Below are 114,206 nucleotides of genomic sequence, written 5' to 3' on the forward strand. Positions count from 1 at the left end.
ATCGCCGCATCGAATGTATTGTTACTACCGAGGATGGACGGACCATCTCCGTGGTCCAGCGCAGTTCCGAGGGGCTGCGGCTCGGCGAGCGAGTCGTGATCCTGCCCGGCCGCCCGGTTCGCCTCGCTCCCGCTGGCGCATCGGCCGGCTCTTAAAGAGCGGCTCGGCCGTAGGGGTGACCTGCCGCGTTGCCCATCTATATTGCGGCGCCTCGGTGGATACGCTATCGGCAGCCGCCCATGAACGTGATCTCTGATCCACAGGCGGCACCCCTGCCGGAGGCCGAGCGCGGCTTCACGATAGACCTTCGGCACGGCCTCGGCTTCGTCGCCCGCAACCGCATGGCGATCAGCGATATCGCGCGCGGCCTTTCCCTATGGCGGCTGGCGCTAACGCTGAGCTGGCTCGATATCCGGCTGCGCTATCGCGGCTCGGTCCTCGGCCCGCTCTGGCTGACCCTTTCGACGGCGGTCATGGTCGCGGCGCTCGGCTTTCTCTATGCGGTGCTGTTCCACACGACGATCCGCGACTATCTGCCCTTTCTCGCGCTGTCCCTGGTGTTGTGGAGCTTCATCGCCGCCATGGTGAGCGATGCCTGCACCTCCTTCACCCAGGCCGAGAACATGATCCGCTCGATGCGGATTCCCTTCTCGCTCTATATCGGCCAGATCGTCGCGCGGAACGTCCTCATCCTCGGCCACAACGTCATCGTCATCGTGGTGGTCTTTGTAGCCTTCCAGGTGCCAGTCAACCTGAATGCCCTCGCGGCGATCCCGGCCTTCCTGCTGTGGTTGGTCGACGGCGCGGCGGCGAGCCTACTGTTCGGTGCCCTCTGCGCGCGGTTCCGCGACATTCCGCCGATCGTCGGCAGCGTCATGCAGATCGCCTTCTATGTCAGCGCCGTGATGTGGAAGCCTGACTTCCTTCACGGCCACCAGAGCTTCCTGGTCTATGACCCGTTCTATACGATCCTGCAGATCGTCCGTGGCCCGCTGCTGGGTCAGATCCCGACCATGCACGCCTATATCAGCGCGCTCGGCTTCTCCGCGGTGCTTTGTATTTTCGCCTGGCTGACCTTCCTGCGCGTGCGACACCGCATCGCCTTCTGGATCTGACCGGTATGGCCGCCCGCATCGAAGTCCAGGATCTCAGCATCCAGTTTCCGCTCTATCATGGGCAGTCGCGCAGCCTGAAGCGCACGATGCTGGCACGCGCCAAGGGCCTCCGCCGGCTGCAGGAGAACAGCCAGCACCGGCTGGTGGTGGAGGCGCTGCGCAACGTCACCTTCACCCTCGGCGCCGGGGAACGGCTTGGCCTGGTCGGCCATAACGGCGCGGGCAAGACGACCCTTCTGCGCGCGCTTGCCGGCGTCTACGAGCCTGTCGCGGGCAGGGTGCGAATCGAAGGCACGCTGAACGCCCTGCTCGACCCCAATCAGGGGATGAACATGGAGCTCACCGGCCGCGAAAATGTCACGCTGCGCGGCCGCTATCATCGCATGAACGGGCCGGGCATCGAGGCACTCGCGGAAGACGTGCGGGTCTTCGCCGAACTCGGCGATTTCTTCGATCTTCCGGTCCGCATTTACAGCTCCGGCATGATCGTGCGCCTGGCCTTTGCAATGGCGACCGCGATTCGCCCACAGGTGCTGCTGATGGATGAATGGTTCCTGGCGGGTGACGCCTCGTTCCGCAACAAGGCGCGCGAGCGGCTGGAAAGCATGGTGCGGGGCGCCGACATTCTTGTGCTGTCGACCCATCTCAACGACGTCGTGCGCTCCTGGTGTTCCCGCGTGATCTGGCTAGAGGATGGCCGTGTGAAGGCAGACGGTCCGGTCGACCAGGTGATGGACGCCTTCTCCGGGATCGGTGAGGGAGTGCCCGCGCTCTTTCCCGAGACGGCCCTCAGCTGACCCGTCAGCCGGCATTTGCCCCTGTGACGTTTTAAGTTAAGCACCAGCGCATGCGTCACTTCCTAGATTTCGAGAAGCCCCTCGCGGAGCTAGAGGAAAAGATCGAGGAGCTGCGGCGTCTGCCCGGGCCCGAGGGTCTCAGCATCGCCGATGAAGTCGGCCGTCTTTCCGAGAAAGCGGACCGCCAGCTCCGCACGCTCTATGCCAAGCTCACGCCATGGCAGAAGACGCAGGTCGCCCGCCATCCCGACCGGCCGCGCGCGCTCGCCTATATCCGTACTCTGATCACCGACTACACGCCGCTCGGCGGCGACCGCGCCTTCGCCGAGGATGCCGCGATCGTCGGCGGGCTGGGGCGTTTCGGCGAGATCCCGGTGATGGTGCTCGGGACCGAAAAGGGCACGGATACCGAGAGCCGCATCAAGCACAATTTCGGCAGCGCGCGGCCCGAGGGCTACCGCAAGGTCCGCCGCCTCATCGAACTGGCCGGCCGTTTTCGCCTGCCCATTCTGAGCTTTGTCGATACTTCCGGCGCCTATCCGGGCATCGATGCCGAGGCGCGCGGCCAGGCCGAGGCCATCGCCCGCGCAATCGAAGCCGGGCTCGATGCGCCGGTGCCCTTCGTCGCGACGGTGATCGGCGAGGGCGGCTCGGGCGGCGCCATCGCGCTGGCCAGCGCCGACCGGGTGCTGATGCTGGACCACGCGATCTATTCGGTGATCTCGCCGGAGGGCTGCGCTTCGATCCTATGGCGCGACGCCGCCTCCGCGCCTTTGGCCGCCGAGGCGCTGCGCCTCACCGCCGATGACCTGCGCCGCTTCGATCTGGTGGACGCGGTTATTCCGGAGCCGCTGGGCGGCGCGCATCGCGCGCCTGAGACGATGATCGCGAGTGTTGGTGTTGCCATCGAGCAGGCGCTGCGTCCGCTCCTCGAACTCGACCCGGCGACGCTGCGTGCGCGGCGGCGGGAGAAGTTCCTGGCGATGGGGCGAGACGTCGTCGGTTAGGTGAGGCGTCACCATTCGCATGACGGGCAATTGCCACGGCATCGTAGGTATCATCCGTCATGGCATGCGAAGGCATGCCATGACGAGGGAACGGGCCTTGACCTCATCTGCTAGGCGAGCCCCGCCTCAGCTCCGCCCGTACCGCAACACCACCGTCTCCTTCGAATCGGAACTCGCCCGCTGCGTGTTGAGTGTTGTGTCGGCGCCCGGCTGCTGACCGAGCCAGCCCTCGTACAGTCCCTCCAGCACACTGCCGAGCCAGGTGCCCGGCGGTGTCCCACCGCCGCCAATGCGGGGCATCCCGCGATGGGTGAGGTAGAGACAGCGCTCCGCCTCGGAAAACTCGATCGCGACGCTGCCCCAGCCCGCGCCGGTCAGCACCTCGTTCATCTCGATCGCCAGCGCCTCGGTGGAGGTGCTTGCGGGTAGCGGACACAGCGCCGCCATCCGCAGACCCGTACGGCGCAGAAGCGCGTCGCGGCCGGTGGGGCCCGCGACGGCGTCGATCTCCTCCGCCAGGGCGCGGAGGAATGGCCGCCAATCCCGCAACCCGACACTCATCGCGAAGACTCCATCTCAATCCGCCGATGCGAAGGTGTAACGTGCGAAACCCAGCGCCGTCGTCTCGTTCCAATCGGCGGATTTCTGGTAGCCGGCAGTGCCACCCACCACCAGTTCCGGCGACAAATGATACTCGAAAGTACCGTTGAGGCCGCCGATCACCCCCGATTTGCTCTGGCTCGGATAGACGCTCTGAATATCCGGATTCGAGGCGGCGAGGGTCACGACCTGAGACTGCAGATTCGGATTGTTCGGAAAGACATTCTCGGCATCGGCGTTGAAGTTCTGCACGCCGACCGAACCGCCGAGCGAATAGTCGAGATTGCCGCGCGTCGCCGTCCAGGTCACCGGGATGAGGGCGGCGACATAGGTCTGCGGGCTGAAATAGCCGCCATAGCCGAGCGTGAAGTGGTCCTGATTCTTCTGGTATCCGAAATAGACCAGGTTGAGGCCAACGCGTACCTCATCCCCCGGAACCTTGTAGACTGGGTAGCTGCCGCCAGCGCCGAGTTCGGTCTCAGTATTGCTCAGCACATTGTCGCCGTTCAGCCAGTTGTAACCGCCGCCGGCATAGAAATTCGCAACGCCAGGGTTAAATTCGAGCTGGCCGTGAACCCGCGTGCGGGTCACGCCGCCCCAGGTATCGCCGGTCCCCGGGTCCTCGGTGCCGCCGTAGGAGAGCAGGCTGTCCGTTACCGCGCGCCGTTCGGCGGTCAGGCGCAGGATGACCTGGCTCGAAAGCTGCGGCGCCACCTCGATGCCGCCGATCACGTTTGTCACCCGAAAACCAAGCGGCGTGGTGCCGACATCGGCCGCCAGCCAGTCGGCCTTATAGGCCACGCCGAAGCCGACGCCCGTCGCCGTCTGTGTTCCCGGTGCGGGACCGCCGAGCACTGAGCTGCCGAATTGCTGGCTTGCCGCCAGATTGGTGCCGACCGAGCCGGCGCTCAGATAGGTCGGCGTCGCGGTCAGCGTGAGCCGCCCGACGCCGCCAGGTGAGAAGCTCGCCTCCAGCGGCACCGAGAAGGTCTCCAACTGATCGAGACCCTCACTGCCCGAGCGCTGCTGATATTCCGGCGAGGCGGCGATCTGCGGCGCGACATCCATCTTGATCGCGGTGATGCGGGTGTCGATGCTGGCGAGCATCGGGTCGGTGGAACTCGGCGCCGCGGTCGCGAAACTTGTCGTCGTGCCGCTGGACACCAGTCCGGTGCCCGAAAGCATATTGCCACCGCCGCCGCCGATCGAGCCGCTATCCGGGGAATTGCGAAACGGGTTGTTGGAGACCGCGCCGAGCGGCGCCGAAACCGGGCCGTTCGATGCGACGAGGAAGGGTGACGCCATCGCGCTCTGGCTGAAGCCAAGCTGCTGCTGCCGCAATGCCCGTGCCTGCCGAAGGTCGTGCAGCGCATCCTGGTTGAGCCCGCGCGCCTGGGCGATATCGGCCGCCAGGATCCAGTTCTGCGGATCATTGGGCGAGGCGGTAATGCTGTCCTCGACCAGGCGAGAGGCGCGGACATAGTCCTGCGCCTGGATCGCGGCGGCGACCGCGCCGCGCCGCGCATCGACATTGGTCGGATCGCGTGCCAGGATCTGCTCGTTGATCGCCAGCGCCTTCTTGGGATCGTCGGAGGTCTGATACAGCCGCGCCAGTGCCGCGTTCAGCGCCGGGTCGTCGGGGCTGTTCATCAGCGCGGGGGAAAGCTGGTCGTAGGCGTCGGCGGTGCGGCCGGCATTGTTGAGCGCGTCCGAGCTGCGGATCGCGATGCCGCGCTGCAAGCCTGTCAGGCTTTCGCTTTGCTGCGGTGTGAGCGAAGCCGTTTGCAACGGCGACACCATGAGGCTCGCGCCAGCCGTATCCCCCGCGGCGAGCAGGCCCTGCGCCCAGGACAGCCGCGCCTCGTTCGATGCCGTCGGATTGGCAGCCGCCGCTGTCTGAATGGCGGCCCGCGCATCGGCGGGATCGGACAGTTTGATGAAAGCCTGCGCCACCGCGAGGCCCCGGCCGCCTGTCGGGTCGCGCTGGGCGGCAAGGGAGAAGAGCTGCTGCCGCGCGGCGCCTGGATCGGTCGAGGCGATGGAAAGCGCTGTCGCGATCTGTCCCTGCACCTGCGCCTGGGCAACTATCGCCTGCATCTGCGGCGTCCGCCGCCGGACCGGCAACTGGCTGATGAGCGACGTGGCCTCGGCGCTGTTGTTTGTCTCGCTCGCGAAGATGATGCCCGCCTGCAACGCCTCGTTGCCCGGACGCGGCACGTCCGTCACCGTCGCCATCGTCTGTTGCGCCTCGGTGGGCTGGCCGTTCTTGACCAGAGCCCGCGCGAGGTCGAGCCGCAGCCAGGGGCTCGACGGGTCGGAGGCGACGGCCGAACGGTAGAGCGCGATCTGGCCAGCGGTATCGGTCATCGTCGCGGCCTGCTGGCTGAGGAGCTGGGCGCGCGCCTGGTCCGAGAGCCGCCCATTGCCCGACTGCTCGACCTCGGTCAGCAGTTGCTGGGCCTCGGACTGGTTGCCTTCTCGCGCCAGGACGCCGGCGAGCGCCATCTTGATCCCGGAATTGCCGGGCTGGCGGGCGAGGAGCGCGCGATAGGCGCGTTCCGCCGCCGGCAGATCGCCGCGCGCATTGGCATTGGCTGCGGCGGCGTATTGGCCGCCCAGCGCGGCACCGGCTTGGGCCTGTTTGGCACCCTCCAGCGCCTGTTGCCACTGCGGCGCCTGGGCGGGGTCCATGGCAATCGCTCGGTTGAACAGCGTCGCCGCCTCCGCCGAGCGCCCGCGCCGCAGCATGACGAGACCGATGCCGCCGGTGGCAGAGGCATCCTGCGGATTGGCGGCCAGCGCCTTCTGGAAATACTGCTCGGCGTCATCGAGCTGATTTGCACGCAGCGCGGTGAAGCCATCCGCCTCAGCCTGGGCGCCCGGCGTCAGCTTCGGCGGTGCCTCGGCGGCGGCGAGCAAGGTGGCGATGCCGGGGTCATTGGGATAGCGCGTCTGATAGGCTTGGATCGCCGGAATGGAGTTTTTATCCGCCGGCAGCCAGGCCACCGCCTGCCGCCAGCTCGTCTGCGCCTGCACGCCAATCTGCGGATCGCGCGCGAGGATCGACAGGCGGGAGATGCCCTGCATGCGGGTATCCTCCCGGTAGGTCAGCGTCTGCGCATAGGCGAGCTGGGCGCGCAGGTTGTTCGGATCGCGCGTCGCGGCGGCGGCGAGGCCCGAGAGCGCTGGGTTGTAGCCGTTCTGCGCGCCCGCGAGGGTCTGGTAATATTCGACCGACAGCGAGTCCGGCGGTGACGCGCCATTGAAGATCTGATGATAGGCGCTGACCGCCTGGCTGGTCTGGCCCTCTTTCGCCAGGCTTCGCGCGGCGGCCAGGGCTTGCGGATTGATGGCGCCGACCTTCACCGCCTGTTCGGCGGCATAGATCGAGGGATCGTTCGGGTGAGCTTGTCGCAGCGTGTTCAAGGTCTGCTGCGCGGCGGCCTCGTCGCCCGCATTGGCCTGCACCTGCACGAGAATGCCCAGCGCTTGAACATTGTTCGGTGACAGCAGCAGCGCGCGCCGTGCCGCTTCCTCGGCCCGCGGCGGATTGTTCTGGTCGCGCCAATACGAGGCCTGACGCAGCAGTATGCTCAGCGCCGTATTGCCGGGCGCCGTCGCGGGCGCCGTGGTTGGTGGCGCGGTGGTCGCGGCCGGCTGGGGTTGCTGCTGCGCGATGGCCGCGCCCGGCGCGAAGGCCGAAAGCGCGGCGAGGCAGGCGGTGCGCGACCTTTTGCCCATCTCAGTGGTCCCCTTTGGAGCCGAGCCGTCCACGGGCCCGGCTGCTGAGCGCGGAGTGAAGCGCGATCGTCAGGATGACGCAGCCGATGATCATCACCACCACGATGGTGCCGGGCGAACCGCGCAGCCACCAGCTCGGCAATAGCCAGAATGGCAGCCAGCCGACCGTGTAGGTATGCGCGATCCGATAGGACGAGATTTGCTTCGCCGAGACGATGCTGAAATCGCCTTGAATGAGAGGGTTCAAGGTGGGGTCACGGAAAGACGAAATGACGTTGTCCAGCCCCTGCGGCGTACCGGCGAGCAAAGCGACGACCGACTTGCCGTGTGTCCAGGGTGATTCGCCGCCGGTGAGGAAGGCGGTGTCCTGCGTTGTGCCGGCGGTCAGTGCCGCCGCCGCCTTGCGCCGGTCGGTTGCCTGGCGGCTGCTGAACACGCGGAAGATCGTGCCGAGATCCTGGCCGATCTTCACGCCGAGTTGCCCGTTATCGATCGTCACAGGAACATTACGCAGGATATCGGTCAGGCTGCCGAGATGCGCGACCGTGCCGATCACCAGAACATCGCGGGTTTGCAGCGACGCTTCCTCCTCGGGACGCGCGACCGCGACTTGTAGCACCGGATATCCCGTGAGGTATCCGAACCGCCCCATCAGGCGCAGGAAAGCACTGGTCTCGCCGCTGTCGGGCGAATCCGGCAGCACCACACTCGTCTGCGAAAGATCCGCCATGCGGGAGAACGGGAAGCCCGCGCTCACGAAATAAGCGAGGTTCGGCATCTCGGCGAAATGATAGCCGCGCGCGAGGCTGATCGTGGAATTGGGATCGATCCCCATCTGCGGATCCTGCGGCGTCGCGCCGCAAGCCCCGCGATCCAGCGGCCGCGTGTCGAAGAAGAACTGCAGCGCATTGTCGCCGAACACATCGTAGGGCGGGATATAGGCCCTGTGATATGGACCGACCGCGCCGAACACCGGAATCCAATCGCGCCACCAGGCATAGGAGACGGCGCCCGCCAGCGGCGTGGTGTTGAGGTAGATACCGTTGATGCCGATATCCAAGCGCGAGACTTGCAAATTCTCGATCGGGCCGGGCGGCGCGCGGAACGCGACATTGAGCGGGAAGCCGCGCTGGCGCCACGTGTACAAATCCGGCGAGGTGCGGAAAGCCACCGAGATCATATTGTCGTAGCCGACGCCGTTGAGGTTGCGCGCGTCGGTTAGTTCGCCGAGCCGCACCGCGCGGTCCTGCGGAATCCAGGCTGGCGCGTCATAGGCCACGCGCGCCGGCACCACCGGCGGATCGACGGTCGCCGCGGTGCCGCCGAGCGTGCGATGGCCGAGCGAGAGTACCGTCGCCGCCTGCGCCGCTTCGGCGCCGCTGCGTCCCGAGATCACCAGGATCGAGCCATCCGGATCCGAGGGATTCGGCACCACAGCGATGCCGGGTCCCTGGATCGGCGGCAGACCGGGGATCGCCCCGCCATTGCCATTGCTCACGATCATCACGGCATCGCCATGCGGCGGAGTGGTCGAAACCGGGAAGCTCGCGCCACGGAAATCGGCGAGTTCGCCAAACCAGGAGGCGGTAATGGCGGCGGCCCTCAGCGTGTCGTCATCGGCATTCGCCGGCAGCACGAAGGGCAGCAGCAGCGCGCGATTGTCGTGCTTGTCGAAGAAGGGCAAGGGCAATTGGCTGAGGTCGCGCTGCGGTGGCAAATGCTGCAGGGTCATCGACAGGCTCGAGCTGTTATAGACGGTGCCCCAGATGAGGCCGCTCAGCATGTCGTTGCAGTTACGCGTATAGGCGCCGGTAAGACGGAAATTTATGTGGTTCGCGGATTGGAAAAACACCGGATTGACCGGCAGCGTTACCGAGAAATTCGGCTGCGACGGATTGACCGGGATCGTGCCGACATATTGGTCGTTCAGCGTCACGGTGATGTTGCTGAGATCCGGCAGTAGTGACGGCGACATCGCGCCCGACAGGGTGAGCGTCGCGTTCGTCACCACCTCGTCGCCGCGAATGCCGAATTCCACGCCCTGTAGCGGGCTCGTGCCGCGCAGCGCGATCTGGCTGGTGGCGCCGAGTTGCTTGAGGGTGAAGGCATCCTGCTCCACGACGCCCGACGCAACCGATCCCGAGGCATCGGTGCTGCCCGCTCCGGCCGCCGCCGCCTGGTTAGGCGCCACGCCAGGAGGGGTTCCCGTGCCGGGCGGCTCCGAAGGAATGCCGATCGTCGGTAATGGCACGCTGCCAGGGCCGCTCTGGTCGGTGGGGGCCAGGGACTGCGGCATCGGCCGGACGATTGTGGTCTGCCCGGACGCGCTCTGCGCCTTCGCGGCGATCGGCAGCAGCACCAGCAGCATCGCCACCACGGCGGCGGTGGCGATCTGCCGCAATGGCAAATCGTCCTCGGTCTCGACGAATTCTCCCTCCTCGGGCGGCGGCTGGTTGGCGGAAAGGCCGACGTTCTTGCGCGCCAATGCCGCGCGCACCGCCTCCGCCGCCGCCTCGCGCTCCGCCGGGGTCGCCATCTGGACATCGGGCGGCCGGAACAGTCCACCGATGCTTACAAGCACGCGCCACAGGCTGACCAGGGGCTGATCCTTCGGATAATCGGACCAGTCGAGCCAGGCGTCCGCGCGGCCGAAGACGCATTGGATGATGGCGGATTCGTCGGCGAGAGTTTTGGGCTCGAAATTCATCAGCATGTCGCGGGCCTGCCAGCGCAGGATGCGCGATGGGATGAGGGCGGCACCGCTGGGCAGCGGCACTTCGATAAGCATGTCCGAGCCTTCGGGAACATCCTCGGGCCGTTCGATCACGGCGCGCGCGCCGCTCTGCGAAATGTTCTGCATCTCGCCGGTCAGCACACGGCCATCCGCGAGATGGACGATGATCGGAAGTTTCACGCGCACGCGGGCATGGGCGCGAAGCTGCTGCTTCTCGCGCCCGACCGCGAGCGCCGCGAGGATGATGAGCAGGCTGATCCCCGCCCAGATCGTGTTGAGCAGCAGCGCCTGGAAAACCAGCGTCGTCGTGGTCTGGAACGACATGCTGTAAACGCCACGCGCCATGCCGAGGATCAGGAACAGTCCGAGGATGATGTTCGGATAGACCGCGCGCAGGTCGAAATAGCCGCGCGCCAGCACGCCGCCCTTTTCCGTCACGTTGAACTTGCCGCGCCGCGGGCTGATCAGCGTGACCAGCGTCACACGCACCAGGAACATCGCCAGCACGGTCTCGTAAATCTCGCTCCAGAAGGAGTGGCGCCAGTTGTGCTGAATGCGCGAACTGGTGGCGACCGAGTGGAAGATATGCGGCAGGGCATAAGCAACGATGGCGAAGGGCGAGGCGGCGATCATGTTCTGGAACAGCAGCAGATAGGCCAGCGGCGACAGCAGGAACACGACGCGCGGGATGCCGAAGAAGAAATGCACCATCGCGTTGAGGTAGCAGAGCCGCTGGCCGATATTCAGGCCCGGCCCAAGCAGCGGATTGTCCAGCCGAAAGATCTGCAGCATTCCGCGCGCCCAGCGAATACGCTGGCCGAGATGCAGGATCAGGCGCTCGGTCGCCAGCCCGGCCGCGAGAGGCAGCGCGAGGAAAGCCGAGCTCCAGCCACGGCGATGCAGCTTGAGCATCGTATGGGCATCTTCGGTCACCGTCTCGGTCGCGAAGCCGCCGATGCTGTTGAGCGCCTCGCGCCGGATTACCGCGCAGGAGCCGCAGAAGAAGGTCGCGTCCCAGTAGTCGTTGCCGTCCTGCAGCAGGCCGTAGAACATATTGCCTTCCGGCGGCACGCGGGTGCCGGCCGCGAGATTCCGCTGGAACGGGTCGGGCGAATAGAAGTGATGCGGCGTCTGCACCATCGCGAGCTTCTTCTCGCGCACCAGCCAGCCGACGGTGAGCTGCAGGAAGGCGCGCACAGGAATATGGTCGCAATCGAAGATCGCGATGAACTCGCCTTTGGTCACCGACATCGCATGGTTGAGATTGCCGGCCTTGGCGTGGAAGTTGTTGGTGCGCGTGATGTAGCCAATGCCGCATTCGGCCGCGAACTTCTTGAACTCCGCACGCTTGCCGTCATCGAGCAAATAAACCCGCAGCTTATCCGCCGGCCAATCCAGCATGCGGCAGCCCAGGATGGTGGCGCGCACCACCGCCATCGATTCATTGTAGGTCGGGATATAGACGTCGATGGTCGGCCATTCCGCTTGATCAGCCGGCAGCGGGACCGGCTTGCGGTTCAGCGGCATCGCGGTCTGGAAATAGCCGATCACCAGCACGACGACAGCATAGAACTCGGCGATGACCAGCAGCGAGCCGAGCAGCATTTGCGGAATGGTCTGGAAGGTCAGCGTCTCGGTGGCGCGCCAATAGATGTAGCGCAGCGACATGGCGAGCGAGAGGATCGACAGGAACAGCGTCACCCGCTTGTCGGTGAAGCGATTGGCGATCAGGAAGATGATCGCCGTCGATACACCCACCGTCGCCTGCTGGCCGATGCTGAGCGGCACCGTCGCCATCGCGAACAACAAGACCACGCCGACAAAGAGCGCGGCATAGCCCCCGACCTTGCCTGTCAGGTCGCTCGGCATGGGCAATCCGATCCGAAGAGCGTCATCATGTTGTATCCGCTGAACTGGTCGCTGCAGCCTCGATGCGAGTGGTAATCGCCGCGATGTCTTGCGCCGCCTTGCTGGCTGGGGCGTAGCCGTTGACGCCCGACTGGCGCGCCAGTGCTTCCGGCACATGCTCATCGCGATAGACGCTGCCGAGCAGGCGGTCGCCGAGATGGCGGCTGGCCGCCTCGGCCGCGGCGCGGGAAAGGCGGCTTCGCATGTCGATCTGATTTATTACGAATCCGAACCGTTCAGGCGACAGCCGGACGCCCTCGGCATCGGCATACATCCCGTCACCCTCGATCTTCGGAATTTGGACGATCGAGGCCGCGTCCGCGAGCAGCACCACGACGATCATATCGGCAAGGCTGGTGATCGCCGTCAGCGCCGGGCCGGGACCGGGCGGCGTATCGACGATCACGATCGTCTCGGGATCCTGGAGGATGTCGCGGAAAGGTGCCGCGAGCAGCTCCGGCTTTTGCGACAAGGCGCCGCCGATCTCGATGGCTTGCGCAAAGCTCGCATGGCCATGCGGCAGCAACCCCACGCCCGAAGCGGTCGTTTGCAATGCGCCCTGCCAGACCCGGCGAGCGTCGTTGCTCTCCGTCAGCGTGGTGATGAAGCCGGCGCGCTCATAGGGATCGGCGCCGAAATGCATGCCAAGGGCGTTCTGCGGATCGACATCGGCCACGATCACGCGATGGCCGCGGCGGGCCAATTCATGCGCCGTATTGGCCGCGAGGGTGGTTTTGCCAACGCCGCCCTTCGGCGAGGCGAATACGATCAGCGGCAAAACGCGGGTCTCATCCGGCGTGGGCGTGCCGTCATCGCCGTGGCTCGTCGGGCCGGCGAGGGCCGGGCACGCGCTGCAAGGCCGCGAAGACATCCGAGAGGCTGGGCGACGCGGCGCGCGGCTGCTCCGCGACCGGAGGAGGCGCCGGCGGCGGCGGAAAACAGCCGCCATAGGCCGGTGGCTGAGGATAGGGATAAGGCGCCACCGCTTGCGGCCAGCCGCCGGGGCCGGGTGGCGGGTAGTGGCTCGGCGGATAGACGAAGCCCGGGGGCGGCATGCCGTAGGGCGTCATGGCGGGCGCTGCTTGCGGATAATTTGGCCACGCGGGCTGTGCCGGTTGCGGAGGCTGCGGGGGTGCTGCGACTGGCGCGGCCACAGGCATCGGCGCGGGCGCCGCGACGATCGGTGCCGGGGGTTCGGGCGCCGGAGGCTCAGGTGCCGGCGGCCAGGCGAAGCTTTGACGCGCCGGCAAAGCGGCCAAGATCTCTGCTGGTGCCGGCGGCTGTGCGACAACAGGCTCCGCCACAGGGGGGGCGGCGATGCTTGGCGCCGCCTTGGGCTCGGCGACGAGTTTTTTTGGCGCGACGGGGGCCGGCGCTTGTGGCTTCGGGCCATTGGCGGGCGCGACGTAGAGATCTCCCGCTTCGGGGAGCGCGAAAGCGATGAGCGGGAAAACCTCCGACATCGCGCCGCCCGCGCCTGGCTCGCCACCCTGAGGCGCGGTCGAAGCGGGCGCCGGGGCTAGCAACGCCGCGATGTCCCTCGCCGCGCGGGATCCCTCGGCGGGTGCGGCACTTCGGCTCTCGGCGGCGGCTCTCTTGAAGCTCTTGGGGGCGCTCGGCCGGTAGGGGATCGGCGTGGTGCCGAAGGCGGCCATGACGCGATCGACGTCGGTTTGCGAGCCCGTCATTGCGAGGTCTCCGTTCCGGCCGACTGGCTTTCCCGCCATGCCAGCTGTGAAAGAAGGATCAGCGAGGCCGAGTAGTAGTCGGGTGCGTCGGCGACGCTCGGCAGGTTCGGTGCGTAGCCGGGGGATAGCAGCGTGATGTCCCGCACCGCGACCAGCCCGCTCGGCGCCGGATAGGGCGACACCTGATCCGTCACCAGATTCGCCCAGGCTGGTTGATAGGCCGCGGCCGTGGTCCAGAAAGCGCCGAAACCACCCGAGACCGCGGCGGATAGGCTGCGATTCCACACCAGGTTCAGCGGCACACGGATCGCATCGAAGGAACTGAGGGGCGCCCAGCGGGGGGAAATCCCAACCACGCCGGTGCTGCTGATCGTCAACCAGTCAGGCGGCAGCTGCCAGCGTCCGAAGCGGGCCTCGGCGATCAGGGACAGCCCGTCGGCGCCGAGCAGCATCCAAAGCGGCGACGGATCGATCCGCGCCATCTCGGTGAAGGCCACGAAATTGTAATAGGAGAGGTTGACCGTAACGGCCGCCCTGCTGGCGAAGCCCAGCCGTGCGGGCAAAAGCACCAGCCGCCGGGCGGCATTCACGATCAGGTAGCGCCGGATATCCTGCGCGATCGCCACGGCGGCCGTGGTGTCCTCCGGCCGGCCCCAGCGCGTTGCCGCACGGGAAAGCGCCAAGGCGATGCCGAGATCGCCATCCGTCGCGTTATTGGTGTCGGGCACATGGTTGGCGGCATTCGGCACGTAGCGCCAGGAATGCAGTGCATCCGCGCGGTGCTGCAGGACGCGGCTGGTCCAGTTCTTCAGGGAGTCGAAGGTCGCCTGGTCGTCGTTAAAAACGGCGAAGAGCATGCCGTAGGATTGGCCCTCGGAATGGGAGACCCCGTTATTCCCGGTATCGACGACCCGGCCATCGGATGTGACGAAGCGCTGCTTGAAAACCGCCCAGTCGGCGGAGCTCTGCGCCTCCGCGGATCGCCCGTCGAGCATCCCCAAGAGGCCTGCCGATAATACTGCGTTGGTTAGCGACCGGCGCTTCACCAGGCGAAGTATAAAAGGAGCTTCAACGGGTGGTTGAACTCGACCAAACTGGACCGAATGCATAAACCTCTTCACGATTCGGCCGGAGCCGGTCCAAAATATAATCCATTAGGAACAGGAACTACTACGAACTCACTAACCGTATCATTCGATGAGATGAGTTATGGCGGAAGGTTAACCTCTACGCAACAGGTTCCGCATCAATGCCTTGGGAGACTTGCTCAACCAAGGCGTGCACATTGCGTATCCGAATTGTTAGTTAGAGCGGCCGGGCGACCGTGTCGCCCGGCCGGACCGTCAGGCGGCTTTGAGGGAGGCCATGTCGATCACGAAGCGATATTTCACATCGCTCTTGAGCATCCGGGCATAGGCCTGCTCGATCTGGTCCATGCGGATCATCTCGATATCGGCGGTGATGCCCTTCTCGGCGCAGAAATCGAGCATCTCCTGGGTCTCGGGCAGGCCACCGATCAGCGAGCCCGCGAAATTGCGGCGCTTGAAGATCAGGCTGAAGGCCGCGACCTGCAGCGGGTTTTCGGGCGCGCCGACCTGGGTCAGGGTGCCGTCCCGCTTGAGGAGGCCCAGATAGGTGTCGATCGAGTGATCGGCGGCCACGCAGTCCAGGATAAAGTCGAAGCTGGTGCTATGCGCCGCCATCTCCGCCTCGTTCTTCGAGACCACGACCTCATCCGCGCCGAGCCGCTTGGCGTCCTCGGTCTTGCCGGGGCTGGTGGTGAACAGCACCACATGGGCGCCCATCGCATGGGCGAGCTTGACGCCCATATGGCCGAGACCGCCGAGGCCGACGATGCCGACCTTCATGCCCGGACCCACCTTCCAGTGGCGCAGCGGCGAGTAGGTGGTGATGCCGGCACAGAGCAAAGGCGCGGCGCCGGCGGCATCCATGCCCGCGGGGATGCGCAGGATGAAATGCTCGGGCGCCACGATCTGGTTCGAGTATCCGCCGAAGGTCGGGCCGCCGATGACCGGGTCCTGGCCGTTATAGGTGGGGTTCAGCAGGCCCTTGTCGCAGTAATTCTCGAGCCCGTCGTTGCACGACGCGCAGTCGCCGCAGGAGCCGACCAGACAGCCGATGCCGACATGATCGCCGACGCTGAACTTGGTGACCTCGGCGCCGACCTTGGTGACATGGCCGACGATTTCATGACCGGGGATGCAGGGGTAGGTGGTGTTCTTCCACTCGTTGCGGACCTGATGCAGGTCCGAGTGGCAGACGCCGCAATAGTCGATCTTGACCTGGACATCCTTTGGCCCGACGTCGCGGCGGTTGAAGTTGATGGGCGCGACGGGGTTCGTCGCGGCCGAGGTGCCGTAGCCGATGCATTCAAGCATGGTGATATCCTCATTAGAAGAAATGCGGGCGAAGACGTTGGAGGGGAAAGACCTGGTGAGGCGTTACCGAAGGCCGCCGTCCGCGCATGGGCTTCGCTGGGTGCAGTGTGGACCGCATCGGCGCGGCTGAAAAGGGACTCGCTTAATCGCTAATTAAGTTGCGGTATCGTATCGTATGGAAAATCCAATGAGTCGGTGGCGATGAGTCCGGTCAATGGAGACCCTAGGAGATTCGAAATCTGGATCCGAGGCGACGACCCACACGACCCAGCCGGGCCGTCGTGGTTCGGGCAGACGCCCGTCTACATCTACAACCTAAGCAACCCGCCACCCGGGACCATCCATGCGGTTCCTCCTCCCGGCCAGATCATCCACCAGAACATTGGCGCTGCGGCGCGGTGGTTCACAAATCTGCAAAAACTGGCCGTCTCAGCGCAGGCATCAGAAAATGGGGTGCTTCCCCATCAGTTCTTGCCAGAATTGCCGAACGGAAACGTGCAAAGCTGAGCAGGAACGAGAGTTTTAGAGGACCTCAATGGCGTCTGCCGAAGGTGCCTTCCTACAAAAGTGGCGTTCAGGATGTGACGCCTAGGCAAGACTCAACAATTCGTGCGCCCGACCGCGATGCAATCCTGGCGCTGCGTGTAGCGGGTGAGGGCGGGGAAGGCGAGCCAGATGCCGAGGATCACGAGCATGATCCCCACCAATACCGCCAGCGCCGCCTTGTTGCCGTTATCCATCACCCGCGCCCCGTCAGAAGGAGAGAGACGTCGCCTGCACCACAAGCGGCAAGGTGCGGACCATCGCCAGAACATCCTCCGGCACCGGCTCATCCACCGAAACCAGACAGATCGCGTCGCCCCCAGCCTCCGACCGGCCAAGATGGAAGGTCGCGATATTGATCCCGGCCCCTGCCAAAGTCGCACCGAAGCGGCCGATGAAGCCCGGCTTGTCCTGGTTCGTGACATACAGCATGTGGCGGCTGAAATTCGCCTCCACCGGAATGCCCTTGATATCGACGAGGCGGGGGCGCGAACCGGCAAACAATGTGCCGGCAACCGACCGCTCCTGAGTGCCGGTGCTCACCGTGATGCGCACCAGCGTCTGATATTCGCTCTGGCGGTCGTTCACCGTCTCCGCCACCTCGATGCCGCGCTCCCGCGCCAGCACCGGCGCATTGACCATATTGGCGCCGGTGATCATCGGCGCCATCAGCCCGGCAAGGGCCGCCGCCGTCAGCGGACGATGGTTCAGCCCGGCGACCGCGCCCTCATATTCCACCGACACGCGGTTGATGACGCCATCCTGCGCCCGCGTGAGCTGACCCGCGAAAGCCCCGAGCAGACGGCACAGATCCATGTAGGGCCGCACCCGCGGCGCGTCCTCGGCCGAGATGGCGGGCAGGTTGATCGCATTGGTCACAGCGCCCGTCAGCAGGTAATCGCTCATCTGCTCGGCGACCTGAAGCGCCACATTCTCCTGCGCCTCGGTGGTGGCGGCGCCCAGATGCGGCGTGCAGACAACATTGTCGAAAGCGAAAAGCGGGTTTTCCGTCGCCGGCTCGATTTCGAAAACATCCAGCGCGGCGCCGGCGACATGGCCCGACCTTAGCCCCTCGACCAAAGCCGCTTCATCGACTAGCCCGCCGCGCGCGCAATTGACGATGCGCACGCCGGGTTTCATCGCGGAGATGGCGGCTGCGTCTACAATATTGCGCGTGCCCTCAACCAGCGGCGTATGCAGCGTGATGAAATCGGCGCGGGCAAAAAGCGTCGGCAGATCCGCCTTCTCGATGCCAAGCTCCAGCGCGCGCTTATCCGTGAGGAACGGATCGTAAGCGAGCACCTTCATCTTTAGCCCCAGCGCGCGATCGGCGACGATCGAGCCGATATTGCCGCAGCCGATCAGCCCCAGCGTTTTGGCCGTCAGCTCGACGCCGAGGAAGCGGTTCTTCTCCCACTTGCCGGCCTTGGTGGAGGCGCTCGCCTCCGGCAATTGGCGGGCGAGGGCGAACATCATGGCGATGGCATGTTCGGCCGTGGTGATCGCATTGCCGAAGGGCGTGTTCATGACCACGACGCCATTCGCGGTCGCGGCCTTCACATCGACATTATCAACCCCGATCCCGGCGCGGCCCACCACTTTGAGGTCGGGCGCCGCTTCCAGCAGCTCCTTGGTCACTTTCGTCGCGGAGCGGATGGCGAGGCCGTCATAGCCGCCGATGATCTCGCGCAGCTCGGCGGGCGCGAGACCGACCTTCACATCGGCCTCGATGCCCCGGACGCGAAAGATCTCGATGGCGGCAGGCGAAAGCTTATCGGCGATGAGAACCTTGGGCATAGCGCTTACTCCGCGGCCGTATGGGGGACGTGTTCGGCGGCGAGCTGAGACGCGGCCCAGTCGAGCCATGGCAGCAACGCGACGATATCGCCGCGCTCGACGGTGGCGCCGCCCCAGATACGCAGCCCCGGCGGAGCGTCGCGATAGGAGGCGATGTCGTAGGCGACTCCCTCGGTATCGAGCAGTGCCGCCAGCCGCTTCGCGGCCTTGGCCTGCGCCTCGGGCGAGAGCGCCGTGGACCAGGGCGCTTTGATCGTGAGGCAGATCGCGGTGGAGGATCGGATGGAGGGATCCCCCGCCAGGAAAGCCGCCCAGTCGCTCCGCGCCACCCATTCGGCGACGGCTTCGAGATTGGACGCGCTGCGGGCGATCAGCGCAGGGAGTCCGCCAATGCTTTCCGCCCAGCGCAACCCGTCCAGCGCATCCTCGACGCAGAGCATAGAGGGCGTGTTGATCGTCTCGCCCTTGAAGATCCCCTCGATCAGCTTGCCGCCACTGGTGAGGCGAAAGATCTTCGGCAGAGGCCGCGGCGGCTTGTAGTTTTCGAGCCGGGCTACGGCACGCGGCGACAGCGCCAGCATGCCATGCGCCGCCTCGCCACCCAGCACCTTCTGCCACGACCAGGTCACGACATCGAGCTTGTTCCAGGGCAGGTCCATGGCGAAGGCGGCCGAGGTCGCGTCGCAGATCACCAAGCCCGCGCGATCGGCCGCGATCCAGTCGCCGTCGGGGAATTTCACGCCCGAGGTAGTGCCGTTCCAGGCGAGCACGACATCATGCGTCGGGTTGACCACGCTCAACTCCGGCAGCGCGCCATAGGGGGCGGTGATGATGCGCGCATCGGCGAGCTTGAGCTGCTTGACGATGTCGGTCGCCCAGCCCTCGGAAAAACTCTCATGCGCCAGCACATCGACCGGCCGCTCGCCGAGCATCGACCACATCGCCATCTCGACCGCGCCGGTGTCGGAGGCCGGCACCACCCCGAGCTTCCACTCCGCCGGCATGCCGAGCAGGGCGCGGGAGCGGCTGATGACCTCGACGATGCGCGCCTTGGGCTCGGCGGCCCGGTGGCTGCGGCCGAGCATGGCGCCAGACAATGCGTCGAGCGAGAAGCCGGGCCGCTTGGCGCAGGGACCGGACGAAAAATCGGGATTATTGGGGCGCGTTGCAGGACGCGGAATGCCGTGGGCGGATGCCATAGAAGCTCTCCCTTTCAGAAGAGAAGCGCCCCGGTGGGGGGGCGTGACCCGCCACCGGATGTAGCCAAAGCGACGCGAGGCAGCAAGCACCGGTTGTAGAGATCACCCATGTGATTTGGCTTGCGACGCCCTTAACGAACCATTCGTTATGTCAAGATGTTAACCAAAATTTACCCAATGGATCGTCACAACGGATCAAGTCTCAGGAATTGAATCATGCCCTTAGGATCGCCCTGGCCCGGTTCGGGCTCTCAGACAGGAGGCAGCAACTCCGGTGGCAGCCAATCGAGAATTGAAGTCGGCCCCCCCGATCTCGACGATACCGCCTCGTATATCGGGGTGGGGTTTCAAAGGCCGCCGACCACCACTCGGCGGGTGACTACGCCTCCGCGGGCTACGTGGCTCCGGGCCTGGCGGAGACCCTGTCTGCAGAAGATTTGCAATTATCCGCTGCTTCCCAAATCGGCCGCCGACGTCGCTGGTTGGGCGGCAGGCGGTCTCACCTCGGCTCTGACGGATCCGGCCGGCTACCTGAGCGGCACGCAGGGTCTTCTGGGTCCCAGTCCGAATAACGGCACGGCCCCAGCGGCGCCCGCCGCGGGCGTGAATCCCGCCTTCCTGCCGCTGCTTATTTTGCCGCCCCTCGTACTCGGAGCCTACGCCGCACACTGTGCCTGGAGTTATGCATATGGCTCTTCCACCACGGCAGGCAATCCCGGCGCCCGACCTCAAGTCGCCGCGGAAGCCGTGCCGCTTCAACTGCCCACCGTCTGACGAACCGAACCTTCTCTCGCGGTTCACAAGCTCAGAAGAAAGGCGTCGCGCGACGTGAGTCTTAACCAAAATTTCGGTAGCTGATCAGCAAAAGAGGTGGTGTCTCAGGAGTTGCATCATGCCAGTTGGACGCCCTTGGCCCGCTCACTCCTCTCCGAGGGGAGAGGACGGCAGGAACGACCATTGGGTGGTGAGAGGTGGGCCACCCGGTCCCTTCGATTACGACACGCACCTCCCGGCGGAAATGCTCGGCGGGCGCTGGCCCCCGGAGGCCTGGCGACCAGCAACGACGACGCGCCTGCCGGTGACGGCATCGACGACGGCCAGGGGGCCCGGCAAATATTGCCGGTGGAAAGTCTGCAGTTGGCCTCAAGTTCTGCCCAAATCGACGGTCGACGTCGCCGCCTGGATCGGAAGCAACTTCCTCCCAATGGTGACGGCCGGTTATCTCGCCGGGACAAATGGGACGCTGGGACTTTCAGCCTCAACCACACCTGGTCCATATAACGTCACAGCCGCGGTGCCGTCCGGGACGGACCCGAGCGCAGCCTTCCTGACCCCGATGGTATTATCGGCCGCCGTTGTCGCCTCCGCCTCCGCCTCCGCTTACGGGGTCTACCGCCTGGGCTGCTATTGCCTCTCAGGCCAGCCCACTGCCGCCAGTCAATCGAGCGCAACCGACATCGCGGAAGCAGTGCTATTGCGTGAGGTTTGAGGAATACGGACGCTACCTTCGCGGTTTGTGGCTGTGATCGAATAAGGCCGCAGTGCTCCCGTGCGCGCTCGCTCGCGACTTACGCGGAAGGCCCGATGGTTCGGTCCGATATAGCCACAGACTTCTGAATTTGGTTTCGAAGTAGCGGCGGAGCTGCGCTCTTAGGTCTATTTGAGAAATTAAACGATACGACATCGGTACGTCACTGGCGCGGATGGTCCGCAGCCGGGCGTTAAACCGATCGGTCGAAAACCATGAAAGTCAATCTCGGTAGGTCTCGAGAAAGCCACTCAACAGTCCCGGCAGAATCGTTCACGGCGCGAGGCAAATCTAAATCGGCGTCCGAGGCTGCTAGCGCTGGGCGCGCGTCGCCCCCCCCAAAGACGGTAACATCCTGAGGAGTCTCATGAACCGCGCTTAATACAGGCACTCAGGCGAACCTCGTCTCATCTATCACGGCGATATCCGAGGGGGTTCGTTGCTGCCGGGGCCTCTTCCCAGCCGATGGCTGAGAACACAGCGCCTTCCCGGGAACTAAAATCAGCATCCAGCAGCGATCCTGCCGGACCTGGAACACATCCCAGTAGCCTGCGGCCAGAGAGAAGCGCACCCTTCCGGCTCCTCAGCCGCGGTCCAGGGGATTCCGACCATGATCGTCAGCCTCTGCCTCCTCCTGCTGTGTCAGCTCGCTGGGGAGGCGATGGCGCGTGCCGCTAGGTTGCCGGTGCCGGGGCCTGTCATCGGCATGATGCTGCTCTTCGGGCTCTTGCTCCTGCGGGAGCGGCTGGTTTTCCTGCCACGTGAGATGCGGAACGGCTCGCTGGCCGCCGTCTGCCGCGGGCTGCTGCAGAACCTGTCGCTGCTCTTTGTGCCGGCCGGCGTCGGGGTGGTGGAACGGCTGGGGTTGTTTGAGCGCTACGGATTGGCGTTGGCGGTGGCGGTGATCGCCTCCACCGTCATCACCATGCTGGTGAGCCTCGCCGCCTTCCGCCTCGCCTCGCGGTTGCTGACGCGAGACGACGATACGGCGGAGATCATGCAGTGAGCGCGGTCGATCTCGGCCTCTGGGTCTATCTCTCGCGCACACCGCTCCTGTGGCTGACCCTGACCTTGCTCGCCTATGCCGGCGCCGACCGGCTTTCCGCTGCGATGCGGCGCAATCCGCTCGCCAATCCGGTGCTGATCGCGATAGCCGTCATCGCGGTGATCCTGCTGCTGACCCACACGCCATATCCGACCTATTTCGCGGGCGCCCAGTTCGTGCATTTCCTGCTCGGGCCCGCGACGGTGGCGCTGGCCTTTCCGCTTTACGAGAACCGCGCCATCGTGCGCGGCTCGCTGTTGCCGATGGGTCTGGCGCTGTTCGCCGGGAGCGTCACAGCCATCCTGTCGGCGGTGCTGATCGCCCGCGCCTTCGGGCTACCGAAGCTGGTGCTGGTCTCCATCGCACCGAAATCGGTGACAGCGGCGGTGGCTATGGGCGTCTCCAATTCGCTCGGCGGAGACGCGGTGCTGACGGCGGTGATGGTGATCATCACCGGAATCCTGGGCGCCATCATCGTGACGCCGCTGATGAACGCGCTCGGTATCAAGGATTGGAGAGCGCGGGGCTTCGCGGTGGGTGTCGCCTCCCACGGCATCGGCACTGCGCGAGCCTTCCAGGTTCACCCGATCGCGGGCACCTTCGCCGGCATCGCCATGGGGCTGAATGCGCTGCTGACCGCGATCCTGGCGCCGATCATTCTCCGAGCGCTGGGTCTGTGAGCGCCGCGATGCGCGCGGGATCCACGGTCACCTCATGGCCGAGCGGCCCATGCCCACCGCCCAGGCCGGGAGCCGCGTGCAAAGCCGCCGCCACATAGGCGCGCGCCTGCCGGATCGCCGCGTCCAGCCTGAGTCCTGCGGCTAGGCCGGTGGCGATGGCGCTAGCGAGCGTGCAGCCGGTGCCATGAGTGCTGGTGGTGTCGATGCGCGGGCCCTCATAAAGGGTCACGCCGCCGGGGGTCGCCAGCACATCCGTCAGCACTGCGCCTTCGAGATGGCCACCCTTCACCAGCACAGCCTCGCAGCCGAGCGCCAGCAAGGCCACGGCCGCCGCGCGCTGTCCCGCCGTATCGGTGATGGGCGAGCCCAACAGCAGCGCTGCTTCCGGGATATTGGGAGTGATGAGCGTGGCGTGGGGGATCAGGCTGTCGCGCAACGCGGCCACGGCCTCGCTCGCCTGCAGCCGGTCGCCGCTGGTCGCGACCATGACAGGATCGACCACGACCGGCAGGCCGGCCCCCCACGCCGCCAGGAAGTCGACGACGACTGAGATCGCCGCCGCATCCGGCAGCATCCCGGTCTTGATGGCATCGGCGCCGATATCGCCCATCACGCTGTCGAGCTGCGCGCGCAAAAAATCCGGCGGCACGCCCAATACGCCCGAGACGCCGCGCGTATTTTGCGCCGTGAGCGCTGTGATCGCCGTCATGGCGTAGCCGCCCAGCGCCATGACGGTCTTGAGGTCCGCCTGTATCCCCGCCCCGCCGCCGCTATCGGATCCGGCGATGACGAGAACGCGCGGGATCAGGCCGCCGTCTCCGGCGTGCGGGCGACCGTCGCGATGAGTTCGCAGAGTTCGCCGACGATGCGGGTGATCAGCGCCTGGTCGTGGCTTTCCGCCATGACGCGGATCAGCGGCTCCGTCCCGCTGGGGCGGATGAGCAGGCGGCCCGCCGGTTCCAACTCCGCTTCCGCCTCCAGGATAGCCGCCTTCACGCGCGGATCGTCCAGCGGCGTGGCGCCGCCGAAGCGCACATTGCGGAGCAGCTGCGGCGAGGGCGTGAACACCCGGCACACTTCCGAGGCCGGCCGTCCCTGCCGCACCAGCACAGCCAGCACCTGCAGCGCCGCCACCAGCCCGTCCCCGGTCGTTGAGAAATCCGACAGGATCACATGGCCAGACTGTTCGCCGCCCAGGTTGATGCCCAGAGCGCGCATGCGCTCGGCCACATAGCGATCGCCGACTTTGGTGCGATGCAGATCCAGCCCGAGGTCGCGCAGGAAATGCTGCAGCCCAAGGTTGGACATCACGGTCGCCACGATGCCATTGCCGGCAAGGCGGTCATCCTTGAACCAGGAGCGCGCGATCAGGGCGAGGATCTGGTCGCCGTCGATGATCTCGCCGTGTTCGTCGGCGAGGATCAGCCGGTCCGCATCGCCATCCAGCGCGATGCCGAGATCGGCGCCATGCTCCACCACCGCGGCGCAAAGCTGGTCGGGCACCGTGGAACCGCAGCCCTTGTTGATGTTGAAGCCGTCCGGCGCGACGCCCATCGGGATGACATGCGCGCCGAGTTCCCACAGCGCGGTCGGCGCCACGCGGTAGGCGGCGCCGTGGGCGCAATCGACCACGATCTTGAGCCCGTCGAGCCTCAGGCCGCGCGGAAAGGTCGCCTTGACGCCTTCGATGTACCGCCCGCCCGCATCGTTCAGCCGCCGAGCGCGGCCGAGGGCATCTGGAGAGGCCAGTCGGGAGCGCAGGTCGCTCTCCATCATGGCCTCGATCTCGGCTTCCCGCGCATCGGAGAGCTTCACCCCGTCCGGGCCAAACAGCTTGATGCCGTTGTCCTCGAACGGGTTGTGCGAGGCGGAGATCATCACGCCGAGATCGGCGCGCAGGCTGCGGGTGAGCATCGCGATTGCCGGCGTCGGCAGCGGCCCGGCGAGGATCACATCCATCCCGGCGGCGAGGAAGCCGGCGGTCAACGCCTGCTCGATCATATAGCCGGACAGCCGCGTATCCTTGCCGATCAGAACCTGATGGCGATGCGCGCCGCGGGTGAACATGAGCCCGGCTGCCTGGCCGAGGCAGAGCGCGGTTTCCGCGGTCATCGGATAGCTATTGGCCTGGCCACGAATCCCGTCCGTGCCGAAGAGTTTCCGGATTGGGGAGGAAGTATCGCTCATGGGTGCATGAACCTCTGGAGTCCTGCGCCGGTTTAGCTGGCTCCCGTCGTCTGTGGCAAACCCGGGAGCGGGCGGGGTGCCGTCTCCCCTTACGCTAGCGCTTGCCAGACCCGCACCGCCTGCACCGTCTCCGCCACGTCATGCACCCGAAGAACGCGAGCACCTTGCGTAAGAGCGAAAAGCGCGCCGGCGATGGACCCTCCGAGGCGACGGGCGGCGACTGGCTCGTTAGATAGGGTGCCGATAAAGCCTTTGCGCGAGACACCGACGACGAGGGGAAATCCGAGATCCGCCAGCGGGCTAAGACTGCGCAGCAAGGCAATATTCTGTTGTCCCGTCTTAGCGAAGCCAATGCCGGGATCCAGCGCGATCGCAGCACGCGAGATTCCGGCAATCTCGGCCGCGACGATACGGTGGGAAATCTCCGCCGCGACCTCGGCACCGACATCCTCATAATCCGCGAGGTACTGCATGGTCGCGGGCGTGCCGCGCATATGCATGAGCACGACCGGTGCGCCATGCTCGGCGACGACCCGCGCCGCGTCACCGTCATGAGCAAGCGCCGAGACATCATTGACGATCCGCGCCCCCGTCGCGAGCGCCGCCGCCATGGTGGTGGCGTTTCGCGTATCGACGGAGATGACGGCACCCACCTCGGCCAGCGCTTGGATCACTGGCAGGATGCGGGCCCGTTCTGCATCGGGCGCCACAGGCTCCGCACCCGGCCGCGTGCTCTCCCCGCCGATGTCGAGGATATCCGCGCCGGCATTCAGCATCGCACGTCCGGCGGCAACGGCGGTTTCGGCGGTCGCCCGGCGGCCACCATCGCTAAAGCTGTCGGGCGTGACGTTGAGAATGCCCATCACGCGCGGAGCACTGAGGTCGAACCCGGCCCAGCGTATCATTGCGATCGGAGAGACCAGGCAGAGGCGCCGACCATCGAGCGCGGTCCCATCATAGACCCTTCATCCTGCTGCTGTAGGTCGGCCGCGCAATCATGGAGAAGCACATGCAAAGAATCGATCAAACCAATCGCTGGGGTTCGCAAGCTGGGCAACGATTGTCGGATCCCTCGCCTCCACCATTCGAACTCGTGCCCAGCCTCGGAGCTGGCGCGACGTCGCCCTCCAGCGGGCGTCGGCCCTATCCTCCTCGCAGCGCGAAGGACAGCACCGTGACCCCGCCTGAACAGAAAGACGGCGTGATCGCGACGGCCGCTATCGTTGGGTCGGTGCTCACCGGGGTCGCCATCGTCGCGAGCCTGGCCGCAACTTTCTTCGCTGCGACTAGGGCAACTTTCTTCGCTGCGACTAGGGCTTTGAATCGGGAAGATGACGATACTGCGGCGGATCCAAACTCCGCCGGGCCGCCACGCCGTCCTCAGTTCCCTGTTGCGCCGCGCCCAGGGCCAACTTCGCGACAGAACTCGCCCCGGCGGAATAGGAAGACGGGGCTAACGCCTGGCCAGCCCCGGGGCTACTGATTCAAGCTGGCTGCGGTGCCTGACCAGGGGAAACCGGGGGCGCCGCGCGGCCCGAGGATGGCACCGAACTGCGGCGGCTTTCCGGCGGTGGCAGCTCGTCTACCGGCGTGCGGATCACTGGGTCACCCCGCATGATGCCGCGAATTTCCTCGCCCGAGAGCGTCTCGAATTCCAGCAAGGCGCGCGCGATCGCATGGAGCTCGTCGAGATGGACGGTGAGGATCGTCTTCGCCTTGCCGTACGCCGCGTCGATGATGCTCTTGATCTCGCTGTCGATCTCGCGTGCCGTCACTTCCGAGACGTTCTTGTGCTGCGTCACGGAGTGACCCAAAAACAGCTCCTGCCCGTTATCGCCGTAAGCGATCATGCCGAGCTTATCGCTCATGCCCCATTCGGTGATCATCCGGCGGGACTGGTCGGTCGCCATCTTGATATCGCCCGAAGCGCCGTTGGACACCTTGTCCGCGCCGAACACGATCTCCTCGGCCGCGCGGCCGCCCATCGCCATGGTCAGCTCGCCGAGCAGCTTGGACTTGCTCTTCGAATAGCGGTCGCCTTCCGGCAGGCTCATCACCAGGCCAAGCGCACGGCCGCGCGGGATGATGGTGGCCTTATGGACCGGGTCGCATTCCGGCTCGTGCATGGCGCAGAGGGCATGGCCTGCCTCGTGATAGGCCGTCATACGCTTCTCGGCCTCGCTCATGACCAGGCTGCGGCGCTCGGCGCCCATCATGACCTTGTCCTTGGCGTCCTCGAACTCGGCCATCGCGACGACGCGCTTGGAGCGGCGGGCGGCCAGCAGCGCGCCCTCGTTGACCAGGTTGGCGAGATCGGCGCCCGAGAAGCCAGGCGTGCCACGGGCAATCACCTTCGGATCGACATCGGCGGCCAGCGGCACCTTGCGCATATGCACGCGCAGGATCCGCTCGCGGCCATTCACGTCGGGGTTTGGCACCACCACCTGGCGGTCGAAGCGGCCGGGGCGCAGCAGCGCCGTATCCAGCACGTCAGGCCGGTTGGTGGCGGCGATGAGGATCACGCCCTCGTTGCTCTCGAACCCGTCCATCTCGACCAAAAGCTGGTTGAGGGTCTGCTCACGCTCGTCATTGCCGCCGCCGAGACCGGCGCCGCGATGGCGGCCGACAGCGTCGATTTCGTCGATGAAGATGATGCAGGGCGCGCTCTTCTTGCCCTGCTCGAACATGTCACGCACGCGGCTGGCGCCGACGCCGACGAACATCTCGACGAAGTCGGAGCCGGAAATGGTGAAGAATGGCACGTTCGCCTCACCCGCGATGGCGCGGGCCAGAAGCGTCTTGCCGGTGCCGGGCGGGCCGACCAGCAGCACGCCCTTGGGGATTTTGCCGCCGAGGCGCTGGAATTTCTGGGGGTCCTTCAGGAACTCGACGATCTCTCCGAGTTCGGTCTTGGCCTCCTCGATGCCGGCGACATCCTCGAAGGTGACGCGGCCCTGCTTCTCGGTCAGCAACCTGGCGCGGGACTTGCCGAAGCCCATGGCGCGTCCGCCGCCGGACTGCATCTGGCGCATGAAGAAGACCCACACGCCGACGAGCAGCAGCATCGGGAACCACGACAGCAGATAATGCAGCAGCGGGTTGCTATCGGCATCTGGCGGCTTGGCGACGACGTGCACGTCCTTGGCCGTCAGCGTCTCGACCAGGCTGGGGTCGTTCGGCGTATAGGTCTCGAAGTTGCGGCCGTCCTTGAGGTCGCCCGAGACATTGCGGTCCTGGATCACGACGTCCTTGACGTTGCCCTGCTTCACCTGGCTGAGGAAATCAGAATAGGCCATCTGGGTCGCATTGCTATGCGTCGTCCCAGGCTGGAACAGGTTGAACAGCACCACCAGAAGCAAGGCGATGACCACCCAAAGGGCGAGGTTTCGACCGAAATTGCTCATCACGACATCCAGTTCCTGGCCGCTAGTGCAAGGATCGGGCGTTGGCCGCCGCCGTCCAGGCCTCCCTCAGGAGGGTATCCTCCCGATGGTCCGGGTTTCCGCTGCCCTAATGCAAGGGCAAATCGCATGGTTTTGCACATCGTCATCCTAACATAGGACGTCTTGGACTTCGCTGCATCCCCGGAAGCACAGCACGAATCTTCTTAGACCATGCGTCTACATCATGGCATGGCTAAAGGCTGCTCCCGCCACTGGCTGGGCCGGCGCGAAGACCAGCCGCCTTCCCTGTGGCGCTGGCGCAGCGGACCAGCCGAGCGCGGGGACCGCGACCACGACCCCGTCGTGACGGAAAGCGGGCAGAGTTGCAAGCAAAACGGCGGGGAGTTCGCTCAAACGCCGGAAACGCACGGCATCCTTTCCGAGCGCGCCGATCGTCTCCATCGGCAGTGCGGCATCCTCGGCGATCCGCCGGAACCTGTCGTCCCAGGCAGCGCCAGCGGTGGCGGGAACCGGTGGCGCCATGGCGGCGGCCTCCCGCAGCACGAGGAAGCCGGGTCCCATGCGCCCCGCCGGCACAAGTCGCGCGCCGCCCAGACAAGCGGCCTGGGGCGCGGCAGCCAGGGCCGCGACGGGCTGAGTTGCGGGTGCGTAGAGCCCTCCGACGCAGATCCGCAACACCGCGGCCAGGGCGTTGGCGGGCCAGGGACCGGCGGGCAGGATCGCGAATCCCTCGGGCCGGATCGTGGCATGGCTGGCGAGCCACTGTGCCGTGTGCGTTTCCTCCGTGCGCCTCTCTCGGCCACCTGCGAAAGCGCCCTCACAAAGCTTGAGTGTCTCGGCACCTACGCCCTCCGGATCCGACCGCATCGCGCGCAGCCTGGGCCGCAGATAGTGCCGATCGCTGTTGGTGGGGTCCTCCGCCCAGCCGATGCCGCGTTCGCGCAAGGTCGCGCGCAGTCGCCCCGGCGGCACCGTCAGCAGCGGGCGGAGGAGTCTGACATTGCCTAGCTGAACAGAGGCGGCCATCGCCGCCAAACCCGCTGGTCCGCTGCCCGAGGCGCGCCTCATGAGCACCGTCTCGGCCTGATCCCCCGCGTGGTGGCCGAGCAGCAGGTCGAGGATACCATCGGCTCGGCAAGCCGCCTGGAGCGCGGCGTAGCGCGCGGCGCGCGCCCGTGCGGGCAAACCGGGACCAGGTTCGAGCCCTTTGAGCTTCAGAATCCGCGCCGGGATGCTGAGACGCGAAAGCGTCGCGGTGGTAGCCTCAGCCTCTGCGCCAGCCTCCGGCCGCAAGCCATGATCGACGACAAAAGCGGAGAGCGTCCCACCCTGCGGCGCCATCCACTCCGCGGTTAGGACGGCCAGAGCAAGGCTATCCGCCCCACCCGACACCGCAAGCCCGAGGCGTGGCGCCCGGCCGAAGGGTCCGAGTGGCGCCAGCGATGCCGCGAATTCGGCCCCAGCGACCGACGCCAGCCCTCGTGGTGCTTGGCTCCCAACGATATCAGCAGCCGAGTTTGCGGTGCTGCGCGGCGATGGGCGAAGCCAGATAGCCCGGCGGATTGGGGAACTGCGTCTTAAGCGTCTTCAGAGTGTCGCAGGCGGCGGCCTTCTGGTTGATCGCGGCCAGGGTCGCGGAAAGCCCCAACAGAGCGCTCGGTGCCCGCTTCCCCGCGTGATTCATGTTGTAGGTATCGTCGAAGGCGATCGCCGCTTCCTGGTAGCGCTTCTGGCCCTGCAGGGACTGGGCGAGCAGGAATTGCGCGTCATAGGCGCGCGGCGACTTGCGGTGCTTCGCGAGAATTTCGCGTGCGATGCCCTCGGAGGTCTGGAACTGCGCGTTGTGCAGGGCGGTATTGCCCTGTTGCAGCAACAATTCGGGCGTCGCGGCGGCCCCTGGCCCGGCTGGTGGCGCGCTCGGCACGGCCGGGGCCGAGGCTGCAGCCGCCGCACCGCCCGCCGCGGCTGCCGCGGCTGCTCCGCCACCGCTCTGCCCATTCTGAACCTGGAAGCTGAGGTCGCCCATCTGCTTGGTAAGCTGTGCATTCTGCGTCTGTAGTTGATTCTGCAACTGCTGAACCTGGCCGTTGAGCGTGCGTACCTGGTCCTCAAGCGTGCCAACCCGCTGCAGCAACTGTGTGGTCAAAGGCCCGGAATCGGAGCCGCCTCCCGAGGAGGGTGCGGGCGCCGACTGGCCGCCTTGCTGCACCTGGCCCTGAAGTTGCTGCATCTGGTTCTGCAGCGCCAGGATTTCGTTCTGCAGCGTCAGGCCCTCCTGGCTCTGTACCGCGCTCTGGGCCTGCGCCGCACCCGGGGCAAGGGCCGTGCAGCAAAGCGCAAGCGCGGAAAGGCCAGCGAGCAGCGTCGTCTTCATCGGGAGCTTATCCTTTGGCCAGCGGGATAGACGGGTGCACCCCGCCCGCGATCTGTCGAGACTATCATTGGCTGTCAAGGTTTTCGAGCCCGTTGCTGAGGCATGAACCTCGCATCAAATCGGATTCCGCCAAGCCCTCAAAAGAAAAGGCGGGCAACCTGCGCTGCCCGCCCCTCCCGAAACCAGATCGTGATCGCTCCCGCCGGGAGCCTCGGCTGCCTTAGGAAGAGGCGCCGGTGCCTTCCTGCGGATTGTGGCCCTGCACGGAGGTGATCGCGTTGCGGTTCTGTTGATAGGACTGCTCGTCGTCGCCCTGGGCGACCGGGCGGTCCTTGCCATAGCTGATGGTCTGGATGCGCGAGCCGTCTACGCCCTTGGAGACAAGGTAGTCGCGGGCGGCATCGGCGCGGCGCTGGCCGAGACCGAGGTTATACTGCTCGGTACCGCGCTGGTCACAGTTGCCGGCGACCAGAACTGCGATTTGCGGATACTTGCCCAGCCAGGCGCCCTGGTGATCGAGCGTCGTGGAAGACTCGCCGCTGATGGAGGACTGGTTGTAGCCGTAGAACACGCGATCGCCGACATTGGCGACCAGGTCCTCTTCGCTGCCCGGGGCGGGGCCGGAGGTCATGGCGGTGGCGCCTGCGCCGGTGGACACGCCTGTTGCGGCGGGCTTTGCGCACGCGGCCAATAGCGCGACGGCGGCAAATGCGCCCAGCAACTTAATGTTCATGTCGATCCAGGTCCCTAATGTGGGTGGTTGGTTACGCTACTATCGAAGTGTGGATACAGTCGTTGACGACAAGAAGAAAGACTTCACCAAAAAAGCGAAAGTTTCGCCTTAGGCGCGCATTACCGCGCCGGCTTGAGCGGGTCAAGCTAACAGAGGCTAGGGCACAGAAAAACCCCGCTTTTGGCAGGGTTTCCCGGTCTAGGTAACGATATGGCCCGAATTCAGGATAGCAGCGGTGACCAGGCTGGATCGGAGGCGCTGGTGGAGGTCCGCAGCACCTGCTCGTTGAAGCCGGTAATGTCGATGGTGACGAGCTGGGAGCCGCCGCCGCCGCCGCGCTGGAACATCAGCACGCGGCCGTTCGGGCAGAAGGTGGGCGATTCCACGTCGAAGCTCTCCGACAGGATCCGCTCGCCCGAGCCATCCGGTGCCATGACGCCGATGCCGAATGTGCTGCCGAGGCGGGTGAAGGCGATAAGGTCGCCGCGGGGCGACCACACCGGGTCGCCATAGCGCCCCGAGCCGAAGCTGATGCGCCGCGCGCCGCCACCGCTGGCGCTCATCACATAGAGCTGCTGGTCGCCGCCGCGATCCGATTCGAAGACGATCTGGCTTCCGTCCGGACTGTAGCAGGGCGAGCTGTCGATGGCGCCGGAGCTGGTGAGTTGCTGCACATTGCCGCCGCTCAATGAGCAAGTGACGATGCTGGACCCGCCATTCTGATACAGCGACATGATGATACTGTTGCCGTCCGGGCTGAAACGAGGCGCGAAGGTCATGGTGCGGAAGTTGCCCACCAGCCGCCGCGTGCCAGAGCCGAGGTCGAACACATATACCCGCACGGCATGCCCGATGTAGCTGATGAAGGCGAGCTGATCGCGCGTCGGGCTGAAGCGCGGGCCAAGCGCGGTCCAGCTGCCATCCGTCAGGAAGCGGTTATTGGCGCCGTCCTGGTCCATGATGGCGAGGCGCTTGGTCGGGTTGTTGCGCGGGCCGGTGGTCGAGATATAGGCGATGCGGGTATCGAAATAGCCCTTCTCGCCGAGCAGCCGCTGATAGATCACATCGGCGATGATATGGGCGATGCGCCGCCAGTTGCTGGTCGTTGTCGTATAGGCGGTGCCCTGCAACTGGGTGCCGGGCAGCACATCCCATAGCCTGAACTCGACGCGCAGCTGGCTGCCGGACTGGGTCACGGTGCCGGTGACGAGCGCCTGCGCCCCGGTGCCCTTCCAGACGCCGAAATCTGGCGTGCCGCCGCTGGCATTGGCGACGCCCGAGCCGTCCACGATGCGGAACAGTCCGGAGCGGTTGAGGTCGTTGGAAATGACCCCCACGAGGTCGCCGGCATCGGTGCCGCCGCCGAAAGCCGGGATGGCGATCGGGATCGGCGCGGTGCGCGCGCGGCTGACGTCGATGACGGCCGTCGGGCCGCCCGCGGCAGGGGCGGCATTCTGGGCGAGGGCGGGCAAGGCAAGGGTCGCTGCCATGGTCGTGCCGATCATGCCCCGCCGGGTTACTCGGCGAATGGTACCGGGCAGCACCAGTCCGTGAGCGGTCTCTTCGGCGAAGGCGGTCTCATTGGTGTCGGTCATGACATCCCCTGCTTTTAGCTTCACGGGCTGAAGCGGAAGGTGAAGGTTTGGTTGGCGCCCATCATGCTCTTGGGTAGCGGTAAATTCGAGCAGGCGGGATCGAGCACGGCGCGCACCGCGCGTTCGGCGAAGGCGCGGAACACCGGGTCACCCGCCGCACGGCCTTGGTCCGACGGCGCCACCTGGGCGAGACGGGCGGTGCCGGAGGCATCCGTCGTCACCTTCAGCATGACCCGCATCTGCTGCACGTTCTCGGCGGCAGAGTCGATCGTCCAGCACCGGCGGACCTGGTCACCAATAGCGCCGCGCTGTGCCGAGGTCAGCGCGGCCGTCGCGTCGGAGTTGTTTGGATTGCCGCCGCCATTCGGCGCGCCACCCTGTAGCGGGTTGTAGCGCGCGGTCGGCGCCTTCTGGTTGAGGTTCATTGATCGCAGCTTATCGAGCGTGTTGAGCACGGTCTGGCTCATCGGCGCCGGATTTGCCGTGGGATGCGGCTGGTTGGTCGGGCTCGGCGGCGCCGGCGGAGCCGGTGGCGCGGGCGGTGGCGGCATCGGCAGCGCCGGCTGTGCCTCGGCCGTCTGCTGCGGTGAGGGCGGCGTCGGCGGCGTCGGCTTGGCGACCGGCGGTGTGGGTTTCGGCGGCGTCTCGGGCTGCGGCGGCTGCGGCGCCGGGGGTGGCGGCGGCGGCAAAGGCGTCGCGTCTGGAGACGGTGTTGGCGGCGGCTGCGGCACGGGTGGCTGCGGCAGCGGCGGCGTGGGTGTCGGCGGCTGCGGTGGTGGCGGCTGCGGCTGTGGCGGCGAAGGGGCAGGCGGAGGTGGTGTCGGCACCGGCGGCGTCGGCGGTGCGTCGCTTTGCGGCGGAGGTGGCGGCGGAGGCGGCGGGGGTGGCGCATCCTCCAGCGGCTGCGGCGTTGGCGCCTGCGTCGCCTTCGGTGCTTGCACGGTAGTGGCGGTATCGGCGGGGGCCGCGACCTTGCCGGTCTTATCAGCCTGTTGCGCCGGTGCCACGGGTCCCACGAAATCGACCGAGACAGCCGCCAGTTCCTGCGTGTCGTCCGGCTTCTTGGACGGCAGTGAGATCAGCAGCGCCACCAGCAGCACTACATGCAGCACGCCGGAGGCGATTGCGCCGCGGCGCATCTCCGGGGTCATGGTGCAACTCTGCGAAGGCTGGACAAGTCGGTTTCCATCCTAGCCGTGCGTCCCGAAGTCCGCGCCCCTCACGGAGCGCTGGCGGCCGGAGCCGGTGCCGCGTTTGTGGGAGCCGTGGTGGCGGGCGCCGCACCTGTAGGCATGGGCGCGCCGTTCGGCTGCTGGGCCAGCAAGGCGACCTTGGTGAACCCGCCGGCGACGATGGTGCCCATCACCTGCATGATCTGGCCGTAGGACACGGTCTGGTCGCCGCGCACGAAGATGCGGCGATCAGTCTGCCCATTGCTGAGCGATTCCAGCTTACCGACAAGCTCGCCGATCTGAACTTGGTCGTTCTGCACGAAAACCTTGCCCTCGGCATTGATCGAGAGGGTGATCGGGGTGCTATCGGCATTAACGGGCTTGGCAGCAGTCTTCGGCAGATCGACGGTGACGCCTGAAGTCATCAGCGGCGCCGTCACCATGAAGATGATGAGCAGCACCAGCATGACGTCCACCAGCGGCGTGACGTTAATCTCCGCTAACGGCTTGTAACGTCCGCGGGCTCTCGGGCCGCCCATGCCTCCGATCGCCATCGCCTAGACCCTCTCTTCGGTCTGGCGGGACAGGATGGCGCTGAACTCGGTGCCGAAACCCTCGAGCCGGGACGCGAAACGCGCCAGGTCCGTGCCGATCTTGTTATAGGCGAGCACGGAGGGAATGGCGGCGACGAGGCCGATGGCGGTGGCGAACAGCGCTTCCGCGATGCCTGGCGCGACCACGGCGAGGTTCGTGTTGTGCATGGCGGCGATGGCCGAGAAGCTGTGCATGATGCCCCAGACGGTGCCGAACAGCCCGATGAAGGGTGCGGTCGAGCCGATCGAGGCGAGGAAGATCATCCAGCGTTCCATCCGCTCCAGCTCGCGCTGGATTGTCACGTTCATGGCGCGATCGACGCGTTCCTTGACCGCCGTATGGCTGATATCGGCACCGGCGATGCGGCTGGTGCGGCGCCATTCGCCCATGGCGGCGCCGAAAACGGCGGCCATAGGATTGGTCGGCTTCTGACCGTCCTGCTCATAGAGGTCGTCCAGGCTGCCGCCGGACCAGAAACGATCCTCGAAAGCCAGAGCCTCCCGGTTCGCGCGGCGGATGGAGGTGACCTTCTCGAAGATGATCGCCCAGACCCACACGCTTGCCACGAGAAGGCAGAGGATGACGAGCTTGACGACGATATCCGCCTCGAGGAACAGCCCCCAGAGCGAGAGGCTGCTACCGGGCGCCGCCAGCGAGGTGGCATTGACCGCCTGATCCAATTCCCGAAACCCCTTTTCCTATCCGGCCGAGCCTTGTGATGACCCAGCCGCTGTCTTCATCGCCGTCAACGCGAGTCGCCACGGCGCGGGCATCCGCTCCGCGCGCCCCGTCTCGGCGCGAATGCTGACCAAGGTCAAGCCCAAGACAGCGATCGTTTCGCTGTCGCGCAGAATGCTCTGCCGCAAAATCAGTGATGCGGCGCCCACTTCCACGGCGGCGGTGACCACGGTCAGCCACTCGTCCAGCCGGGCTGGGCGCTGATAATCCACTTCAACGCGCCGCACCACGAAGATCATGCCGTATTGCAGCATCATAATGTTATGCGGCAGGCCCATGGCTCGCAGTGACTCGGTGCGGGCGCGCTCGGCGAAGCGCAAATAGTTGGCGTGATAGACGATGCCGCCCGCATCGGTGTCCTCGTAATAGACGCGGACATCGTAACGGTGCAGCCCATCCGCCATCTCAGGCGGCAGGGGCGAGGTCATAAAGACTTCCTTATGTCGTGCGCGGTTTGGCTACAGCAGGACGTCTCTGGTTTTGACCATGCTCGTTCTACCAGGTCATGCTCAGCGAAGGCCGGGCATCCACGCCTTCCTTGCTCGACGAAGGCAAGGCGTGGATGGCACGCCTTCGCGTGCCATGACGGATCTGCGGGTCCCCGTTCAATACTGGATCATCAGGCTCTATGGCGAGGACGGCAGATCCGAGAGCAGGTCGCGCTGCTCAGGCGAGAGCGGCGGTGGTGCTAAGTCCAGATGCCGCCAGCCCGGGGTGCCCAGCATTCGCCCACGGCTGGTTCGCAGGACAAATCCCTCCTGGATGAGATAGGGCTCGATGACATCCTCCAGCGTGTCGCGCGCTTCCGCCAGGGCCGCCGCCAGCGTCTCGACTCCGACCGGCCCGCCGGCATGGTGCTCTGCGATCCGGCGCAGATAGCGGCGATCCATCGCATCCAGCCCGCGCGCATCGACCTCCAGCCGGATCAGCGCGGCATCCGCCGTATCCCGATCCACCCGCGACTGGCCTTCCACCAAGGCGAAATCCCGCACCCGCCGCAGCAGACGCCCAGCAACGCGCGGTGTCCCGCGCGACCGGCGCGCGATTTCCTCCGCACCCTCGGAGGAGAGGTCGAAACCGAGCAGCCGGGCGCCGCGCGCCACGATCAGCTTCAGCTCCTCCGGCGTATAGAGCACCAGCCGCAACGGAATGCCGAAACGGTCGCGCAGCGGCGTCGCCAGAAGCCCGGAGCGTGTCGTGGCGCCGACCAGCGTGAAGGGCTGCAGGTCAATGCGCAGCGTGCGCGCCGCCGGACCCTCGCCGATCACCAAGTCGAGCTGGAAATCCTCCATCGCGGGATAAAGCACCTCCTCGATGGCCGGCTGCAGGCGGTGGATCTCGTCGATGAACAACACGTCGCGCGGCTGCAGGTTGGTCAGGATCGCGGCGAGGTCGCCCGCCTTCTGGATCACGGGGCCCGAGGTCGCGCGGAAGCCCACGCCCAGTTCCCGCGCCACGATCTGCGCCAGCGTGGTCTTACCGAGGCCCGGTGGACCGTGCAGCAACACGTGGTCCAGCGCCTCGCCCCGCTGCCGAGCTGCCTCGACGAAGATCGCGAGGTTGCGCCGGCTGCCTTCCTGCCCGACGAAATCCGCCAGGGTTTGCGGCCGCAGGTTCCCCTCTCCAGAGTCCTCCGGCGCACGCGTCGAGGAGACTGTGCGGTCCTCGCTTTCGGGCTCGGCGGCCGGACTGCCCCGGCTTTTCCGCCCGCTCATTGCGCGAGTTCTCGCAGACAGGCGCGGATCAGGCTGTCGAGATCGGCATTATCGCCGAGCCGGGATTGCGCGCGATTGAGCGCCGCCTGCGCTTCCGGCCGCCGATAGCCGAGGTTGAGAAGCGCCGAAAGCGCGTCCCCGGCGGTGCCGCTCGGCATGCCGCCCGGTGCCTGGAGGCCCTCGGCCAAGCTGACCGGCTGCGAAAGGGCGCCGGCTTTCTCCCGCAACTCCAAGGCCAGCCGCGCCGCGAGCTTCGGCCCGACGCCGGGCGCCCGGCCGAGCGACGCGCGGTCGCCGCTGGCGATGGCGAAGGACAGCTCGTCCGCCGAGAGGGTGGAGAGGATAGCCAGCGCCACGCGCGGCCCCACACTCTGCACCGTTGTCAGCAGCCGGAACCAGGCGCGCTCGGCGGAGGTGGCGAAGCCGTAGAGGGTGATCGCATCCTCCCGCACGAAGGTCTCGATGAGCAGCCTCGCTTCCGCCGGAGGGGCGGGCAGGTTGGACAGCGTGCGGGATGAGGCATGGACGAGATAGCCCACGCCGCCGACGTCGATGATACAGCGTCCATCCTCATGGCCATCGACGGTGCCGCGTAGGCTGCCGATCATGGCGTGAGGCTCCTTTCGCGCGCCGGCTGGCCCCAGGCATTGCGGCTGGAGCGGTGGTGCGCGTGGCAGATGGCGACGGCCAGCGCATCCGCCGCATCCGCGCGCTTGAGCGTGGCGCCAGGCAGCAACCGGCGGACCATGAGGCCGACCTGGTTCTTGTCCGCGCCACCCGTGCCGACCACCGACAGTTTCACGGTTTTCGCGCCATATTCGGCGACGATGATCCCGGCCAGCGCGGGCGCCAGCAGCGCCACGCCTCGGGCATAGCCGAGCTTGAGTGTCGCGGTGGCGTTCATGTTGACGTAGGTCTCCTCGACCGCCGCTTCCTGCGGCCGGTAGGTCTCGATGAGGGCGCTCAGCGCCTCGTGCAGCGCGCGGAGCCGCTCCGGAACACCGGCGTCGCTGTCGGTCAGCACGATGCCATCCGCGATATGCCGCAGGCGGTTGCCCTCCGATTCCACAACGCCCCAGCCGGTAATGCGGAGGCCGGGATCGATGCCAAGGATGCGGATGACGGTCATGGGGCGATCCTACGCCCGTCGAAGCCTGAGGCGTGAAGCCCCGGCAGGCGGGCACTCTCAACCCTCATCCGGACAGCTTCTGCAGCACCGCCTCGGGCAGGTCGAAATTTGCATAGACGTTCTGCACGTCGTCCGACTCGTCGAGGATATCGAGCAGCTTGAGCACGGAGGTCGCGGCCTCCTCATCGAGCGGAACCGTGGTGCGCGGCCGCCAGTCGAGCTTGGCGCTTTCGGGCGGACCGAAGCGTGCCTCCAAAGACTCCTGCATCGCGAAGAAGCTCTCGATCGTGCCGGTGATCTCATGTGCCTCGTCGCTGCTCTCGACATTGTCGGCACCTGCCTCGATGGCGGCTTCGAGCATGGCATCTGCGCTGGCGGCGGCGGCGGGATAGCGGATCACGGCCAGCCGCTCGAACATGAAACTGACCGCGTTGGTTTCGCCCAGTGCGCCGCCATGCTTGCTGAAGGCGGCGCGGATGTCCGACGCGGTGCGGTTGCGGTTGTCGGTCAGCGCCTCGACGATGACGGCGACGCCTGAGGGGCCGTAGCCCTCGTAGCGGACCTCGGCATATTCCTCGCCGGGGCCAGCGCCGGACCCGGCCTTCTTGATGGCGCGGTCGACCGTATCCTTGGGCATATTCTCCTTCCGCGCCGCGAGCACGGCGGAGCGGAGGCGCGGATTGGAGGCCGGGTCGGGCAGCCCTTGGCGGGCCGATACCGTGATCTCGCGAATGAGCTTCGCGAACTGGCGGGCGCGCCGCGCATCCTGCGCGCCCTTGCGGTGCATGATATTCTTGAACTGGCTATGGCCGGCCATGGGGAAGGCTCCGGAAGGCGGGTCTGAGGAAAGCCTTGGTCTCCGCCAACCCGCCCCGCCCCGTCAAGCCGGGATCAGTCGCGGCGTCCTTCAGTGCCGGGCCTGATTTCTCCGGCTGCGGGCGCTCGAGGCTCAGCCCCGCAACCCGGTCTGGCTTTGGATCAGTAGCGGCGGAGCAGCGCCACCAGACGGCCCTGCACGCGCACGCGTTCAGCGGGAAATATCCGGCTCTCGTAACGTGGATTGGCGGGTTCGAGCGCGATCGAATTGCCGCGCTTGCGCAGCCGCTTGAGCGTGACTTCATTGTCATCAACCAATGCGACGACGATCTGTCCGGTTTCGGCGGTCTCGACGCGGCGGATGATGACCGTGTCCCCGTCCAGGATCCCGGCTTCGATCATGGAATCGCCGGCAACCTCCAGCGCGTAATGCTCGCCGGAGCCGAGCAGCGCGACTGGCACTTCGATGTGTTCGGAGGTATCGCGCAGCGCCTCGCGCGGGAGGCCGGCGGCGATGCGGCCATAGAGGGGGAGTTGCACCGCGCCCGCTTCATGCGCCGCGCGAACACCCGGCAGGCGCCCGGAGAAATCACCGCGAATAACGGTCGGCGCGAAACCAGCCTCCCGGCCCGCGACCGCTTTCGCGGCCGGTCTGATGTCCCGCGCAATCGGATTGAGCGAATCGGCTGGCATCCGCAGCACTTCCAGCGCCCGCGCCTGATGGTGGCGCCGGCTGAGGAAGCCGCGTTCCTCAAGCGCCGAGATCAGGCGATGGATGCCCGATTTAGACTTGAGGTTTAATGCCTCCTTCATCTCGTCAAAGCTCGGCGAATAGCCGGCGGATTTGAGATGGCGGTCGATGAAGACCAGTAATTCATGCTGCTTACGCGTCAACATGGTCCTGCACCCCGAAAGACGGTCACCTTGCCGCTGAAAGAGCGGAACAAATCGGCAACAATGCGACTTCTATGTGGTCGCGCCGAGCCGCGTCAAGCGAGAGGAACGTTTCGAGTCTAGTCTTTTGGCAGAGAACACTGTGGGCAGTTCGTCAATCAAACGAGACGAAGTGGCGTGGAAGTCTTGGAAGGCGGTGTTTGAGACAACCCACCCCCGACCCTCTCCTTGCAGGGAAGGGAGTTCCTGTCTCGCTTCCACCCACCTTCATCCCTCGCAGCAAGCGAGGGGTGAAGGTGGGTTCTTGCTTTGCCCTAGTCCCTGTCGCCATCTGCATACGGATTGACCGAACCACGGAAGTCGATCCGCAGCGGAACGCCCGGCAGTTCGAAGACCTCGCGCAAAGTATTGACCAGGTATCGCCGGTAATCCTCGGGCGTCGCCTCCGCACGGGTGCCAAACACCACGAATGTCGGCGGCCGAGCATTGGCCTGGGTGATGTAGCGCAGCTTTAGCCGGCGGCCCTGCACCGCCGGCGGCGGATGGCGGCTCAGCGCATCGGCGAACCAGCGGTTGAGCGCCGATGTTGGCACGCGCTTGTTCCAGGTGGCGTGAACCGCCCGCACCGCCGGCAATAGCCGCTGCATCCCCGAGCCCGTCAGAGCGCTGATGGTCACGACAGGGACGCCTTTGAGCTGCGCCAAGCTGCGCTCCAGCCGATCCGACACGGCGCGCCGCACGGCTTCCCGGTCTGGTACGGCATCCCACTTGTTGAGCGCGACCACCATCGCGCGCCCCTCGCGCTCGACCAGCCGGGCGATCTGAAGGTCCTGATCGTGCAGCCCGTCATTCGCATCGACGGTCAGAACCACCACCTCGGCGAAGCGCATGGCGTTGATGGTGGCGGCGGTGGAGAGCTTCTCCACATCGTCCTGCACCCGCGCGCGGCGGCGCAGCCCGGCGGTATCGACAAGTTCGTAGACGCCGCCCTCCGTGTCGTGCAGCGGCAAGGTGATCGCGTCGCGGGTGATCCCAGGTTCCGGTCCGGTCAGCATGCGGTCCTGGCCGAGCAGGCGATTGACCAGGGTCGATTTCCCCGCATTCGGTCGCCCGAGGATGACAAGGCGCAGCGGCCGTCCCTCGCTGGGTTCCGCTTCCTCGCCGATTTCCTCGGCGGCTGGAGGCAGGCGCTCGGCGATCTCGCTCATGAGATGGCTCATGCCTTCGCCATGCTCGGCCGAGACCGCGATCGGGTCGCCGAGGCCTAGCGTATAGGCGTCGAAAGCGTTCGCGGTGCCGGCGCGGCCCTCGGCCTTATTGGCGACCAGCATCACCGGCCGGCCGAGACGGCGCAGCCAGGTGCCGAAATGGGCGTCCGGCGGCAGGATGCCGGCGCGGGCATCGACCACAAACAGGATGAGATCGGCTTGTTCCAGCACGCTCGCCGCACCAGCTCTCATCCGGCCGGACAGGCTTTCCGGCGGCGCTTCCTCCAGCCCCGCCGTATCGACGATGCGGACTTCCCGGCCGCCCAGCATGCACGTGGCATCCTGGCGGTCACGGGTAAGGCCCGGCTGATCGGCGACCAGCGCCTGGCGGCGGCCGACGAGTCGGTTGAAGAGGCTGCTCTTGCCGACATTGGGTCGGCCAGCGATTACGACGAGCGGGGTTTCCATGCGAGACGGGCAATACTGCCGAATGCCCTAGGGGAGTAAGGGGGGTTCATGAGCGATCGTGTGATTGAGCGCCCCGGCCAGGGGCCAGGGGCTGACCCTCAGACCAATTCCCAGACTGTTCCGCGCTACGGCGTTGCCGCCGAGGGCACGGTGATGATCATTCTGCTGGCCATTAGTTTTTCGCATTTTCTCAACGACAGCATGCAGTCGCTGCTGCCGGCGATCTATCCGCTGCTCAAGCACGAGTTCAATCTGAACTTCGTACAGATCGGCTTCCTGACCTTCACCTTTCAGGTCACGGCGTCACTGCTGCAGCCGCTCATCGGGCTCTATACCGACCGCAAGCCGCAGCCTTTCTCGCTGGCCTCCGGCATGGTCTTCACTTTCGTCGGTCTGGTCCTGCTCGGCTTCGCCTGGAGTTTCGTCATCCTCCTGGTGGCGGCGGCGCTGATCGGGCTGGGCTCCTCGGTATTTCACCCGGAATCCTCGCGCGTCGCGCGGATGTCCTCGGGCGGCCGTCACGGCTTCGCGCAGTCGGTTTTCCAGGTCGGCGGCAATGCCGGCACCGCGATGGGACCGTTGCTCGCCGCCTTCCTGGTGGTGCCTTTCGGCCAGCACAGCATCATCTGGTCGGCGTCGCTGGCGCTCATCGCGATCCTGGTGCTGGCGGGGGTTGGGCGCTGGTATCATGGACGCTTGCTCGAAACCGCCCGGCGTCCGCCGCGCGCCGTCGCCGATGTGGAGAGGCTGCCAGGGCGCCGCGTCGCCTGGGCCATGGTGGTGCTGACGCTGCTCGTCTTCTCGAAGTATTTTTATCTGACGAGCCTTACCAGCTACTACACTTTCTACCTCATCCACCGCTTCCACCTCGGGGTGCAGGCGGCGCAGATCTATCTATTCGTCTTCCTCGGCGCGGTGGCCCTGGGCACGCTTGTCGGTGGCCCGATCGGGGACCGCATCGGACGTAAGCCGGTGATCTGGGTTTCGATCCTCGGCATCCTGCCCTTCACCTTGGCTCTGCCCTTCGTGGGTCTGTTCTGGACCGCCGTGCTGTCCGTCATCATCGGCGTCATCCTGGCTTCCGCGATGCCTGCGATTGTCGTCTACGCGCAGGAGTTGATGCCGGGGAAGGTTGGCACTGTCTCTGGCCTGTTCCTCGGTCTGGCTTTCGGGATGGGTGGCCTTGGTGCCGCGCTGATTGGTCTGCTCGCGGATCATGCGGGAATCGTCGTTACCTACCAGATCTGCTCGCTTCTGCCGCTGATCGGGCTCCTCGGCGTCTTCTTGCCGGATATCGGCGGCTCGGGCCGCCGCGCCCCGCGACGCGGTAAGGCGACGGGCGCTGCACTGTCATCTGCCCGCTCGCGTTAGAGTGAGCGAGCTTTTTCTGCCGTTTGTGTCGTAATGTAACGACGGCGGTTCCCGGACCGGTCAGGCATGCCTGGCGGCACGGTGTGCCGTCTCGCAACAGGCGCCAAAAGGCAGGGACGGTAGGTGTGCGGGCTCACGAAGCTGGGGGATTTCAGAACGGTGCGCGGGTCTCCGCAATGACGGTTGCGCGCCCTACACGTGCTGCGCCACGGGCAGCCGAGGCTCCAAGCAAGCCTGCATTGCTCGCCCGCATCGACAAGCTGTGCCGCGCCAATAGCACGCTGCGCCGGAAAAACCGGGACGCCCGCCTGGCCGCCGAGGAAACAGCGGATCGTCTGGAGGCGCTGCAGCTTGAGGTCGAGCGGTTGCAACGTGAATTGCAGCGCGCTCGTCAGCGCTCCGTTCCGGGCAAAGGACCGGGTGCGACGTCATCGCGCAGGACAGGCAGCGGCCAATAGAGCCGGCGCAGGCTTCGAGAGTGCGGCGCGCATTCGAATAGTCGTTCAGGCAGGCGCGCCCTCCGTCACCAGGCTCACCAGCCGAATGCGCTTGCCGCGCGTGGCGAGCGCGATCCGGCCCTCCTTGAGTGCCATGGCATCGGCGCCGAACATGCGGTGACGCCAGCCGCGCATGGCTGGCACCTCGGGGCTTTCCTCGGTCGCCAGCCGGTCGAGATCCTCCGATGACGCCAGCAGGCGAGGAGCCACGCGATGTTCCTCACTCTTGGCCGCCAGCAAGACGCGCAGCAGCGCCAGCAGGGCCGGCGAGGGCCGTGGCCCGTCCCGCTCCCGTCCAACGCCCAGTTCGGGCAAAGCGTCCTCGGGCAGCGCCTTGGCGGCGGCGATGGCTGCGAGCAACGAAAGCCCGCTTTTGCCCTCGGCGAAGCCGCGCGTGACGCCCCGGGCGCGGGACAAGGCATCCGGCGTTTCGGGTGCGAGAGCCGCGATCTCCGCGATCGCCTCGTCCTTCACCAGCCGGCCGCGTGGGATATTGACTCGCTGGGCCTCGCGCTCGCGCCAGGCGGCGATCGCGCGTAGCAGGCCAGCCTGCCGCCGGCCATTCGGCCGCAGCTTGAGCCTAAGCCACTGCGTTTCGGGATCGGCGCGATAGAGCGCGGGGTCGGCGAGCGCCGCCATCTCCTCTGCCACCCAATCCGTCCGCTCCTCCTGCTCCAGTTTCACGAGCAGCTTCTCGTAGACCGTCCGCAGGTGGGTCACGTCGGCCGCGGCGTAGGTTAGCTGGGAGGCCGAGAGCGGGCGCGCCGACCAGTCACTGAAGCGATGGGATTTGTCGATCTGCGTGCCGGTCAAGGCGGATACCAGTGCATCATAGCCAACCTGGTCGCCGAAGCCCGCGACCATCGCGGCGATCTGGGTATCGAAGATCGGCGTCGGCGGCGCGCCGAACATCAGCAGGAAGATTTCCACATCCTGCCGCGCGGCATGGAAGACCTTCACCACCGCGGGATCGGCAAGTAATTCGCCGAGCGGCGCCATGTCGATGCCTGGCACCTGCGCGTCGATAACCGCGACCTCGCTGGCGCCGCCGAGCTGCACGACACAAAGTTCGGGCCAATAGGTGCGCTCGCGGATGAATTCGGTGTCGATGGTGACGAAGGGCTCGCTCTTCAACCGGGCGCAGAGCGCGGCGAGATCCTCGGAGGTCGCAATGAAGTCGGGGGCGGGGAAGGCGATCTGGGGCGGACGGGCCATGTGGCTGTTGTATAGGCCGCATGGCCCTGGCGAAAGCCGCGCCGGTGGATGAGCCTCGCGGGCAGCCTCCGGCGCGGATTGGAGGTTATGCCGCGGGCGGAGTAGTGCTTGGGGCGCTGGCCGCGCTGGCGCCGACACCCATCTGCGCCAGTAGTGCTGCTATTTGCTGCTCCACCGCCGTGGACGAGTCTGGAGTCGTTGCCTCGTCGTTACTCGACTGTGCCGCCAGTTTCTCCTCTAATTCCTCCAGTTCTGCTTGGAAAGAGGCATCGCTATCCGTCCCGCCGGCGCTGCCGGACGAAGCCGAAGTTGAGTCGGCGGGGTGCTTCTCGGCACAGTGGGATGCTTCGTGGCCGATTGGGGCGGGCATAGTCGTTCTCCTGTTGCAACGCTGCAACTAGACACGCCGCTGTATCGGCCTCAAGATTTTCGCGCCTGAAATCACTGTGTCCGGCGAGCGGCGAAAGGCCTCACCCTTCGCAGCCGGAAAAGACTTTAGACAGCGGGCCTGAGGTTAAGGCGACGCGCTCAAGTGAAGCGCAAGACATGCTCCGGCTCAGGCCTTTCCCCCGGCAATTCCTCCGCCAAGATCTCGATGGTGGTCGCGAAAGGCGCGTCCGCATTCAGCGGCGGCGTGGCGCGGGGCGGGTGAATTCGGTGCGAATAGTGACAAAGGCTCGCTCTTCAACCGGCCGTGCGGCGCGGCGAGATCCTCGAGGTCGCAATGAAGTCGAGGCGGAAAAGGCGGCCTGGGGCGCACCGGCAGCGCGGCTGTTGATCGGGCCAAATGGCCTGAGCGAAAGCCGCGCAGGCGGACTGCGTTGCGGCAAGCCCTCGGGGGTAAACCTAGGCTGCCTGAAATCCGCGTGTAACGGTGCTACCAGCGGGTAAGCCGCCGTTCGCAGCCATCTGCTGCAGCAACAGTAACCTCTCCGTTGCGTCGTCGGTGGGGGGCTGGCCGCTGCCTGGCGGCTGCTCTGTCTCCAGTTGAGTCATTTCCCGGTCCAGTTCTGTCTGGAAAGAGGGGCCGCTCTCCGTCCCGCTGGTGCAAACGGACGCAGATGATGTCGCGTTGGCGGACTTCGTCTCGGGAGGGCGGTGCGATGCTTCGCGGCCGACTGAGGGGGGCACAAACGTTCTCCTATTGCAACGCTACTCCTACGCATACGGCTGTCTTGGCCTCAAGATTTTCGCGCCCGGAACCGATGCGTTTGACAAGCGGTGAAAGGCCGGACCCTTCGCAACTGGAAAAGACTTCGGAGTCCGAGTTTCAGGTTAAGGCGACGGGCCCGAGCGACGCCTAAGCGCCGCTTCGGCTCAGGCCTCCTCCGCCGCCAATTCCTCCTCCGCGATCTCGATCGTGGTCGCGAAACTCTGGTCGGCATCCACCGGAACCGGGGCGCGGGCCAGCCGCTCCCGGCGGCGCGTCCGCGCGCTGGCGTAGCTCGGGTCGAGCACCAGCTCGAACAGCAGAAACGACCGGCCGGTGACGGCATAGGGATGCTCGAACGGAAATGGCGATTCCTCGCCCTCGACTTCGCTGTCGAAGCCGCCATCCGCCAGTCTGGTGTCGATCAATAGCCGCCACTCCCGGCCGCCGACGACCTCTGGAAGCAGGAAGGTCACCACGTCATGATGTGCATTGAAGATCAGCAGCAGCGTCGCATCCGTGCCGCGTTGCTGGATGCCGGTGGCCTGCGCCCGGCCGTCGAGGAGCATGCCCATGCAGCGCGCATGTCCCTCGGTCCAATGATCCTCCAACATCTCGTCGTTATCGGGCGTGAGCCAGGTCACGTCCTTGAGGCCCAGCTCCTCATCCCATTCGCCGTTCAGAAAACGCCCGCGCTGCAACAGCGGAAAGCGGCGACGCACCGCCAGCAGCCCGCTCACGAAACGCGTCAGGAACTCGGATCTCTGGCCGCCTTCCCAATCGACCCAGCTGATCGGATTATCCTGGCAATAGGCGTTGTTGTTGCCCTGCTGTGTGCGGCCGAGTTCGTCGCCTCCCAGCAGCATCGGCGTGCCTTTCGACAGTAGCAGCGTCGCCAGCATGTTGCGGATCTGGCGGTCGCGCAGCGCGTTGATCTCAGGATCGTCGGTCGGTCCCTCGACGCCGCAGTTCCAGCTCAGATTGTGGTCGTGGCCGTCGCGGTTGTCCTCGCCATTCGCCTCGTTGTGCTTGTCGTTATAGGTGACGAGATCATTGAGCGTGAAACCGTCATGCGCGGTGATGAAGTTGACCGAGGCCCAGCTTTTGCGCCCCCGCCGGTCGAAGACATCGGCCGAACCGACGATGCGCGAGGCAAACTCCGCCATCATGCCCTCGTCGCCTTTCCAATAGCCGCGCGTGGTGTCGCGGAACTTATCGTTCCACTCGGCCCAGCCCGGCGGAAAGCCACCGACCTGGTAGCCGCCGGGGCCGCAATCCCAAGGCTCGGCGATGAGTTTGACCGAGGCCAGAACAGGGTCCTGCTCGACCGCCTTGAGGAAGCCGCTTTGCTCGTCGAAGCCATGCGGTTCACGCGCCAGGATGGTGCCGAGGTCGAAACGGAAACCATCGACATGCATCTCGGTCGTCCAATAGCGGAGGCTGTCCATCACCATGCGGATGACACGCGCATGGCTGAGGTTGACGGTGTTCCCCGTGCCCGTGTCATTGATGTAGTAGCGCGGCTTGTCGGGCAGCAGCCGGTAGTAGCTGGCGTTGTCGATGCCCTTGAAGGATAGGGTCGGCCCCAGCTCATTCCCCTCGGCGGTGTGATTGTAGACGACGTCGAGCACCAGCTCGATCCCCGCATCGTGAAACCGCGCCACCATCTCCTTGAACTCGAAGAAGGCGGCGTCCTGGGATTGCGCGTAGCGCCGGGCGGGGGCGAAGAAGCAGAGCGTGCTGTAGCCCCAGTAATTCTCAAGCCCTTGCTCGACGAGGTAAGAATCATCCACGAAACGATGGATCGGCAGTACCTCGACCGTGGTGACGCCCATGCGCTTGAGGTGCCGGATCATCGGGACGGAGGCGAGGCCGCGATAGGTTCCGCGCTCCTCGGGCAGCAATTCGGGATGGAGCTTGGTCAGTCCCCGGACATGCGCCTCGTAGAGGACTGTGCGCTCCCACGGCACCGCGGGCGGACGGTCTCGGCCCCAGGTGAAGGCGGGGTCGATGACCCGGCAGCGCGGCATGAAGGGAGCGCTGTCACGCTCGTCATAGGAGAGGTCGGCGTCGCGATGCCCCAGGGTGTAGCCGAACAGCGCCGGGTTCCAGGTGAGCGGCCCCACCACCGAGCGCGCATAGGGGTCCAGCACCAGCTTGTTGGGGTTGAAGCGATGCCCGCCCTCCGGCGCGAAGGGGCCGTGGACCCTGTAGCCATAGACGGTGCCGGGCCGCGCATAGGGCAGGAAGCCGTGGAAGATCTCATCAGTATATTCCGGCAGCGCAATGCGCTCGATTTCCCGCTCCCCGGAATCATCGAACAGGCAGAGCTCGACCTTCGTGGCATTGGCCGAGAACAGCGCGAAGTTGACGCCAAGACCAGTCCAGGTGGCGCCAAGAGGATAGGGAAGACCTTCCCGAAGACGACTTCCGACGCTCGGCATGGCATGCACTCCCGCTGACCCAGGCTATTTGGTGCCGCCGGCGCAGATGGCACGGCGGGTAGTCGACGCCCCGAGCATAAAGTTGCGTCGCTCCTAGGGCGAGTCGTGCTCAAGGCCAAGTCCGGTTGCCTTATTCTCCCCGATGAAACCTTGCTTTCGCCATGGCTGCGAAGCCTCGCCGTTACATCAGGCGTGCAGCCTAGCGTGCGAAAGGAGTTCCAAATGTTCTTCTCCCAACACCAGACTATCCTGCCCGCCGAGGCGCGCGATTCCGCCCGGTCGTCCCCACACCGCGCGAGGCCCGCGATGCTCCGCCTATTGGTGGCGGTCGGCCTGGCCCTAACCTTGGGCGGCTGCTTCTACCCGCCACCGGGCTGGGGCTATCACCACGGCTATGGTGGTTACGGCTATCCCCATCACGGCTGGTGATGGCGCGGAGCTGTCCCGGATCGTTCTCGCGTTGTCGCGCGCGATTCGGGGTCGCTCTACCGCGCCGGCGGGACGCGTCTGATTGCAGAACCAAGCCCAAATATAAGGGCGACCGCGCTGTACCCGCGTTCCCTTGATGTCGCACTTCAGCCACCCTACGGTAACGTACATCAAGCCGGCACCAAATAGCCGGTGACGCTTGGCGGAGGGAGACGGAAATGAGCGCAGCGCAGCTGACTCAGAAAGACATCGAGACGTTCTGGAATGACGGCTACGTCTTCAAGCGCGGCCTGTTGGCGAGCGATGAGGTCGCCATGGTCGATACCCTCATTCGCAGCGACACCTCGATCAGCAAGAATTCCGTCCTGCTCGACGACAGTGCGGGCGGTTCGACCGAACTCGCGGTGTGGAACCATCCCGGCGACGACCTGCTCGGCGTGATCTCGCGCAGCGAGCGCGTGGCGGGTGGTGCGGCGAAGCTGCTCGATGCCGAGGTCTACCACTACCATTCCAAGCTCACGATGAAGCGGCCACGCAAGGGTGGTGCCTGGGACTGGCACCAGGATTACGGCTATTGGTATATGAACGGCTGCCTGTTTCCGGACATGCTGAGCGTCGCCATCGCCGTCGATCCCGCGACGAAGCAAAACGGCTGCCTGCAATTCCTTCGTGGCAGCCACAAGGCTGGGCGGATCGAGCATGGCCGCGTCGGTGGCCAGACCGGCGCCGATATCGATCGCGTCAATGCGCTAATGACCAAGCTCGATCATGTCTATGCCGAGATGCAGGCCGGCGACGCGGTGTTCTTCCACGCCAATACGCTGCATGCCTCGGCTGCGAACACTTCCGACAAATCGCGCAATGTTCTGCTGTGCTGCTACAACGCCGCCTCGAACGATCCGGTGAAGAAGCACCATCACCCGGGTTACACTAAGCTCGACATCGTGCCGGACGCGCGGATCCGCGAGGTCGGACGCAGCGGCGTTGTCGCGCATCTGGATTTTCTCAACCACGAAGAGGACGAGACCGTCGTCGGCAAACGCGCCACATCCGAGGTGTAAGCGCGCGCTCGTCCGATCAGGAGGCTAACCTGCCAGAAGCGCTGGACTTCACCCCCGACGCGCCCATCCGCAGCCGCGCCTTTCGCATCGGCTGCGTCGGCTCGGGCTTCATCATGGCCGACGTGCATCTCGCGGCCTATCACTCGGCCGGATTCCCCGTCGCCGCCATCGCCTCCCGCAGCCGCGACAAGGCCGCCGCGGTTGCGGAACGCTGGGGCATCCCGGTTGTGCATGACACGCCGGAACAGCTCATCGCGGACGAGCGGGTGCAGATCCTCGACATCGCCTATCCGCCCGACCAGCAGCCCGCGCTGATCCACCTCGCGTTGCGTCAGCCGCATATTCGCGCGATCCTGGCGCAGAAGCCACTGGCGCTCGACCTCGCCACCGCCGAGGCGCTGGAGGCGGAATGCCGTGCCGCCGGCAAGATCCTGTCGGTCAACCAGAACATGCGCTTCGACCAGTCGATGCGCGTGCTGAAGGAAATCCTGGATCGCGGTTCGCTGGGCACGCCGGTCCTGGCGACGATCGAGATGCGCGCCATTCCGCATTGGCAGCCGTTCCTCCGCGACTACGGTCGGCTGACGCTGCTCAATATGTCGATCCACCACCTCGATGTCCTGCGCTTCCTGTTCGGTGAGGTGGAGGAGATCTACACCGGCGTCCACGCTGATCCGCGCACCGACTTTGCGCATAAGGACGGCATCTGCGCCTCCACGCTGACCTTCCGCTCCGGCGTTATGGCGGTGTCGCTGGAGGATGTGTGGAGCGGCCCGCGCGCGCCCGGATATACCGGCGACATCTACATCAAATGGCGTGTGGAAGGCACCGAGGGCGTCGCCCAGGGCACCATCGGCTGGCCCGATTATCCGGACGGTTCGCCATCGACCCTGCGCTATTCCTCCACCATCGCGACAGGCGGTGACTGGGTGCAGCCTCGGTGGTCAACGACGTGGTTTCCGGATGCTTTTGCGGGGGTCATGGAACAAGTGCAGTACGCGCTGGAAAGCGGCACGGCGCCTTTGCTCAGCGGCACCGACAATCTCCGCACCATGGCTTTGGTCGAGGCGGCCTATCGCTCGGTCGAGGAACATCGCGCGGTGAAGCTCGCCGAGTTCGGCTATTAGGGCGGGAGGTTTCCGGTTGCCCCCACGTCATGCTCGGCGAAGGCCGGGCATCCATGCCTTTGCGAGCGTGACAAAGGCATGGCGTGGATGGCACGCCTTCGCGTGCCATGACGGGCACTTTGGTCGCGGTTCGATATTAGGTTGTCGAGTTTTAGGCAATCGGACCACCGGCGCCAATTCGTCCACATCACCACAATAAACGCCAGAGGAAACATCATGCTCCAAGTCGGCATCTTCACCGGATATTTCCCCTACGATCTCGCCGAACAGGCTAAGCGCATCAGGGCCATCGGCTTCAACACCGTGCAGCTCGATCTCGCGTTCAAGGACATCGACCTCTCGACCCCCGAATCGATTACCGCCGAGAAGGCCAAGAAGATTCGCGAAACCTTTCGCGACCATAACCTGCCGATCAGCACGATCTCCGGCTACACCAACATCGTCCACCCCGACCCGGCCGAGCGCAAGCGGCGGCTCGATTATCTCAAGGCGATCATCCGCAATGCGCGGAATTTCGGCTCGCCTTTCGTGATTTCCGAAACCGGCACCTTCAACGAGGACTCGGATTGGGTCAGCCACCCGAAGAACAAGACCGAGGAAGGCTTCGAGGATTGCCGCAAGGTCATCACCGAACTCGCCCAGGTCGCCTATGACCACGGCGCCGTTTTTCTGCTGGAAACCTATGTCAACAACGTGGTCGGTTCAGTCGAGGAAACCGTGCGGGTCTTCGCGGAAGTGAACCACCCCGGCCTCGGCCTGCTGATGGATCCGACAAATTATTTCGAGGACCACAACATCGATCACATGGACAAGGTGCTGAAGCAGATCTTCGACACCCTGTCGGACCGCATCTGCATCGCCCATGCCAAGGATGTGAAACGCTCGGAGGAAGCGAGCGAGAAGCACGCCGATATCGACGCCTCGGAGGCCCATTCCTTCCGCGGCGTCGGCTCCATTGAGCTGCCGGCCCCGGGCCTGGGGGCGCTGAACTACGACTACTATCTCAAGCGGCTTTCCGAAAAGCACTCGAACATCCCCATCATCATCGAGCATCTCGATGAGTCGGACGTGCCCCGGGCGAAGAAGTTCCTGGACGGCAAGCTCCGCGCCCACGGGTTGTGATCCAGGAGCGTCGTGTGGCCGCGTTCAGCGGCGCTTGCCTTGGGTCGCTCTGCACGCCGGGTTCGACACAGGAGAAAACGGTCGGCCTGTTGCGCTAATCATGAGGCCATGAACGCCGCTCCTCCTGGGACATGGACGCAGGAACGCTTCTTCGCTTGGAGCGGCCATGGCAAGGCGCGTTACGAGTTCGACGGCGAGCGGCCGGTCGCCATGACCGGCGATAGCGTCAACCACAGCGCCATCACGGTAAACCTTCTCGCTCCCTTCGTGGCCGTCTGCGGGGGAGTGAGTGCCGTCCCCTCGGTCCGGACGCGGGTCTGGCGACGACCGGCAGGGCCATCCGGTATCCGGATGCTCTGGTGACCCTGCTCCAAGGTCATCGGGACCGCGAACACCGTGCCTGGCGTTGTCGTGGTGTTCGAGGTGCTGAGCCCAACCACCGGTCGCACCGACCGCATCGTCAAGCTCCGTGAATATGCCGCTGTGCCGATGATCCGGCGCTACGTGATCCTCGAATCCATGAGCATCGGCCTCACCGTCATGGAACGGCAGGCCGCCGAAGAGACCTGGCGGGCAACCTCCCTGATGACCGGCGAGGACATCCTGCAGATGCCGGAGATCGGCATCGAGGTCCCGGTCGCCGAGTTCTACGAGGGCGTAGAGTTCAGCGACGCTCTCACCGAGGCCGCGTCAGCCGGTTAAAACCTACTGCTCAGGCCGCCAGCCGTCGCTGTACATGCAGTCGCGGAAGATCGCGTCGCGGCCGTCCTCATTGGCGTCCGAGGTGACATGGGTCACCGAGGTATAGCGCCCGTCGATCTTCTTGCAGTTGGTCTCGTTCTTTTCGCATTTCTTGCGCGATGAATAGGTCGAGCCCGTCATCTTCTGCGTGACCGGGTTGCTCGGAAGCTGCGCGAAGGACGCCGCCTTGCACCGCGTCGTGGCGGTATCCAGCATGGCCGGGTTCGCCCCCGGCTTCACCCAGTTGGTGCACCCCGCCAGGAGGAGGCAGAGCGCCGCAATCGCGATCGCCTCAGTACGAAATCCCCACCAATCACGCCGGACAAGCATCGATTTCCCCCCTGAGACGCAGGCCAAATAAAAGTATCGCGCCTCCACGTCTCAGTCACGTTCCAGTTTTTGTTCGCCGTGAGAGGGCGCCCCCATGGCCGCCGCTTGACATCCATGGACCTCCGGCATTGTGTGCCGCCCCTCCGCGACCGAGCCAGGACCGACCCCCATGCACACCTACCGCTCCCATACCTGCGGCGCGCTTCGCGCCAGTGATGCCGGCAAGACCGTCCGGCTTTCGGGTTGGGTTCACAGCAAGCGCGACCATGGCGGCCTGCTCTTCATCGATCTGCGGGACCATTTCGGCCTTACGCAATGCGTCTTCCCCGCCGGCTCCGCGGCCTTCGCGGCGGCCGAGGCGCATCGCGTCGAAAGCGTCATCACGGTCACCGGCGAGGTCGTGCTGCGGGAGGGTGTGACCATCAATCCCCGCCTACCGACCGGCGAGGTCGAGCTCAAGGTGCGCGAGCTGGAGCTGCAATCGGCCGCCGAGGTGCTGCCCATCCAGGTCGCGGGCGATCAGACCTATCCGGATGAGCTGCGGCTCAAATACCGCTTCCTCGACCTGCGGCGGGATCGCGTTCATCGCAACATGATGCTGCGCGCGGCCGTCATCGCCTCCATCCGCCACCGCATGATCGGCCAGGGCTTCACTGAGTTCCAGACGCCGATCCTGACCGCTTCCAGCCCCGAGGGGGCGCGGGACTTCCTGGTGCCCGCGCGCAACCATCCGGGCAAATTCTACGCCCTGCCGCAGGCGCCGCAGCAGTTCAAGCAGCTCGCCATGGTCGCGGGCTTCGACCGCTATTTCCAGATCGCGCCCTGTTTCCGCGACGAGGCCGCCCGCGCTGACCGGTCGCCCGGCGAGTTCTACCAGCTCGATTTCGAGATGAGCTTCGTCACCCAGGAAGACGTTTTCGCGACCTTGGAGCCGGTGATGGCTGGATTGTTCGAGGAGTTCGGCAATGGCCGCGCCGTGACGCCCTTGCCCTTCCCGCGCATTCCCTATGCCCAGGCGCTGCTGGATTACGGCTCGGACAAGCCGGACCTCCGCAACCCGCTCAAGGTGACCGACGTCACGGAGTATTTCGCCGGTTCCGGCTTCGGCCTGTTTGCCAAGATCGCGGCCGGTGGCGGCGTGGTGCGCGCCGTGCCGGCACCGGGGGCGGGCGGTAATCCGCGCTCCTTCTTCGACAAGCTCAACGAATGGGCGAGGGCCGAGGGCGCCGGCGGCCTCGGCTATATCACCTGGGATGCGGAGGGGCCGAAGGGTCCCATTGCCCGCAACCTGGAGCCCGACCGCGCCGCCGCCATCGCCGCCGCCTGTGGGCTGAAGCCGGGCGATGCGGTCTTCTTCGCCGCCGGGGCGAAGGACACCACGCCGAAATTCGCCGGCAGCGTGCGCACGAAACTCGGCACGGAGCTTGGCCTGATCGAGGAGAATGCGTTCCGTTTCTGCTGGATCGTCGATTTCCCGATGTATGAACTGAATGAGGAAACCGGGCTGGTCGATTTCAGCCACAACCCATTCTCGATGCCGCAGGGCGGGATGGAGGCGCTGAACAGCCAGGATCCGCTGACCATCAACGCCTTCCAATACGACATCGTCTGCAACGGCATCGAGCTGTCATCCGGCGCCATCCGCAACCATCGCGCCGACATCATGCTGCGCGCCTTCGAGATCGCGGGCTACCCGGCCTCCGAGGTCGAGGCGCGATTCGGCGGCATGTTGCAGGCATTCCGCTACGGCGCGCCGCCGCATGGCGGTTCGGCGCCGGGCATCGACCGCATGGTCATGCTGCTGGCCGACGAGCCGAATATCCGCGAGGTTATTCTGTTCCCCCTCAGCCAGGGCGGCGAGGACCTGATGATGGGCGCCCCCGCCGAGGTCACGCCCGCGCGCCTGCGCGAGCTGTCGCTGGCGATTGCGCTGCCGCCGAAGGTGGTGAAGACGGAGTAGCGTGCTCGGGTGTCGTCTAGAACGCGCAGCGCGCCTTGATTTACGAAGATTTGTCTAGCGAAAGCGTCTCGGTTGCAGGGTTCGGCCGATGGCCAAAGAAATGACCGGATTAAACGGTGCGTCGAAAACCGTGTCGTCGAAAATATTGTGCTGGTGAAGGTTATCGAGTGCGCTGCGGTTCTCTGTGTCGGGCAATTCGAAGGTCGTGGCAATAGGTTTGTGCACGTCAGCGCCGCTCAGCGGTAGATGGGCGGTATCGACGACCGGGTCACCCTCGCCATAGATATGGACATGGGCGTCCGTTAATAACTGCTCGGCCGTCCTGCCGGTTTTTCGTCCGAGTGTAGTCAGATGCGCCAAAGTCTGCGGCGAATATCGCACCCCTGGTGAATCGATGGCGATCACGGGCGTGATGCCATCACGGCTGGCGCGTACCGCGGAGGCGTGAAGGGCGGCGTTGGCGCCTAGCGAATGGCCGACCAGCGTGACTTTGCCGTAGCGTGGTCGCAATGCCATTCCTTGAAGCCGTATCTGCTCCTGCGTCGCGCCCAACAGGTCTTCCGCGGCCTCGTGGACCGCGGTTTCCTTGCCAAGGTGCGCGGGGATGTTGTGCCGCCATTGCTGGAAGAATGCGCCGAGGTTGCCCAGCGCACGTTCGGCGCTACTCGTCGCTGGATTGAGGCCGGCCGTGGTGCCGGCGAAGGTCAATTGGAGGTCGGTGGTGTCGCCTCGCGCTGTCCGTCGCGTGTTCTCCGAAACCGAGAAGGCGAGGCCGTTCGGATGGAGGAAGACGCCGGGGTTCCGCGCGGATTCCTCGCAGCCTGCTTAGGTCGAAATGATTAAACTCCGATTGACGTTGCGGTGTCGTATCAGCGGGCGCCTGTGAGTTAGCGCTCCCCGAGCAGCCCCGCCGCACGCAGGCTGCGGCCGATGACGCTGGCGGGGTCGGTGATCTTCGCCGTCATTCCCTGCCACTGGCCAGCTCCGCCACGCGGAGCTTCCGCTCTGGCCGTGTCCGCCGCAGGGCGAGCGCCTTGCGTGGTCGCGCGCCGCTGTGAGGTCAGGCCCCAGCTACTCGCGATCTGCCAGGACGAGGAAATGCCGCTTGCCGAGAAATAGCCGCCCGCCTGGCCGCAGCGCGCGTCGGGGTCGGCGGCTGAGGGGTTGACCGGCACCGCGTGGCCGAGGCCGGGCACCGAATAGGTTTCCAGCACCACACGCCCCTCGGCATCCCGCCAGGCGTGGTGCGGCACGCCGTCCACCGTGTCGGCGACGCCCGGGAGACCCTCTATGCCGTGCACATCGCCCCATTGGCGCTGCAACTGGCCCGCATTGGCCGGGCTCACCGTGTGATCCGCCGTGCCCTGCCAGATCGCGACGCGCGGATACCGCCCGCCGGGTGGCCGGGGAGCGGCGGCGCGGACCAGGTCGCCCCATTCGCGCGGCTGGCGCAGGCGCGCATGGGACATCGTGCCCAGCGCCTCCTTCACGTTATGCGCGCTGCCATAGGGCAGGCCGGCGATGATCGCGCCGCCGGCGAAAAGCTCGGGGTAGGTGGCGAGCAGCGCCGCCGTCATCGCGCCGCCGGCCGAGAGGCCCGTGACGAAAATCCGCTTCGGGTCGAGCCCGTGCTCGGCCACCATGTTCCGCACCATGGCGGCGATGGAAGCGACCTCGCCCTCGCCGCGCTTGATGTCCTCCGGCTGGAACCAGTCGAAACAGACATTCGGGTTATTGCCGCGCCGCTGCTCGGGCAGCAGCACCGCGAAGCCGTAGCGATCGGCGAGGTTCGACCAGCCCGTGCCGCGATCATACTCCGCCGCCGTCTGGGTGCAGCCATGCAGCGCCACGACCAGAGGGGCGCCGCGTCCGAGATTCTCGGGCACGAAGCTCAGCATGCGAAGCTGGCCGGGATCGTCGCCGAATTGCGCGGTCTCGCGAAGCTGGGTCGCGTTGGCCGCTCCACCGGCATGCAGGCCGAAACTCTCCATCGTCGGGAGATGTTTCATGAGCTGGCTCATGAGGGCTTCGTTCGCCTCGGTCATCGTCATCGGCTTGCCTTCGGGTGTGGGCGCGCTCGTCCCGCCATGGGGCTTGCTGTTCGCTACAACGGAAAATGGTGCGTTGCAGCATAAGGCGCAACCCTCGCATTGCGCACGATCCCGGTATCAGTGATGCGGGGCGCGCCTGAGGCCCGGCCCCACCGAGATGGAGGGTCCTAAGCGACCCTAAGACGCCGTAACTCGCGAGGATGGGCCACCCCCAGAAGGAGGCAGAGGATGGCGAAAGCCACCATCCCTCCGCCGACCAGCAAGGTGAGTGCCGCGAGGCGCTCGCTGAGATGCGGCGCTTCGAGGACCGGCCGCAGCAACTGGTGCAGCCCGATCAACACGGCGCCCATGCCGACGGCGGCGGCCAGGATGCGCGGCAGGCTGCGCCGCCCCCGCGCATCGAGCGCGAATTGCCGCCGGTGGCGCGAGATCGCGATGAGACCCAGAGCATTCACCCAGCCGGCGATCGAGGTCGCCAGCGCGATCCCCACATGCGCCAGACCCGAATAGAGGCCGAGCGATACCGTCAGCACGATATTCACCGCCATTGCCACCAGCGCGACCTTGACCGGCGTCAGCGTGTCCTGCCGCGCGAGGAAGCCCGTCACCACCACCTTGATCAGCACGAAGGCCGGCAGGCCCAGCGCATAGGCGGCCAGGGTCGGCGCCACCTCGGCCACCTGATGCGGGCCGAATTTCCCGCGCTCGAACAACACGGCGAGGAGCGGATGGCTCTCGAGCAGCAGCGCCACCGCCGCCGGCAGGGTCAGCAGCAGCGCCAGCTCCAGACCGCGATTCTGGATATGCAGCGCGGCGCTATCCTCCTGTTTGCGGATATGGCGGGAGAGCGTCGGCAGGATCGCGGTCGCCACCGCGACACCCACCACGCCCAGTGGCAGCTGGTTCAGCCGGTCGGCATAGGCGAGGTAGGAGACAGATCCCACCGGCGCGAAGGAGGCGACGGCGGTCGAGACCATGAGGTTGATCTGTGTCGCGCCCGCGCCGAAGACGCCCGGCAGCATGATCCGCAGCAGCCGGCGCAGCTCCGGCGTCATCCGGGGCCTCGGCAGCCCCAGCTTCATCCCCGCCCAGCGGCAGGAGAAGGCCAGCCACAGGCATTGCGCGACACCCGAGACGGTGACGGCCCAGGACAGCGTCTCCCCGGTCACCGGGTGGTGCAGCAGCGCGGCGATGAGAAAGAGGTTGAGCAGGATCGAGGTCGCCGCCGTCGCCGCGAAGCGGTCCACCGCGTTCAGCATGCCGCCCTGGAAGGAGGCGAGGGAAATGAAGGCGAGATAGGGGAAGGTGATGCGCGTCAGTTCGACCGTCAGTTGGAAATGCGCGGGATCGGCGTCGAAGCCCGGCGCCACCACGTGCAGGATCGCCGGGGTAAAGATTTCACCAAGGATCAGGAAACCTGTCAGCGCCACCAGCAGGAAGGAGAAAGTATCCTGGGCGAAGCGCATCGCCGGGCCATGGCCTTCCTTGGCCACCATGCCGGAAAACAGCGGCACGAAGGCGGCGCTGAAGGCGCCTTCCGCGAAGAGGGTGCGGAACAGGTTGGGGAGGCGGAGCGCCACGAAGAAGGCGTCCGAGGTGGCGCCGGCACCCAGCGCGGAGGCGGTCAGGATCTCCCGCACGAAGCCGAGCACCCGGCTGATCATCGTATAGCCGCCGACAGTCGCGACGCGGCGGAGAAGAGCCATGCGGCAGCTGATCCTTAGGCCAAGGCGGCGGCCCACTTCACCCGCCGTGTCGGGGGCGTCAAGGGATATGGCTCAAAGTCGCGCCGGCGCCGCCTCACACATTCTCCGCCGTCCAGAGATCGAACGGCAGCAACACCTGCTGGAAGGCCGGCGGCGACTCGCCCAGCGCCACCACCATCGCATTCACCACGGCCGCCGCCATGGCCTGGATCGGATGCGACAGCACCAGCTTGAGGTTGCCCTCGATCAGCGCCGTGCGGTTGTCCTCCGTCAGGTCTCGCCCGACCACCACCACGCGATCGGCCGCTCCGGTATCGGCGATGGCCTGCATCACCCCCTCGATCCCGCCGCCCGCGACGAATAGCGCCGTGAGGTCCGGGTGCCGCTTCAGCAGTTCGAGCGCATTCTCGTAGGCGAAGCCGACATCCTCGAGCGTCGTCAGCGGTTCGAGCAGATTGAACTGCGGCGAATGCTCCCGCAGGTAGGAGCGGAAGCTCATCTCCGAGACGTCCTGGCAAAGATAGCGATGGCTGCCGACCGCGATGCCGACCTTGGCCTCGCCCTGGCACATATTCGAGATCGCCCAGCCCGCCGTGCGCCCCAGCTTCCAGTTGTCGCAACCGACATAGCCGGCCCGCGCCTGAGCCGTCAGATCCGTGATCAGCGCGAAGACCGGCACACCGCGCCCGCTCGCCTGCTCGATGACCTGGGAGACGCGCGGATGATCCGCCGCCACCACGGCCACCGCGTCGGCCACCTTCGCGAGACTGGCGATATGCTCGGCCACGGAAGCGGGCGAGAGGTCCTCGAGGAAATCGACCTTGAAGCGGCCACGGATGGATGGCGCACGCTCGGTCTCGATCTTCAGCGCCTCGGCGACCATGCGATAGAAGGTGCCTTTCCCCTGTTGGAGGACGAAGCCGAGAACGCGCTCAGGCCGGTCCTCGACGAGGCGCCGCCGGATGGCGCCAGTGGCGTGGAAGCCAATCCCCTGCGCCGCCGCCAGGACCTTCTCGGCCTTGGCGCGAGTGACAGGATCGCGCCCATTCAGCACCCGGTCGACCGTCGAAACACTGACACCGGCCGCACTGGCAAGATCGACGATGGTCGGACGCTTCATGGCCCAGTCCTGAGAGATTCTTTCATTCATTCCCCAAGGCTTTTGACGGGCTGAGAGATAATTACCTCAGATATTTGAAAGGTTGTGGCCTCGATGTATAGTGCTTTCACACCAGGATCACAGCAAGCAGGCGACAGTCGGCAACAGCGCCATGAGGGCGGACTGCCGTTAAGCGCCCGCGCGACGGGGGAAACGATGGCGAAGTCCAATTGGAAGAATTACTCGCTCATCGGCACCGCTGAGGGTGCCTCGGAAATGGACACCGAGGCTTTCGAGCATCGGGTGGAGGAGGAGTGGTTCTCCTGCAAGCTCGACCGGAAAACGCTGAAACAACTCACCAAGCGCTCAGATGCCGAGCCGCTGCGGATTTTCGGCCTATGGCTCGGGCTTCTGGTCGTCTCCGGCGTTCTCGGCTTTCTGACCTGGGGCACATGGTGGTGCGTGCTGCCTTTCGCGGTTTATGGCGTCCTCTACTCGGCCGCCGACCACCGCGCGCATGAGCTTTCCCATGGCACGCCATTCAAGACCCGCTGGCTGAACACCGCCTTCTTCCAGCTCTGCTCCTTCATGACGCTGCGGGAGGCCTATTTCTATCGCTGGAGCCATTCCCGCCACCACACGCATACCATCATCGTCGGGCGCGACCCCGAGATCGGCGCGCCGCGTCCAACGGATGTCCTGGGTCCGGTTCTCGACATTTTCTTCCTGAAGGATGGCCTCACGCAGATCTCCCGCATCACGCGGAATGCCACCGGTAGCCTGACGGAAAACGGCCAGCATTTCGTGCCCGAGATGGAGCGCGGCAAGGTCATCTGGTCGTCCCGGCTCTATCTGGCGATCATCGTGGCGACCATCGCGGCCTGTATCGCGGCGCACAGCATTCTGCCGGCCATGTTCATCCTCTTGCCGCGCTTTTATGGCGGCCCGCTATCGCAGGTCTTCAACTTCACCCAGCATGCGGGTCTGGACGAGGATGTTTACGACCATCGCCTCAACACCCGCACGGTGCTGCTGAACCCGGTCTTCGCCTTCCTGTACGCGAACATGAACTACCACATCGAGCACCACATGTTTCCGATGGTGCCCTTCTACGCGCTGCCGAAACTTCACGCCCTGATCAAGGACCAATGCCCGGCGCCCTATCGCGGCCTCTTCGCGGCCTATTGCGAGATCGTCCCCGCCATCATCCGCCAGCGGCGCGACCCGACCTGGTTCATCTCCCGCCGGCTCCCCGGCGACGGCAGGCCGGTCTACGCAAACTCCGTCACGGTCGCGGCATAACCTTCTACTCCCTCATGGCGCAGGGTGCGTTGCGCCATGACGGTTCCGCTTGCGCGCCCCGCTTCAACCTCACTGGTCTCCGCTCCGATAATCGCGGAGGCTGGCGCAATGCCGACCTATCCCTTCGTCACTATCGATGTCTTCACCGCCCGCCGTTTCGGCGGCAACCAGCTCGCCGTTTTCACCGCCGCCCAGGGTCTGTCATCAGCGGAGATGCAGTCCCTCGCCACTGAATTCGGCTACAGCGAAACCACCTTCGTCCTGCCGCCCCAGAACCCAGCCAATACCGCGAGGGTCCGCATCTTCACCCCTCAATACGAGCTCCCCTTCGCCGGCCACCCCAATGTCGGCACCGGCTACGTGCTGGCACGGCAGGCGGGTAACCGTCCGGCCACACTGCGCTTCGAGGAACTTGCGGGTCTCGTCGAGGTGCGCATCCAGTATGACGGGGCAGGCGAGGTGACTGGCGCCGAAATCGCGGCACCCCAGCCGCTATCCCTGGGCGCGACGCTATCGCCCGAGGCGATCGCTGGCTGTGCGGGCATCGCCGCATCCGAGGTCATCACCGACGCCCATCAGCCGGTCATGGCCTCTGTCGGCCTCGGCTTCCTCATGGCGCAGGTCACGCCCGAGGCATTGACCCGGGCCTCACCAGACCTCGCCGGTTTCCGCCGTGCCGTAGCGGATTTCCCAGCTCTTGAGGGCCGCCTTGCCCTGCATCTCTACGCTAGGGACGGGGATCGGTTGCGTGCGCGCATGTTCGCGCCGCTCGGCGGCATCATGGAGGACCCCGCGACGGGCAGCGCCAATGCCGCGCTCGCCGCACTCCTGCTCTCTGTTACCGAAGACGCCGAGGCAGGCTATGAGGTTACCCAGGGCGTCGAGATCAGCCGGCCAAGCCTGCTCCGCCTGACGGCCCGTCGCACGGCGGACGGCATCCGCGCGACCGTAGGTGGCGAATGCGTGCCCGTTCTGACCGGCGAGGCCTCGCTGGATTAGATCAAGCGCGGCGGCTGAAGCACTCCAGCCATCACTTCTTGATTTGTAGAGGTCGTGATGCCCGCTGGGTTATTGAAAATTCCACGGTTAGCCACTTACCTAACGACGAATGAGCATTGCACATCATTTGGAGTATTCGGGTCTGCGTGGGCTTCTCGGCCTGGCAGGCAGCCTGCCCCCCGACGTGGCCTCTAACGCCGGCGGCAAACTCTTCCGCGGCCTCGGCCCGCTCCTCCCCCCCTCGCGTGTGGCCCGACGCAATCTCGAGATGGCGCTCCCCGAACTTGGTGCGGAACGCGAGTCCGTGGTGCGGGGCGTCTGGGAAAATCTCGGACGCACCGCTGCCGAAATGCCCCATCTGCCGAAACTCGAACGGACGCTGTCCGGCCCAGGCTGGGAGATCGAGGGCGCGGAACACCTGCGCGTTCTCGCCGAGGGCGGCGGCCCGGCGATTCTGTTTTCCGGCCATATCGGCAACTGGGAGATGCTGCCGCGCATTGTCGCCGCCCATGGCATCCCGATGGCGAGCTTCTACCGCCCGCCGAACAACCAGCAGACGGCGAAGCTTCTCGTTGATATGCGGGCCCGCGCCATGGGCGTGCCGGTTCCGGTGTTTCCTAAAGGCGCCGATGGCGCGCGGAGTGCCGCGTTCCACCTGGCACGCGGCGGCTTCCTTGGCATCCTCATCGACCAGAAGCTCAACGATGGCATTCCGGTGGATTTCTTCGGCCGCCCGGCGATGACGGCGCCGGCACTCGCCTCGCTCGCGCTGCGGTTTCGCTGTCCGGTGGTGCCCGGCTATATCCAGCGGCTGGGCCCGGCGCGGCTGCGGCTGATCGTCGAGCCGCCGATGACCCTGCCCGACAGTGGCGACCGCGCCGCCGACATTCTGGCGCTAACCCGCGCCGTCAACCTGACGCTGGAGCGCTGGGTGCGCCAGAGGCCGGAGAGCTGGCTATGGCTGCACCGCCGTTGGCCGAGGGATGCCAGGGTCAGTTCGATCTAAGTGTTTCCCGAAACGAAATTGCTCTCGCCATCCTCCGCCCCAGTCGAGGCGTTCTTTGCCGAGGATGACGTTGTCACACCTGATCTAACATCGATCTGCGACCAAAAGACTCGTCATGGCACGCGAAGGCGTGCCATCCACGCCTTGCCTTAGTCACGCAAGCGAAGGCGTGGATGCTCGGCCTTCGCCGAGCATGACGTGGTGGAATGGGCAGGGTTCAGATCAACGACATCGCGCTCTAGGGACCGAGTCACCGCTTGCCTTCAGCCCGCGAGAAGGCTTTGAGCCGCCGACTTCGCCGAGCATCTACGTCAGACCGGCACCGCCAGCGGCAACGACGCCGCCCCGATCGTCGCCGCCACGGCGTCATCCACTGTTTCCAGCCAGATGAATCGCAGCCGCTCGCGCGCACTGACCGGAATGTCGTCGTAGTCGCGCCGGTTGCGGGCCGGCAGCATCACGGTTTCGATCCCGGCCCGCGCCGCCGCGATGACCTTCTCGCGGATGCCGCCGACCGGCAGCACCAGGCCACGCAGGCTGATCTCGCCCGTCATCGCGATCGTCGGCGGCACTGGGCGGCCCGTCATCAGCGAGGAGAGCGACACGAACATCGCGACGCCCGCCGATGGTCCATCCTTCGGCGTCGCCCCGGCAGGCACATGGACGTGCACGTCGTTGCTGGTGAAGAGATCGGAATCGATTCCCATGCTCGGCGCCCGCGCCCGGAGCAGGCTAAGCGCAGCCTGAGCGCTCTCCTTCATCACGTCGCCAAGCTGCCCCGTCAGGATCAGCCTGCCGCCGCCGGCATTGCGGCTCGCCTCGATGAACAGGATATCGCCGCCGACCGGGGTCCAGGCCAGGCCCGTGGCGACGCCTGGGATGGACGCATGCTGCGCCACATCCGCGTCGAAGTGACGCGCTCCGAGAATGCCGGAGACCTCGTCCGTATCGATCAGCACATGCGCCTCGCTGCCCTCGGCCACCCGAACCGCGACGTTGCGGAAGACCGCGCCGATCTCGCGCTCCAGGTTGCGCACCCCGGCTTCCCGCGTATAGCCGTCGATGATGAGGTTGAGGGCCGCATCGTCCAGCCCGACCTTGCTCTCCGAGAGTCCGTTTTGCTTGAGCTGCCGAGGGATCAGATGGCCGCGCGCGATGGCCACCTTCTCCTCGGCGGTATAGCCGGAGAGCCGCACCACCTCCATGCGGTCGCGCAGCGGGCCGGGGATCGTGTCCAGCACATTGGCGGTCGCGATGAACAGCACCCGGCTTAGATCGAAGGGCACGCCGAGATACGCATCCCGAAAGGTGCCGTTCTGCTCGGGGTCCAGTACTTCGAGCAAAGCGGAGGCCGGGTCGCCCTGAAAACCGCCCGCGCCTAGCTTGTCGATTTCATCCAGCATCACGACGCAGTTGCGCTCGCCCGCGCGGCGGATCGCCTGGATGATATTGCCGGGCATCGCACCGACATAAGTGCGCCGGTGTCCCCGGATCTCCGCCTCGTCATGCACGCCGCCGAGGCTCACCCGGATGAACTTGCGCCCGACCGCCCGGGCGATTGACTGCCCGAGGGAGGTCTTTCCCACGCCCGGTGGCCCCACGAAGCACAGCAGCGGTCCCTTGCCGTTCGGGTTCAGCTTGCGCACTGCCAGGAATTCGAGGATTCGCCGCTTGATCTTCTCCAGATCGAAATGGTCCTCGTCGAGCACGCGCCGCGCCTCGGCGATGTCGATCGGCGCCTCGGCCTCGATGCTCCAGGGCAGCTCCGTCAGCCATTCCAGATAGGACCGCACCATCCCGGCTTCCGCGGCACCTTCCGGCATCTTCTCGAGGCGCCGTAGCTCCCGCTTCGCCTGGGTCGCGACATCTGCCGGCATCTCGATCTGGTCTAGTTTCCGCTTCAGCTCCTCAAGCTCGGGCGCGATGTCATCGGATTCGCCGAGCTCCTTCTGGATCGCCTTGAGCTGCTCGCGCAGCAGGAATTCGCGCTGCCGCCCCTCCATCGCCGTGCGGGTTTGCTGCCCGATGTCATGCGAGAGCTTGAGCACCTCATGGCGATAGGCGAGCCGCGTGATCACAAGGTCCAGGCGCGGTAGCAGCTCGACAGTTTCGAGGAGCTCCTGCTTCTCGGCCGGAGTCATATCCAGCAGGCCGGTCACGAAATCGGCGAGCGCGCCGGGCTGCTCGATCGAACGCACGGTAGCCGCGAGTTCGGGCGGCGCCTGTTCGATCAGCCCCAGTATCTCCAGGGCCCGTTCGCGTAGCTGATGGAATCGCGCATCGATCTCCGGACTCCGCTCAGTCGGTTCGTCGATACGGCTGACGGCCACTACCGGCTGCGGCGTGGCATTGCTGAGCACCGCTTGCAGGCGGACCCGCCCGATACCCTGCACGATGGCGTTATGCGATCCGTCGCGCCCGGTGAAATAGCGCAGCAGGCGGGCCTCCGTGCCGACGGATTGCAACTCGTCCAGCTTGGGATTCTCGGCGAAAGGTTCGCGCTGAAGCACGACAGCGAGATGCTGCTCCGTGCGCGCGGCTTCCTGCAGGGCGGCCGCCGCGGTGGGGCGGCCGATCGCGAGGGGCATCACCATGCCGGGCAGCAGAACCGTATCCGTGATCGGCACCAGGATCAGCGTATCGGCGGGGACGATCGTCTCGTCGGGGGCGTCGCTGGTCGAATCCATCAATCGAGCCTTCGCAGGGTCAGAAGCAGGCAGCCATCCGTAAGGTCCTGGCCGGAGAGCTGGAATGTCCCCGGCGGCAGCGGCAATCGCCGTTCGAATCGGCCATGAGGCAGCTCGATGCGGTGAACGCGGGCCGGGCGCTGCAGCGTCGGCCAGCGCCGGGTTCCGCGCACCAGCACCTCGCCGCTGCCGATGACGACCTCGATATCGTCAGCCTTGACGCCGGGTAGTGCCACGACGACGAGCAGCCCTGCCTCGGTCTCCAACACATCGACCGGAGGTTCCCAGCCGCTCGCGGTCGGCCGGAAGGCGTCGCGGTGCAAGCGATCGGTCCGCGCCAGCATCGCCAGGGCCTCCGACCACATGACGTCTCTAGCGGAGCGCGGCATGGCTGCCTCCTTCTGATCCCCGGCGATAGCGACACATGGCTTGCGGCCCTATTCTTGGTTTGTGCGAGGCGGGTTCCGGGTGACATCTAGACACGAGATGACCCGCTCCGCACCCCGCCAACAGTGAGGAAAGCATGACCGTCGATACTCCGTCCGACAAGAACCCCCCAGCCGCCCCTGCTCCGAAGAAGGACCGGGACGCGGCCGCCGCCGAGAAGCAGTGGCAGGAGCAGGAAAGCTTCCTCGAGGAAGCCCTGGAAGAATCCTTTCCCGCGAGCGACCCGATCGCCACCGGCCATGTTCCTCCGGTCCCGCCGAAGCCCAAGCCTTGATCGGGGGCGCGCCACAAGCGCCGGTTCCCAAAGGATGATACGGTCGTCTGAGACATCAACCGACGGCAGCGAAGGAAGCGGCATGGCCAAAATACATTATCGCGTCGTCGAGCATGATGGCGGCTGGGCTTACAAGCTGGGCGATGTCTTCTCGGAGCCGTTTGCCAGCCGGCAGGCCGCCTTGGCCGCGGCCAAACGCGTGGCGATCGAGCAGCATATCCCAGGAAACACGACGCATATCGAATTCCAGGACGAAGCTGGCAAATGGCATGAGGAGATCTCAGCGGGCGATGACCGGCCGGACGCCGACGTCATCGGTTAGATCCCGGCGGCAAGCGATTTCGCGCTGCTAAGCGACAAGCAGCATTTCATTCGTATCTCGGAAAGATCGGCCCTCGTATATTGATTGCGGCGGGGAGGCCGTGGGCTGCTGCGGCGTTTCCACTCCCGTAACGCGTCATGCTGGAGGCTGTGATGGCCGTGTTCCCGGATTGGCGTCGCGCGGAGTTATGCGAGGCGCCGCTGCAAAATGGCGCAACGGCTCTCGTTAAGGTGGAGCGCGCCGAATTCGGTGGCAGCTACTGGCGCCTCTATGTCGCCGACGGCAGCCGCATCGCGCCGATTTCGGGCGGAAGCGCAGCCTCGGCGGAGGCGGCGAAACGCGCGGCGTGGGACGCTCTTAGGATCGCCCTGACAATCGAACTCGAGGACGACGGCCAAGCCACGGACTGGCCGCTGCCGGCATGAGGGCAGTGCTGGTGATTCTACCTCAAGAGGTTTCCTGCGCTCACGATGGCATCGCAAAGAGGGTGAAGCACGGGGCGCGCCTATATCGTTGCCTATGCGGTGCGACGAGAGGTGTATGCGTGATAGCTCGCGGTTCTTCTCTCCAATGTGTCAATATGTTGGAGCTTTGAATGAGTAAACCGACGTTCGTGAAGACACGTTGGAGAAATGGGGCAGCCGCCGTCAACACGAAAGCCCTCGTCAACAGTATGCCGCCATACCCGCTCAATCCTGAGTCAACTTGGTCCCACTCTTTTTGCGAACTCTATCAGCTTAATGGTGGGCGTAGCCGCAAGCTATGAGCCTGATATTTGTGACGGTTTTCGTGCGAAGATTCAGGCTGAAGGATTTGCCGTACTCTAATATTCAAGCTGCCAACATCCTGATTTAGACGCTGCAACTGCCCCGGCCAGGGAAGCTCGCGCGCCAAGATCGCGCCTTCGTACCGCTCGCATCAGGGACCGACAGCGGGGGCATGCCGGAACATAGTCCATCAGAACCGCGTTAACCTGCTTTGCAGTTAGCTCGGCCGCTGAATCCGCTTGCGGATCCTCGCACGCCAAAGGATCAACGCATGAGCAGGAGTCTGCTATCCTGACGAGGTAGTGACGACATCCATTCGCATGACGCGCGTGCCGCCCAAAGCGGTTGCGGCGCCGCCCGACCACATGCAGCTCGTCCGCGATGGCGCGAGCGGAATCGAGGCAATCCGGGCGTGCTTCTCCGGCCACGCCTGCGACTTGCATCGCCACGACGATTGGCTCGTCGGCGTCACCGAATGCGGACAGCAGGATTTTTTCTGCCGTGGCAGCCGTCGCCGCAGCACCGCCGGCCGTGTCATCCTGATCGAGCCGCAGGAGGCTCATGACGGGCAGGCCGGCAATGGCAGCGGCTTCGCCTATAGCATGCTGTATCTGCCGCGCTCCTGGCTGCACACCGCTCTTGCCGACCCGCCGGTCGGCGATCCAGGATTTTTGTCGACCCTCGTCGATGACCCGAAGCTCGCCACCGCGATCCGCGCGGCCTGCCTCGCGCTCGCTTCCCCAACCGAGCGCTTGACCCCGACGCGGCGCTCGATTCGGTCGTCGGCCTGCTGAGACCCCATTTCGGCCGCCCGGCGGGCGCGTGAACGGCTTCATGATGCTCTGTCCGAGGATATCGGCCTCGACGCGCTCGCCGACGATGCCGGCGCCGCGAACCGCTTCCATCTTGCTCGCGCCTTTCGCGCCGTCTGTGACACCCCGCCCCATAGCTACCTGGTGCAGGCGCGCCTCGTCCGCGCCCGTCAGCTCCTCCCTGAGGGCAAGCGTCCGGCCGAGACCGCGGCGACCTGCGGCTTCGCCGACCAGAGCCATCTCGGCCGCTGGTTCCGCCGTGCCCATGGCGTGACCCCGGCGGCCCATCGCGCCTGCTGCACGGATGTTCCAGACCGCGCGCCGAACCGGCTGAGATGCGCCCCTGCAAGCGGGGAGGCTTGAGGCCGGCATGATATTCGATACGAAGGTGGCGATCCTGGTTCTGGAGGATCTGGCGGCCTGGCAGAAGCTCAACGTGACGGCTTTCCTCGCCACCGGCATCGCCGGCGCGCCGGACGCGATGGGCGAGCCGTATGAGGACGCCGCCGGCCGCCGGCACGCGCGGTTACTCGGCCGACCCATCCAGATCTTCGCCGCCACGTCGGAGAGCCTTCTGCGCGCCCATCGTGCCGGGCTCGATCGCGGGCTGAGCCAAGCCGTCTATGTGAGGGCGATGTTCTCGACCGGCCACGACGCCGCCAACCGAGCCGCCTTCAAGGCGGAGCCGCCAGACGCCCCCGACCTTGTCGGTCTGGCCCTGCGCGGCCCGATGAAGGACGTGGACAAGGCAACCAAAGGCCCGAAGCTACATCCGTAGCTCGGCCGATCCGAGGTGGCGCCCGGCTAAGTCATTGAAAAGCTGGTGCTGCTGGAGGGGATTGAACTCTCGACCTCTCCCTTACCAAGGGAGTGCTCTACCACTGAGCTACAGCAGCGAAACCGACGCTTAATGGCGGCCTTGTAGGGGGAGACGCTGCGCCGGGCAACCCGCCGGACGCAATTAACTGCGACGCTGCGAGACACATGGGCGAGGCTCATCGCGGCTGGGCGAACTTCGGCGCCGAGCATTCGCGCCGACGGGTGGTCGTCGCAATCCGCTCGACCCGGCTCGCTCTGGTGCATAAGACCCTAACGCGCGGCGTTGTCTTCCGGAGACAACATCCTGCGGACCCTTCCGCTGTCTGCTGCCTCGAAGCTGAAGTCGAGGCATTCATCGGGCCGCCGCGCGCGAGCGACCTCGCGCTCGCAGTCCAATAGGGCGTGGTGACATCGTCACGATCCGCGCTCCCGGGCGGGGAGCGAGAACCGTCAAGCAACGGCAAGGAGAAAGCGGTCTCTGGTAGAATACGAGCGTCTATGACGATCCCTCGCTTACCAGCATCTTAACGAGAGCAGGGCGCGCTCTGCACTCGACAGCGGCTAACGGTCCGAGTCAGCGGGGTCAGCACCCTTGCCTCGTGATCGCCAAACAATGCAGCTCACGTCCCTCGCTTGACTGCACGCCCGCACCGGGCTTCCGTGGACCATGGCCACCGATCCGCCCGCATCCAAGCCGCATGTGACGCCCGCCGCCGAGGCAGCGCGTCTCGCGCGGGAGGAGCGGCAGGCTCAGGCGCTTCGCCAGAACCTTCGCCGCCGCAAGGCCCAGGATCGCGGCCGTGCCGAAGCGCCGCCTAAGACAACGGAAAGGCCCGACGCCGGCGAAGCCTAGCCCGCACGGCCATTGATCAGGTCGGCGATACGCTCGGCCATCATGATGATCGGGATATTGGTATTCGCCCGTGGAATCGTCGGCATCAGCGAGGCGTCGCAGATGCGCAGGCCCTCAAGGCCATGCACCCGCCCCTGACCATCCGTGACCGCCAGCGGGTCCGTCGCCCGGCCCATCCGGCATGTGCCCGACGCATGCCAAACCCCGCCCACAGCGGCCCCCAGAAAACTCGTCAGCGCCGCATCGTCCTTCAGCAGATCGTCGAGCCGGGTGCCCAGGGTGACGGCGCCGTGGATCAGTGCAGACCGGAACGGCCCCGCATGATCCAGAAGAGCGCCGAACAACCCTCGCTGCGCGGCGGTGACAAAACCCGCGCCCGCCAGCTTGGCGACGCGCGGCGAATAGCTCGTGGGGAAGGCCGTATCGGCCCAGCCCTTCATGAGCGGATGCGTCAGCGTGCGCGCGCAGAGCCTGAAACCGTATTTCAGCCGCTCCATGTCGCGCGCATCCGACAGCATGCGGAAATCGACCTTGGGTTCGTCCTGCGGATCGCGCGAAGCAAGTTCCACCGTGCCGCGCGAATAGGCTTTGTTCACCCAGAGAAACAGCGTGCCGACGCGCTGCCCGACGAAATGCCAGCCCGAGCGCGCGATGATCGCCGCATGCATATCCCCCTCCGGCGCGCCGGCCAGATCCGAGGAGAACCGCAGAATGGCGTGGTCGTGATGTTCACCGAGGTCGCGCAACCGCGCCGCCGGCGGCAGGAACGCGGAGACGGCGGTGGAGGGATGCTCCATGAGGTTCCGGCCGACTCCGGCGCGATCCAGCACCGCCGTAATGCCTAGCGCGCTGAGCGCCTGCGCGGGCCCGACACCGCTCCGCAGCAGCAGCGCCGCTGTATGGATCGCGCCGGTCGAGACGATGACCTCCTCGGCGCTGAGCGTCTCCGCGTCGCCACCCGCCGCCGGCCGCGTCACCGCGCCGGTTGCACGGGTTCCGTCGAACAGGATGCGGTCAACCAGGCGGTCCGTGATGATGCGCAGATTTGGGCGGCGCCTGACCTCGGGTGAAAGATAGGCGATCGAGGTCGGGATGCGTTCACCGTCGCGCGTGACGGCGATGGCGCTGGTGTAGATTCCGTCGGCCCATTCGCCATTCTGATCCGGCTTGGCGACATGCCCCTGCGCCGCGAAGGTATTGCTCACCGCCTTCACGAAGGGCGACATCGCGGCTTCGCTGATACGGCGGACGGATATCGGCCCGTCCTTGCCATGGAAAGGCCCGTCAAAGTCGAAGTCATGCTCGAGCTTGCGGAAATAGGGGAGGCAGGCGTTCCACGACCAGCCTTCGGCGCCTTCCGCGCCCCATTCGTCGTAGTCCCCCGGCGCGCCGCGATTGGCGACCATGGCATTGACGGCGGAGCCGCCGCCCAGCACGCGCCCCTGCTCATAGAGACGCGCGGCGCGCCCCTCGGTCTTGCCCCCGGGCGCACCGATGAAGGCTGTGAGTTTCGACCAGATATTGCCGGGATCGAGATAGGCGCGGCCGGGATAGCGGCTGCGGATGGTGGGCGACATGGTCTCGGCGGTGAGATCGCGCCCCGCCTCCACCAGCGTGACATCGTGTCGGCTGTTCTCGGTCAGCCGCGCGGCCAGCACGCAGCCGGCCGAACCGCCGCCCAGGATCAGGAAGTTCGTCATACCCTCAGTCTCCGCCTAGCCAAGCCGCTATCCGCATTCGTCATTTCGCCGCACTGTCATCCCGCGCACCCCGTCATCCTCGGCGAAGGCCGAGGATCCACGCCTGCCTAGCGGCGGCGAAGACGAAGGCGTGGATGCTCGGCCTTCGCCGAGCATGACGGTGTGGGGCGCGCCCGCTTGCTCAATGCCGCGCCAGTTCGCTCTTACTTCTTGCCGCCCCAGCGCTCCGGATAGCCCGGCAATGTCTCGCAGCCGCAGGTCGCGTAATGCAGCGGCGGCATCTTGGGATCGACATATTGCGCGAGATTCGCGCTGGTGATCAGCGGCTGCGGCAGGATCCAGTCCGGACCGTAAACCGGCTTGCCCTGCAACACATCCAGCGCGGCGATCAGCGCCGTGCGCCACTGATAGGCCGGATAGGTCGGCGCGATGCCCTTGAAGCCTTCCTGCTTCCACTTCTGCAGGTAATCCTCCTGATCCTCACCGGTGATAATCGGGTAATCCTGTCCCGCATCCTCGAAGGCTTCCGCCACCGCCACCGACATGGCGCCGAAATCGACCCATACCGCGTCGATCTTCCCGACCCGGCTGAGATAGTCGCTGACCACCGCTTTGGTCTTGGCATTATCCGCGCCGGTGAACTCGACGCCGATCGGCTTGATGCCCGCCGCCTTGAAGACCTTCGCCGCGGCGTCCGAGCGCGTCTCGAACACGTCGATCCCCGGCGCCGTCCGCAGCATCAGCACCTTGCCGCCCTTCGGCATATTCTCGACGATGAAGTTGGCGCCGGCCATGCCATAGGCATAGCCGCCAATGGTGCGAACGGCGGTGACGGGGCAATCGGTCCGCACATTGCGGTCGAAGGTAATGACCGGCAGCGACTTGCAGGCTTCCTCCACCACTGGGGTCAGCGCGTCCGAGGTATGTGGCGAGACAATCAGAACATCGCATTTTCCGCCGGTGACGAAGGCGCGGATATCGGAGATCTGCTTGTCGTCCTTGTCCTGCGCATCGGCGTAACTCAGCGATGCAATCTCCGACTTATGCAGGTCGGCCTCGGCCTGCATGACCTTCCAGCCGACCACGCGCCACGGGTTGCTGATGCTCGCATTCGAGAAACACACCCGATACGGCGGCGCCTTTTTGTATTTCGCGGTATCGACCATGTTGGTCGAGAGGCTCTGCTCCCAGGGCTTGTCGGCCGGGCCGATCGGCTTGGCGGACATCAGCGTCTGCTCATAGGCAAACTCCTTGTCGACCGCCGCCGAGTTGGTCGCCGCCGTCTGCGCCCGCGCCGCATGCAGACCGGCACAAGCAAGTGCGGCCACCGCAATCGTGCCCAGTCCGAGCCGCCAGGTCTTGGATTCAGCCATCGCCATTCTCCCCGTTTCGTTTGTTTTCATTGGAAGCTAAATGCGCCGTCCGCGCCGCGCCGAGAGCGCCGCCGCCGCGATCAGGATGATGCCTTGCACCGCGACGCGCATCGGCTCCGGAAATCCCACCAGATTGAGCAGGGTGAACAACGCATAGAGCGTGAGGCCACCGAAGACCGCGCCCAGCATGCTGCCCTGTCCGCCAAGCAAAACCACACCGCCGATCACCGCCGCCGAAATCGCCTGCAGCTCGTAACCCGTGCCGACATCCACCGAGACGCCGGAGAACCCGCCGAGAAGAATTCCCGCCGTGACAGAAGCCAGCGCGGAAATAACGAAGGTCAGCATGCGAAACCGCCGCACCGGTGCACCCGCGAGCTCGGCGGCGCGCGGATTGTCGCCGATCATCAGCAGCAGCCGGCCGAAATTCGTGCCATGCATCAGCCACGCCATGATAGCGATGCTGATAATCAGCACCACCACCGCGACCGGAAAGCGCCCGACCAGCGGCACATGCCGCCACACGTAGCGCCCGAAGAAGCGCAGATTGGCCGGCAGATAGCCGCCCGGCGCGCCGCCCGACCACATCATCGCGATACCCTTGACGGAGAGCAGCGTGCCGAGCGTCGCGATGATCGAAGGCACCTTGCCCCTGGCGACGATCACGCCATTGACCACGCCCACTGCGGCCCCGATGCCATAGGAGGCCAACAGCGCCACCCAGGTCCAGCCGGCGTCGCCGCCGGTGATCAGCGCGCAGGCCACCACCACCAGCGTGATGAGCGAACCGGACGCCAGATCGAATCCGCCCGCGATCAGCACGAAGCTCTGCCCGCAGGACAGGATGACCACCGGCGCCGCCCGTTGCAGCAGGCTGAGCAGCCCCGCCGGTGTGCGATACAGCGGACTCATCCAGCAGATCGCCGCCAGCAACACGACAAAGACCAGGATTGTCGGATTGATCCGACGCAGCGACGCGAGGCCGCGCGTCACGCCACATGCGCCTTCGTCCGGATGGTGTAGGAGGCGACAGCGCCCACCACGATGACGCCGCGCAAGACCTGGCCGAGAAACGGATCGATTTGCAGCATGTTGAAAACCGCATCGATCGTCGCGAAGACGAAGACGCCCGCGATGGTGCCCGCGACCCCGCCGCGCCCGCCCGACAGCAACGTGCCGCCGATGACGACGACCGCGATGGAATCGAGATCATAGCCGCCATCTCGCCCGACCCAGGGCGTTCCGGCACCGAGCCAGCTCGCGAGATACAAGCCACTGATCGCGGCGGTAACGCTCGCCGCGATATGCGCGCCGATGATGAAACGGTCGGTGCGGATCCCCGCCAGCCGCGCGGTCTGCACATTGCCGCCGACGCCGTAAAGCCGATAACCCGCCGCCGTGCGCGCCAGCACGAAGCCCGCCAGCGCCACCACCACGATCAGCAGCAGGATCGCCAGCGGCAGCCCGGCGACACGCCCATAGGCGAGCACGCGGAAACTCGCCGGCACGGATCCCGCCAGCGTTTCGTAGCTCGTGGTCAGCACACCCTGCAGCACCAGCCCGACGCCCAGCGTCGCGATCAGCGGGCTGACCTTCAGCTTCGCCACCAGAACGCCGTTGACCGCGCCGACGAGAATGCCGATGGCGATCGCCGCCAGCACGCCAAGCGCGATCGCATCCGTATTGCCGTTCATCACATGTGACGCGATGACCGCCGATACGCTGATGAGATTCGCCACCGAAAGGTCGATCGAGCCGACAAGCAACACCAGCGTCTGCCCGACCGCGACGATGCCCAGCGCCACCATGCGTTGCAGCAGGCCCATCACGCCCGACCAGGACAATTGCTCACCCTGCGCCGTGCCGAGCGCCGTCGCGGCATAGACGACGGCGGCGCAGATCACGAGCGCCAGTGGCAGACGAAATTTCGCGAGACCGCCGCGCGGGATCGCCGCTCCGCTCACGCCAAGGCCTCGGCTACCTGCGGCCCATGCACCGCATGCGCCATGATCGCTTCCTCGGAGGCTCCGGGCGGCAGTTCGACCACGATACGACCGCCCGCCATCACCGCGATACGGTCGCTCTCGCCGATGATCTCGGTGAGGTCGGAGGAAATCATCAGCACCGCGCCGCCGCTCTCCGCATAGTCGCGCAGCAGGCCGTAGATCGCCGCCTTGGCGCCGACATCGATCCCGCGCGTCGGCTCGGCGACGATCCATAGGCGCGGCTCAGCGGCGAGCCAGCGCGCGACGATGACTTTTTGCTGATTGCCGCCCGAAAGCCGCCCCACGGGCGCATCCACATCCGCCGCACGCATCTCGACCTTGCGGAACAGCGCATCGAAGATGGCGGGCGCGCGGTTACCCCGCGAGGGCAGTGCCAGCGCGCGCGACAGGCTCCGCCGCACCACCAGCGCATTATCCCGCAGCGATTGGCGAAGCCCCAGTCCCTCGGACTTGCGATCATCCGGCAGGAAAGCCACGCCGCGACGTACCGCCTCGCGCGGAGACCACGCGGCGGCCGCGCCACTCAACAGCGTGATCTCGCCGGAGGTGAAAGGCTCATCGCCAAAGATCGCTCGCGCCAGCTCCATCTTGCCAGAGCCCTCAAGCCCGGCGACGCCCATGATCTCGCCGGCCCGTAAGGTGAGGTTAATCCCCGCGAGATGCCCGTTGGCGCCGTCCTGGATTTGCAACACGACCGCGCCGGGCGGTCGGGTGGCGCGGGGTGGGAACAGGTCGCTGATCGGCCGCCCGACCATGAGGCGGATGACGGCATCGGGCGTGGCCTGCGCCGCCGTCAGCGTCGCCATGCCGCGCCCGTCCTTCAATACGGTGACGCGGTCAGCGATCTCGAAGACCTCGCGCATGCGATGTGAGATGTAGATGATGGCGACGCCCGTTGCACGCAGCTCGGCGATCACACGAAACAGCTTGCCGCTTTCCACCACGTCCAGCGGCGCTGTCGGCTCGTCGAAGACCAGCACGCGCGCATCGACCGCCAGCGCCTTCGCGATTTCCACCACCTGCTGCTCGGCGATGGTGAGATCGCCTGTCTGTGCCTGCGGCTCGATCGTCGAACCGAGGCGGCTTAGCGCCCGCCGCGCATCCCGGCCCATGCGGGCGCGATCCACTACGCCGCCACGGCTGGGCTCCCGCCCGAGGTAGATATTCTCGGCCACGCTACGATGCGGCAGCAGGCTGAGTTCCTGGTGGATAATCCCGATACCGGCGGCGCGCGCCTGGGACGGATGGGTGAACCGTCGCACGGTGCCGTCCAGGACGATCGTCCCCTCATCCGCCGGGAAAGCGCCGCTGAGGATCTTCATAAGAGTGGACTTGCCGGCGCCATTCTCGCCACACAGGGCATGCACCTCGCCCGCCCGGCAGTCGAAACCGATATGCGACAGCACGCGGACGCCGAGAAAGGATTTGGAGATGTCGCGCATCGTCAGCAGCGCTTCCGGCTCGGTCGTCCAGATGCTGATGGCGCCCATGGACGACACGCGCGGCTCTCCCTTAGCGATCCGGTCTTTTCCTCGGCCTCCGCCGTGTGAGCGGGAACCTAAATAACCAGTTGGTTATAAGCTAGGGAGCCTCGCGCGTGCTTGTCAAGGCGATCCGGCATCGTCATGGTCGCCACCATGCCCGCTGTTTCCAAACGCAGTCGAACGACCTCCGCCGCCGTCTCCCGCACCAAGATCGCCAAGCCCTCGGCAGCGCCCAAGCCGATCCTGATCCGCGACCCGGAACGCACGAGCGCCGCCATTCTTGCTGCATCCGCGAAGGAGTTTGCCGAGAAGGGTTACGGCGGCGCGCGCATCAACGCGATTGCCGCGCGGGCCGGCACGAACAAGCGCATGCTCTACCACTATTTCGGTGGCAAGGACGCGCTCTATCTCGCTGTCCTGGAAAGCAGCTACGTGCAGATTCGCTCGGCTGAACGAAGGCTGCACCTCTCCGAGCGCGACCCCGAGGATGGGATGCGGGAGCTGGTGCTCTTCACCTGGCACTACTACCTCGATCATCCGGAATTTCTCAGTCTCCTGCACACGGAAAATCTTCATCGCGCGAAGTTCCTGAAACGCTCGGCCCGGATTTTCGAGCTCAATTCGCCGCTGGTCGAGCAGATCGGGGATTTGCTGCGGCGCGGCGCGGATAGCGGCGTGTTCCGCCGGGAGACCGATCCCGTGAAGGTCTATATCGGTATCGCGGCTCTGGGGTTTTTCTACCTCTCGAACCGCTGGACCCTTTCGACCATCTTCCGCCGCGACCTACTGGCAAAGACCGAGACCGACGCTTGGGGCGAACACATCGTTCAGGTGGTTCTGGCTTCCCTCCGATAGGCGTCCAAACGCGCACCCGGACCGCGGAACTTCGCGGTCCCATCGGCAGTCGAGCGCCTGTCCCGTTCGCAGCCCACGCGCTTAGGCTAAGCTTGACATCCTGACCGTCCCCATGCTCGGTTAGTAACCACACGGTTACAACCAAAAAGACGGCAGGGACGGGGGAGAGGATCGCGATGGCCACCCAGCGGCTTGGCATCATCATGCACGGCATCACCGGGCGCATGGGCTACAACCAGCACCTCGTGCGGTCCATCGTCGCGATCCGCGATCAGGGCGGTGTGTTCCTCCCCAACGGCGATCGCGTGATGCCCGATCCGATCCTCGTCGGACGCAATCATGAGAAGGTCGCGGCCCTCGCTAAGCGCCATGGCATTGCCCGTGTCGCGATCGACATCGACCAGGCGCTCGCGAACCCCGAAGACACCGTTTTCTTCGACGCCGGCTCGACCCAGATGCGCGTCGCCCTGCTGAAACGCGCCATCGCCGCCGGCAAGCACGTCTATTGCGAGAAGCCGATTAGCGAGACGCTGCAAGAGTCACTGAACGTCGCGCGGCTCGCCCGCGACCGCGGCGTCAAAAGCGGCGTCGTGCAGGACAAGCTCTACCTTCCCGGTCTCCGCAAAATCGCCATGCTGCGCGACAGCGGCTTCTTCGGCCGTATCCTCTCGGTGCGCGGCGAGTTCGGCTATTGGGTGTTCGAGGGCGACTGGCAACAGGCGCAGCGCCCGTCCTGGAATTACCGGAAGGCCGATGGCGGCGGTATCATCCTCGATATGGTGCCGCATTGGCGCTACGTGCTCGACAATCTCTTCGGCGCGGTCGAATCCGTGAGCTGCCTCGGCGCGACCCATATTCCGCAACGCGGCGACGAGAACGGGAAGATCTATGAGGCGGATGCGGATGACGCCGCCTATGCCACCTTCCAGCTTGCGGGCGGCATCATCGCCCATATCAATTCCTCCTGGGCCGTGCGCGTGAAGCGGGACGATCTCGTCACTTTCCAGGTCGATGGCACGCTCGGCTCTGCGGTCGCCGGTCTCAGCCGCTGCTACAGCCAGCATCGCGTCAATACGCCGCGCCCGGTCTGGAACCCCGACCAGCCCCAGACGATGCGTTTCCAGGAACAATGGGACGAAGTGCCGGACAATCAGGTCTTCGAGAACGGCTTCAAGCTGCAATGGGAAGACTTCATCCGCCATGTCGTCGCGGGCACGCCCTGGAAGTTCGACCTGCTGGAAGGCGCCAAGGGCGTGCAGCTCGCCGAACTCGCGACGCAAAGCTGGCGGGAGCGCCGCTGGGTCGATGTCCCGGCGCTGAGCCTGCCCGAGGCGGCGCGGGCGGCGGCCTGACGCCATGACAAGCCTCATCCTGCCGCAATCCGGTGGCGGTCTCGGCTCCTATACGCTGACCGGCACGCCGCTCGCTTTGCCGAAGCCGGGCGCCGCGCCGCGTTTCAACCGAGTGGCCTTCGCGGCGGCGCATATCGTCGTCGATCCGCTGGCCGATAATGATCCCTGGCTCGACCAGGCGATCGATTGGGAGCGGACGATCGCTTTCCGCTCCTATCTCTGGGATCTCGGCCTCGGCGTTGCCGAAGCCATGGACACCGCGCAGCGCGGCATGGGCCTAAACTGGCAAGGCGCGCTCGACCTCATCCGCCATGCTTTGGCCGCCGCGAAAACGCGCCCGGGCGCCCTCATCGCCTGCGGCGCGGGCACCGACCATCTCGCAGCCAGCGCTGCCACCACGATTGACGACGTGATCAGGGCCTATGAGACGCAGATCGAGGCCATCGAAGCGCTCGGCGGCCGCATCATCCTCATGGCAAGCCGTGCGCTGACGGTCGCCGCCCGCGGCCCGGACGATTACGTCCGCGTCTATGACCGCATCCTGTCGCAGGTGAGGGAGCCCGTGGTGATTCACTGGCTCGGCGAAATGTTCGACCCGGCGCTTGCCGGTTACTGGGGCTCTCACGACCACATGGCGGCGATGGATGTCTGCGTCGACATCATCAACAGCCATGCCGACAAGGTCGATGGCGTGAAGATCTCGCTTCTCTCCGCCGAGAAGGAAATCCTCATGCGCCGCCGCCTCGCGGCCGATATCCGCATGTATACAGGCGACGACTTCAACTATGCTGAACTCATAGCGGGCGACGACGAGGGCTATTCGCATGCGCTGCTCGGCATTTTCGATGCCATCGCCCCCGCCGCCTCGGCGGCGCTTGCCCGCCTGGCTGAGAACGACGAGGCCGGTTTCCACGCCATCCTGGCGCCGACCGTGCCGCTCTCCCGCCATATCTTCAAGGCGCCGACTCGCTTCTACAAAACCGGCGTGGTCTTCCTCGCCTATCTCAACGGGTTGCAGGACCACTTCCACATGCTCGGCGGCCAGCAGAGCACGCGGTCGCTCGTCCATCTCGCCGAACTCTTCCGCCTCGCCGATCAGGCCGGTGTCTTGCACGATCCCGATCGCGCGGCGGCGCGCATGAAGCGCGTGCTCGCGATTGGCGGCGTCACGTGAAGCGCGCCGGTCTCTCGATCAACCTCGCCACGCTGCGCCAGCAATACAATCTGCCGCAAGCCGTCGATGCCTGCCTCGCCCAGGGCATCACAGCCATCGCGCCTTGGCGGGATCAGGTCCATGCGGTTGGCTTAGCGGAGGCCGCGCGCATCGTGCGGGAGAATGGTCTGACCGTGACCGGCCTTTGCCGAGGCGGCATGTTCCCCGCCGCGACACCCGAGGGACTCGCCGACGCCATCGAAGACAACAGGCGCGCGGTGGATGAGGCGGTCGCACTCGACGCCGAGTGCCTCGTCCTCGTCGTCGGCGGCCTGCCCGCCGGCTCGCGCGACTTGCCCGCGACGCGCGCCATGGTGGTGGATGGCTTGGCCGCGCTACTGCCCTATGCCCAGGCCCAGGGAATGCCCATCGCCATCGAGCCGCTGCATCCGATGTATGCCGCCGACCGCGCCTGCGTGAACACGTTGGAGCAAGCGCTCGACCTCTGCGACATGCTGGGTGACGGCGTGGGCGTGGCGATCGACGTCTATCATGTGTGGTGGGACCCGCGCCTCTACGCCCAGATCGCCCGCGCCGGGCGGGATGGCCGCATCCTGGCACACCATATCTGCGACTGGCTTGTGCCGACGCGGGATCTGCTGCTCGACCGTGGTATGATGGGCGACGGTGTGATCGACCTGAAGGCGATCCGCGCCGAGATCGAGGCCGCTGGTTTCCACGGCCCGCAGGAGGTCGAAATCTTCTCGGCCGAGGATTGGTGGAAGCGTCCCGGCGAGGAGGTCATCGCCACCTGCATCGAGCGCTTCAACACCGTTTGCTGATAGCGGCGCACCAGACGCCGGGGAGGAATTGCCATGAGTTTCGAATCACGCAATCCGGCGACGGGCGCGCTGCTCGCCACCTATCCGGAGCATGACGCCGCCGAGACCGACAAGCGGCTGCAACTGGTCTGGGACGGCTGGCAGCGCTGGTCCCGCACGCCCCTGCCCGAGCGCATCGCCTTCCTCCTCCGCCTCGCGGATTTGCTGGAGGCGCGTGCCGAGACCTATGGCCGCCTCATCACGTCCGAGATGGGCAAGCCGCTGCCGGAAGCCATCGGCGAGGTCAAGAAAGCCGCCTCGGGCGCCCGTCATTTCGCGGAAGCCGGCGAGGGCTATCTCGCGCCACAGGCCATTCCTGGCACGCCCGCTCATATCATTCACGAATCGGTCGGGCCGATCTTTGGCGTGATGCCCTGGAACCTGCCCTTCTGGCAGGTGCTGCGCTTCTTCATCCCGGCGGCGCTGGTCGGCAACACCGTCATCGTCAAACATGCCGAGACCGTACAGGGCTCGGCGGAGGCGCTAGAGACTTTGGTGCGTGACGCCGGCGGTCCGGAAGGCCTCTACGTCAACCTCGCGATCGAGCGCGACAAGTCGGCGGCGGTGATCGCGGATCCGCGGATCCGCGCCGTGACCGTCACCGGCAGTGTCGCCGCCGGCCGCGCGGTTGCGGCGGAGGCCGGGCGGCATGGCAAGAAGGTGGTGCTGGAACTTGGCGGCTCGGACCCCTTCATCGTGCTGGAGGATGCCGATCTCGCCCAGGCCGTGAAGCTCGGCGTGGTTTCGCGTTATTCCAACAACGCGCAAAGCTGCATCGCCGCGAAGCGCTTTCTCGTCGCCGAGTCGCTGGTCGAGGCCTTCACTAAGGCTTTCGTCGAGCAGGCCGCCGCTTTGCCGATGGGCGACCCGGCGAAAGACGGCATCAAGCTCGGCCCGCTGGCGCGCGGGGACCTGCGCGACAATGTTCACCGCCAGGTGCGGGACGCGGTGAAGGCTGGCGCCCGGGTGCTGACGGGTGGAGAAATCCCGGCCGGGCCCGGCAATTTCTACCCGCCGACCGTCCTCGTCGGCCTGCCGCCCGATGCCGCCATCGCGCAGGAGGAGTTCTTCGGCCCCGTCGCGATGATTTTCCCGTTCAAGACTGAAGAAGACGCGATCCGCCTCGCCAACGCGACCGAGTTCGGGTTGGGGGCCGCGGTCTGGAGCCGCGACCTGGCCCGCGCCCATCGCGTCGCTGGCCGGATCGAGGCGGGCGCCATCTTCATCAACGATTTCACCCGCTCCGACCCCCGCGCGCCATTCGGCGGCGCCAAGGGCTCCGGCTTCGGCCGGGAACTGGGGGCTCTGGGCGCGCTGGAGCTGACGAACGCGAAACTGGTGTGGCAGGGCGGCGCGTAACCCACCCCCCAACCCCTCCCTTCCAGGGAGGGGAGCCGCCACGACTCTTCACCCCCCCTGCAAAGGGAGGGGCCGGGGATGGGTGTGCCCGCCGCACCCCCAGGCGCTTTACGCATTTGCCCCCACCCTCCGGCTAGGTTAGAGCGCGTCATTCCCGCCCTGCCGGAGCCGCCGATGTCCGTCCTGCCCGATCACGTTATTCGCCGCCTGGCGATCGAAGACCGCATGATCGAGCCCTTCGTCGAGACCCAGAAGCGTGACGGCGTGATCAGCTATGGCCTCTCCTCCTATGGCTACGACGCCCGGGTTGCCGACGACTTCAAGATTTTCACCAATGTCGATTCGGTGACCGTCGACCCCAAGCACTTCGACCCGAGCAGCTTCGTCGACCGCAAGCAGGACGTCTGCATCATCCCGCCCAATAGCTTCGCGCTGGCCCATACGATCGAGTATTTCCGCATCCCGCGTGACGTGCTGGTCATCTGCCTCGGCAAATCCACCTATGCCCGCTGCGGCATTATCGTGAACGTGACGCCGCTGGAGCCCGAATGGGAGGGCCAGGTCACGATCGAGATCAGCAACACCACGCCGCTGCCCGCCCGCATCTATGCCGGGGAGGGGATCTGCCAGTTCCTCTTTCTCCGTGGCGAGGGCGCGCCGGAGGTGAGTTATGCCGATAAGAAGGGCAAATACATGGGGCAGCGCGGCGTCGCTCTGCCGCGCATGTAGGGAGCGGGCCAATGGATCGCATCAGGATCATCGGCGGCCGCCCCCTCTCGGGCGAAATCCCTATCGGCGGCGCGAAAAACGCCGCCCTGCCGCTCATGGCCGCCGGTCTGCTGACCGAGGAGCGGCTGCTGCTCACCCGCGTGCCGCGCCTCGCCGATATCGAGACCATGGCCGCGCTCCTCTCCCAGCACGGCATTGCGACCGAGTGGGACGAGACGGCCCGCACGATCTCCCTCGGCGGCCCCATCACCAATACCGAGGCGCCCTACGACATCGTACGCAAGATGCGCGCGTCCTTCCTCGTGCTCGGCCCATTGCTGGCGCGGCTGGGTGAGGCTCGCGTTTCCCTGCCCGGCGGCTGCGGCATCGGCACCCGCCCGGTCGATATCCATCTGAAGGGCTTGGAGCAGCTGGGCGCCGAGATCGAGCTCGACGCTGGCTATGTCGTCGCCCGCGTCAATGGCCGCCTGCGCGGCGCCACCATCATCTTCCCGACCGTCTCTGTCGGCGCCACCGAGAACGTGGTGATGGCGGCCAGTCTCGCCGAGGGCCAGACCATCCTCCGCAATTCGGCGCGGGAACCCGAGATCATCGACCTCTGCCACTGCCTCGTCGCCATGGGCGCCCAGATCACCGGCATCGGCACAGGCGAGTTGGTGATCGAAGGCGTCGAGCGGCTGCATGCCGCGACCCATGCCATTATCCCCGACCGTATCGAGACCGGCACTTATGCCTGCGCCGTCGCGATGACCGGTGGAGACGTGCTGCTGCGGGACGCGCGGCTGGACCATCTGGGTGCCGTCGCGCGCATCATGGAAGAGACCGGCGTCTCCATCGAACAGACCGAGCGCGGCGTCCGCATCCGTCGTCTCAACGGCCTGCACGGCGCGGATGTGATGACCGAGCCCTATCCGGGCTTCCCGACCGATATGCAGGCCCAGTTCATGGCCATGGTGGCGGTGGCCGATGGCGCCTCGATGATCACCGAGTCGATATTCGAGAACCGTTTCATGCATGTCTCGGAACTGACCCGCATGGGCGCGCGCGTGAACGTCCATGGCTCCTCCGCCATCGTGCGCGGTGTGCCCTCGCTCGCCGGTGCCCAGGTCATGGCGACCGACCTGCGCGCCTCATCCTCGCTCATCCTTGCCGGCCTTGCCGCGAAAGGGGAGACGGTGGTGAGTCGCGTCTATCACCTCGACCGTGGCTACGAGGATGTCGAGGGCAAGCTTTCCGCCGTCGGCGCCCAGATCGAACGCCTCACGGACTGAGCCGCTTTCCAAAGACCCATCTGCTATCTCAAGGAGTTCCGGCCATGAACGGATCGGATATCGACCGCGTACAAGCCTATCTTCGCCGTCTGCTCGGCACCGACCGGGTGCGCATCATCGCCCCCGCCAAGGCCGGACTCGCGGTCGAGATCGCGGTGCAGGATGAGGTCATCGGCACGGTCTACAAGGACACCGAGGAAGGCGAGACCTCCTATTCCATCCAGATCACGGTGCTGGAGGAAGACCTGCCGCAGCTCAAGGCGCCCACGGTCGCCGGGAAGCGCACGCGGCATTAACCGCGTGGCTTTGCCACGCGCTGGAAGAGCTTGAAGGTTTCGGGAATCCCCGTCTAAGATCGTGGTTTATCCGCCGATTCTCGGCCTGGGATTGGAAAATGTCGTTGCGCTTAATTTCAGTGCCCGCGCCTCGCCGCGCGGTGGCTTTTCTTGCGCTTGGCCTGTTTGGGCTGGGCGCCTGTGCCACTCATGTGCAGAACACCAGCGCCTATGTGCCGCCCCAGGCGATGGCAATGCGCAAACTGCCGCCGCCGCACAAGGTCTATGTGACTGACTTCGTCGTCGATCCCGCCACCCTCAAGCTCGATTCCGGCGTCCGCGCGCGTCTCCAGCGCGAATTCAAGGGCGAGGATCCTAACGTCACACGACATAACCTGACGCGCGAGGTTCAGACCGCCATCTCCGACACGCTGGTACAGGCGTTCAACGCGATGGGGCTGAAGACCGAGCTCGTGGCGCAGGGAACCGTTCCGCCGCCCGGCAATGTCGTGATCCGCGGCCAGATCGTGAGGATCAGCGCCGGCAACCAAACCCGCCGCACCGTGATAGGCTTCGGCGCCGGCAAAAGCGAGATTTTCGCGACCGTCGCCCTATACGGCACCTTGCCGAACGGATCCCAGCGGCTGCTGCAGACCTATGACGCTACGGCCAATAGCGGTCACGCTCCGGGGCTTGGCGTTGGTGCGGCCAGCGCCGCAGCGGGTCATGTGGGTCTTGCCGTGACGGGCGCTGTCGCCGGCACCGTCTCCCGCGCCCATAGCAGCCTCGGCGAGGATGCCGACGATTTGGGCAAGCGCGTCGCCACCAACCTCGGCCAATACTTCGAAAGCCAGGGCTGGGTCGCGAATTAGGTGGCGACGCCTAGTTTCTGAAATTGCAATCACTCTGCGACATCATCGTCGGGAAGTGACGAACGGGGCCAAATCGTATTCGCTTGATCCGCGCGAAAGTTGGAGTAGGATTTAATCCTACTCCAACGACGTCGAGGTTGTCCTGGTGCGGTCTACCCAGCAGTTCAGCATTACCCTTCCGAACGAAATGGCCGAGGCGATCCGTGCCAAGGTCGCGGCAGGTGAATACGCGACAGAGAGCGAAGTCATCAGAGACGGCTTACGCACTCTGCTTGCACGAGACCGCGTCGTCGAGGATTGGCTACGCGGACACGTAGCTCCGGCCTATGACGCGTTGATGGCAGACCCTGAGCGAGCGGTGACGTTGGACGAGTTGCGAGCCGCGCTTTCGGCTGAACACGCAAAGGCGACCGCCCGGCGGTGATCGACGTGCGGGTCGTCTTCACACCCGAAGCCCGTACGCAGATCGTAGAGCTTTACCGACACATCGCAGCCTCACGATCCCCCCGACGTCGCCGCACGCTACACGGAGGCTATCGCGGCGCATTGCGATGGCCTCCGGAACTTCCCGCAGCGTGGAATTGCACGGGATGACATCCGGCAGGACTTCGCGTGACCAGTTACAGGCGTCGTGTCGTCATCGCCTTTCATCCGAATGCGGGGCGTGTTGCCATCATAGCGGTCTTCTATGGCGGCCAAGACTATGAGGCGAGCCTGCTGGAAGGCGACGGCGACGCATTTCGATAAGCGCAGCGACATCCAGTCGTGATATCTTTGGCTAGAACCATGCCCATTCCACCACGTCATGCTCGGCGAAGGCCGAGCATCCACGCCTTGCTTGCTCCACGACGGCAAGGCGCGGATGGCAGGGGGGGCCCCGCACGCCTTCGCGTGCCATGACGGATTCTTTGGTCGCGCTCGATATTAGATCATCACGCTCTAGCTGCCGCTAAACCGAGAAGTATTTCGCCCGCGCATTCAGCACCACCAGCGCGCTCGTCGATTGCTCCGGGTGCAGTTGGTGCTCGTCCGACAGCGAGACACCGATGCGTTCGCTGTCCAGCAGCTTCATGATGGGCACCTGATCCTCCAACCGGGGGCAGGCGGGATAGCCGAAGGAATAGCGCGAGCCGCGGTAGCCCTGGGCCAGCATCTTCTCCATCTCGCGATCATCCTCGCTCGCGAAACCGAGTTCGGCGCGGATGCGCTTATGCGTGTATTCCGCCATCGCCTCGGCCATCTCCACCGACAGCCCGTGCAGATAGAGGTAGTCTTGGTAACGGTTCTCCTCGAACCACACGCGCGCCAGGTCGGAGGGCTTCTGTCCAACCGTCACCACCTGCAGGCCGATCACGTCGCGTTCGGCGTCATCGACGTCGCGGAAGAAGTCGGCGATGCAGTCGCCGTCCTCGCGCGGCTGGCGCGGCAGGGCGAAACGGCAAAGCTCGGTTTCGCCGTCTTGCGCGAACAGGATGAGGTCGTTGCCCTGACCAGCGGCTTTCCAATAGCCGTAGATCGCCTGCGGCTTGAGGATGTCCTGCTCCTCGCACAGCGTCAGCATGCGGCGCATGATCGGCCGCAGCTCCTGCTTCGCCCAGCCGAGGAATTCGTCGAGGCTGCGGCCCTGTTTCCGAAAACCCCATTGGAACTGATACAGGCTGCGTTCGTTGAGAAACGGGACCAGCGCGCGCGGCGGCGCCTCGACCGTGCGAGCGCCCCAGAAGGGCGGCACGATCACCGGTTGATCCTGGGTCAGCCTGCGCCGCCGCGCCTGCACCGCGAGCACATCGACCGGCTGGAAAGCCTTCGCATCCGCCTGCCCCAAAGTCCGCGTCGTATTGCGGGACTTGCCGACCCGGCGCGCCTGCACCGCCGCCATATAGTCGTCGAAACCGTTGCCGGTGACTTTCTCCATCAGGCTCAGCCCGTCGAAGGCGTCGCGCGCATAGGCGACGCGGCCGGAAGCATAGGCCCGCACGCAATCATCCTCGACGAAGTTGCGCGTCAGTGCCGCGCCGCCCAGCAGGATCGGCACATCGATGCCCTGCCGCGTCATCTCCTCCAGATTGTCCCTCATGACGACGGTGGATTTCACCAGCAGCCCGGACATCCCAATGGCATGCGCCCGATGCTCCCGCACCGCCGCGATCATATCGGCGAGCGGCACCTTGATGCCGAGATTGACCACGCGGTAGCCGTTATTCGTGAGGATGATATCGACCAGGTTCTTGCCGATGTCATGCACATCGCCGCGCACCGTGGCGAGCACGATGGTACCTTTCTCCTGCCCCTCGATCTTCTCCATGAAAGGCTCGAGGTAGGCGACGGCGGCCTTCATCGTCTCGGCACTTTGCAGCACGAATGGCAACTGCATCTTGCCGGCACCGAACAGCTCGCCCACCACCTTCATGCCGTCGAGCAGGATCGTATTGATGATGTCGAGCGGCGCATTGGTCTTCATCGCCTCGGCGAGATCATCGGTCAGCCCCTTGCGGTCGCCATCGACGATACGGTCCTTGAGGCGCCCCTCCACCGTCGCGGATCGCACCTTGGCGCCGGTATCGGCAAGCTTGCGATCGGCGAAGATCTCGAGCAGCTTCTGCAGCGGATCATAGCCCTCCGCGCGGCGATCGAAGATCAGGTCCTCGCAGACCTGGACTTCTTCCGGCGCGATCAGGTGCAGCGGGCGGATTTTGCTGACATGCACGATAGCGCCTGTCATCCCAGCCTTCAGCGCGTGATCGAGAAACACCGAGTTCAGCACGGCACGTGCCGCCGGGTTGAGGCCGAAGCTGATATTCGACAGGCCGAGGATGATCTGGATATCGGGAAAAGCATCACGGATCAGCCGAATGCCTTCCAGCGTCCATTGCCCCAGCTTACGGTCGTCCTCGTTACCCGTGGCGATGGTGAAGGTCAGAGGATCGATCATGAGATCGGACTGTGGCAGCCCATGCTTGTCGCAAGCGAATTCCACCAGCCGGCGCGCGATGCGCAGCTTGTCCTCGGCGGTCTTGGCCATGCCCGGCTCATCGATCGTCAGCGCGATCACCGCGGTGCCGAATTTCTTCGCCATCACCATGCGATCCGTCGCTGGACCCTCGCCATCCTCGAAGTTGATGGAATTGAGGATCGGCTTGCCGCCATGGAGCTTCAGCGCGCTTTCCAGCACGATGCGCTCGGTGCTGTCGATCACCAGCGGCGCGTTCACGCTGCCGGTGAAGCGGCGGATAACCTCGTCCATCTCACGGACTTCGTCGCGTCCGACAAAGGCGGTGCAGATATCCAGCGCGTTCGACCCTTCGGCAATCTGCTCACGCCCCATGCCGACGCAACCATCCCAATCCTGCGCTTCCTGCAACTGGCGCCACTTCTTCGAACCATTCGCGTTGCAACGCTCGCCGATCGAGAAATAGCTGTTCTCCTGGCGCAGGCTGACCTGCCCGTACAGCCCGGCAACAGAGGGAACCCAAACCGGCTTGCGCAGCACCGGCGCCGGCCGCAGCGTGCTTCCCGCGCGCCGACGCAGCATCGCATCCAGCGCCGCGATATGCGGCGTCGAGGTGCCGCAGCAGCCGCCGATGAGGTTGAGCCCGTCCTCGGCGACGTAGCGCTCGATCCAGGTCGCCATGGCATCAGCGCCGAGCGGATAATGCGTGTGCCCGTCCACCAATTCCGGCAGGCCGGCATTGGGCTGCACCGAAATCAATCCGGGCCAGTTATTCGAGAGCCAGCGAATATGTTCCGCCATTTCCTGCGGACCCGTCGCGCAGTTGAGCCCGATCAGCGGCACATCCAGCGCATTGATGACGGTCGCCGCCGCCGCGATGTCGGGGCCGACCAGCAGAGTGCCGGTGGTTTCTACCGTCACCTGCACGAAGATCGGCGTATCAGTACCGGCTTCCGAACGTGCGATCTTGGCGCCGTTAACCGCCGCCTTGATCTGCAATGTGTCCTGGCAAGTCTCGATGAGGATGGCATCCACGCCACCCGCGATCAGCCCGCGACTCTGCGCAGCCAGCGCTGCCTCCAGACTATCGTAATCGATATTGCCGAGCGACGGCAGTTTCGTGCCCGGCCCGATGCTGCCCACCACATAACGGTGGCGCCCATCCGAGAAACTATCGGCGGCCTCGCGTGCCAATTCACCGGCCACGCGATTGATTTCCTGCGTGCGATCCTCAAGGTCGAATTCCGCGAGCGTGATCGGACTGCCGCCGAAGGTGTTGGTCTCCACCATATCGGCGCCGGCCTCGAAATAGCCGCGATGGATTTCGCGAACCATGTCCGGCCGCGAAAGGTTCAGCACCTCGGTGCAATTCTCGCGATTCCAGAAGTCGCTCTCGATATCCAGCGTCAGCGCCTGGACACGGCTGCCCATGCCGCCATCGCACAGCAGAACCTGGTCGCGCAAAGCGTCGAGAAGATGCGGGCGGCTCGTCATGCTGAGGCACTTTCCTGGGCGGCGTGGGAAGAGCGGTCGGCGTCGGCGTCGCGATTGAGGTTGCCCGACCAGATCTGAACGGTAAGCGGTCCTTCGAAAGCCTGTGTGCGCGCAAGCGTCAGGCCAACGCCATTGAGCATTCGTCGCATCTGCTCTTCGTGAAAACCGTTATGCCGATGCGCGAGCCGGTCGGTCAGCTCCTTCCGGCCATGCGCCGCGAGATCCACCACGACCATCTTCATGCCGGTGCGCAGCACGCGCGCTGCCTCGCGCAACACCGCCTCCGGCTCCGCGGCGTGGTGCAGCACCATTTGCAGCACGACGCAGTCGAAGCCGGTCTCCCGGTCGCCGTCGGGGAAGGGCAGGTGATACATATCCGCCTGCCGCACGCTGCACTGCCCGATGCCGGATTGCGCCAGCCTGCCGCGCGTAAAGGCGACCATCTGCGGGCTGATATCGACGCCGATCCCGGCCGTCAGCCGAGGCGCCAGCAATTCCAGAACCCGACCGGTGCCGGTGCCGATATCGAGGAGCCGGCCGACCTGTCCCTGGCCGATGATCGCGCCCATCGCGCTTTCGACCTCCTCGGCGGGTAGGCCGAGCGCATGCATCTCGTCCCAATCGGCGCCGAGCCGGCGGAAACTCTCCGATGCCGCCCGCGCGCGTGCCGCCAAGACCTCGGCAGCGGCCCGGCGGTCGGCGGCGAGCAAAGCGTCGTCGCCCGGCAACCGCTCGACCAGGGCACGGGCAAGCTGCCCGCGTGGTGTCGCGGCATCGGGCAAGGCGAACCAGATGAAGGCGCCGTCGGGGATCCGCAGAAGTAGCCCAGCCTCGGTCAGCAGCCGCAGGTGCCGCGACAAACGAGGCTGCGACTGACCGAGGATCGCCACAATCTCAGTGCCGCAGAAGGCTCCAGTATTGGCGAGGGCGAGCAACCGCAGCCGCGTGGGCTCCGCCGCGGCGCGTAAGGCGAGCAGAAGATCTTCCATGGCGCTTGAAATAACATAAAGATATGTTTATGTCTACATGCATGCCTCTCATCGATGCACGAATCCCGATCTCGATCGTCACGGTGCCCTCCGGCACCCCCGACGCTGCCAGCCTTGTTGAGGGCGATGGCGAGGTCGCGGCAGGGGTGGCCGCTGCCTATTTTCAGGAAGTGCTACCCTCGCATGCCCCCGGCTGCGCCTGCTGCCTCCCGCGCAGCGCGGCAGGCGCGGCACTCGGCGCGCTATTCCGCGCCCGTGCCCTGGGCACCGTCCCATTCTTCACCCGTGTCGAAGTGCTGTTGGCCACACCGTCTGCCGAGGCGGCGCTGCGACAAGCGGTCGAGGCTGATCCCGTTGCCGCGAGCTATTTTCGGCTAGGGTAGTGCTGAAGCGATGAAGCGTACTGCCTGAGCATTGTCGACGGAACATCCCGGAGAGAATGAGGGGATGCTGAGGCGCAGTCAGGATAGCATTTTGGCGTCGAACATTTCGCCAGGGGGGAAATCTCTGCGCGAGTAGTCGACACTTACGAACACGCCTCCCTGATAGCGCTCCGCGACTGGGTCGTCCGTGACTTTTCCGAGGGCGCGATCAAGATGGCTGTCGGAACTGTCATGAGGGGTCCAACCGATCGTTGCCCGCGCGTCGCCTGCCCAAAAGCTGCGGCTGTTGTTCGACGCGCCCCAGATGACCGAGCAGCCGACCCGTTCCGCCTCCGCACAGCGCTGTATCAGGGAGACGAAATCGTTAGGTGACAGCCACGTCGAGAGGATTCTCTCGTTTGTGACCTCCGGCAATACGGAGCCAATCCGGATCATGATAGTCTCTACCGCGTGCTTTTCCCAGTATAGACGCCCCAGCATTTCGCCATAGGCCTTCGAAAGCCCGTAAAAGCCGTCCGGCCGTAAATTGCAGTCATGGTTCAGCACCGCTGAACGCTCGTACAGTCCAACCGCATGGTTCGACGATGCGAAAACCACGCGCGCCCGCTGCTTTCGGGCGGCCTCATAAACATGAAAACTGCCACGTAGGTTCGGACCGAGAATCGCCTCGAAAGGCTGCTCGGTCGAGACGCCGCCGAAATGTAGAATAAGGCCGCAGTTTTCAGCGAGAGCATGAACCGCGGCTTGGTCCTCCAGATCGGCCGTCGCGAAAGTGGAGTTCGGCGGAAGCGGGTCCGGAAACTCCGCAATATCCGTCAGCCGTAGCACCCAACCGAAAGCACCGAGACGCGCGGCCAGCAGGCGGCCAAGTGTGCCAGATGCACCGGTCAGCAGCACCGGCCGATCGCCAGAGGCCACCATCGAGTCCCTTCGCGTCAGAGGCTAGTTCACCACCTGCTCGCTGACAGGCATCCGGCAAGCCGTCATGAGCGACGACAACTGCTCCTCCTCGTCGCCTGTTAAGTCCACAAGAGGCGAGCGAACCGGGCCGCAATCAATGCCGGCAATTCGCGCGCCAGCCTTTACGATCGACACCGCATAGCCCGCGCGACGATTGCGAATGGCGAGATAAGGCAGAAAAAACCGCCGCATCAGGTCGTCGATCTCCGCGTTTCGCCCGCCGCGCCAGGCGTTGAAGAACGCTAAAGCGGTGTCGGGTGCGAAATTGTAGATCGCGGAGGAATAGGTGGTCACACCGATACCAGGCGTCGCGCTTGCATGCACCTCGGCGGTCGGCATGCCGCCGATGAAGATGAGACGGCCGTCCATGCGATAACGGAGCGCCGTGAGCAATTCGACGTTGCCCAAACCATCCTTCAGGCCAATGAGATTGGGGCAAGCATCTGCAACGGCCGCGAGTGTGTCGGGCAGGAGAACCGCATTGTCGCGATTATAGGCGATCACGCCAATCCCGACCGACCGGCAGATCGCGGTCAGGTGCTGGCACAGACCTTCCTGCTCTGAGTTCACTAGATACGGCGGCAAAACCAGCAGCCCATCGGCGCCATTGGCTTCGGCCGCCTGGGCGAATTCGACCGCCATTTCGGTGCCGTAGCCGACACCGGCGAGGAGTGGAAGACCTTTCGGCACCTCTTCGGCAGCCGCGCGAACCACTTTTTTGTATTCGCTCAGGGTGAGCGAGAAGAATTCGCCTGTACCTCCCGCTGCGAACAGGCCGACGGCTCCCGCGGCGCCCTGGCGGGCGACGTGGGCACGGTAGCCAGCCTCGTTGAAAGCGCCCGCCTCGTCAAAGAAGGTGACCGGGAAAGACAGCAGACCTTGACCTAGCCGGCGGGTCAGTTCGGAGGGGGGCACGGTCAAGGCGAGCACTCCATATCAGTCCGCTGCATCTCGGCTCGCGGGTCCAAATTCCACCAAAGGCTGGGGCTACGCCACAACGCGAGGCGCGAGGTCATGCCTGGCCTGGTTCAGTTTCCGCAGACTCGGCGGCAACCGCGTTTCGTCCGAGGCCTGACTTGACGATGCGAATCAGCTCTTCCTCGCTTGTCTCGGATGTGGCCGCATCCAGAACGATCTCGCCGGAATGTAGAAAGTTAATTCGATCGCATACTTCGAAGATCTGGTTGTAGTTGTGAACAATCAGAATGATCGAGACGTTGCGCTGCTGGCGAAGACTTTGGATAAGACCCAAAACATGAGCACTTTCCCTCACACCAAGCGCCGCTAGAGGCTCATCGAGGATGAGTATGGTGGGCGAAGCATAGATCGATCGTGCTACGGCAACACATTGACGCTGTCCGCCTGAAAGCAAATCGACCGTACTATTGACGCTGGGGATCGAGATTCCAAGCGTCTTAAGATGAACCTCAGCGAGATCGCGCATCTTCTTGTTGTCGAGCAGTTTTAGCCCAAGAACTCGCTTGTGATATTCACGGCCCATGAACATGTTGTGATAGATGCTCAGATCGCCGATCAGCGCGAGGTCCTGATAGACGGTCTCGATGCCGATAGCGCGCGCATCGCGTGGTGAGTTGAAGTGAACCTGCTTGCCTTTGGACACAATCGTCCCCGTGTCTGGCTGATGATAGCCGGACAGGATTTTTATCAGCGTTGACTTACCGGCGCCGTTGTCGCCGACCAGAGCCAGAACCTCTCCTTGGCGGAGCTTGATGCTCACATCGACAAGTGCCGTGACCGCACCGAAGCCTTTGCTGATGTGGGACATTTCCAGGATGACCGGGGCATCGGGCGCCAGCGGCGGAATAACTGCCGGGCTCATATCCGCCTCCTCGCGCGAAGGCGGTTCACCTGCACGTTCAGTATCATCGCCAGAAGGATCGCGATGCCGAGGTAGATGTCGGAGACGGTTGCCTGAGCGCCGACCATGACAAGCCCATTGTTGAGCGTGGCGACCACAAACGCTCCGATGAGCGAACCGATTGCCGTGCCGGAACCGCCAAGCAGCGAGGTTCCGCCAATGACCGCGGCTGCTATGGCTTGCAGGGTGAGAAAGGGACTGCCGGCCTGTGGGTCAGCCGACGAAAACTGTGCGGTGTTGATGATGCCGGCAAAAGCCGCGAATCCTCCGGCGATCATGAAGTTGTAGACTTTGATCCGGTCGGTGCGCACACCGATCTCCCGCGCTCCGACAATGTTGCTGCCCGTCGCGATCGTATGGAGTCCGAAGGTTGTCCTGCTCAAAACCAGTGCGAGTGCGGCGACCGCGAGCACGGTCCAGAGGAACGGCGTAAACGCCGTGATCGCATGCCACGAGAAAAGCGAATCCGAAGGGCCATACAGACTCTGCCCGAAGATCGCATTAAAGGGCTCCTCCACCGGCGCCACGATCGGCTGACTATCGTCAATCCAGACGACGATGCCTTGAAGCAGAAAGAGCGTGCCGACCGTGGTGATCAGGGACGGCACGCGGAACCGGACGGTGATGATTCCATTGAGCACACCGACCAGCACGCCAAGCACAACCCCGATCAGCGCACCGATAGCCAGAGGAACGCCGAGATCGATCGACAGCAACACCATGATATAAGGTGCAAGCGAGAAAGTGCTGCTGACGGAAAGATCGATTTCCCCCGTGATCATGAGCATGACCTCCGCCACAGCTATGAGGCCAAGGCGGCCCGTGTCGCGGAGGACGACGCTCAGGAATTGAGAAGTGAGGAACTCGCCATTGCTGCCGAACTGGAAGTAGATGACGAGAATGATCGCAACGACAGCGATGCTGGCCTCCCGATAGCGGGACAGGATGACCAGCACCTTCTCGTAAATCGAGTCGGGGGTTTTAACGCCGACCCGGCGCGTTGTCGCCCCGATCGTAGCCGGTGGGTGAGGTTTCGTAGCGAGGACCATCTAGGCTTTCTTCGTTTCCCACTGGGGACCGTGGATCGCGCTCCCGGCAGCCACCTCGGCATGCCGGGTTTCGCGAGACAATCTCAGACTGGTTCGGCTCGAACGCTTCCCTCGAACCGGCTTTTGGTCAGATAGTGATCGACATTGTCTTTCGTAACATAGGCTTCGCTCGTATTGGTGTCAGCGGGACCCACGAGGCCATTCGACAGTTTGTACATGTACATCTGCTGGACTGGGAGGAAGCCCTGGAGATAGGCCTGCTGATCCGTCGTGAACGTCATGTCGCCGCTTTTGATATAGCCCAGCGTCTGCGGAAACAGATCGAAGCCCGCGACGATCACACCTTTTTTCGCCAAACCATATTGTTGCGACACGAAGCCAGCGGCATAGGTGTCGGATCCACCCGTGGTGAATATACCAGCGACATTCTTGTGACTGAGAACATAACTTCCGATCCGGGAAATCTCTGTCGCCGCGTCAACGCCGGTATTCACGACGTCATAGGTAATGCCGTCTCCGTGGTCCTTGATGGCCTGGATATAACCATCGAGCCGCGGCTGCTCATTCAACGAACCCGGCATGCCGATGGACAGCATGACGTGGCTGCCCTTCGGCACCATTTTCAGCCACTTCAGCGCGATATTGTAGCCAGCCTGATACAGCGGCTGTCCGATATAGGCCAAACGCTTGTTGGGGCTGCCAACCGGCACGTCTGCATTGAAGGCGATTACCGGAATGCCTGCGGCAGCGGCTTTGGCCGTCGATGCATCGAAAGCCGTCGGATCGACAAGGCAGACGGCAATTCCATCGGCCTTTTCAGCGATAGCGGTCTCCATGGCGTTGACCATCTCGGAGACGACATTCTTTTGAGAGCCTGTCCACTGGTAGTGGCAGCCGAAGGCGGCGCAGGCGTCCTGGATGCCATACACAGCAGGCGTGAAGAACTGATCCAGCGTGACGTGACAGACAAAGACGAACTTATAGGGCTTTTTAGGCAGGCCCGCGCTCGATTGCGCAAGCGCCGGAAATGCCGCGCCGATGCCGCTGGCCAATGCCGCGGTTCCCAGACCCAGTTTTGCCGCCACGGAGAAGGCGCCGCGCCTGCCAATCGCGCTGACGGCCTCCGTCGTTATCGCCGATGCTTTGATATCGTCCGCCACCTGCAACCTCCCTCGCCATTTTCTTTTCGTGGGACTTCAGCCTCATCGGCCGCATGCCGCTAGGGCTTCGGCCGTCGCCTGTCCTCTGGTTACATTGTAATATGACGAATTTTGTGTCAACGTCTTTCGGCGCCGGGTTACCGAAGCCGGCGCGTCGCCAGGGAGATACGGGAATGTCAAAAGCAATCAGCAAGCGCCAGATCGGCAGGACGAGCCTCTCGGTCACCGAGCTTGGCATGGGTGGAACACCGCTCGGCAATATGTACAAGGCGATGGAGACCGAGGCAGCGATTGCTACGGTTCACGCGGCGGCGGAGGCGGGCATCCGCTATTTCGACACGGCTCCTGTTTACGGCTTCGGCCTCAGCGAGACGCGGCTTGGTCAAGGCGTCGCGAAACTGCCGCGCGAGGATATCGTGATCTCATCCAAGGTTGGATATTCTCTTGTGCCGATCGATCCTTCAGAGCTGAAGCCGGGACTTTGGGACAAGCCCCCTCCGGTGCGCGCCGATTTCGACTATTCGCGTGATGCGGTGTTGCGCGGCGTCGAGGCCAGCCTGAAGCGACTTAACACGCCCTATATCGACATGTTGGCGATCCATGATCCCGATGAGGCGGTCGATGTCGGCGCTGGCGTCGATCCGTTCAGCCGCAGCCATTTCAGGGCGGCGATGGACCATGCGTTTCCGACCTTGGCTGAGCTGCGCAGCCAGGGCGTCATCAAGGCGATCGGCGTTGGCATAAACCAGTGGCAAATGCTGTGTGACTTCGCGACGGCGGGGGATTTCGATTACTTTCTCGTCGCCGGTCGCTACACCTTGCTGGATCAGGATTCGATGGCTCGCCTTCTGCCGCTTTGCGAGCAGCATTCGATCAGCCTCGTCATCGGCGGTCCGTATAATTCCGGCATTCTGGCGACGGGCGCGGTTACTGGCGCGACCTATGACTACCGGCCGGCGAAGCAGCAGGTTCTGGAGCGCGTGCGCGGAATACAAGCGGTCTGCGCGCGCCATGGCGTCTCGCTCCAAGCGGCGGCGTTGCAATTTCCGCTGCACCATCCTTCGGTCGCTGCCATCATTCCCGGAGCGCGTTCAATCGCGGAGGTCGAGGCAAATCTTGCCTTCTCGCAGGAGCCGATCCCGCCGCAGTTTTGGCTAGAGCTTAAATCCGAGCGGCTGATTGACCCGGCGGCGCCCGTCGGGCTCGACGAGCCAGCCGAAGCCACGTGATAGGCCGATTGCACCATGCCGGATCGCCTTGAGCCGCTCGCCCCAACACTAAGCCGCACGGCCCAGCTCGCCGAGCGGCTTGGCCGGGACATTCGCAGCGGAAAGCTGGGCGCGGGTGAACGTCTGCCGACCGAGCAAGAGCTGATCGCGCATTTCCAGGTCAGCCGCACAGTGGTGCGCGAGGCAATGGCGTCGCTCCGCGCGGAGGGGCTGATCGTCAGCCGGCAAGGCGCGGGTGTTTTTGTCGCCAGCAACGCGACCGGCCGCCCGTTTCGCATCATCTCGGACGAACTGCGATCCCTCGTCGAGGTCGAGAATGTTCTGCAACTTCGCCTCGCGGTCGAGGTCGAGGCCGCCGGCATCGCGGCGGAACGGCGGACCAAGGCGGATCTTCTGGCGATCAGCCATTGCCTCGAGATGATCGACGGTGCGATTGCCAGAGATGAGACCGCGGTAAAGGAGGATCTCGCTTTCCATTGCGCGATTTCGGCGGCGACCGGGAACCCCTATTTCGAGCGGTTCATGCATTTTCTCGGCCCGGTCATCATCCCTCGGCAGACCATCCGGTTGGGGCTGGAGACTGCCACGGAGCGCCGAGCTTACATCGGCCAGGTTCAGAACGAGCACCATCAAATCTACGCCGCCGTCAAGAAGGGCGACAGGGATGTCGCGCGGCGTTGCACACGTGAGCATCTCGAAGCGGGGCGCGACCGATATCGCCGCCTGGTGGCACTCAAACCCTAGTCAGGCTTTTCGGCCCGGCTCTCGCGACGTCAGCAGCTCCACATAGCGGGCGGTAGATGCGGTACGCTTCGCATAATCGCAAACCTCCGGCGGCGCACGGCGCTGGCTCTCGACGGCTCGTTTCGACCGAAGGTAACAGGCCGCGGCGGCTTCCTCGGAACTTTGTCGCATCGGATAAGAAACAATCTGGGTGGTGACCAAGGCGCGAACGATCGACGCGGCCGGTGAAATTTCGTGACCGAGCCTTGTCGGGGGAAGTTCCTCATCTCGTATTGAAGCGGCATCGTAACGAAATGGCAAGAGGCCGCCACTATGGCTGTTTGAAATTGGCCGTCCCTATTTCGAAACCGCCCACTCAACACCAATTTCAGGTGACTCTTATGACAAACAGCGTCGTCAGCAGCGGCATCGTCAGCAGCGGCCTGATCCTCACGAGCGGCGTCACATACACTGTTCTCGCCGGAGGGACAGCAACAGCGACGCTTGTCAGCGGTGGCGGTGTGGAGATTGTCTCGTTTAGCGGGACAGACACAAGTGGGACCATCTCCAGCGGCGGGATCGAGACGGTCGCGTCGGGCGGCACGTCGCTCAACGTGACCCTATCCTTGGGCGGAACACTCCTGCTCGCGGCCGGAGCGATCGAAAGCGGCGGCACGATAGCCTCCGGCGCAACGCTGTTCGTGTCCTCGGGCGTGACCGTGAACGACATGACAGTGCTGCCCGGTGGGTCGCTCGTGGTTTTGGGCGGCGGGTCGGATATTGGCGTGACCGACCTCGGCACGGTGGTGGTCAGCAGCGGCGGGGTGGAGAGCGGAGGAACGATCGGATCGGATGCGACCCTCATTGTATCGAGCGGCGCGCAAGCAGACGGTGTCACAGTGGATTCTGGTGGCTCATTGGTCGTCCTCGAGGACGGGTACGCCAGCGGCACCATCGATAGCGGCACAGTAGACATCACCGGCGGCGGCACGGGTTTCGGTGAGACGATCGCGTCAGGCGGGATCCTTCTTGTTTCGGGCGGGTTGGATACTTCCGCGACTCTGTTCTCCGGCGGGTTGCTCAGCCTATCGTACTATGCAACCGAGCAGTTTGGCACCTTGTTATCGGGCGCCAGCCTCACGGTATCGAGCGGCGGTACAGCGAACGGTGTGACGGTCGATCTCGGTGGGTCGCTCACCATCCTCGCCGGCGACTACGTCAACGGCACGATCGATAGCGGTACCGTCGTGGTCAGCAGCGGCGGCATGGAGTTTGACGATACGCTTAACTCCGGCGGGGCACTCCTCATATCAAGCGGCGGATTGGAGACAGGAGCGACTCTGTTGTCCGGGGCGGCGCTTGCCGTATCGGACGGCGCAGTGGTGACGTTCATCGATATTGTTGCCGGTGCGACGCTCACCCTGAAGGCGGGCGGGTATTCCTATTACGACTCCAATTCCGGTCTCGTTATCGTAAGCTCCGGCGCAACAAATAAAAGAGAAACCGACTTCGGTTCTGGAACGGAGCACGTATTGTCGGGTGGCCTGACCGAGGGTGAGTCGATGAACAGCGACACCATCATCATCATCGACAGCGGCGGCACGACACTTAACGAAGCGATCGCTGGTCAGCTGGACCTGGCGGCGGGCGCGGTGGAAAGCGGCGGAGGCGTCGAGCAGGGCTGGGCCCTCACTGTCTCGAGCGGCGTCACCGTCAACCGCGACACCACGCAGTCAGGCAGCACCCTGGTGGTGCTGGCGGGCGGCAGCGCGGTGGACACGCAAGACAGCGGCGGCGTGATTGTGAGTGGCGTTGCTCTCGGCGACCAGGTGGTGAGCGGCGGCACCGAGGTGGTGGCGAGCGGCGGCATCGCCTCGGGGGCAACCCTTGCGGGCGGCACGCTCATACTCACGGCTGGCGGGTCGGCTGATCTGGCACCTGGCTCCAACCCCGGCGTGATCGTCTTCAGCGGCAGCGGTTCCGAGGTGTTGACCATCGACGGAACACAATCACCGGCCGCTGCCATCTCGGGGTTCACCAATCCGGCGGCGGGCGGAATGGCCATCGACATTACCGGGATTGGCGCGGCCGGGACGGCCTCCTTCGACTCCGGCACCGACACACTCACCGTGGTCGGCACGACCAGCACGACCGTGCTGAACCTGGCGACGGGGGATCCCGGTCCCGTCGAGCTCATCTCCGACGGTAACGGTGGCGTCCTGGTGGTCTGCTTCGCCGAAGGCACGCGGATCGCGACGACGCGCGGCGATGTTGCTGTCGAGACGCTGCGCGAAGGGGTCCGGGTTTTGACAGCCGCGGGCGACGTTGCGGGGGTGAAGTGGATCGGCCATCGCCGCTTCAACCTCGCGGCGCGGCCGGATGTGGCGCCGATCCGCTTCGGCGCGGGGTCGCTCGGAGAAGGTGTGCCGTCGCGCGATCTTCTCGTCAGCCCGGAGCATGCCATGGGCCTGGACGGCAAGCTCGTTCCGGCGCGGCTGCTGGTCAATGGCAGCACGATTACCCGCGACACCAGCATGGCGGCGATCACCTACTACCATGTCGAACTGCCGCATCACGACCTGCTGCTGGCGGAGGGGGCGGCGGCGGAAAGCTGGCTCGATACGGGCAATCGGGGAATGTTCGCCAATGCTCCGGGCGCGGTCGATCTCCATGCCGACCTTGAGCCCGATCTCGCTTCCGAGGCGTGGCAGACGCAGGCTTGCGCGCCCTTGGTGGAAGGCGGCCCCGATCTCGCCGCCATCCGGGCGCGGCTGGAAGGCCGCGCGATCACCCTCAGTCATAGTGCGGCCGCCGCGTGGACTTTGTGGCTCGAAACCGAGGGCAAGCACTCCGTCGTGCTGGCGGTGGGTGGCGGCCTCGTCCGCTTGGCGTCGGTGGCCGCCAGAGCACCCGGCGACCAGCGCCGATTGGGGGCGGTGCTTGCGGGGGTGGCGCTCGACGGGGTGGCGCTAGATCTCGAGGATCATCGCCTGGCGCTGGGTTTCTACGCCGTCGAGCGGCGGGGCGATACCTGTTGGCGCTGGACGGATGGCCAGGCGCTCCTCGACTTCGGGCCAAGCGAGGTCGAGCGTGTGGTGACGGTGACGGTCACCGTCATCGCGGCCGAGCAGGATTGGGCCGTCGCGGCCTGAAGCATGGGGGGAGCGGCAAGGCTCCTCCCTTCTCCGACACGGCGAACGAAGGCGCGCCGAGCCGATCGGGCGCCTTTTCTCATTGGTTACCGCGGATGCGCCTCCACCCAATCCTCGCAGATCACGACGCCTTCGCTGTGAGTCCCCTCAGGTTAAGACACCCCTGGCTGTACCATGAGTTTAGTGACAGCAAATCCCTGGCGTAGGGCGTACGCGACAGAGGCAGGGCGATGTAATCGGCGCGTCCGCCAGCGCAAGCGCCGCGTCGAGCTTGTATTCCAGTTCGGGTCGTTCCTCGCGCTCGCCCCGATGCCGCAAGCATTCGACCAGCCCGTGCAATGCCCACACGTTGTCGGGGTGCTGCGCGCAGCGTTGCACTTTTCCAGATAGGCCGAGGTCGTCGCGACAGACCTGTTCTGCTTCCTCAAAGTGGCCTTGATCGAGCAGCAGTGCCGCTAGCGCGTGGCGCGGCGGGTGCATCCAGGCCCATGGCTCAGTGTAGGACAGATTGTCGTCGAGCTCGACGGCACGGCGCAGATGCCCATATGCCGTTTGATGCGCGCCCTGATGGTAGGCAAGCTCGCCGTCAAGCAGCGCAGCGCCAACTTCCAGTGAAGCCCGTGCTGGATTGCTCAGAAACCGGCGCTCGGGAGCGATGGTTTCGACGTGGCGATGGAACAACTCGCGCTCGATTTCGGCTCCGGCAATGTTCTGGAGCGTCGCATGCGCCACGCCTTTTGCGTAGTGTTGCAGCGCGGTGGTCATCACGTGAAGGTGAGGGTCGCCGACCATCGGCTCATCGATGATGTCGCGCCAGAGGCCGAAGCGCACCTGCACATGCGATTTCATGGCGCGGTAGCCTTCCACGGTGTGGGTGAATTTTGGCCGGTCGGGCAGATTGATGACCTCGCGCGTCACGAGTTTGCGCACCTCCTCGGCGGCCTTCAGCGCCGGCCGCGCCTGCCCGAGGAACATGCACGCGTACATCATCAGATGCAGATCATGCCCACAACCGAGCAGATAATAAGTCGGCGCATCGGCATAGGCGAGATAGAGGTTGTTTGCCTGAATCGCTCTTTCGCTCGCAAGTTTCGCCTTCTCGTAGTCGCCGCACAGCGCATATATATGCCCGGGCATATGGTTCATATGGCCAGCGTCGGGGCACATGCCACCGAGCAGATCGGCGGAGCGCATGGCGCGCTCAGGCATCGCCGACATCTCGAGAAGATGTATATGTAAATGAAGGATTGCGGGATGGTGCGGCACGCCCACTTCGTCGGCTCTGACGATCGCGCGTTCGCAGACTGCCAGCGCTTCAAGTGCATCCGAGTTCGCCGCCGGTTTGCCGGTCTTCAGGTCCCACAGCCTGCGCACAGTGCGCATCATCAGCGCTTCGACAAACAGCGCCGTTACATCGCGATCGTCCGGACATCTGTGATGGACACGGCGCATCTCGGCTGCATAGGCATCATCCCACTGCGCAAGCTCGGCCAGAGACACCGGATGAGGTTTCTGAAACCGGAACGAAAGTGCTTCGATCAACTGCTGCTCGGCTTCGGTGGCCCGACCAGCCTGCGTTTTCGCGATCTGCACATGCTCGAAGCAGCGCTTCGTCGCGACGCTTGCCTCGACCGCTCCGTGTTCCTTCCACGTCAGGTTATAGAATGGGCCGGCCGCATAGGCGATTCCCCAATGAACCATCGGGCATGTGGCATCGGTCTCCAACGCTCGCTCGAAGCACCGGATGCCTTCTTCGTGATTGAAGCCGTAGCACCAGTTCAGTCCAATATTGAACCAACGTTGCGTTTCCGCAGAGGCGGTGGAGATAGAGCGCTGGTAGGAGCCCAGGTTGAAGCGGTACATTTAGCAAATCCCCCTTCCGGCTGAACGATATGAGTTTGTGGGTCACCCGCATACCCTCCTGAAGAGCGGCTAGGTCTGTTTCAACGGGGGCCGGCCGCAGTGTCATCGCCTCTCGAGCAAGAGGCATACCTGCGCCGGGAAATCATTGAAGACACGGTGGCGGTCGATCCTCCCACCCGCCGCTCGTTGTCACAGATAATATTCGTCAAATTGGATACTTGTGAAACGAGTTAATGATCGGCTCGTCGCCACGAGCATAACTGGTAGCAGATGGTTTCGGTGAACGGGACGTGCTACTTGCCGATGCATGTCGACATATGAGTCATTGAAGAAAGCGGTCAACACTAACTCATTCCTCGACGGCCGAGATACTGAGAGCGCGATCGTGCGCAACGGAAAATGGGTGCCGATCAAAAATCTCCACCTTATCCTTGACCTGACCGACGCTGAATATGACTTGGTCAGGCTGGAGAGATCGCGCGCATCTCATTCCGAGGAGATGCAATCCATCGAAACCGTGCTCAATCGCCGCTCCGGCCCCCTAACCAAGACAGGATTATAGCTGCGAATCGGTGACGAGCTCCTGGAGTTTTTTGACTATGTCATTGATATCTCGGTGATTCGAACGCATAGCGTCGTCTGAGGTAGCCCTCGACCGATCGGCGCACTTCCGGGTAATCAAGCAACTGCTTGAGGCTGATCACCTAACCATCTCCTAGCTAGCCGAGTTCCTCGGTAGTGGGCTTCCGATTGTCGTCCTGTCCCTGTAGCTCGCCTTCCGGGAGCTTGCAGAGGAGCTGAATTACTCACCCCTACCACGTCCATCAATCTGACGAACTTGACGGATGGTGCCATATTGGGCTACCCTTGGGCATGTCGGTCATCAAAAGCATTGGGTCAACTCGCCGCGTTGGACTTAAGGCCTCGTCCGCGCGGCTCTCAGTGCCGCGAGGGATGGAGCTGTCCGTGGCCAAGCAAGTGTTGTCGCAGCTCAACAAATTGATCGCCGACGATCGTGATGTGACGCTTAATCTTACTGTGGTACGCGGAAAAGTGGTCTCGGTCCGCGAGGCTCCGCCGACGACGCCGGAGCAGCGACTTGCCGCTGCAATGGGTCGTGCGGCGGCTCGCGGTGATGTTCTTATCGGCACGCTATTCGACGATCCCGAGATGCTAAATTCCGACCGCATGGCGCGGCGGCTAGGGATCACCCGAGAAACTGTCAACACAATGAGACATGATGGTCGTCTACTGGGATTGGAGGGAGCTCGAAGGGGGGTTCGCTATCCAGCTTGGCAGGTGGATAGTGACGGTCACATGCTGAAGATCATGCCCGTACTCATCCAGGAGCTGGGTGACGCTTGGGCGGTATATCGCTTTCTGCTGCAGCGGCATCCGGAGCTTGATGGAGTGACGGGGCTTGATCTAGCGCGAGATCCAGTTCGGGAAGCCGAGGCGGTGAGGCTTGCTCGTAGCCAGGGCTTTGCTCCGGCCGCATGAGGATCGCAAAGCGTGACCGGCCTCCAGCTGATCTTCAACTCGTCACAACGGAAATCTTACCTGACAAGCCTTGGCTGCGATTTGTCTTGGCACGTCATCCCGATGCGCTCGGGTGGGGTCCCGGGTCGAAGAGTCGTTTCGCTGATGCAGAACTCGATCAGGGTGGAGCGGCGCGCTTCAATCCGCTTTATCTCGGCTCGTCCTTCCGATGTTGTTTCGTCGAAACGCTGCTGCGTGACCAAGCCAATGGCCAAGCTGGGGATTGGCCGCTGTCACGAAGCGCACTAACGACATGGACATGCGCACGGGTGGAATTAACACGCCCTCTGACGGTCGTGGACCTGACCAGCACGGGGCCGGTCGGGATGCGCATGCCCTCTGACGCGGTGAGAGCTCGCCACCAGCAACTCGGTCGACTGTGGTCCAGTGCGTTCCACGCTCACCCCGACGGAGTTGATGGCATCCTCTATCCGTCAAGGTTCATCCAGGACCCTTGCCTCTGCGTTTACGAAGACCGTGGCATCGGGGTGTTAAAGCTCACAGACCGAGGTTCACTCGTCACCTTTCAAGATGAATTGGCAGACGCACTTGATACCTTCAAAATTAGCCTCGTCGGATAGAGCCCCATCGACACGGGGCACGACACGGTGCCTTCATCCTAAAATGCTGTGACACCCCTACCCTGTTCCTGGGCGAACTGCATGGCGGCCTTGGTAACTGCTACAAGCTGATGCGGCCAATCAGGGTTGGCTGGAGTACCATTGCGCAGCCTCCTCCATCTCCGAGGGGGTCATGTTGCGCGCGACGTTGCGCATCTGCTCGCTGATGTCGTTATGGCGCTTGCCCTCGGCAAATGCCGCGAGCTGGCGCTGGAGATAGACGGGAGACTGCCCTTCCAACCAGGCACTCCCGACCTTGTAGGCCAATGTGCCGTGGCACGCCGCGCAGGGAGCGATGTTGCGCATCGGTGCGCCACTGGCGACGATCTTTGGGGGCGGCCCGGAGGTCGGAGGATGGTAGGGCGGCAGGCGGGGAAGATAAGCGTAGTAGGCTGCGAGATCCCGGATATCCTGATCCGACAGATTTGTCACCCGGGGGCTCATGACCGCATTTGTTCGTGCCCCGGACTTATAGTCTTGAAGTTCCTTGTAGATGACCTGGGCGTATTGTCCGGCAAGATTAGGTGAGTCGGCCTCGCTGAGGCCCCGGGCGCCGTGGCACATTGTGCAGCGCAACGCCAAGGTGGCTCCCAAGCCGATCGACATACCACTTGCCCCATGCAGCATGCGTGGTGTCACGATCACGTCCGTGGTCTTGTACGCCGCTGCCACCGGAATGCCCTCGTCCGGGATCGCGCGAACCAAGCCGGCCGCCGTACAAATCGCGTACCAGAGGCTCGGATTGCGCGCGTCCGGTTGGAGAGACGGCAGCCAAATGAAGCCGATCGCCGCTGATGAAACGGCAATCAGAACCGTCAGGGCGATCGATCCCGTCAGCCACGGGTTGCGGAATGACAGGAGACGAGGTTCGCTCATCTCGCGGCATCGATGTGAATGACGGGGACCGACGTGCTCGGGAGTGACATGAGGTGAGCGATCGGGAACCCATAATTGACGATGGTCAGCGCCAGCATCAGTCCGAACCAGAGACCCAGGCCGTTGAGCGCGGCAGGCATCGTTCGTGGCTGATGAACCGCAACGCTGAACCGGTATTCACCAGGTTCCACGCGCAACGCCCGATGGCCCCGGACGAGCACGGTCAGAAATATCGCGCCGGACACCACGAGGATGGCGCCTCCGAGAACCGACATGATCACCGAATCCGCCTGAGAGGCCAAGGCAGGGTTTGTGTAGTCATAGAAAGCCATGCGCCGCGGCATTCCGAGAATGCCCACGAAATGCCAGGGGATCGTCAGCACCATCATGCCAACGAACCAAATCCACAGTTGAATCCGCATGAGACGGTAGCTGTTGAGGGCGCGTCCCGTCAGGTGCGGCCAGATGTCATAGGCAATCGCAAAATACATGATGACTATTGCGCCACCGAAAATCAGGTGGAAATGCCCCGTCACCCACTGCGTGTTGTGAATGCTGGCGTTGAGCTGATAACTCATGTTGATGAGGCCGCCAGCGCCTCCGAAGCCGAGCATGACGAAGGAAAACGCCAGCGCCAGCATCATCGGATTTTGCCAGGGGAGAACCTTCATCCATCCGAACACGCCACGGCCCCCGCGCAGACGCGCCGCGATTTCGACCGATGCACAGATTGTGAACACGGTGAGCAAGGTCGGCAGGGCAACGAGTGCTGTGAAGACTGAATGCAGGAACTTGAAGCCGGCGCCGACTTCCGGATCGGCAAAGAGATGGTGAACCCCGATGGGCATCGCCACGACTAGGAACATTGCGAAGGACAGGCGAGCCATAGGGTCACTGAACAGGCGACCGCCGATCGCTCGCGGGATGATGGTGTAGTAGGCGATATAGGCAGGCATCAGCCAGAAGTAGACGATGGCATGAAGTGTCCAGGAAAACAGCACGCGGGAAAGGCCAGCGTCGATGGTGTTCGTCAGGCCCAGTGCCGACGGTATGATCTGGAACAGCAATTCGAGGGCAGCCCCGACCGCTGTCCAGCCCCATAGAAGGGAGCCAGCGACAGTGGCAAACATTGCCAAAGGCACTGGAACGCCCTTGTTCGCCCGTTTCCACATGTAGAGATTAACCGACATCAGGACGACCCAAACCCACGAGCCGACCACAACGAGGACGAGGCCGATATAATAAAGCGGATTGCCGACCATGGGTGGATAGAAGGTGTAAAGCACAGAGTCGACGCCGAGAGAGACGGGAACAATCGCTGTCACCGTCCCGATAGCGACTAGCGCGAGACCTACCCAAGCCCACCGCCGGCCAATAAGCGGTCTTCCCAGAGAGGCTTCCGCGACCGCATAGCCGAAAGCCATGGCGACAAGTGTCGGGAAGACATAGGCCATGGTGGTGCCGTGCGCCGTCACCGAGCGATAGTAAAGTTCCGGGTCACCAATCCATGCATGCAGCGGACTGCGGATATACATCTGCCACTCGCCGAGGAGCAGAGCGAAGCCGAAACCGCCGAAGGCCAGCCAGAAATGTGCGAGGATGAGCCGCTTATTGTGCAACACAGCTCAATCTCCGCTGGTTCGCCGCCAGTTTCAAGAAGGCTGCCTTGTCGATCACCTGAATCCTGCCCCACATTCCTTCATGGCCCACACCGCAGAACTCGTGGCAGGGCATGGTAAGGTTGGCCGTCCTTGAGAAACGCGTGGAGGCCGTGGAGATGTAACCGGGGACCAGCATGAGGTTGACGTTGCTGTTTTCAATTAGAAAGCCATGGACGACGTCCGCGCTGGTTGCCCGGATGGTGACGGGTGTGTCCTTCGGAACCAGGATGCACTGAGGCGTGAATGAATACTGCTGGCCTATGGCCCTCACCATCACCGAACCATCCGGTTGCAACGCGCTTCCAAGATTACCCTCGGTGAATTCGCCGCTTATATGCAGGCTTCGCGGATCAACCGTTTCCACCTTTGCTTGCGGCATGATCGCCTGATGTGCCCCGGCGATGGCCGCCATGACCACCAGCAGGAGGAGGATGACAAGCGAAACTGTCGCCCACCGGCGTTCAGCGCCAGCCGCGACATGCTCGGCGGAGTTCTTGCCAGCAGGGGGCAACGTCACGGTCCCGCGCTTCTTGCGAGAAAGACGAGAAAGTAGAAGGCGAGCCATATGCCCACGACGACAGCTGTTGCGAGGCCGGCGAGAACGACCGCGCCGGGCATTCCAGAACGCAGAATGCCGTCGACCGCTTCGTCCGTTGAATCGGGGAGGCCCAGCTCTTTGGGTTCGGAGTTGATCATGGGCGTCCTCAATTCAGTGGAACGGAACGCAGGGCGTTGGCGTTACGCGCGGAGACTGGCGCTCCAAGATTGCCCCAGGACGTCCGGATATAGGTAACCACCGCCGCGACCTCGTCATCCGAGAGGACCTGAGCAAAAGGCGGCATGCCGTAAGGCTTGAGGTTCCCGAAGGTGCCTGGCGGAAATCCGCCATTCAACACCATGCGAATCGGATTGACCGCTGACGCCATTTGGATCGACTGGTTGCTGGCGAGCGGGGGGTATTGGGGCGGCATTCCACGCCCTTCCGGCCCGTGGCAGACAGCGCACTGCTTGTCATACATGGACGCGCCCAAAATCATCAGAAGGCTGCTTTCCGCCGAGGATACTTTCGAGCTGGCAGGGGGAGGAGGGCTGCCCTCGCCGAGGCTCTTCAGATACACGGCCATCGCAAGCGTATCCTTGTCCGTCATATACTGCAGGCTGTCATAGACGACCTCCGCCATAGGACCGTAGACGGCGCCGCGATGAGATATGCCATCCCGCAGATAGTCGGAAATCTCGGCCAGGCTCCAGTTGCCAAGCCCCGCTTCCTTGTTGGACGTCAATGACGGCGCGTACCAATTCTGCATCGGGATCAAGCCGCCTTCGAAGGCGCGCGATTGCGAATTGCCGCCAAGTGCGTTGATGGCGCTATGGCACATTGCACAATGCCCCAAGCCACCCACGAGATAGGCGCCGCGGTTCCACTGCGCAGGCTTTGAATCATCCGGCCGGTAGGTGCCCTCATTGAAGAACAGCGTTCGCCATCCCAGGATGAGCGCGCGATTATTATAGGGGAACTGCAGGTCGTTTTCTTTGTTGGGCAAAGACACCGGTGGCACTGACTTGAGATAGGCGAAGATCGCGTCGGAATCTGCCCGCGTAACCTTGGTATAGGAGCCGAACGGCATGGCCGGGTAAAGCAGGCCGCCGTCCCGGGATCGTCCTTCATGCATCGTCCGGTAGAAGTCGTCTGCCGACCAGCGGCCGATGCCTGTATCGGGGTCGGGCGTAATATTCGTGGAGTACAGGGTGCCGAAGGGTGTAGGCATGGCATGACCGCCGGCGAGGAGTTTTCCCCCTGGCGCTGTGTGGCAGGCCATGCAATCACCCGCGCGCGCAAGATACTCTCCCGCAGCCACAATGTTAGGTTGATTAGTCTGAGCCAAGACCGGCTTCAGCCCGCAGACCAACATGGCCAGAGCAAGCCCCGAAACCAGAGGGAGTCTCCAGGAGCGCGGTATCAAACGCCTGTGCAAAACCTTCCTCCTCAATTCGGTTGGCTTCCGCAGGGCAAAGGCATCGCGAGACTGCCCTGCGGAACCTGCGTCGCATTGACGGGAACAGGAAGCGAGGAAAGCCAAGCCGACAAGGCTGTCACATCTGTCTCGGTCAGATGACTGGCGACCATCTGCATGCAGTCCGGCTCGGCGGAGGTCCGCGTGCCGTAGCGCCAGGCACCGAGCTGCGCGCTGATGTAGTCCGAAGGCAAGCCGAGCAAGCCGGGAACCGCAGGCTGCATGCCGGTCAGCCGAGGATTGTGACAAGACGCGCAGGCGGGGATGCCCCTGGCGACGTCTCCGTTTACCGTCAAGCCGCGGCCGAGGGCGAGGAGTTCCGGGCTGACGACTGGTGTCGCCCGGGGCGGGAATGGGGGATTTTGCTCAGCGAAATAATCGGCGATCAACCGGAGAAACGAGTCCGGCTGAAACTCTAGAAGGTAGTTCATCGGCGGATACCGGCGCCGCCCGTCGCGGAACGCTACCAACTGATTGTAAAGGTAACCTGACGGCTTGCCGGCAAGACGCGGGAAATAATCATTGTCTGTGCCACGTCCTTGCGCACCATGGCAGGATGTGCAGCCGAGGACGCGGGCAGCCATCGTATCGGGAGGATGATCACCGGTCTGGGCAGCCGCAGCATGGGACGAGAAAACGACCCCCGCAAGAATCGCGGCCAATCTTCGCATGGGGCTCATCTGGCCGAGACTCCTATTCACATCGGCTACCTCCCGACCTCCGGTTCCCCTCGACTTCGTCAAGGGATGGCTAGCCAGTCAGCCGCGAACCGGACTTGCGGACAAACGAGTGACGTCTCGCGAAACTATGCCTGCTTTCCTTAATCATTTCGAGTGGCAAATTGGCTTCGCTTTGCGGCTCCAGTCTGCTCGATAGTGCTCCCCTCAGGTCATCGATTTAGAAAATCGTCGGTCAGGCGGATGGAGGGAATAACCGTCGGCATATCCGAATGAACCTTGCTCCGCCGGGTCAGATACCAGCCGCCGACCAGCAAGACGGCAAGCAACGGCAGGCCGATCATGAAGATATAGAACTGCCCGGATGCGAAGATCATCAAGTAGAAGACGATCGCCAGAAAAGCCAGCGTCAACCAAGAGGTGACCGCGGCGAAGGGCATCTTGAATTTGACCGGGGCAATCTCCCCACGATGAATCGCCTGCCGGAGTTTCATCTGGCAGACGATGATGAAACCCCAGGTACTGACAATCCCGATGGCGGAAATGCTGATGGCCATCTCGAAGACTTCCGAAGGAATCACGAAGTTGAGGAACACGCCGATCAGATAGAGCGAGATGGTGAGGAGCAGGCCACCATAGGGCACACCCGATTTGCTCATAACGCTGAGTGCGCGCGGCGCAGAGCCGCCCATAGCCAACGAACGCAACACGCGTCCCGTTGAATAGAGCCCGGAATTAAGGCTGGACAGTGCCGCCGTCAGCACCACGAAGTTGATGATGCCCGCGATATAGGCGACGTGAAGGGAGGCGAAGACTGTCACAAATGGGCTGGTGCCTGCGTGATAGGCCGTGTAGGGCAGCAACAGCGAGAGCAGGACCACGGAGCCCACATAGAACAACGCGATCCGGGCAATAACGCTGTTGATGGCACGAGGCATAATCTTCTCGGCATCCTTAGCCTCTCCCGCCGCGGTTCCTATGAGTTCTATTCCGGCGTAAGCGAAGACGACGCCCTGCACGATGGCAAGCGTGCCCCCGAGTCCCTTTGGAAAGAAGCCGCCGTTTTGTACGATCACATGCAGCCCGGGATGGTGCCCCATGACGTGCAGTCCAAGTAGCAAGATGACCACGCCGACGACCAGGAACGCTGAAATCGTCACGACCTTGATGAGAGAGAACCAGAACTCCATTTCGCCAAAATACTTGACGCTGGTGAGATTCATGACCGAGATCACACCAAGGGCAAACAACGCCAACAGCCACTGGGGAACATCTACGAATATAGGCCAGAACTTGAAGTAGAGAGCGATGGCTGTGATATCGACGATGCCGGCCATTGCCCAGTTCAGGAAGTAGAGCCAGCCCGCAACATAGGAAGCCTTCTCACCAAGGAACTCACGCGCATAAGAGACGAAACTGCCGGAACTACGCCGATACATGGCGAGTTCACCGAGCGCACGCAGAATGAAAAAGGCGAAGATGCCGCAGACCGCATAGACGAGAGCAAGAGATGGCCCCGCAAGGCCCATTCGCTTTCCGGCGCCCATCAGCAGCCCAGTGCCGATGGCGCCCCCGATGGCGATCATCTGGATCTGACGATTGCCGAGGCCCTTCTCATAGCCTGCATCCTGCGATTCCAGAATCGCTCTATGTTCGGCAGACCCGATCGCACTCTGCGTTGGAGAAATAGCCATTGTGTTCCCTATGCTAGATTGCGCTTTCCTTAGGCCGATCCGCTAAGGTCACGACGCTACGCGATCCTGCCGATTAGTCTACAAGTTTTTTGAGAAGATGATGAAAGGGTCGGCTACGCGTCATCTTGCATCGGCGGCCATGGGCGAGTCTCTGCGAGTTGCAACAAGATGGCGAGCAAACGAGCGCAAGGGTACCGGATTACGCTCGCGGCGATACATGAGCTGATTCCCTTATGTGCAGTGCAGTGGGCGACCCAATCAATCTCTCCCTACAATCCAAGGGACTTTTCGTTTCGATCACTGGGTTTAACCAAACGAGAAAAGCTGTGACGGCTTCTTGGCAACGGCTAGTCACGTCCGTGTCATTTATCTCGCCAGCAGTTTGTCCCGATACGTCAGCCTGCGCCGCAGAATGCTTATTTGCCCGGGTGGAAACAAAGGCTAAAACGGGCTTTGTCCTACATCGCGTGAAATCATATAACGATTAGGGAACAAAAGTCGCAGCGCGTGGCGAGCGTGGTTTTTTTGGAGGCAAGAAGAAAAGAGAAATTCACGAACTTTGCAAGTTTATTTCGGGTCTTGGCGCCCCCATTTGCTTTCTGACGGTTTGCTACGCCGCTTAAAGTGCTACCGTCTTGAGGTGCTGATTGAGCCGAAGGTAAGGAGCTTACGATGGAGGACCATGGATCTCGTATAGTTGTTTGGGGTGCCGGAGCGATTGGCGGGACAGTGGGTGCCTTCCTTGTGCGGGCGGGCCTTGACGTTTTGTTCGTCGATAACGCCGAAGACCACGTCCAAGCGATGCAGACAGAAGGGCTGAGCATAGAAGGGCCGCTTGAGGAATTTACTGTCGCGGTTCAGGCAGCGACCCCGGACAGAGTCATGGGCCATTTCGACCGCATTTTCCTCTGCGTAAAGGCTCACCACACCAAAGAAGCCGCAATGGCCCTGGAGCCGCATCTCTCGACCTCAGGCTATGTTGTTTCTCTTCAGAACGGCCTGAATGAGCGGGAAATCGCTGAAACAGTCGGCGCCTCTCGCACGATCGGAGCATTTATCAATTTTGGTGCTGACTATTTGGCCCCAGGCCGAATCCTTTACGGTGGACGCGGGGCCTTTGTTTTGGGTGAAATCGACGGTCAAAAGTCAGATCGCATCAAAGCGCTGCGGGACTTGGTATCGGCATTCGAGCCTGGGGCCATCGTAACCGATAACATCTGGGGCTACCTTTGGGGAAAGATGGGGTATGGAGCCTTGCTCTTCGGCACGGCGTTGACAAACGCCTCGATAGCAGATGCGCTGGATCATGATGCGTATCGGCCGGTCTTCACCGCGCTCGCACGAGAAGTTGTGGCGACCACCGATGCTCTAGGCATTCGTTCGGAGCGCTTCAACGGGTTCGATCCCTCGGCTTTTAGGCCAGGGGCACCCGATGCCGCGGCTACCGCATCGTTTGACGAGATGGCCACCTTCAACAGGCGTTCGGCCAAAACCCATAGTGGAATCTGGCGAGACCTGGCAGTGCGCAAGCGGCGCACGGAAGTTGATGCCCAGCTCGGCCCGCTGATAAGAGAGGCAGCCCAA

Annotated in this window: 104 protein-coding genes and 1 tRNA gene (2 of these 105 only partly in view); 46 read left to right on the forward strand and 59 right to left on the reverse strand. The window is 64.5% G+C overall.

All coding sequences use genetic code 11. The features are described from left to right. The 4 genes from GSQ92_RS15585 to GSQ92_RS15600 form a co-directional block, all read left to right on the forward strand. Positions 1 to 155: the 3' portion of a hypothetical protein gene (locus GSQ92_RS15585; RefSeq protein ID WP_158802667.1), read on the forward strand. Its footprint begins 136 nt before the window's first position; 155 of the gene's 291 nt are visible here — the last part of the coding sequence; its start codon lies beyond the left edge, outside the window; it ends in the stop codon at positions 153 to 155. 84 nt (positions 156 to 239) lie between these two features. Next, a complete protein-coding gene (locus tag GSQ92_RS15590) occupies positions 240 to 1,115 on the forward strand; it encodes an ABC transporter permease (RefSeq protein WP_158802666.1) in 876 nt (291 codons plus the stop codon). A 5-nt stretch (positions 1,116 to 1,120) separates the two neighbouring features. Next, the gene (locus GSQ92_RS15595; RefSeq protein ID WP_158802665.1) at positions 1,121 to 1,912 is read left to right on the forward strand and encodes an ABC transporter ATP-binding protein; all 792 of its coding nucleotides are present in this window, start codon (positions 1,121 to 1,123) and stop codon (positions 1,910 to 1,912) included. A 50-nt stretch (positions 1,913 to 1,962) separates the two neighbouring features. Beyond that, the gene (locus GSQ92_RS15600) at positions 1,963 to 2,919 is read left to right on the forward strand and encodes an acetyl-CoA carboxylase carboxyltransferase subunit alpha (RefSeq protein WP_158802664.1); all 957 of its coding nucleotides are present in this window, start codon (positions 1,963 to 1,965) and stop codon (positions 2,917 to 2,919) included. Between the two features lie 126 nt (positions 2,920 to 3,045). Here the strand turns inward: GSQ92_RS15600 and bcsD are convergent, their stop codons facing one another. The 10 genes from bcsD to GSQ92_RS15650 all read right to left on the reverse strand — a co-directional run bounded on the left by bcsD (position 3,046) and on the right by GSQ92_RS15650 (position 19,528). Beyond that, entirely contained in the window at positions 3,046 to 3,480 is a 435-nt protein-coding gene (bcsD, locus tag GSQ92_RS15605; protein WP_158802663.1) for a cellulose biosynthesis protein BcsD, read from the reverse strand. Between the two features lie 15 nt (positions 3,481 to 3,495). Beyond that, on the reverse strand, positions 3,496 to 7,260 hold the full coding sequence (locus tag GSQ92_RS15610) for a cellulose biosynthesis protein BcsC (RefSeq protein WP_158802662.1): 3,765 nt from the start codon (positions 7,258 to 7,260) through the stop codon (positions 3,496 to 3,498). Position 7,261: 1 nt separating this feature from the next. Then, complete coding sequence (gene bcsA, locus GSQ92_RS15615; RefSeq protein WP_159013667.1) at positions 7,262 to 11,863, reverse strand: UDP-forming cellulose synthase catalytic subunit; 4,602 nt, start codon at positions 11,861 to 11,863, stop codon at positions 7,262 to 7,264. Between the two features lie 25 nt (positions 11,864 to 11,888). Then, positions 11,889 to 12,680, reverse strand: coding sequence for a cellulose biosynthesis protein BcsQ (bcsQ, locus tag GSQ92_RS15620; protein WP_159013668.1), 792 nt, complete (start codon positions 12,678 to 12,680; stop codon positions 11,889 to 11,891). 31 nt (positions 12,681 to 12,711) lie between these two features. Then, complete coding sequence (locus GSQ92_RS15625; protein WP_158802659.1) at positions 12,712 to 13,590, reverse strand: hypothetical protein; 879 nt, start codon at positions 13,588 to 13,590, stop codon at positions 12,712 to 12,714. Then, the gene (locus tag GSQ92_RS15630) at positions 13,587 to 14,585 is read right to left on the reverse strand and encodes a glycosyl hydrolase family 8 (protein ID WP_158802658.1); all 999 of its coding nucleotides are present in this window, start codon (positions 14,583 to 14,585) and stop codon (positions 13,587 to 13,589) included. Before GSQ92_RS15630 ends, GSQ92_RS15625 begins: the two co-directional genes overlap by 4 nt. 348 nt (positions 14,586 to 14,933) lie before the next feature. Next, positions 14,934 to 15,989 carry an NAD(P)-dependent alcohol dehydrogenase gene (locus GSQ92_RS15635; RefSeq protein WP_158802657.1) on the reverse strand — a complete coding sequence of 352 codons (1,056 nt, stop codon included), beginning with the start codon at positions 15,987 to 15,989 and terminating at the stop codon, positions 14,934 to 14,936. Positions 15,990 to 16,588: 599 nt separating this feature from the next. Further along, positions 16,589 to 16,729: a hypothetical protein gene (locus GSQ92_RS15640; RefSeq protein ID WP_158802656.1), complete on the reverse strand. Its 141-nt coding sequence runs from the start codon at positions 16,727 to 16,729 to the stop codon at positions 16,589 to 16,591. Between the two features lie 13 nt (positions 16,730 to 16,742). Beyond that, the gene (gene serA / locus GSQ92_RS15645) at positions 16,743 to 18,329 is read right to left on the reverse strand and encodes a phosphoglycerate dehydrogenase (protein ID WP_158802655.1); all 1,587 of its coding nucleotides are present in this window, start codon (positions 18,327 to 18,329) and stop codon (positions 16,743 to 16,745) included. Between the two features lie 5 nt (positions 18,330 to 18,334). Then, positions 18,335 to 19,528: a phosphoserine transaminase gene (locus GSQ92_RS15650; RefSeq protein ID WP_158802654.1), complete on the reverse strand. Its 1,194-nt coding sequence runs from the start codon at positions 19,526 to 19,528 to the stop codon at positions 18,335 to 18,337. 216 nt (positions 19,529 to 19,744) lie between these two features. On the opposite strand from GSQ92_RS15650, the gene GSQ92_RS15655 reads away from it, so the two are divergent. The 4 genes from GSQ92_RS15655 (at position 19,745) to GSQ92_RS15670 (ending at position 22,781) form a co-directional block, all read left to right on the forward strand. Beyond that, a complete protein-coding gene (locus GSQ92_RS15655; protein ID WP_158802653.1) occupies positions 19,745 to 20,302 on the forward strand; it encodes a hypothetical protein in 558 nt (185 codons plus the stop codon). Positions 20,303 to 20,420: 118 nt separating this feature from the next. Beyond that, positions 20,421 to 21,017, forward strand: coding sequence for a hypothetical protein (locus tag GSQ92_RS15660; protein ID WP_158802652.1), 597 nt, complete (start codon positions 20,421 to 20,423; stop codon positions 21,015 to 21,017). A 649-nt stretch (positions 21,018 to 21,666) separates the two neighbouring features. Then, on the forward strand, positions 21,667 to 22,062 hold the full coding sequence (locus GSQ92_RS15665; RefSeq protein ID WP_158802651.1) for a CidA/LrgA family protein: 396 nt from the start codon (positions 21,667 to 21,669) through the stop codon (positions 22,060 to 22,062). Next, entirely contained in the window at positions 22,059 to 22,781 is a 723-nt protein-coding gene (locus GSQ92_RS15670; protein WP_158802650.1) for an LrgB family protein, read from the forward strand. Before GSQ92_RS15665 ends, GSQ92_RS15670 begins: the two co-directional genes overlap by 4 nt. Here GSQ92_RS15670 and thiD read toward each other — a convergent pair. The 18 genes from thiD to der all read right to left on the reverse strand — a co-directional run bounded on the left by thiD (position 22,756) and on the right by der (position 41,808). Further along, positions 22,756 to 23,589 carry a bifunctional hydroxymethylpyrimidine kinase/phosphomethylpyrimidine kinase gene (thiD, locus tag GSQ92_RS15675; RefSeq protein WP_158802774.1) on the reverse strand — a complete coding sequence of 278 codons (834 nt, stop codon included), beginning with the start codon at positions 23,587 to 23,589 and terminating at the stop codon, positions 22,756 to 22,758. The two genes, GSQ92_RS15670 and thiD, sit on opposite strands and share 26 nt — an antisense overlap. Next, positions 23,586 to 24,968 carry a phosphoglucosamine mutase gene (gene glmM, locus GSQ92_RS15680; RefSeq protein ID WP_158802649.1) on the reverse strand — a complete coding sequence of 461 codons (1,383 nt, stop codon included), beginning with the start codon at positions 24,966 to 24,968 and terminating at the stop codon, positions 23,586 to 23,588. The genes thiD and glmM overlap by 4 nt, the downstream gene beginning before the upstream one ends. An 89-nt stretch (positions 24,969 to 25,057) precedes the next feature. Beyond that, on the reverse strand, positions 25,058 to 25,873 hold the full coding sequence (folP, locus tag GSQ92_RS15685; RefSeq protein WP_159013669.1) for a dihydropteroate synthase: 816 nt from the start codon (positions 25,871 to 25,873) through the stop codon (positions 25,058 to 25,060). A 579-nt stretch (positions 25,874 to 26,452) separates the two neighbouring features. Then, on the reverse strand, positions 26,453 to 28,372 hold the full coding sequence (gene ftsH, locus GSQ92_RS15690) for an ATP-dependent zinc metalloprotease FtsH (protein WP_158802646.1): 1,920 nt from the start codon (positions 28,370 to 28,372) through the stop codon (positions 26,453 to 26,455). A 216-nt stretch (positions 28,373 to 28,588) separates the two neighbouring features. After that, the gene (tilS, locus tag GSQ92_RS15695) at positions 28,589 to 29,764 is read right to left on the reverse strand and encodes a tRNA lysidine(34) synthetase TilS (protein WP_158802645.1); all 1,176 of its coding nucleotides are present in this window, start codon (positions 29,762 to 29,764) and stop codon (positions 28,589 to 28,591) included. A gap of 112 nt (positions 29,765 to 29,876) precedes the next feature. Further along, positions 29,877 to 30,746: a tol-pal system YbgF family protein gene (locus tag GSQ92_RS15700; RefSeq protein WP_158802644.1), complete on the reverse strand. Its 870-nt coding sequence runs from the start codon at positions 30,744 to 30,746 to the stop codon at positions 29,877 to 29,879. Between the two features lie 220 nt (positions 30,747 to 30,966). Beyond that, a complete protein-coding gene (locus tag GSQ92_RS15705) occupies positions 30,967 to 31,479 on the reverse strand; it encodes an OmpA family protein (RefSeq protein WP_158802643.1) in 513 nt (170 codons plus the stop codon). A 221-nt stretch (positions 31,480 to 31,700) separates the two neighbouring features. Further along, positions 31,701 to 32,984 carry a Tol-Pal system beta propeller repeat protein TolB gene (gene tolB, locus GSQ92_RS15710; RefSeq protein ID WP_371417989.1) on the reverse strand — a complete coding sequence of 428 codons (1,284 nt, stop codon included), beginning with the start codon at positions 32,982 to 32,984 and terminating at the stop codon, positions 31,701 to 31,703. Positions 32,985 to 33,094: 110 nt separating this feature from the next. Next, on the reverse strand, positions 33,095 to 34,225 hold the full coding sequence (locus GSQ92_RS15715; RefSeq protein ID WP_159013671.1) for a hypothetical protein: 1,131 nt from the start codon (positions 34,223 to 34,225) through the stop codon (positions 33,095 to 33,097). A gap of 68 nt (positions 34,226 to 34,293) precedes the next feature. After that, on the reverse strand, positions 34,294 to 34,800 hold the full coding sequence (gene tolR / locus GSQ92_RS15720; protein WP_158802640.1) for a protein TolR: 507 nt from the start codon (positions 34,798 to 34,800) through the stop codon (positions 34,294 to 34,296). Positions 34,801 to 34,803: 3 nt separating this feature from the next. Then, positions 34,804 to 35,520 carry a protein TolQ gene (gene tolQ / locus GSQ92_RS15725; RefSeq protein ID WP_158802639.1) on the reverse strand — a complete coding sequence of 239 codons (717 nt, stop codon included), beginning with the start codon at positions 35,518 to 35,520 and terminating at the stop codon, positions 34,804 to 34,806. An 18-nt stretch (positions 35,521 to 35,538) separates the two neighbouring features. Beyond that, entirely contained in the window at positions 35,539 to 36,006 is a 468-nt protein-coding gene (gene ybgC / locus GSQ92_RS15730) for a tol-pal system-associated acyl-CoA thioesterase (RefSeq protein WP_305782227.1), read from the reverse strand. Positions 36,007 to 36,204: 198 nt separating this feature from the next. Then, positions 36,205 to 37,293 carry a Holliday junction branch migration DNA helicase RuvB gene (gene ruvB / locus GSQ92_RS15735; protein WP_158802638.1) on the reverse strand — a complete coding sequence of 363 codons (1,089 nt, stop codon included), beginning with the start codon at positions 37,291 to 37,293 and terminating at the stop codon, positions 36,205 to 36,207. Beyond that, positions 37,290 to 37,901 (reverse strand): Holliday junction branch migration protein RuvA, encoded by a 612-nt coding sequence (ruvA, locus tag GSQ92_RS15740; RefSeq protein WP_158802637.1) that lies wholly within the window; start codon positions 37,899 to 37,901, stop codon positions 37,290 to 37,292. Before ruvA ends, ruvB begins: the two co-directional genes overlap by 4 nt. Beyond that, complete coding sequence (gene ruvC, locus GSQ92_RS15745) at positions 37,898 to 38,422, reverse strand: crossover junction endodeoxyribonuclease RuvC (RefSeq protein ID WP_158802636.1); 525 nt, start codon at positions 38,420 to 38,422, stop codon at positions 37,898 to 37,900. The genes ruvA and ruvC overlap by 4 nt, the downstream gene beginning before the upstream one ends. Positions 38,423 to 38,486: 64 nt before the next feature. Further along, positions 38,487 to 39,239: a YebC/PmpR family DNA-binding transcriptional regulator gene (locus tag GSQ92_RS15750; RefSeq protein ID WP_158802635.1), complete on the reverse strand. Its 753-nt coding sequence runs from the start codon at positions 39,237 to 39,239 to the stop codon at positions 38,487 to 38,489. Positions 39,240 to 39,400: 161 nt separating this feature from the next. Further along, positions 39,401 to 40,135, reverse strand: a complete 735-nt coding sequence (lexA, locus tag GSQ92_RS15755; protein ID WP_158802634.1) for a transcriptional repressor LexA — start codon at positions 40,133 to 40,135, stop codon at positions 39,401 to 39,403. A gap of 311 nt (positions 40,136 to 40,446) precedes the next feature. Next, positions 40,447 to 41,808 carry a ribosome biogenesis GTPase Der gene (gene der, locus GSQ92_RS15760; protein WP_158802633.1) on the reverse strand — a complete coding sequence of 454 codons (1,362 nt, stop codon included), beginning with the start codon at positions 41,806 to 41,808 and terminating at the stop codon, positions 40,447 to 40,449. A gap of 48 nt (positions 41,809 to 41,856) precedes the next feature. Between der and GSQ92_RS15765 the strand changes: the two genes are divergently transcribed. Then, on the forward strand, positions 41,857 to 43,179 hold the full coding sequence (locus GSQ92_RS15765; protein ID WP_158802632.1) for an MFS transporter: 1,323 nt from the start codon (positions 41,857 to 41,859) through the stop codon (positions 43,177 to 43,179). Between the two features lie 239 nt (positions 43,180 to 43,418). Beyond that, positions 43,419 to 43,637, forward strand: a complete 219-nt coding sequence (locus GSQ92_RS15770) for a hypothetical protein (protein ID WP_158802631.1) — start codon at positions 43,419 to 43,421, stop codon at positions 43,635 to 43,637. A gap of 45 nt (positions 43,638 to 43,682) precedes the next feature. Here the strand turns inward: GSQ92_RS15770 and rnd are convergent, their stop codons facing one another. From rnd to glgX, 3 genes are all read right to left on the reverse strand, one after another. Next, the gene (gene rnd / locus GSQ92_RS15775) at positions 43,683 to 44,891 is read right to left on the reverse strand and encodes a ribonuclease D (RefSeq protein WP_158802630.1); all 1,209 of its coding nucleotides are present in this window, start codon (positions 44,889 to 44,891) and stop codon (positions 43,683 to 43,685) included. 85 nt (positions 44,892 to 44,976) lie between these two features. Continuing rightward, on the reverse strand, positions 44,977 to 45,261 hold the full coding sequence (locus GSQ92_RS15780) for a hypothetical protein (protein WP_158802629.1): 285 nt from the start codon (positions 45,259 to 45,261) through the stop codon (positions 44,977 to 44,979). Positions 45,262 to 46,208: 947 nt separating this feature from the next. Then, positions 46,209 to 48,485, reverse strand: coding sequence for a glycogen debranching protein GlgX (gene glgX / locus GSQ92_RS15785; protein ID WP_158802628.1), 2,277 nt, complete (start codon positions 48,483 to 48,485; stop codon positions 46,209 to 46,211). Between the two features lie 222 nt (positions 48,486 to 48,707). Between glgX and GSQ92_RS15790 the strand changes: the two genes are divergently transcribed. The 6 genes from GSQ92_RS15790 to GSQ92_RS15815 all read left to right on the forward strand — a co-directional run bounded on the left by GSQ92_RS15790 (position 48,708) and on the right by GSQ92_RS15815 (position 52,926). Then, complete coding sequence (locus GSQ92_RS15790; RefSeq protein ID WP_158802627.1) at positions 48,708 to 48,914, forward strand: hypothetical protein; 207 nt, start codon at positions 48,708 to 48,710, stop codon at positions 48,912 to 48,914. Positions 48,915 to 49,132: 218 nt separating this feature from the next. Then, complete coding sequence (locus GSQ92_RS15795; RefSeq protein WP_158802626.1) at positions 49,133 to 49,975, forward strand: phytanoyl-CoA dioxygenase family protein; 843 nt, start codon at positions 49,133 to 49,135, stop codon at positions 49,973 to 49,975. Between the two features lie 86 nt (positions 49,976 to 50,061). Continuing rightward, positions 50,062 to 51,102: a Gfo/Idh/MocA family protein gene (locus GSQ92_RS15800; protein ID WP_256367110.1), complete on the forward strand. Its 1,041-nt coding sequence runs from the start codon at positions 50,062 to 50,064 to the stop codon at positions 51,100 to 51,102. 216 nt (positions 51,103 to 51,318) lie between these two features. Next, positions 51,319 to 52,224, forward strand: a complete 906-nt coding sequence (locus GSQ92_RS15805; protein WP_158802625.1) for a sugar phosphate isomerase/epimerase — start codon at positions 51,319 to 51,321, stop codon at positions 52,222 to 52,224. Between the two features lie 108 nt (positions 52,225 to 52,332). After that, a complete protein-coding gene (locus GSQ92_RS15810) occupies positions 52,333 to 52,587 on the forward strand; it encodes a hypothetical protein (protein WP_158802624.1) in 255 nt (84 codons plus the stop codon). A 51-nt stretch (positions 52,588 to 52,638) separates the two neighbouring features. Next, complete coding sequence (locus GSQ92_RS15815; protein WP_158802623.1) at positions 52,639 to 52,926, forward strand: Uma2 family endonuclease; 288 nt, start codon at positions 52,639 to 52,641, stop codon at positions 52,924 to 52,926. 3 nt (positions 52,927 to 52,929) lie between these two features. Here the strand turns inward: GSQ92_RS15815 and GSQ92_RS15820 are convergent, their stop codons facing one another. Continuing rightward, positions 52,930 to 53,295, reverse strand: a complete 366-nt coding sequence (locus GSQ92_RS15820; protein ID WP_158802622.1) for a hypothetical protein — start codon at positions 53,293 to 53,295, stop codon at positions 52,930 to 52,932. Between the two features lie 169 nt (positions 53,296 to 53,464). Here GSQ92_RS15820 and aspS point away from each other — a divergent pair, with 169 nt between their 5' ends. After that, the gene (gene aspS, locus GSQ92_RS15825; RefSeq protein ID WP_158802621.1) at positions 53,465 to 55,255 is read left to right on the forward strand and encodes an aspartate--tRNA ligase; all 1,791 of its coding nucleotides are present in this window, start codon (positions 53,465 to 53,467) and stop codon (positions 55,253 to 55,255) included. A 54-nt stretch (positions 55,256 to 55,309) separates the two neighbouring features. Here aspS and GSQ92_RS15830 read toward each other — a convergent pair whose 3' ends face one another. The 4 genes from GSQ92_RS15830 to GSQ92_RS15845 form a co-directional block, all read right to left on the reverse strand. Then, complete coding sequence (locus GSQ92_RS15830) at positions 55,310 to 55,963, reverse strand: Mbeg1-like protein (RefSeq protein WP_158802620.1); 654 nt, start codon at positions 55,961 to 55,963, stop codon at positions 55,310 to 55,312. 179 nt (positions 55,964 to 56,142) lie between these two features. Beyond that, a complete protein-coding gene (locus tag GSQ92_RS15835) occupies positions 56,143 to 57,306 on the reverse strand; it encodes a PHB depolymerase family esterase (RefSeq protein ID WP_158802619.1) in 1,164 nt (387 codons plus the stop codon). Positions 57,307 to 57,473: 167 nt separating this feature from the next. Continuing rightward, entirely contained in the window at positions 57,474 to 59,012 is a 1,539-nt protein-coding gene (gene murJ / locus GSQ92_RS15840; protein WP_158802618.1) for a murein biosynthesis integral membrane protein MurJ, read from the reverse strand. A gap of 94 nt (positions 59,013 to 59,106) precedes the next feature. Further along, complete coding sequence (locus tag GSQ92_RS15845) at positions 59,107 to 60,132, reverse strand: LacI family DNA-binding transcriptional regulator (protein WP_216850022.1); 1,026 nt, start codon at positions 60,130 to 60,132, stop codon at positions 59,107 to 59,109. A 195-nt stretch (positions 60,133 to 60,327) separates the two neighbouring features. Here GSQ92_RS15845 and GSQ92_RS15850 point away from each other — a divergent pair, with 195 nt between their 5' ends. The 3 genes from GSQ92_RS15850 to GSQ92_RS15860 all read left to right on the forward strand — a co-directional run bounded on the left by GSQ92_RS15850 (position 60,328) and on the right by GSQ92_RS15860 (position 63,418). Beyond that, positions 60,328 to 61,413, forward strand: coding sequence for a fatty acid desaturase family protein (locus tag GSQ92_RS15850; protein WP_216850021.1), 1,086 nt, complete (start codon positions 60,328 to 60,330; stop codon positions 61,411 to 61,413). A gap of 36 nt (positions 61,414 to 61,449) precedes the next feature. Further along, positions 61,450 to 62,412 carry a PhzF family phenazine biosynthesis protein gene (locus GSQ92_RS15855; protein ID WP_254065585.1) on the forward strand — a complete coding sequence of 321 codons (963 nt, stop codon included), beginning with the start codon at positions 61,450 to 61,452 and terminating at the stop codon, positions 62,410 to 62,412. Between the two features lie 109 nt (positions 62,413 to 62,521). Beyond that, a complete protein-coding gene (locus GSQ92_RS15860) occupies positions 62,522 to 63,418 on the forward strand; it encodes a lysophospholipid acyltransferase family protein (protein WP_158802616.1) in 897 nt (298 codons plus the stop codon). Positions 63,419 to 63,729: 311 nt separating this feature from the next. Here GSQ92_RS15860 and lon read toward each other — a convergent pair whose 3' ends face one another. Beyond that, positions 63,730 to 66,105 carry an endopeptidase La gene (gene lon, locus GSQ92_RS15865; protein WP_158802615.1) on the reverse strand — a complete coding sequence of 792 codons (2,376 nt, stop codon included), beginning with the start codon at positions 66,103 to 66,105 and terminating at the stop codon, positions 63,730 to 63,732. Beyond that, complete coding sequence (locus GSQ92_RS15870; protein WP_216850020.1) at positions 66,105 to 66,494, reverse strand: Hsp20/alpha crystallin family protein; 390 nt, start codon at positions 66,492 to 66,494, stop codon at positions 66,105 to 66,107. Before GSQ92_RS15870 ends, lon begins: the two co-directional genes overlap by 1 nt. Positions 66,495 to 66,628: 134 nt before the next feature. Here GSQ92_RS15870 and GSQ92_RS15875 point away from each other — a divergent pair, with 134 nt between their 5' ends. From GSQ92_RS15875 to GSQ92_RS15895, 6 genes are all read left to right on the forward strand, one after another. After that, entirely contained in the window at positions 66,629 to 66,826 is a 198-nt protein-coding gene (locus GSQ92_RS15875) for a hypothetical protein (protein ID WP_158802614.1), read from the forward strand. A gap of 82 nt (positions 66,827 to 66,908) precedes the next feature. Then, positions 66,909 to 67,148, forward strand: a complete 240-nt coding sequence (locus tag GSQ92_RS15880) for a DUF2188 domain-containing protein (protein WP_158802613.1) — start codon at positions 66,909 to 66,911, stop codon at positions 67,146 to 67,148. Positions 67,149 to 67,300: 152 nt separating this feature from the next. Further along, positions 67,301 to 67,573, forward strand: coding sequence for a hypothetical protein (locus GSQ92_RS15885; protein WP_158802612.1), 273 nt, complete (start codon positions 67,301 to 67,303; stop codon positions 67,571 to 67,573). Between the two features lie 644 nt (positions 67,574 to 68,217). After that, positions 68,218 to 68,709 (forward strand): AraC family ligand binding domain-containing protein, encoded by a 492-nt coding sequence (locus GSQ92_RS30230; RefSeq protein WP_216856829.1) that lies wholly within the window; start codon positions 68,218 to 68,220, stop codon positions 68,707 to 68,709. Positions 68,710 to 68,769: 60 nt separating this feature from the next. Further along, the gene (locus GSQ92_RS30235; RefSeq protein WP_254066629.1) at positions 68,770 to 69,090 is read left to right on the forward strand and encodes a helix-turn-helix transcriptional regulator; all 321 of its coding nucleotides are present in this window, start codon (positions 68,770 to 68,772) and stop codon (positions 69,088 to 69,090) included. Positions 69,091 to 69,097: 7 nt separating this feature from the next. Then, positions 69,098 to 69,505, forward strand: coding sequence for a DUF2000 family protein (locus tag GSQ92_RS15895; protein ID WP_158802611.1), 408 nt, complete (start codon positions 69,098 to 69,100; stop codon positions 69,503 to 69,505). Between the two features lie 43 nt (positions 69,506 to 69,548). Here the strand turns inward: GSQ92_RS15895 and GSQ92_RS15900 are convergent. Continuing rightward, positions 69,549 to 69,623: transfer RNA gene (locus GSQ92_RS15900), tRNA-Thr, on the reverse strand. Between the two features lie 590 nt (positions 69,624 to 70,213). On the opposite strand from GSQ92_RS15900, the gene GSQ92_RS15905 reads away from it, so the two are divergent. Beyond that, a complete protein-coding gene (locus GSQ92_RS15905; RefSeq protein ID WP_158802610.1) occupies positions 70,214 to 70,399 on the forward strand; it encodes a hypothetical protein in 186 nt (61 codons plus the stop codon). On the opposite strand, the gene GSQ92_RS15910 is transcribed toward GSQ92_RS15905, so the two are convergent. From GSQ92_RS15910 to GSQ92_RS15930, 5 genes are all read right to left on the reverse strand, one after another. Next, positions 70,396 to 72,099: a GMC family oxidoreductase gene (locus tag GSQ92_RS15910; protein ID WP_159013672.1), complete on the reverse strand. Its 1,704-nt coding sequence runs from the start codon at positions 72,097 to 72,099 to the stop codon at positions 70,396 to 70,398. The two genes, GSQ92_RS15905 and GSQ92_RS15910, sit on opposite strands and share 4 nt — an antisense overlap. A 203-nt stretch (positions 72,100 to 72,302) precedes the next feature. Beyond that, the gene (locus tag GSQ92_RS15915) at positions 72,303 to 73,472 is read right to left on the reverse strand and encodes an ABC transporter substrate-binding protein (protein ID WP_159013673.1); all 1,170 of its coding nucleotides are present in this window, start codon (positions 73,470 to 73,472) and stop codon (positions 72,303 to 72,305) included. Positions 73,473 to 73,508: 36 nt separating this feature from the next. Beyond that, positions 73,509 to 74,465, reverse strand: a complete 957-nt coding sequence (locus GSQ92_RS15920) for an ABC transporter permease (RefSeq protein ID WP_216850018.1) — start codon at positions 74,463 to 74,465, stop codon at positions 73,509 to 73,511. Further along, positions 74,462 to 75,436: an ABC transporter permease gene (locus GSQ92_RS15925; protein ID WP_216850017.1), complete on the reverse strand. Its 975-nt coding sequence runs from the start codon at positions 75,434 to 75,436 to the stop codon at positions 74,462 to 74,464. The genes GSQ92_RS15920 and GSQ92_RS15925 overlap by 4 nt, the downstream gene beginning before the upstream one ends. Beyond that, a complete protein-coding gene (locus GSQ92_RS15930) occupies positions 75,433 to 76,968 on the reverse strand; it encodes a sugar ABC transporter ATP-binding protein (protein ID WP_254065602.1) in 1,536 nt (511 codons plus the stop codon). The genes GSQ92_RS15925 and GSQ92_RS15930 overlap by 4 nt, the downstream gene beginning before the upstream one ends. A gap of 111 nt (positions 76,969 to 77,079) precedes the next feature. On the opposite strand from GSQ92_RS15930, the gene GSQ92_RS15935 reads away from it, so the two are divergent. The 11 genes from GSQ92_RS15935 to GSQ92_RS31440 all read left to right on the forward strand — a co-directional run bounded on the left by GSQ92_RS15935 (position 77,080) and on the right by GSQ92_RS31440 (position 86,456). Continuing rightward, the gene (locus GSQ92_RS15935; RefSeq protein WP_254065583.1) at positions 77,080 to 77,817 is read left to right on the forward strand and encodes a TetR/AcrR family transcriptional regulator; all 738 of its coding nucleotides are present in this window, start codon (positions 77,080 to 77,082) and stop codon (positions 77,815 to 77,817) included. A 176-nt stretch (positions 77,818 to 77,993) separates the two neighbouring features. Continuing rightward, positions 77,994 to 79,169 (forward strand): Gfo/Idh/MocA family protein, encoded by a 1,176-nt coding sequence (locus GSQ92_RS15940; RefSeq protein WP_174246647.1) that lies wholly within the window; start codon positions 77,994 to 77,996, stop codon positions 79,167 to 79,169. 4 nt (positions 79,170 to 79,173) lie between these two features. Beyond that, positions 79,174 to 80,343 (forward strand): dihydrodipicolinate synthase family protein, encoded by a 1,170-nt coding sequence (locus GSQ92_RS15945; RefSeq protein ID WP_158802607.1) that lies wholly within the window; start codon positions 79,174 to 79,176, stop codon positions 80,341 to 80,343. Next, positions 80,340 to 81,164, forward strand: coding sequence for a sugar phosphate isomerase/epimerase (locus GSQ92_RS15950; RefSeq protein WP_158802606.1), 825 nt, complete (start codon positions 80,340 to 80,342; stop codon positions 81,162 to 81,164). The genes GSQ92_RS15945 and GSQ92_RS15950 overlap by 4 nt, the downstream gene beginning before the upstream one ends. A gap of 33 nt (positions 81,165 to 81,197) precedes the next feature. Beyond that, complete coding sequence (locus GSQ92_RS15955; protein ID WP_159013674.1) at positions 81,198 to 82,562, forward strand: NAD-dependent succinate-semialdehyde dehydrogenase; 1,365 nt, start codon at positions 81,198 to 81,200, stop codon at positions 82,560 to 82,562. 174 nt (positions 82,563 to 82,736) lie between these two features. After that, entirely contained in the window at positions 82,737 to 83,291 is a 555-nt protein-coding gene (gene dcd / locus GSQ92_RS15960; RefSeq protein WP_158802604.1) for a dCTP deaminase, read from the forward strand. 11 nt (positions 83,292 to 83,302) lie between these two features. After that, complete coding sequence (gene murA, locus GSQ92_RS15965; protein ID WP_158802603.1) at positions 83,303 to 84,562, forward strand: UDP-N-acetylglucosamine 1-carboxyvinyltransferase; 1,260 nt, start codon at positions 83,303 to 83,305, stop codon at positions 84,560 to 84,562. A gap of 44 nt (positions 84,563 to 84,606) precedes the next feature. Further along, complete coding sequence (locus GSQ92_RS15970; protein ID WP_158802602.1) at positions 84,607 to 84,858, forward strand: DUF3126 family protein; 252 nt, start codon at positions 84,607 to 84,609, stop codon at positions 84,856 to 84,858. Between the two features lie 98 nt (positions 84,859 to 84,956). Further along, the gene (locus tag GSQ92_RS15975) at positions 84,957 to 85,709 is read left to right on the forward strand and encodes a DUF4410 domain-containing protein (RefSeq protein WP_158802601.1); all 753 of its coding nucleotides are present in this window, start codon (positions 84,957 to 84,959) and stop codon (positions 85,707 to 85,709) included. 145 nt (positions 85,710 to 85,854) lie between these two features. Then, a complete protein-coding gene (locus GSQ92_RS15980) occupies positions 85,855 to 86,133 on the forward strand; it encodes a type II toxin-antitoxin system ParD family antitoxin (protein ID WP_158802600.1) in 279 nt (92 codons plus the stop codon). A gap of 188 nt (positions 86,134 to 86,321) precedes the next feature. Continuing rightward, positions 86,322 to 86,456 (forward strand): hypothetical protein, encoded by a 135-nt coding sequence (locus tag GSQ92_RS31440; protein ID WP_256367108.1) that lies wholly within the window; start codon positions 86,322 to 86,324, stop codon positions 86,454 to 86,456. Positions 86,457 to 86,658: 202 nt separating this feature from the next. Here the strand turns inward: GSQ92_RS31440 and metH are convergent, their stop codons facing one another. Further along, entirely contained in the window at positions 86,659 to 90,153 is a 3,495-nt protein-coding gene (metH, locus tag GSQ92_RS15990) for a methionine synthase (protein ID WP_158802599.1), read from the reverse strand. Next, positions 90,150 to 91,142, reverse strand: coding sequence for a metalloregulator ArsR/SmtB family transcription factor (locus GSQ92_RS15995; RefSeq protein ID WP_158802598.1), 993 nt, complete (start codon positions 91,140 to 91,142; stop codon positions 90,150 to 90,152). The genes metH and GSQ92_RS15995 overlap by 4 nt, the downstream gene beginning before the upstream one ends. A gap of 29 nt (positions 91,143 to 91,171) precedes the next feature. Between GSQ92_RS15995 and GSQ92_RS16000 the strand changes: the two genes are divergently transcribed. Then, on the forward strand, positions 91,172 to 91,525 hold the full coding sequence (locus GSQ92_RS16000) for a hypothetical protein (RefSeq protein WP_158802597.1): 354 nt from the start codon (positions 91,172 to 91,174) through the stop codon (positions 91,523 to 91,525). A 78-nt stretch (positions 91,526 to 91,603) separates the two neighbouring features. Here the strand turns inward: GSQ92_RS16000 and GSQ92_RS16005 are convergent, their stop codons facing one another. From GSQ92_RS16005 to GSQ92_RS16025, 5 genes are all read right to left on the reverse strand, one after another. After that, the gene (locus tag GSQ92_RS16005) at positions 91,604 to 92,446 is read right to left on the reverse strand and encodes an NAD(P)-dependent oxidoreductase (protein WP_158802596.1); all 843 of its coding nucleotides are present in this window, start codon (positions 92,444 to 92,446) and stop codon (positions 91,604 to 91,606) included. A gap of 21 nt (positions 92,447 to 92,467) precedes the next feature. Next, a complete protein-coding gene (gene kdgD / locus GSQ92_RS16010) occupies positions 92,468 to 93,400 on the reverse strand; it encodes a 5-dehydro-4-deoxyglucarate dehydratase (RefSeq protein ID WP_158802762.1) in 933 nt (310 codons plus the stop codon). Positions 93,401 to 93,497: 97 nt separating this feature from the next. Then, positions 93,498 to 94,223, reverse strand: coding sequence for an ATP-binding cassette domain-containing protein (locus GSQ92_RS16015; RefSeq protein ID WP_254066627.1), 726 nt, complete (start codon positions 94,221 to 94,223; stop codon positions 93,498 to 93,500). Positions 94,224 to 94,321: 98 nt separating this feature from the next. After that, a complete protein-coding gene (locus GSQ92_RS16020; protein ID WP_158802594.1) occupies positions 94,322 to 95,413 on the reverse strand; it encodes an ABC transporter permease in 1,092 nt (363 codons plus the stop codon). Between the two features lie 83 nt (positions 95,414 to 95,496). Next, positions 95,497 to 96,573: a sugar ABC transporter substrate-binding protein gene (locus GSQ92_RS16025; protein ID WP_158802593.1), complete on the reverse strand. Its 1,077-nt coding sequence runs from the start codon at positions 96,571 to 96,573 to the stop codon at positions 95,497 to 95,499. A 173-nt stretch (positions 96,574 to 96,746) separates the two neighbouring features. Between GSQ92_RS16025 and GSQ92_RS16030 the strand changes: the two genes are divergently transcribed. The 3 genes from GSQ92_RS16030 (at position 96,747) to GSQ92_RS16040 (ending at position 101,677) form a co-directional block, all read left to right on the forward strand. Further along, the gene (locus GSQ92_RS16030) at positions 96,747 to 97,802 is read left to right on the forward strand and encodes an aldo/keto reductase (RefSeq protein ID WP_158802592.1); all 1,056 of its coding nucleotides are present in this window, start codon (positions 96,747 to 96,749) and stop codon (positions 97,800 to 97,802) included. A 15-nt stretch (positions 97,803 to 97,817) separates the two neighbouring features. Further along, positions 97,818 to 98,546 carry a FadR/GntR family transcriptional regulator gene (locus GSQ92_RS16035; RefSeq protein WP_158802591.1) on the forward strand — a complete coding sequence of 243 codons (729 nt, stop codon included), beginning with the start codon at positions 97,818 to 97,820 and terminating at the stop codon, positions 98,544 to 98,546. A 380-nt stretch (positions 98,547 to 98,926) separates the two neighbouring features. Then, complete coding sequence (locus tag GSQ92_RS16040; RefSeq protein WP_159013675.1) at positions 98,927 to 101,677, forward strand: Hint domain-containing protein; 2,751 nt, start codon at positions 98,927 to 98,929, stop codon at positions 101,675 to 101,677. A gap of 180 nt (positions 101,678 to 101,857) precedes the next feature. Here the strand turns inward: GSQ92_RS16040 and GSQ92_RS16045 are convergent, their stop codons facing one another. Further along, the gene (locus GSQ92_RS16045; protein WP_158801602.1) at positions 101,858 to 103,540 is read right to left on the reverse strand and encodes a hypothetical protein; all 1,683 of its coding nucleotides are present in this window, start codon (positions 103,538 to 103,540) and stop codon (positions 101,858 to 101,860) included. 325 nt (positions 103,541 to 103,865) lie between these two features. Between GSQ92_RS16045 and GSQ92_RS16050 the strand changes: the two genes are divergently transcribed. The 3 genes from GSQ92_RS16050 to GSQ92_RS31735 all read left to right on the forward strand — a co-directional run bounded on the left by GSQ92_RS16050 (position 103,866) and on the right by GSQ92_RS31735 (position 105,660). Beyond that, on the forward strand, positions 103,866 to 104,102 hold the full coding sequence (locus GSQ92_RS16050) for a hypothetical protein (RefSeq protein ID WP_158801601.1): 237 nt from the start codon (positions 103,866 to 103,868) through the stop codon (positions 104,100 to 104,102). 404 nt (positions 104,103 to 104,506) lie between these two features. Continuing rightward, positions 104,507 to 105,040 (forward strand): hypothetical protein, encoded by a 534-nt coding sequence (locus GSQ92_RS16055; RefSeq protein ID WP_158801600.1) that lies wholly within the window; start codon positions 104,507 to 104,509, stop codon positions 105,038 to 105,040. Next, complete coding sequence (locus GSQ92_RS31735) at positions 105,037 to 105,660, forward strand: RES family NAD+ phosphorylase (RefSeq protein WP_158801599.1); 624 nt, start codon at positions 105,037 to 105,039, stop codon at positions 105,658 to 105,660. Before GSQ92_RS16055 ends, GSQ92_RS31735 begins: the two co-directional genes overlap by 4 nt. Before the next feature lie 120 nt (positions 105,661 to 105,780). On the opposite strand, the gene GSQ92_RS16065 is transcribed toward GSQ92_RS31735, so the two are convergent. The 7 genes from GSQ92_RS16065 to GSQ92_RS16095 form a co-directional block, all read right to left on the reverse strand. Further along, positions 105,781 to 106,575: a cytochrome c gene (locus tag GSQ92_RS16065; RefSeq protein WP_158801598.1), complete on the reverse strand. Its 795-nt coding sequence runs from the start codon at positions 106,573 to 106,575 to the stop codon at positions 105,781 to 105,783. Further along, positions 106,572 to 108,197 carry a cbb3-type cytochrome c oxidase subunit I gene (locus GSQ92_RS16070; protein WP_158801597.1) on the reverse strand — a complete coding sequence of 542 codons (1,626 nt, stop codon included), beginning with the start codon at positions 108,195 to 108,197 and terminating at the stop codon, positions 106,572 to 106,574. The genes GSQ92_RS16065 and GSQ92_RS16070 overlap by 4 nt, the downstream gene beginning before the upstream one ends. Continuing rightward, a complete protein-coding gene (locus GSQ92_RS16075; RefSeq protein ID WP_216849917.1) occupies positions 108,184 to 108,753 on the reverse strand; it encodes a hypothetical protein in 570 nt (189 codons plus the stop codon). The genes GSQ92_RS16070 and GSQ92_RS16075 overlap by 14 nt, the downstream gene beginning before the upstream one ends. Beyond that, positions 108,750 to 108,932 (reverse strand): hypothetical protein, encoded by a 183-nt coding sequence (locus tag GSQ92_RS16080; RefSeq protein WP_158801595.1) that lies wholly within the window; start codon positions 108,930 to 108,932, stop codon positions 108,750 to 108,752. The genes GSQ92_RS16075 and GSQ92_RS16080 overlap by 4 nt, the downstream gene beginning before the upstream one ends. 8 nt (positions 108,933 to 108,940) lie before the next feature. Next, positions 108,941 to 110,149 carry a cytochrome c gene (locus tag GSQ92_RS16085; RefSeq protein ID WP_159013680.1) on the reverse strand — a complete coding sequence of 403 codons (1,209 nt, stop codon included), beginning with the start codon at positions 110,147 to 110,149 and terminating at the stop codon, positions 108,941 to 108,943. A 74-nt stretch (positions 110,150 to 110,223) separates the two neighbouring features. Beyond that, a complete protein-coding gene (locus tag GSQ92_RS16090; RefSeq protein ID WP_158801594.1) occupies positions 110,224 to 110,931 on the reverse strand; it encodes a c-type cytochrome in 708 nt (235 codons plus the stop codon). A gap of 209 nt (positions 110,932 to 111,140) precedes the next feature. Beyond that, complete coding sequence (locus GSQ92_RS16095) at positions 111,141 to 112,622, reverse strand: amino acid permease (protein ID WP_158801593.1); 1,482 nt, start codon at positions 112,620 to 112,622, stop codon at positions 111,141 to 111,143. Positions 112,623 to 113,294: 672 nt separating this feature from the next. Between GSQ92_RS16095 and GSQ92_RS16100 the strand changes: the two genes are divergently transcribed. Continuing rightward, on the forward strand, positions 113,295 to 114,206 hold the 5' portion of the coding sequence (locus tag GSQ92_RS16100) for a ketopantoate reductase family protein (RefSeq protein ID WP_158801592.1). It continues 117 nt past the right edge of the window; only the first 912 of its 1,029 coding nucleotides appear in the window; it begins with the start codon at positions 113,295 to 113,297; the stop codon falls past the right edge of the window.

The sequence above is a fragment of the Acidisoma sp. S159 genome, assembly GCF_009766125.1.
Lineage (GTDB): Bacteria > Pseudomonadota > Alphaproteobacteria > Acetobacterales > Acetobacteraceae > Acidisoma.

What these genes read in the sequence shown, in the direction of transcription:
- GSQ92_RS15590 (WP_158802666.1), top strand. Translation starts at nt 240, where the DNA reads ATGAACGTGATCTCTGATCCACAGGCGGCACCCCTGCCGGAGGCCGAG.
- GSQ92_RS15595 (WP_158802665.1), top strand. Translation starts at nt 1,121, where the DNA reads ATGGCCGCCCGCATCGAAGTCCAGGATCTCAGCATCCAGTTTCCGCTC.
- GSQ92_RS15600 (WP_158802664.1), top strand. Translation starts at nt 1,963, where the DNA reads ATGCGTCACTTCCTAGATTTCGAGAAGCCCCTCGCGGAGCTAGAGGAA.
- bcsD (WP_158802663.1), bottom strand. Translation starts at nt 3,480, where the DNA reads ATGAGTGTCGGGTTGCGGGATTGGCGGCCATTCCTCCGCGCCCTGGCG.
- GSQ92_RS15610 (WP_158802662.1), bottom strand. Translation starts at nt 7,260, where the DNA reads ATGGGCAAAAGGTCGCGCACCGCCTGCCTCGCCGCGCTTTCGGCCTTC.
- bcsA (WP_159013667.1), bottom strand. Translation starts at nt 11,863, where the DNA reads ATGCCGAGCGACCTGACAGGCAAGGTCGGGGGCTATGCCGCGCTCTTT.
- GSQ92_RS15625 (WP_158802659.1), bottom strand. Translation starts at nt 13,590, where the DNA reads ATGACGGGCTCGCAAACCGACGTCGATCGCGTCATGGCCGCCTTCGGC.
- GSQ92_RS15630 (WP_158802658.1), bottom strand. Translation starts at nt 14,585, where the DNA reads ATGCTCGACGGGCGATCCGCGGAGGCGCAGAGCTCCGCCGACTGGGCG.
- GSQ92_RS15635 (WP_158802657.1), bottom strand. Translation starts at nt 15,989, where the DNA reads ATGCTTGAATGCATCGGCTACGGCACCTCGGCCGCGACGAACCCCGTC.
- GSQ92_RS15640 (WP_158802656.1), bottom strand. Translation starts at nt 16,729, where the DNA reads ATGGATAACGGCAACAAGGCGGCGCTGGCGGTATTGGTGGGGATCATG.
- serA (WP_158802655.1), bottom strand. Translation starts at nt 18,329, where the DNA reads ATGCCCAAGGTTCTCATCGCCGATAAGCTTTCGCCTGCCGCCATCGAG.
- GSQ92_RS15650 (WP_158802654.1), bottom strand. Translation starts at nt 19,528, where the DNA reads ATGGCATCCGCCCACGGCATTCCGCGTCCTGCAACGCGCCCCAATAAT.
- GSQ92_RS15655 (WP_158802653.1), top strand. Translation starts at nt 19,745, where the DNA reads ATGCCCTTAGGATCGCCCTGGCCCGGTTCGGGCTCTCAGACAGGAGGC.
- GSQ92_RS15660 (WP_158802652.1), top strand. Translation starts at nt 20,421, where the DNA reads ATGCCAGTTGGACGCCCTTGGCCCGCTCACTCCTCTCCGAGGGGAGAG.
- GSQ92_RS15665 (WP_158802651.1), top strand. Translation starts at nt 21,667, where the DNA reads ATGATCGTCAGCCTCTGCCTCCTCCTGCTGTGTCAGCTCGCTGGGGAG.
- glmM (WP_158802649.1), bottom strand. Translation starts at nt 24,968, where the DNA reads ATGAGCGATACTTCCTCCCCAATCCGGAAACTCTTCGGCACGGACGGG.
- folP (WP_159013669.1), bottom strand. Translation starts at nt 25,873, where the DNA reads ATGATACGCTGGGCCGGGTTCGACCTCAGTGCTCCGCGCGTGATGGGC.
- ftsH (WP_158802646.1), bottom strand. Translation starts at nt 28,372, where the DNA reads ATGAGCAATTTCGGTCGAAACCTCGCCCTTTGGGTGGTCATCGCCTTG.
- GSQ92_RS15700 (WP_158802644.1), bottom strand. Translation starts at nt 30,746, where the DNA reads ATGAAGACGACGCTGCTCGCTGGCCTTTCCGCGCTTGCGCTTTGCTGC.
- GSQ92_RS15705 (WP_158802643.1), bottom strand. Translation starts at nt 31,479, where the DNA reads ATGAACATTAAGTTGCTGGGCGCATTTGCCGCCGTCGCGCTATTGGCC.
- tolB (WP_371417989.1), bottom strand. Translation starts at nt 32,984, where the DNA reads ATGATCGGCACGACCATGGCAGCGACCCTTGCCTTGCCCGCCCTCGCC.
- GSQ92_RS15715 (WP_159013671.1), bottom strand. Translation starts at nt 34,225, where the DNA reads ATGACCCCGGAGATGCGCCGCGGCGCAATCGCCTCCGGCGTGCTGCAT.
- tolR (WP_158802640.1), bottom strand. Translation starts at nt 34,800, where the DNA reads ATGGCGATCGGAGGCATGGGCGGCCCGAGAGCCCGCGGACGTTACAAG.
- ybgC (WP_305782227.1), bottom strand. Translation starts at nt 36,006, where the DNA reads ATGACCTCGCCCCTGCCGCCTGAGATGGCGGATGGGCTGCACCGTTAC.
- ruvB (WP_158802638.1), bottom strand. Translation starts at nt 37,293, where the DNA reads ATGAGCGGGCGGAAAAGCCGGGGCAGTCCGGCCGCCGAGCCCGAAAGC.
- ruvA (WP_158802637.1), bottom strand. Translation starts at nt 37,901, where the DNA reads ATGATCGGCAGCCTACGCGGCACCGTCGATGGCCATGAGGATGGACGC.
- ruvC (WP_158802636.1), bottom strand. Translation starts at nt 38,422, where the DNA reads ATGACCGTCATCCGCATCCTTGGCATCGATCCCGGCCTCCGCATTACC.
- GSQ92_RS15750 (WP_158802635.1), bottom strand. Translation starts at nt 39,239, where the DNA reads ATGGCCGGCCATAGCCAGTTCAAGAATATCATGCACCGCAAGGGCGCG.
- lexA (WP_158802634.1), bottom strand. Translation starts at nt 40,135, where the DNA reads ATGTTGACGCGTAAGCAGCATGAATTACTGGTCTTCATCGACCGCCAT.
- der (WP_158802633.1), bottom strand. Translation starts at nt 41,808, where the DNA reads ATGGAAACCCCGCTCGTCGTAATCGCTGGCCGACCCAATGTCGGCAAG.
- GSQ92_RS15765 (WP_158802632.1), top strand. Translation starts at nt 41,857, where the DNA reads ATGAGCGATCGTGTGATTGAGCGCCCCGGCCAGGGGCCAGGGGCTGAC.
- rnd (WP_158802630.1), bottom strand. Translation starts at nt 44,891, where the DNA reads ATGGCCCGTCCGCCCCAGATCGCCTTCCCCGCCCCCGACTTCATTGCG.
- GSQ92_RS15780 (WP_158802629.1), bottom strand. Translation starts at nt 45,261, where the DNA reads ATGCCCGCCCCAATCGGCCACGAAGCATCCCACTGTGCCGAGAAGCAC.
- glgX (WP_158802628.1), bottom strand. Translation starts at nt 48,485, where the DNA reads ATGCCGAGCGTCGGAAGTCGTCTTCGGGAAGGTCTTCCCTATCCTCTT.
- GSQ92_RS15790 (WP_158802627.1), top strand. Translation starts at nt 48,708, where the DNA reads ATGTTCTTCTCCCAACACCAGACTATCCTGCCCGCCGAGGCGCGCGAT.
- GSQ92_RS15795 (WP_158802626.1), top strand. Translation starts at nt 49,133, where the DNA reads ATGAGCGCAGCGCAGCTGACTCAGAAAGACATCGAGACGTTCTGGAAT.
- GSQ92_RS15805 (WP_158802625.1), top strand. Translation starts at nt 51,319, where the DNA reads ATGCTCCAAGTCGGCATCTTCACCGGATATTTCCCCTACGATCTCGCC.
- GSQ92_RS15810 (WP_158802624.1), top strand. Translation starts at nt 52,333, where the DNA reads ATGAACGCCGCTCCTCCTGGGACATGGACGCAGGAACGCTTCTTCGCT.
- GSQ92_RS15820 (WP_158802622.1), bottom strand. Translation starts at nt 53,295, where the DNA reads ATGCTTGTCCGGCGTGATTGGTGGGGATTTCGTACTGAGGCGATCGCG.
- aspS (WP_158802621.1), top strand. Translation starts at nt 53,465, where the DNA reads ATGCACACCTACCGCTCCCATACCTGCGGCGCGCTTCGCGCCAGTGAT.
- GSQ92_RS15835 (WP_158802619.1), bottom strand. Translation starts at nt 57,306, where the DNA reads ATGACGATGACCGAGGCGAACGAAGCCCTCATGAGCCAGCTCATGAAA.
- murJ (WP_158802618.1), bottom strand. Translation starts at nt 59,012, where the DNA reads ATGGCTCTTCTCCGCCGCGTCGCGACTGTCGGCGGCTATACGATGATC.
- GSQ92_RS15845 (WP_216850022.1), bottom strand. Translation starts at nt 60,132, where the DNA reads ATGAAGCGTCCGACCATCGTCGATCTTGCCAGTGCGGCCGGTGTCAGT.
- GSQ92_RS15850 (WP_216850021.1), top strand. Translation starts at nt 60,328, where the DNA reads ATGGCGAAGTCCAATTGGAAGAATTACTCGCTCATCGGCACCGCTGAG.
- GSQ92_RS15855 (WP_254065585.1), top strand. Translation starts at nt 61,450, where the DNA reads ATGACGGTTCCGCTTGCGCGCCCCGCTTCAACCTCACTGGTCTCCGCT.
- GSQ92_RS15860 (WP_158802616.1), top strand. Translation starts at nt 62,522, where the DNA reads ATGAGCATTGCACATCATTTGGAGTATTCGGGTCTGCGTGGGCTTCTC.
- lon (WP_158802615.1), bottom strand. Translation starts at nt 66,105, where the DNA reads ATGGATTCGACCAGCGACGCCCCCGACGAGACGATCGTCCCCGCCGAT.
- GSQ92_RS15870 (WP_216850020.1), bottom strand. Translation starts at nt 66,494, where the DNA reads ATGCCGCGCTCCGCTAGAGACGTCATGTGGTCGGAGGCCCTGGCGATG.
- GSQ92_RS15875 (WP_158802614.1), top strand. Translation starts at nt 66,629, where the DNA reads ATGACCGTCGATACTCCGTCCGACAAGAACCCCCCAGCCGCCCCTGCT.
- GSQ92_RS15880 (WP_158802613.1), top strand. Translation starts at nt 66,909, where the DNA reads ATGGCCAAAATACATTATCGCGTCGTCGAGCATGATGGCGGCTGGGCT.
- GSQ92_RS15885 (WP_158802612.1), top strand. Translation starts at nt 67,301, where the DNA reads ATGGCCGTGTTCCCGGATTGGCGTCGCGCGGAGTTATGCGAGGCGCCG.
- GSQ92_RS15895 (WP_158802611.1), top strand. Translation starts at nt 69,098, where the DNA reads ATGATATTCGATACGAAGGTGGCGATCCTGGTTCTGGAGGATCTGGCG.
- GSQ92_RS15905 (WP_158802610.1), top strand. Translation starts at nt 70,214, where the DNA reads ATGGCCACCGATCCGCCCGCATCCAAGCCGCATGTGACGCCCGCCGCC.
- GSQ92_RS15910 (WP_159013672.1), bottom strand. Translation starts at nt 72,099, where the DNA reads ATGACGAACTTCCTGATCCTGGGCGGCGGTTCGGCCGGCTGCGTGCTG.
- GSQ92_RS15915 (WP_159013673.1), bottom strand. Translation starts at nt 73,472, where the DNA reads ATGGCTGAATCCAAGACCTGGCGGCTCGGACTGGGCACGATTGCGGTG.
- GSQ92_RS15930 (WP_254065602.1), bottom strand. Translation starts at nt 76,968, where the DNA reads ATGGGCGCCATCAGCATCTGGACGACCGAGCCGGAAGCGCTGCTGACG.
- GSQ92_RS15940 (WP_174246647.1), top strand. Translation starts at nt 77,994, where the DNA reads ATGGCCACCCAGCGGCTTGGCATCATCATGCACGGCATCACCGGGCGC.
- GSQ92_RS15945 (WP_158802607.1), top strand. Translation starts at nt 79,174, where the DNA reads ATGACAAGCCTCATCCTGCCGCAATCCGGTGGCGGTCTCGGCTCCTAT.
- GSQ92_RS15955 (WP_159013674.1), top strand. Translation starts at nt 81,198, where the DNA reads ATGAGTTTCGAATCACGCAATCCGGCGACGGGCGCGCTGCTCGCCACC.
- dcd (WP_158802604.1), top strand. Translation starts at nt 82,737, where the DNA reads ATGTCCGTCCTGCCCGATCACGTTATTCGCCGCCTGGCGATCGAAGAC.
- murA (WP_158802603.1), top strand. Translation starts at nt 83,303, where the DNA reads ATGGATCGCATCAGGATCATCGGCGGCCGCCCCCTCTCGGGCGAAATC.
- GSQ92_RS15970 (WP_158802602.1), top strand. Translation starts at nt 84,607, where the DNA reads ATGAACGGATCGGATATCGACCGCGTACAAGCCTATCTTCGCCGTCTG.
- GSQ92_RS15975 (WP_158802601.1), top strand. Translation starts at nt 84,957, where the DNA reads ATGTCGTTGCGCTTAATTTCAGTGCCCGCGCCTCGCCGCGCGGTGGCT.
- metH (WP_158802599.1), bottom strand. Translation starts at nt 90,153, where the DNA reads ATGACGAGCCGCCCGCATCTTCTCGACGCTTTGCGCGACCAGGTTCTG.
- GSQ92_RS15995 (WP_158802598.1), bottom strand. Translation starts at nt 91,142, where the DNA reads ATGGAAGATCTTCTGCTCGCCTTACGCGCCGCGGCGGAGCCCACGCGG.
- GSQ92_RS16000 (WP_158802597.1), top strand. Translation starts at nt 91,172, where the DNA reads ATGTCTACATGCATGCCTCTCATCGATGCACGAATCCCGATCTCGATC.
- GSQ92_RS16005 (WP_158802596.1), bottom strand. Translation starts at nt 92,446, where the DNA reads ATGGTGGCCTCTGGCGATCGGCCGGTGCTGCTGACCGGTGCATCTGGC.
- GSQ92_RS16020 (WP_158802594.1), bottom strand. Translation starts at nt 95,413, where the DNA reads ATGGTCCTCGCTACGAAACCTCACCCACCGGCTACGATCGGGGCGACA.
- GSQ92_RS16030 (WP_158802592.1), top strand. Translation starts at nt 96,747, where the DNA reads ATGTCAAAAGCAATCAGCAAGCGCCAGATCGGCAGGACGAGCCTCTCG.
- GSQ92_RS16035 (WP_158802591.1), top strand. Translation starts at nt 97,818, where the DNA reads ATGCCGGATCGCCTTGAGCCGCTCGCCCCAACACTAAGCCGCACGGCC.
- GSQ92_RS16040 (WP_159013675.1), top strand. Translation starts at nt 98,927, where the DNA reads ATGACAAACAGCGTCGTCAGCAGCGGCATCGTCAGCAGCGGCCTGATC.
- GSQ92_RS16045 (WP_158801602.1), bottom strand. Translation starts at nt 103,540, where the DNA reads ATGTACCGCTTCAACCTGGGCTCCTACCAGCGCTCTATCTCCACCGCC.
- GSQ92_RS31735 (WP_158801599.1), top strand. Translation starts at nt 105,037, where the DNA reads ATGAGGATCGCAAAGCGTGACCGGCCTCCAGCTGATCTTCAACTCGTC.
- GSQ92_RS16065 (WP_158801598.1), bottom strand. Translation starts at nt 106,575, where the DNA reads ATGAGCGAACCTCGTCTCCTGTCATTCCGCAACCCGTGGCTGACGGGA.
- GSQ92_RS16080 (WP_158801595.1), bottom strand. Translation starts at nt 108,932, where the DNA reads ATGATCAACTCCGAACCCAAAGAGCTGGGCCTCCCCGATTCAACGGAC.
- GSQ92_RS16085 (WP_159013680.1), bottom strand. Translation starts at nt 110,149, where the DNA reads ATGTTGGTCTGCGGGCTGAAGCCGGTCTTGGCTCAGACTAATCAACCT.
- GSQ92_RS16090 (WP_158801594.1), bottom strand. Translation starts at nt 110,931, where the DNA reads ATGAGCCCCATGCGAAGATTGGCCGCGATTCTTGCGGGGGTCGTTTTC.
- GSQ92_RS16095 (WP_158801593.1), bottom strand. Translation starts at nt 112,622, where the DNA reads ATGGCTATTTCTCCAACGCAGAGTGCGATCGGGTCTGCCGAACATAGA.